Raw genomic sequence first — 114,884 nt, 5'->3', positions numbered from 1 at the left:
GGTAGAGCAGCGCCTTGCGCAATGCCGGGCTGCGTGCCAGTCTGTCGTAGGCCGTCTGGAGCAGAATCGCGGCCAGCTCGTGAAGAAAGCGGGGGATTTTTCGCAGACCGATCAATCGCTCGGGAACAATCTGAATTTCGGCAAACAATCGGTCGCCCAGGTGAGTCCGCATCTACTGCTTCAGGCGAGTATGGCACAGAACGGAAATAAGAAGACGGATCCGCCCGTGACGGCGGCGGGCGTCGAATTCAATGCGCTCGCGCCATTCGGCGGCACGGCGGATCAATGGAAGGGCAATCCGCTTGCGGCCGCAGGGGTATTGTTCGGAACGGCAACCGCATCGGGCACGATGTACAAATACTGGGATATGTACCGGAACGGCTTCGGCGTATGGCTTGAAAAAGACAAGCGCGGCAACATGCGTGCCAATGTGACGAACGGCATGCTTGCCAATATCCGAAAAAAATCCTATGCCGAGTACAATTGGCGGAATCACCCCCGAATTCCGAAATACGTCCTGCCCGGCGCAGCCGTGAAGGACTCGCTCAGCTGGAAGGGCGGCAAGCTTGGTTATGCCGGCATCGCCATGCAAACGGTGGGAAATCTGGTTACGAATATCAATGAAAACAAGAGCGGGGCGAAAATAGCCGGAGACGCCGTTGTCGACGTGGGTGTCGGCGTGGGAACCGTGGTCGCTTCCGCGGCGGCTGGCGCTAAAGCCGGCGCGCTGATCGGGACGGCGGTGGGCGGTCCGATCGGCACCCTGGCGGGTGCGGCCATCGGCTTCGGCGTGTCGGTCGGCGCTTCCTACGTCATGGACGGCATCAAGTTCGCGGATTTTGACGGGGACGGGAAGAAAGATACCGTAACCGAAGGATTGAAAATGGGGGCGGAGAAGATAGGTTCTACGATAGCCGGATGGTTCAAATAAAGGGAGTGTCATAGATGAGCACGAAGATTTCAGAGGAAGAACAGTTTCATTTCCGGTTAATCCCCGCCGAGCAAATTCGGGGCGGCATCGTATGTTTTTTATTCATTATGCTCATCCCCGTGCTGGTCACGCTGGCGGCGCCGATGATGTCGGTATATTTTTATGCGGCTGCGGCAGTGTGGGCGGCCATGCTGCTGTGGGGAATTGGCCTGAGCGTAAATCCGTACCGGTCTGAGGTCGGTTTTGTGCTGTACTTGGGGATTTACGGATTGGCGTTGGCGGTCACTTGCCAGCTGGCTATCTTGAAAATGATGTATGACATGGCCGGTGTCGAATCGATCGGATATGGACTTAGCTCGATCGCGGTGATGCTCCTGCTGCTCGTTGCGTTTTATGTTCTGCATGCAAGAGCGCTGCGGCAAGGGACGTACCAGTCCATGGAACGCAAAGGCGGCATCGGCAAAGCAGGCAAAGCGGCCTTGCTGTTGGCAGGCATCGGTTACACAGGGTATTACGTCGTGGTTGCCGTTACCGGGGACCTTGGCGGATTCGTCATGGGCATGGCGGCTTTTTCCGTCCTGTTGATTCTCGGCCTGTACCTGGCCGTTGTGTTCATCCCTCGATATCGGTTCATCCAGAACAATATGGAAAAGCTGAGGGCTCATTATCCCGTATTGGGATTGCCGAAGGAGCAGCGGAATGCCGCGTTTCTGAACAAAATGAATCAGGGCCGCACGCCGGCGGCACCGCATCGTCAGAGTAAGAAAAGGAGAGGATCGTAATGACGCAACAACAGCAGCTGCTGCCCAACGGATCGATCGTCATTTTGAAGGAAGGCGAGAAAAAGCTGGTGATCTATGGACGCAAGCAAATTTTGGCGCTTGAGCAGCCGCAATTGTTCGACTATCTGGCTTGTCCGTATCCGGAAGGGTATGTCAGCCCGGAGTTTGCTTACGTGTTTAACCATGAGGATATCCAAGAGATTATTTTTACGGGTTACCAGGACGAAGAGGAAGAACAATTTCAGGCCGTACTGGCTGAGACGAAGGCTACTTAGCTTGCCAGGGATTAAGGGAGGAGCGTGAGGCGGATCTATGTCAGGACGTATAGAGGTATCGCCCGAGGAGCTGCGCCGCGCGGCGGCAGACATTCGCAGCGGGAGTGACTACGGCGGGGAATTGGTCGCGAGGCTGTCCCAGGTCATTGAAACGCTGAATGCCGAATGGGAAGGCGTTTCCCAGCAGCGTTTTCGCACAGAGGCCGAGGAGACGAAGGCGCAGCTGATGAATTTCATCCAGATGATGCATTCGATGGAGCAGGAGCTGATGAGCATCGCTGCCCGGTTTGCAGAGGCCGACGGCCAATAAGCGAATGGGTTATAACCCAAGACAACAATCAGCATATACGTATCCCGGCACGGTATACGGCATGGCTGATTGTTTTTATTATGGGGAGGGACGGAGAACTTCGGGGGACGACGTTTTTTTTGTGGAAGTTTGGACATAATATGACAGCATTACATTATCATTTCGGTAAGGAGCCGCATAGGATGAACTGGGTATATTACGGAAAGCTCTATACAACCAAATTTCAGGCTGGGTGCTTCGCTAAACGTCTGGAGCAGGATGGCTGGCTGTTCGGGTATCATGATCCGCGGATGGTAGAGGTTTATCGTTCCAAGAAGGGGCGTTATGGCGTGCGATTCCTGCCTTGAGGAATTCCATTAAAACAGCACTTGACTTGATGCAGGGGAATGGTGTATATTTATTCTTGTCGCTGTTTGATACAGCATTGACGCGGGGTGGAGCAGTTCGGTAGCTCGTCGGGCTCATAACCCGAAGGCCGCAGGTTCAAATCCTGCCCCCGCAACCAATTTTTAAACGATGTATGTATGACGTCCTTATGTTTATGTGTACATGTATGTTCAGGGCCCTTAGCTCAGTTGGTTAGAGCGGTCGGCTCATAACCGACTGGTCGGGGGTTCGAGTCCCTCAGGGCCCACTTTATGAAAACCCTTGCGATGCAAGGGTTTTTTGCTGTTTATAGGACGGTTTAGACCGAACGATATGAGATTTTACGATAAGGTGAGATTGCTGCTGAAGGCATCTAAGCTTATCGGTTTATTTTTAGAAAAATTGCCCATACATAAGATATACGGTAGAAAGGAGTGTATGGGTCTTCATGCTAGAGCACATGATTATTTTACTTCGTAGTATATCAGCATTCGTTATTTTGTTGATTATTACGCGGTTTTTGGGCAAACAAACGTTGTCTAACATGAATTTTCATGAATTTGTTACGGCCGTGATATTAGGTGCAATTGCTGCGAACTTTGCTTTCAATGAAAAAATGGAAGTCATACACCTGCTAATCTCGCTTGCCGTATTTACATTTACATCATATTTTTTATCAAAGATCGTGGTGAAGAATCGTAAATTGCGCATGTGGGCTGAAGGGACGCCGAGCGTAGTTATAGAAGGTGGCAAGATCCTGGAAGAGAATCTAAGGAAAAATAAGTTAACCTTAGATACGATCAATCAAATGTTGCGGCAAAAGGATATATTTGACATCTCGGAAGTGGAGTACGGCGTATTAGAGATCAATGGAAAGATATCTGTAATGAAGAAAAAGGAATACCAGAATGTAACTTTAAAAGATATGAAAAAGGGCTTGAAAGGGAATCAGCAGTTTCCGATTGAGCTTATCATGGATGGACAACTATTAGAAAATAATCTAAAAATCAATGATCTATCCCCAGAGTGGATTAAAGAAAAATTAAAAGTCCGGAACAAAGAAATTGCAGATGTTTTTTATGCAGTGAAAGGAACCGACGGTCAGCTGTACATCGATCTTTATCGGGATAAAATACAGCATCCCGTTGATGTAGAGTAACGACGCATCACATACAGCCGGAATCTATATAATAGGAGAAGCTAAAACCCTTGCGATGCAAGGGTTTTTTGCTGTTTATAGGACGGTTTGGCAGACGCCTGAAGACACTGAAAGTATGGGGAATACCCTTAACATTAGCACAATCTGATCATGATTGCCGAAATGTCCAGACTAAGACCGTCTATGTACATAAACTGTACCATTCCACAAAGCAAGGAGGTTAAATCGGTGAGCTGCGAAAAAGGTGGTTACAACGGATACGGTAATCCAGTAGGAACTGTTCTGGTTTTATTTATTCTCTTGGTTATTATCTTGGGAACGTTTTGGATTTAATGAAGCTCCTTAATGAAGCATTCATTGATTTAATTTAATTCATCAAATTACGATACTGCACCCATGTGGTATCCCCAATTACGATAAACGGGGACGGCAACTTTCCGTCCCCGTTTTTAGCATTTTCATTGTACATAAACTGAACATTAAACAACGACACCGTAGAGATTAGTGTGGTCGTCTTAGGAACTGAAAAAAAATGTGACAAATGCCAACAGGTCATAAACGGTATAAGATTATGGTTCATACGCTGGGTGCTATAAGCCGGAGGATATTTTCATTTGAGAAAATTGAGTGATTTTGACTAATCTATTGTCCATATCCATTAATTCAATGGACTCATATATATGTTAAGGATTTCGTTGATAAAAAGGAGGAAGCACAAATGCACAGAAGCACAGTATCAGGAAAGGCAAAAAATACGGTCAAACAACTGCAAACGCCTAGAAGACATAGCGGAATATGGGCGGGTAGCGTTGCAAAGGCAATGAGAACGGTGATTGCCGCACAGAGATCATTGAGTGCACAAAATCCGGTTGTTATTAGTCAACGAACCAGAAGAATAAGTACGAATCGAAATTGGGTAAATGCACTAGAAATCGAGCGAAATCCGGCGTGGGTGGCGCCGCAAGCCGGTGAATCGTACGTTTGGGGAAGAAATGATCCTAACGGTCCTGCTGCTGTGGTCGCCAGAAGATTTACGATTAGAGACGATATTGAGAGAGCTAGCTTATTCCTGTCCGTGGATAACTTTGCCATCGTTTTAATCAATGGACGGTCGGTCGTTATCGACAACCCGCAGGGCAACGTTTCATTCTTTAACCCGGGAAGAACTTTTAATATCAGACGCTTCCTTCGGAGAGGTACAAACGATATCGTGATCGCCGCTTTTAACTTCCCGTCAAATGCAAACAGAAGCGGAGATAATCCAGCTGGTGTCCTTGCCCGTATCGAGATTGAACTAGAAGATTAGTCCGGTAGTAGCTCAAAGTATCCACCGGCTGAGTAGCGGCCCGTCGAGCGCGGCATTGAGCTGCTTTCGCGATATTAGCATTCCATCATAACGGAAGCGAGGGGAAGTTTTCATTCTTCCCCCGATTCCGGATGTGGTCGTTGCTTTTTTTTGCGTTTACTTAATTGCTTTGCGATGGTGTAGCCGATAAGATATGCAGCAGAAGAGGTGTTTCCGTCGACTGTATATGGAACTAAGGACGCATCGGCAACGATCAAATCTTGAACCCCGTGAACCTTTCCTTTACGGTTAACGACTCCTCCTGCGGATAAAGGAGCCATCCGCAGAAATCCTTGCTGATGGTGATTGTGATCGAAATTTTCCTTAATAAATTCTTCAAGCCTGTCATCGTCATCGATAATATCAAATGTAGGGGATAAGAGACGATATGAAGAATCAATCTGTTCCAACTCTATGGCAATATCTTTGATATACGTTCTATAAATTCTTTTTACCGCCTCCATGTCGTCTGGATTTGAGAGAAATCCCTCATCTGCCAATACGATATTCAGCGGATCTTTGCTTTGTATGCGGATCGTCCCATTGCTCTTGGGTCGCAAGTACAGAATCGCTATGGTCAATTCTCCATCGGATCCAATGCCAACGAGTTGAACAGCCCGCTCATCCGGATCGATGCCAGATGGATCTGGCAAGAAAGCTCCTCCCGTATACAGTGCGTTGGGGTCTAAGGGAGGGAGGGGACGATCTTGTGAATTGGTAGCAAATACTGCGAAATTTAACGTATGGTTTTTTAACCTTTGCCCTACGTTTGGATTGTCGAAGATGACAGGGATTCCAGCCTTTTTCAGCATTTTGGCGGGTCCGATTCCTGACAACATCAACAACTGAGGGCTGTTGATCCCCGCCGAAATAATAACCTTTTTGCGGGAATACGCATAGCAGCACTTGCCATCCTTCAAATATTCAACGCCAATGGCCCGCTTACCGGAGAAAAGAATACGGAGAACCGTTGTTCGAAACTTCACAGTTAGTTTTCTGTTATTCACTCCCCGACCAGTTGCCGTCATAATATCGCGAGACAGGAAGGCTGTGGAGGAGCTCTCCCTACGGCCATCAGGCTGTTGGTATAATTGCCAACGGGTGAACGGTCCCATGGGAGTATTCGGATCATTATAGTCAAGAATGGTCGGATAACCTGTTGCCCGCTCGATCGCAGTTGTCAGCTTGTGAGCCATCGGCGTTGGAGTTTCGGGTGCTTGCCGGATGTTAATTCTTCCTCGATACCCGTGTGCATTGATATCTGTGGTTTCTCCGTTATAATTCTCCAATGATTTGAAACGTCGAATCGCTTTATCAGGTGACCAGAGAGGTCCAAGCAGCCGTTCCCACTTTCGGAGCACGGCGGATGTCGGTCTTACATATTGTTCTCCGTTGATTGAAGAACCGCCTCCCGAGAGTCGACCTGTTGTCCATTCGAATGCGCGTTCATCAAGTTCCTCTTGGGGGATGCCTTCTCCCTGCCAAAAGTAATTCGGAAAGAAACTTTCTTCCAATTCAAGTGCAAAGGCTGAATCCTTAATCGGTTTGTCTTTGTCATGGTTTCCGCCCGATTCTAAAACAAGCACGGAGGTTCGCATGTCGTCAGTAAGTGTCTTCGCAATCACGGCCCCGGCCGGACCTGTGCCTACAACGATGTAATCATAAGTTGATTTTTTCTCCATTAAAGCACTCCTTTTGGAAATGAACTAATTCAGAATATTAATTTGCTCTGACAACTGTGCTTAACTCAGCAATATGATCATGATTCAAGTGAGGCTCAAATCCAGAGGAGCCTAAAAGATCCACCAGAAGACCCGATCAGCGAGATTTGTAATCGGGAACAACTTACGGTACATTTTAATGGAGTCGTTAGGGACATGTACTTCCAAACGCCGAGGCTGGTGGGATGCAGCTCATTTTCGTACATAGGATGGGGGATCAAGGTGTCAGAGTGGGTATTGAATCAGTCCTGGGGATTGCCCGTGTTGCTTGCCTTCTTAGTGATCGTATTCGTATTCGAGTCAAGGAAGGCTTTTAAGGCATATCAGGAAAAAAGACGTTTTGAACTGGGATGGGCCCTATTGTTTGCGCTTGTGGCTTTATTGGCGATTATTGTCCTGGTGGCTTATTAATACATAACAACGAAACCTAAAGACCCTGCCGGAAGTTTCCGGCAGGGTCTTGTTCTGTCATTGTCTAAGACGAGAGAGTATGTTGTTTCAGCGTATGATTACCGCTCATTCGTGACAGCTTCCGTAGCAGCCCAGGCTCTGCCGGCACGCATGGCCAAGAAAAAGCAGAGGATGAGGACGATCGATGCAGAGATGTATGGGAAGTTGATGTCCAAATCAAACAGATAACCTGCGACAAGGGGCCCCGCAATGTTCCCCAGACTGGTATAAGCCGAGTTCAGGCCGGCGACGTAGCCTTGCTGATCCTTTGCCAGCTTGGACATTTGCGTGCCGATGGCAGGACGCAGGATGTCGATCGACAGGAAGACAAGGAACGTCACAAGGAAGATTAGCCAATATTTATGCACAAACAGCGTTAACAGAATGCAGATTCCCGCTGTGAGCAAGCTGAGCGTAATGACTCTTTTCTCGCCGAACCGGTTCAGGATCCAGCCGAATATCGTTGCCTGCACGACAGCGCCCGCAATGGAGCCAAACGTAATGATCATGGCGATATCTTTAGGGGTGAATCCGAATTTATGATCCACGAACAGGCCGAACACCGTTTCATAATTGGCAAGACCGAACGACAGAACAAATACGATGATCAGACTAAGGAAATACGGCTCCCTGAACGAACGGACCAGCTGGACTGCCAGGCTCTCCTGTTTCCGTCCCAGCACGGTAGGTGCTTCTTGCTTGGCGGATGATTCCGGAAGCAGCAGCAGCGTCACCAGAGCGGCAATGCCCCCGGCTACGGCTGCGGCGTAGAAAGGAACACGAATGCCAAACTCGGCAATGAAACCCCCGATGCCGGGTCCGATAATGAAGCCTGTCGTAATCGCTGCATTAATGAATCCCATCCCCCGGGCACGTTCCTCATTGGAAGTGACGTCTGCCGTATAGGCCATGACGGCGGGCATGATGAGGGCGGCGCCGATGCCGCCCAGCATTCTTGCCGCGAACAGCAGCGTCGGCGTGCTGGCCGCTCCGAATAACCATTCCGATATGGCGAATACAATCATGCCGGAGATGATGATTTTTTTGCGGCCCATGGTATCGGACAATCTTCCCGCAAGCGGCGAGAATAGCAGCTGCGTTAATGAAAAGGCGGCAACCAGCATGCCCACGGTGCTTCCGCTGATATGCAGCTCCGTCATATAGGTAGGCATAATGGGGATGACAAGCCCGATGCCGGTGAAAACTAAGAATATATTGAACATGAGGAGCAGAATGGCTCCATTGTTTCGCAATAGTAATGACATGATGATTCCTCCAAAGATAAAAACGATTAATGATGTTGTACGGTTTTCTTTATATACTGAACGTTCGGTTTATAATAGAGCATAAAAAAGAGAACGGGGCGTTTACGATTTCTTTTCGATGCCGTGCAGGAATACTTGAATGGCCGTATGATAAAGGGCAAGCGGATTTTTTACCTTCGTGATGCGGGACATCTGGCTTAAGCCTACGATGAGGCTTTCAAAAATGAGGGAGAGCTGCTCCACGTTATGATTCTCAAACTCCCCTTGATCAATCCCTTGCTGCAGCAACTTCTGATTGAATTCCAGGTGGCTTCGGATAATCCGGACGATTCGCTGCTCTACTTCCTCGGACACGTCTCCATTGTTGTTCATGAATTCGTCCAGAGCTTTGGAGAAGGGGTGGTTCAGATCATCAAACACCAGTTGGTCGGCAATTCCGTACAATTTATCAACGGTTGTGGTGTATTGCTGCTCCTTACTGCTCCATTTCTGTTCCCACTCGAGGTCCCATTCCTCGATCAAATACAGAAACAGCCCTTCCTTGCTTTTAAAGTGATAATAGATATTCCCTTTGCTGCTGCCGGTGGCTTCGACGATTTCCTCGATCGACGTTGATTTGTATCCCTTCTGCATAAATAGCGCCTTGGCGGCTTCGGCAATGCGTCGCTTGGTATCTTCGGTTTGCTGTTGTTTTTTGTTCACGCATGCACCCCCTTATCCCCTAGGCTATCGTCAAAATTGTATATACTGAACGTTCGTTCTGTATCTTAACAAATGGGTTTAAAATATTCAAGAGAAAATTCTATCCGGCGCTCCGGGATCGAAGCCTGTCCTAAAAAAATAACCGTTACCTCCAAAAGGCAGCGGTCATTGTCTTACATGCGAACGGCTTATTAATGGTTGACTTCGATGAACTTGCGTGATTTCTCATGGTAGGACATCAGCTCGGATACGGTAACAAATGAATAACCTCTTTTTTGCAGCTCCGGCAAAATCACCTTGAGGGCTTCAACCGTCTGCGTACTGCTGGGTACAAAATCGTGCATAAGTACGATGTCGCCGTTACGGGCGTTATCCAGAACCTTTCGGACGATGCGGTTGACCCCGGGCTTTCGCCAGTCGAGGGTATCCTGGTGCCATGACCACAATACGGTCAGCATGCCCAAATCCTTGCTCGTACTCACAATGGCTTCATTATAGCTGCCCCCTGGCGGGCGGAACAGTACGGTCTTCATGCCGGTGGCTTGATAGATCGCATCCTGCGTTTGATTCAGTTCACTTGATAACTTCGTGACGTTAATATTGTGAAAGGGCGGATGCGTATAGGAGTGGTTGCCGATTTCATGTCCTTCCTGCAGTTCACGCGCGACGATGTCGGGGTGTTTCTCCACCCGGCTGCCTACAACGAAGAAGGTGGCTTTAGCGTCATACCGCTTTAACAGATCCAGAATTTGAACGGTATTATGCTCGTCCGGGCCGTCGTCAAAAGTGAGGGCGATCACCTTGTTCTGCGTGGGCACTTCCCACACGATCTCGCCGCGCTCCTCATAATAATCTCTGCCTTTGGAGGCGGAAGGCACGTGCTCCGCATGCACATGGCCGGGATAACCAAGAATCAGCGCAAGGGCAAGCAATGAGAAGGCTGAGCATGTTCGTTTTTTCATGTCGATGGGTTTCCTTTTCTTCTGTTGTTCTAGTCTCCGCATGTAAGCACGCGAGCTTCATTTAGGATGCACGGTAACCGAGAAATTATTCTATAGGAAGCTCCAGCGGGGAAAGCAAGCGCGCCGATTGCGAAGGAGGCCCTTGATTTGCTGTCGGTACTTACAAGCAGAGCGATGGCGCTAGTTCATCGAGATGAATGCTTGGCCCGGGGTGATGCGAAAAATTATGAGTTTCATATATTGACATCATATGGTTGTACATGGTATTATCGATTTTGTCGCTAAGACGAAATGTGCACACCTAGATTTCGGGATGATCTCGCAAAATATTGCGAATTCCACGCGTACCTTCGGGCTTTTCAAGTGAACGTGAACGACGCTAGGAACATGCGCGGATACAATATGCCGGGGTGGCGGAATTGGCAGACGCACAGGACTTAAAATCCTGCGGTAGGTGACTACCGTACGGGTTCGACCCCCGTCCTCGGCATTATAACAGCGTCTGGTATGATGCAAAATAAGTCGGCCCCCGTATGGGTGCCGGCTTATTTTTTAAATCGACGCAAATTCATCAGCGGGCGTTGTTCCTGCGGACCGAAGCGGAAGATGCCGCGTCCCGATTAAAGTGATCGCATTTCTTTTTTGATTCCATGCTGACCTGCGTGAGGAGGAGGGAGAGGAGACATGCGGATGTTTAACAATGATTGGGACCTTATCCTGCAGGGAGAAGTGGATAAGCCTTATTTTCAAGCTTTGATGGAACGGGTGGATGAAGAGTACCGGCGCAGTACGGTGTATCCTCCCAAGGAAGATATATTTCGGGCTCTGCAGCAAACATCGTACCAATCGACGAAGGTCGTTATTTTGGGACAAGACCCTTATCACGGTCGCCGGCAGGCGCAGGGACTGAGTTTCTCCGTCTCGCCCGGGGTTGCGATTCCTCCGTCTTTACGCAATATACATAAGGAGCTTTCATCGGATCTGGGGATTTCCGCTCCGAATCATGGGTCCTTGCAATCATGGGCGGACCAGGGAGTTCTGCTGCTCAATGCCGTGCTGACGGTTCGCGAGGGCGAGCCGAACTCGCATAAAGGCATCGGGTGGGAGACCTTCACCGATAAGGTCATCGCGAAACTGAATGAACGTGAAAGGCCCATGGTGTTTATATTATGGGGCAGTTATGCACAGAAAAAAGGTTCCTTCATAGACCGAAGCCGTCACAAGGTGCTTGAGTCCAGTCATCCGAGCCCGTTTGCAGCGCACAAAGGATTCTTCGGCAGCCGTCCATTTTCAGCATCGAATGCTTTTTTAATGCAAGAGGGTATGGATCCGGTGAATTGGGACATCCCGAACACGCCGGACGATGGAGATGAATAATCCGCGAGAGGTGACCTTCATGAAGCATTGGATCGGTCGTCATGTTGTCATTCAGCGTCTAGACGGGGCGAAAAGCACGGTTGAAGGTGTGCTGAAAGGGTGGGATCCCGTTCAGGAGAAAGTGATTCTAGGCCCGGGCGAGCTTATCATTCCGTTTCGAGCCATTCATAGAATTATGCCGAGGAACTCCTACCCGGCCCTGAACTCCATCGGTTATGTCGTGAGTCATACCATTCAATTCGATAATGCCGTTTATTTTGGATCCTGCGTCATGGTATGGAGGGGCAACCAGCTGGTGTCTTCCCAGGCCATCCTGACATCTCACGATGAGGATACCGTCACACTGTCGAATGGCATGATATTGCGTAAGGACGAGCATGATTTCGTGGTTCGATCCCTGCGCGGCAATGCGTGATTCTTTTAAAATAAAGGATGTCCCACCAGCCAGCGCAAAGTTGGCGGGGACATCCTTTTTTGCTGTGAGGCGCCATCATGCGTCCTCTACTTTTTCGGCGAGGAACAGCTCGTAAATTCGCACCGCGATAATTTTGATGATCATGTAGGCCGGAATGGCCAGCAGGATGCCGAGCAGTCCGAAGAAGTCGCCGCCTACAAGAATAAGGACAACCGTAGTCAGCGGGTGAATATCCAGCTGTTTCCCGTAGATAACGGGCGTCAGGATATTATCTTGAATCTGCTGGGCGATGACAATGACCACGACGGACCATATCGCGATGGAGGGCGATTCGATAAATCCGATGATGACGACAGGAACGGTCGCCAGCAGCGCACCGATGTACGGGATGAAATTCAAGAAGAAGGAGATCACCGTCAAGAGCAGGGAATAGGGCAGTCCGATAATCAAAAATCCGATATAGATCATGACGCTAAGTATAAGATTCAGGATCACTTTGCCGATAATAAAATTGCTGAGTGCCGTATCGATCTCGCCCAGCACCTCCTGGCCGTCGCGGCGGTATCGTCTGGGCAGGACGCTGAGCAGTCTTGGCGGGAGCTTGCTGCCTTCCTTCAGCATGTAATACAAAATGATTGGAATCGTAGCGATAATGACAACGACGCCGGATACAACGGAAATCAGGTTATTGATGGAATTGCTGATCCAGGTGATGATCCGGTTCATGTATTCCGTTAGGGAGGTAGACAATTCGGATTCCGTTGGTACATAGCGGGACCAGAATTGATTCTGTTGAAGCTGGTCGATCTGCTCCTCCACGCCCTCAACCAGGAAGGGGGCGTTGCTGATGAAGTTTTCGATCTGTTCACGGAGCGTCGGCCATACGACGATGCCAAAGATCGCGCAGAGACCGGCAAACACGAAATACAGCATCAGGACGCCGATGGATCGTTTGATTTTGCGTCGCTCCAGGTAGTCCACGATCGGCCTAAGCAGATAATAGAAGAAGCCGGCCATGGCTACCGGAACGATCAGCATGTTGAACATGGAGACGATGGGGCGAAACAAAAAGCTGATTTCGGCTCCTAGGTAGATGATTAAGAGCAGTGCGATTATGCCAAAGCATGTCCTGAAATATTTGCTCTGCATCATGGGCAATCCCTCCATAACAACGAATAGGTAAAATACACGGGTACCATGTAACATTTGTATTTAACCAATTTGGAGGGAGTTGAAATCACCAGTTTATGTTATTAGTTTCGTATGGTGACCCTGGTATGGATGGGCACGAGGGAAGCAAGCTCCACCACGTCCTCGTTATACATCCGAATGCAGCCATGGGAAACGGAGCGGCCGATGGATGAAGGGTCATTCGTGCCATGGATGCCGTAGTGGGGTTTGGACAACCCTAACCAGTAAGCCCCGAAAGGACCGCCGGGATTCGGTTGTTTGTTGACGATGGTGTAATTGCCGGGCGGCGATTGCGTAGCCATTTTGCCGATGGCAACCGGGAACGTGCGTACCACGATGTTGCCGTCGAGCAGGTGCAGCTGAAAGTCGGACAAATCGACAATAATGCGGTATTGAGGCATGATCATCCATCTCCTTCAAGATTCATGCTATGAAACAGGGGGGAGATCGGCCCCAAAATGGTCTAAAATAGGCAAATTACACCTTCATAACTTGGTAGAAATTTCATCCGTTGAGGACGGTTGGCCGATGTTATATTTAATATGTTAAGCAGTTACAACGTTTACACCAGGAAGGGGAAGCCGATGTCTCCCGCAAGGCTATATCTAAAATATATTAAAAATAATATGTTTACCAAAATGCTGCTGTTAATCGCCCTGATTGCGGTAGTTACCATCGTCACCTTATCGTTTCTTATGTATTACTTCTTGTTTCAATCGGCCGTCCGCAGCGAGCTGGACATCCAGCGGAGCGCGGTGGAGCGGGTGGAACGACACCTGAATCAAAAATACGAGAATGCCCAGTCCTATGTGAACGACTTATACCGCAACAGTTCTTTGGGCATTGACACCTCCTATTTCCTCATGAACTCGTTCAACGAGTATATGGCCAAGCGAATGAATCGGATCGCGGGCGGGGGGCAGTCCAATTCGGACAGCGTAGTCGCTTATTTCAAGCAGAGGCTTGACGATGATCCGGATATAGAGAACATCATGCTGTACAGCGCGGAGAAGCAGTATGTCTACGTGTACAAGCAGGGCAGCATGACAAGGCTGTATCAGGCGAATGCCACGCATTCCTACATTCCCGACGTGATGGCGCTCGAAAGCCAGAGCGTCACATTGCCGAATCTATGGATACGCAAGCTGGCCGGAGACGTGACATTGCCGTTGTTCTCGATCCGAAGCCCGATTAATGATATGACCACTTACAAAAATCTGGGACAGCTGCTTATTTTGTATCGAACGGAAGCGCTGGATGCCGTGCTGAACAACAGCGACGATTCCCTGAAGGGCTCCGTTCTGGTGTTGTCGGGCGACGGCCGCGTGATGTTTGACTCCTCCGGCAAATATTACGGCGAGAAGTATCCGTATGCCGACCAGCTGCTGAATTCCAAGGAAACCGTGACCCTCGATGAGGAATCCTATATTACAACGGCAGCCCATAATCAGGCAGGCTATACGGTGGTGGGCATCACGCCCAAGCGCGAAATCGCGGAATCGTTCCATGGCTTGCAGAGCACCATTATCATTGCTGCCCTGCTATGCATCGTGATTGCGGTGTCCATCCCTTCCCTGATGATCGTCAATTACTCCAGAAGGACCGATAACATTATTCGTTTTATGCGCAAGGTCGAGAAGGGAGAGTTCGTGGCCCGGATGCAGGATACCAAGGACGATCAGCTGGGGCAAATCGCAGGCAGCTTCAATGAAATGCTGGATGAGCTTTCCCGTTACATCGATAAGGTGTATAAAGCGGAGATTAACCAGAAGAACGCGGAGCTGTCTGCGCTGCAGGCTAGAATCAACCCGCATTTTTTATACAACACGCTCGAAGTGATTCGAATGAGGGCTCTCTCGCAGGGGGCGCAGGACGTCGGCGATATGATCTACAGCTTGTCGATGCTCTTCAAGAATATCGTTCAGCATAAGTCCCACTACACGCTGAAGGATGAGCTGGAGGCGTGCAGGCTTTATCTGGAGCTGTTTCGCATTCGCTATAAGGACAAGTATATTTACAAAATGCACTGCGACGATCAAATCAAGCATGTGCCGATGATCAAAATGTCGCTGCAGCCGCTGATTGAGAATTATATCGTTCACGGCCTTCGCAGCGATCAGGACGATAACTGGCTGACCGTCAACGCGACGCAGGAGGATGACGAGGTCCATATCGAGATCAAGGACAACGGGAAAGGGATCCCGCCGCAGCGGCTCGAGGACATCAAATCCCGGCTGGATGTGGCCGAGTCGAGCGGAGAATCGTTTGGTCTGCGTAGCGTGAATGAGCGATTAAAGCTGACATATGGAAGTTCGTACGGAATGGACATCCAGAGCGAGCCGGGTAACGGAACGACGGTGACAGTGAAATTTCCGGTGACAGAGAGGAAGCTGAATAACGATGTATAAGGTATTTATCGTGGACGATGAGCCGTTCATTATAGAGGGATTGGTTGATGTCGTGGATTGGTCGAAGTATGGCATCGAGGTGGTCGGTCATGCGGAGAACGGCCGTCAGGCACTGGAGAAGATGGCGGTCGTTCCGGTCGACATTCTTATAACGGATATATCGATGCCCGTGATGACGGGGCTTGAACTGATCGAGGGCGCACGCAAATTAAACCGTAATCTGAAGGTGATTATCCTGAGCGGTTTCGACGACTTTGCCTATTTGAAGGAAGGCATGCGGCTCGGGATCGAGAATTATCTGCTCAAGCCGATCAACCTCAAGGAACTGGAAGAAACGATTGCAAGCACAACGGATAAAATGAACAAATCCAGAAGGGAAATGAGACTGGACGAGTATGACATCAATATTTTGCGGAGCAACATCCTGTATCGCTGGATCACCGACCGGATCGAGCCGGAGGAGCTGGAGGAGCGGGCGACCCTTCTGGGGTTGAATCTCAATTTGCCCTATGTTATGGCATCTATCCTGAGAGCGGACTTCACGCCGCTGGAGAACTGCCTGTATCAATTAATGGACCAGGAGCCGGGCGTTCTGTATTTCCGGGACAACGACGGCGATCATGTGGTCATCTTCATGATGAAAGACCCAGATACGGAAAAAGCGAGGGCAATCCGCCTGCTGCAGCAGGTGCGGGAGCAGTGCTATGAAGAAGAGCTGAGCATTTCGCTCGGCAGCGTGGAGAGCCTCGGCGGGAATTACAAGGACAGTTATCTCCATGCCAAGGAAGCCCAGGAATACTATCTGGTTCTGGAGCAGCCCTCCTACGTGGATTATGTTGATGTTCAGGCCAAAAAGGGAGAAGCGGCTGAATCCTATTCGGTACAGTGGCCCGATTATGCCAAAGGCATCGCCGGAAGGGACAAGCAGGTGCTGTTCGATCTGATCGACAGCGATTTTGACCGGCTTCGCCACACCCAGGGAATGAACCCGACGACCTTGAAGAGCATCGCGGTCGAAATGGTCATTCGCCTGAAACTGGAGCTGAACGATATCCAGTATACGGCCGCCCCTGATTTCGTGAAAAACACCATTACCGATATTATGGATTCCGTATCGATCGACGATCTGATCAAAGCGGTGAAGGATGGGGTCGGCGGGCTGGTCGATTCGCTCAACAATGACGTGAAGAGCCCTGTCATCCAGCAGATTCTGAATCATATCCAGCACCATTACAACGAGGATTTGTCGCTGAAGGTGCTGGGAGCTAACTATCATATCCATCCGGTCTATCTGGGTCATCTGTTCCATAAAGAGACGGGAGAAAACTTCACGGAGTACATTAACCGATACCGGATTGAGCGGGCCAAGGAGCTGCTTCGGAACTCTTCGACAAAAGTGCAGGATATCGCAAAAAATGTCGGTTATTGGGAAACCGGTTATTTCTATAAACAGTTCAAAAAATTCGTCGGCGTATCGCCGAGGGATTTTAGAGGAATGCTCTGATTGATAGAATCAGAGTTTTTTTCTTTATTTTCACCATAATACCTTTAATTTTTCGCCTATGTGAAACTGCTTTCATGGGATAACCTTATATGTGTAGAGACACAAGGATTCAAAAGGGAGGATAAACATGAGTAAATCGAAAAAGAAATGGCTCCTGCCGCTAACGCTTTTATTGTCCGCGTCCATGCTGTTGTCTGCATGCGGAGGCAATAAAGAAGAGAGTGCAGGAAACGGCGGGGGAACTGCCGAGAAACCGGTTGAGCTGATCTGGTACACCATCGGAACACCTCAAAAGGATGTTGACAAGGTTGAGGCAGAAATCAATAAATACACTGCTGAGAAGATTGGTGTAACCGTTGACATGAAAATGATCGACTTCGGGGATTACAACCAGAAGATGCAGGTTATGGCAGCTTCCGGCGAACCGATGGATATCCTGTTCACGAGCTCATGGGCGTTCGATTATGTGCAGAACGCACGTAAAGGCGCATTCATGGAATTGGACGAGCTGATCGAAAGCCATGGAAAAGGCATTAAAGAAGCAATCGATCCGGCGTTCCTGGAAGGTTCCAAGGTTGACGGACACAACTATGCGATTCCGGCCAACAAAGAACTTCCTGCTCAAGAAGCATGGCGCTTTAACAAAACATTGCTCGATAAATACAATCTCGATATTTCGAACGTAAAATCGATGGAAAGCTTGGAGCCGCTGCTTAAAACGATCAAGGAAAACGAACCGAACGTCGTTCCTTTGGCCATCAGCAAAGACTTCGGACCATTGCTTCCATTTGACTACATCATCGAAAAAATGCCAATGGCCGTATACCTGGACGACAAGGAAGAACTGAAAGTCGTGAACTTCCTCGAAATGCCGGAAACGATGGACATGCTTAAGTTGATGAACAAGTACTACAAAGCGGGATACATCTCCCCAGAAGCTGCAACAACAACTTCGACGCAAGATCTGATGACATCCGGCAACTGGTTCACGGACCGTGCGGCTACACAGCCATTCGCGGACAACCTGTGGAGCCAAAGCTACGGCTATCCTGTCGTATCTACTCCTGCCGGCGATGCAAACATCTTTAACTGGTCGGTTATGGGTTCGATGCAAGCGATTTCCGCAAACTCGAAATACCCTGAGAAAGCAATGGAGTTCCTGAACCTGCTGAACACCGACGTATATCTTCGTAACTTGGTTGACTCCGGTATCGAAGGCGTGCACTACAAGAAGCTTAGCGAGAACGTAATGGAAAACTTGCCAGAATCGAAAAACTACGACATGCCTACTTTTGCGCTTGGCAATGTCATGCTGACTTACTTGAATCCTGAAGATCCTGAGAACAAATGGGAAGAGTTCAAGAAGTTTAACGAGTCCGGCCAGCCTGCTCCGCTTCTCGGTTTCAACTTCGATCCAACCAAAGTATCCACAGAACTCGCTGCTGTCAACAACGTAAAAGAAGAGTTCTGGGCGCCGCTGATGACAGGTACCGTCAATCCTGAAGAGTTCCTGCCAAAAGCGAATGAAAAGCTGAAAGCTGCTGGTCTGGATAAGATCATCGCTGAAGCACAAAGCCAAATTGATGCTTGGAAAGCAAGCAAGTAATAACAATGCATGAAGCGGCCTGCCTGCCTTAAGGGGCAGCAGATGCCGCTGCAGCATGAACAAGGACGGGGCGGCGGATGTTCACCGCCCTTCTTTTGTTCATTTCATGCACATCACGAGGAGGGGTAAGCGTGAGAGCGATCGGACAGTTTTTCAAAAATATTATGACGAATAAGGCCATGCTGTTCATGGTTTTGCCGGGGACCCTGTGGTTTCTCTTATTCTCATATTTGCCCATGTTCGGGACCATTATTGCATTTAAGGAATACCGCTTTAGCCGAGACGGGTTCTGGGCAAGTATCGTTAATAGTGAATGGGTAGGATTCCAAAACTTTAAATTCCTGTTCAGTACCAACGATGCTTACATCATTACGCGCAACACCGTTCTTTATAATTTCGTGTTCATCATATTAGGTCTCATTCTATCCGTAGCGCTGGCTATCGTATTGTCTGAAATCGTGAACAAGAAATTGGCGAAAGTCTATCAAACCGGCATGTTTCTGCCGTACTTCCTGTCCTGGGTTATCGTAGGTTACTTCGCATTCAGTTTCCTGAGTATGGACAAAGGGATGCTGAATCAGATTCTGGGCTGGTTCGGCATGGAGCCGGTTCAGTGGTATTCCGAAGCCAAGTATTGGCCGATATTCCTGACGTTGATCAGTTTGTGGAAATCCGTAGGTTATAACAGCGTCGTCTACCTGGCGGCGATCATGGGGATCGACAAATCCTTGTACGAGGCGGCGATGATTGACGGAGCGAACAAATGGCAGCAGATTAAAGCCATCACGCTTCCGATGCTGAAACCGCTGATGACCATTTTGACTCTTCTTGCGATCGGTAAAATCTTCTACGCTGACTTTGGTCTCTTCTATCAAGTGCCAAGGGATTCGGGAACCTTGTATTCCGTAACGAACGTCATTGATACCTATGTATATCGCGGTCTGAAAACAACGGGCGAGATCGGCATGAGTACTGCTGCGGGTCTGTACCAGTCGGTTGTCGGATTTATCCTGGTTATGGTATCCAACTATATCGTTCGTAAATACGACAAGGATAACGCATTGTTCTAATCGATCAATCATCAAGAAGGGGGTATGTGATGTGTTCAAATCGAAAAGCAAGATGAAAGATTTCCATCAGCTTTCATCCGGGTGGAATGTCGTATTCAACCTGATTGCCGGTATTTTCTCGTTCCTGTGTGTATTTCCGTTCCTGTTCGTTATGATCATCTCATTTACAGACGAAGGCTCACTGGCCCGTAACGGATACCAAATCTGGCCGGAGAAATGGAGTCTTGAAGCTTACAAGTACGTATTCCAGACAGGCGACACGCTTCTTCGTTCTTACGGCGTAACGATCTTTGTCACGGTCGTAGGTACGCTGCTCAGTCTGTTTATCATTTCGCTTTATGCTTATGCCATCTCCCGCAAAGGGTTCAGATACCGGAACTTCTTCTCGTTCTTCGCATTTTTCACGATGCTGTTCAACGGGGGTCTGGTGCCGACTTATATCGTAGCAACGCAATTGCTGGGCCTGAAAGATTCCATCTGGGCTTTGATTCTGCCTTTGGCGCTCAATGCCTTCTATATCATGATTCTGCGTACGTTCTACAGCACCAGCGTGCCGGACGCCATCATCGAGTCCGGTAAAATCGACGGTGCGAGCGAGTTTAAGATTTTCTACAAGCTGGTATTGCCGCTATCCCTGCCGGGTCTGGCTACCATCGGTTTGTTCAGCACGCTTGGGTATTGGAACGATTGGTTCAACGCATTGCTCTACATTGACGATCCGAACCTGGTTCCGCTGCAATCCATGCTCATGCGGATCGAAACCAGCATGCAGTTCATCCTGCAGAACTCGCAGAACTCATCCCTTAGCATGGCCGCTCTTCAGAGCATGCCGCAGGATACTTCGCGGATGGCGATGGTCGTTCTGGCAACCGGACCGATTATTCTGGCATATCCGTTCTTCCAGCGCTACTTCATTCAAGGTCTGACCATCGGCGCGGTTAAAGAATAAATTCTTCAAGTACCGGAGGGTATAAGATGACTTATAAAGATCCCCGTAAACCCATTGCGGAAAGAGTGGAACATCTGCTTGGCCTGATGAACCTGGAGGAAAAGGTGGGGCAGTTGATCCAGCCGTTCGGCTGGAAGACCTATGAGGTGAATGAAGGTCAGATTACATTAACGGATTCATTTAAAGAGCAAGTTAAAAATGGCGGCGTCGGATCCCTTTACGGGACCCTTCGCGCCGATCCATGGACCGGTGTAACACTTGAGACCGGTCTTTCTCCGCGTGAAGGAGCGGAAGCCGTCAATCACATCCAGCGGTACGCCGTTGAGCAGTCTCGACTTGGCATTCCGATCCTGATCGGGGAAGAATGCTCGCATGGTCACATGGCCATCGGCGGCACGGTCTTTCCGGTGCCGTTGTCCATCGGGAGCACGTGGAACGCGGATTTATACCGCGACATGTGCCGGGCCGTCGCGTTGGAAACACGCAGCCAGGGCGGCGCGGTCACCTATTCGCCGGTGCTCGACGTCGTGCGCGATCCAAGATGGGGACGTACCGAGGAATGCTTCGGTGAAGACCCGTACCTGATCAGCGAATATGCGGTCGCATCGGTGGAAGGCCTTCAGGGCGAGTCCCTGGACAGCCCGAGCAGCGTTGCGGCGACCTTGAAGCATTTCGTTGGCTATGGCAGCTCGGAAGGCGGGAGAAATGCCGGACCCGTGCACATGGGCACGCGTGAGCTGATGGAAGTGGACATGCTGCCGTTCAAGAAGGCCGTGGAAGCGGGAGCGGCCTCCATTATGCCCGCCTATAACGAGATTGACGGCGTGCCATGCACCGTCAATACGGAGCTGCTTGACGGCATTCTCCGCAAGGAGTGGGGTTTTGACGGCATGGTAATCACCGACTGCGGCGCCATCGATATGCTGGCCAGCGGCCATGATACCGCCGAAGACGGAATGGATGCCGCTGTGCAGGCCATCCGCGCCGGCATCGATATGGAGATGTCTGGCGAGATGTTCGGCAAGCATCTTCAGAAGGCTGTCGAGTCGAACAAGCTGGAGGTCTCCGTATTGGACGAGGCCGTACGCCGAGTATTGACGTTAAAATTCAAGCTCGGATTGTTCGAGAATCCTTACGTGGATCCCCAGACAGCCGAGAACGTGATCGGCAGCGAGCAGCATGTCGGACTTGCCAGGCAGCTTGCGGCAGAAGGCATCGTTCTCCTTAAGAACGAAGCAAAGGCTCTGCCGTTATCCAAGGAAGGCGGCGTGATTGCCGTCATTGGACCTAATGCCGATCAGGGATACAATCAGCTTGGAGACTACACCTCTCCTCAGCCGCCGGCAGCCGTGACCACCGTGCTTGGCGGAATCCGCGCGAAACTGGGAGAAGATGCGCAGCGCGTATTGTACGCTCCGGGATGCCGCATTAAGGACGACTCCAGGGAGGGCTTTGAATTCGCATTGACTTGTGCGGAACAGGCCGATACCGTGGTTATGGTGCTTGGCGGTTCCAGCGCCCGCGATTTTGGCGAAGGCACGATTGATTTGCGCACAGGGGCCTCGAAGGTCACGGACGATGCTTTAAGCGACATGGATTGCGGCGAAGGCATTGACCGGATGACGCTGCAGCTATCCGGCGTTCAATTGGAATTGGCGCAGGAGATCCATAAGCTTGGCAAGCGGATGATCGTGGTGTACATCAACGGCCGTCCGATCGCGGAGCCGTGGATCGACGAGCATGCCGATGCGATTCTGGAAGCATGGTATCCTGGACAGGAAGGCGGACATGCGGTAGCGGACATTTTGTTCGGGGACGTGAATCCTTCCGGCAAGCTGACCATGTCGATACCGAAGCATGTCGGGCAGCTGCCGGTTTACTATAACGGCAAGCGGTCACGCGGTAAGCGTTACCTTGAAGAGGATTCCCAGCCGCGTTATCCGTTCGGATACGGGCTTAGCTATACCGAATTCAGTTATTCGGATATTCAAATGACTCCGGAAGTGATCGGAACGGACGGTACGGCGGTTGTTTCCGTGAACGTTACAAATAGCGGTGACTGTGAAGGGTCCGAGGTTGTACAATTATACGTAAGCGATGCCGCCAGCAAATATACGAGACCCGCCCGTGAACTGAAGGGCTTCCAGAAAATTTCCCTGCAGCCCGGAGAGCGGCGCAAGGTGGAATTCACGATCGGTCCGGAACAGCTTCAATATATCGGTCAAGATTACCGGCAGGTGGTTGAACCCGGGCTGTTCCGTGTTATGCTAGGCAGGCATGTGAACGATACGCTTAGTGCAGATCTGACCGTACAGGAGGATTAATCAATGGAACGTATTCGACGCTTTATACGCGAACTGTCGGAGCGGCAGTGGCTCGAATCGACGGAGCTTCGAGATTGGGACATTACCCGGTCCGCTTACATGGTTCCGGGCGTGTACGAAGAGACGGCCCCTTATCCGGAGGGGCAGAACTTCAACAGGTTTCCGAGCACGCAGGGGACAACCTATTTCTTTCGGAGGAATCTTGAGTTACCTCCTCAATGGGCAGATGGAGCGATTGGGCTCGTGTTTCAATCCGGGGGCGAGGGGCTGCTGCGCATTAATGGCGCGTCTTATCAGGGATTGGACCGGAATCATACTTTCGTTACGCTGGATCCGAAGCGGATCGGAATGAACATGGAGTTGGAGATCGAATTGTTCGATCCGATTCCGGAGCCGGTCGACCCGCTGAATCAGCAGGCTGTCATTCAGCCACCGATTACCCGCGTACAAAGTTTGCTTGTCCTCGTAAACGTGCCTGTCCAGAGCCTGATGTACACCGCTACCGTGATCCGGGATTCGCTTATCCTGCTGCCGGATACGGATATGCGGCGCATCCGCATCATGGAGGCGCTGTATCAGGCCATGGATCGCTTCGTAGGCTTGAATGACGCTGCCATTCGGAATGGTGCCGAGGTAACCGCGATTGAGCATGATCTGAAACAGTCGGTCGCAGCCATAGGCGGCCATGCCGAAGGCACCGAGCATATGGTGGGCCAGTCCCATATCGACATCGCCTGGCTGTGGCCCGTTCGGGAAACCGTACGAAAAACAAGCCGCACCTTCTCCACGATGGATGCGCTGATGAACGAATATCCCGAATTCAAGTACGCGCAGAGTCAGCCGCTGCTGTACCAATTCCTGAAGGATCACGATCCCGAGCTGTACGAGAGAGTGAAGGCCAGAATCAAGGAAGGTCGCTGGGAGCTGGTCGGCGGGATGTGGGTCGAACCGGACTTGAACATCCCGAGCGGGGAATCCCTCATGCGTCAAATGCTGTACGGGCAGCGCTTCTATCAAGAAGAGTTCGGCCTGACATCGCAAATCGAATGGCTGCCGGATACGTTCGGATACTGTGCATCCCTGCCTCAAATCTTGAAGCATGGCGGCATTCGTTATTTCATGACAACCAAGCTTGGCTGGAACGATACGAATGTGTTCCCATACGATCTATTCCATTGGGTCGGGATCGATGGAACGCCGATGCTCTCCTATCTGAACCATGGCGTGAACGAGAACACGCTGCCGAAGGACGTTCACGAGCATTGGCAGTCGTACCGTCAAAAGGCCGTTCATCCGGAGCAGATGCTGCTGTATGGACACGGCGACGGCGGCGGAGGCGTAACTCGCGAGATGCTGGAATACATCAACCGGGCCGAGCTGATGGTCGGTCAGCCTGCCAGCAAGTACAGCACGGCTGCCGAGTTTTTTGACGGGATCGACGCAGCTCAGCCGAAGCTGCCGAAATGGCGCGGGGATTTATACCTGGAGCTTCATCGCGGCACCTATACGACGCATGCACGAAACAAGCGCCATAACCGGAAGGCGGAAATCCTGTTCCGCGAGGCGGAGCTATGGAACTCGGTGGCTTTCCCGTCGATGGACAACGAGAAGAAGCAGGGCATCGTCAGCGAGCTGCATGACGGCTGGAAGCTGATTTTGCTGAATCAATTCCACGATATTATTCCGGGTTCTGCGATAACGGAATCTTACGTGACCTCCGAGAAGGAATACGCAAAGGTATTCCAAAAAGGAAATCGTAGCCTGGATCTCGGGCTTCAGGTATTGGCGGACCAGGCCGATACAGAAGGGGAAGGCGTTCCGTATGTTATCTTCAACGGACTTGGATGGAGAAGGGACGCCGTCATCTCGCTAGAAGCAGAGCATGGTCTTACACCGTACGATTCGGATGGCGCGCCGCTGCCATTCGATGCCTTATCCGGAGAGAACGGCGAAACCTCGCAGCGCTTGAACGTTCATGTTCAAGGCATCCCGGCTTTGGGATACACGACCATCTGGATGAAGCCTTCGGCAGGAAACGGAAAGGCAGCGGAGAAGTCTACTACAGTGTTCGCAGATTCTTGGGAAACGGATTTCTATAAGGTCAGCTTTAACGAGCGCGGCGAAATCACGAGCCTGTGGGATAAAGAAGCACATCGGGAAGTAATCAAGCCGGGCGAAGCCGCGAATCGTTTCCACTTCTTCCATGACCGTCCGACGCTGTGGGATGCGTGGGATATCGATACCCGCTACGAGGAGCAACCCGCCGGCGATGCCGAGCTGATCGAGAAGAAGCTGGTGTCTGCGGGCGAAGTCCAGGATGTGCTGCGTTTCCGCTGGCGCATTCATCAGTCGGAGATCACGCAGGATATGATTTTTTATCATCATGACCGACGGATCGACTTCAAGACGTTTGTCAGCTGGAACGAATCGCATAAATTGTTGAAAGTCGGTTTCCCGATCGGCGTCGTTGCCGAGAAGGCCACCTACGAGATTCCGTTCGGAACCATTGAGAGACCGACCCATCGCAATACGAGCTGGGAGCAGGCGCAGTATGAAGTCTGCGGACACCGCTTCGCGGATGTGTCGGAGCATGGATACGGCGTCAGCCTGATCAACGACTGCAAATACGGATATGACGTTCAGGACAGCACGATCCGGCTGTCGCTGCTGCGCGCGCCGAAATGGCCGGATGTCACGGCGGATTTGGGAGAGCATGAGTTCACGTATTCCCTCTATCCGCATAACGGAGACTGGAGAAGCGCCGGAATCGTCCGCAAAGCAGCCGAGCTTAATCATGATCTGCCATGGGTGAGAACAGGTTCGAAGAAGGGTTCGCAGCCTGCCGTGCATTCGTTTATTCCGTTCGAGAGCGATCACGTTATCTTGGATACCGTAAAGCCGGCAGAAGACGGCACGGGGTACGTCCTTCGGATGTATGAGTCCGCGGGCGGCCGGGATGCGGCAACTGTGAGCTGGCCTTATCCTTGCGAAAGGGTCCATCTATCCAACGCCTTGGAAGAAGAACTCGAACAACTGGATATCGCGGAAGGAAGGTTAACCCTTCAATTCCTGCCGTACGAGATCAAAACCATCAAATTGACCACACAACATACTTAGTCAAAGGAGCCAGAACAAATCATGGAACAATTCAGACTCCCCAAAATACCAATGCCGGAGCTAGAGCTGCCGCAATCCATTCAGGCGGTTTTGCAAGAGGCCGAAGAAAAGCTGGCGCACCGTCCCAAGCTGCTTCAGCTGTTCAAGAACACGTTCCCGAACACGCTGGAAACGACCACCAAATTGATGGAGGATGGCACGACGTTTGTGATCACCGGCGATATTCCGGCCATGTGGCTGCGCGATTCGGTAGAGCAAGTGATCCATTACATTCCGTTTGCCAAGAACGATCCGCAGCTTCAGCGGATTTTAAGCGGATTGATCAAACGCCATTTTCAATATATTCATATCGATCCTTATGCCAATGCCTTCAATGAATCGGCCAACGACTGGCACTGGAACACGACCGACGAAACGGACATGTCGCCATGGGTATGGGAGCGCAAATTCGAAATCGATTCGCTGTGCTTCTCCGTTCGCCTGGCCTACCTGTACTGGAAGGAAACCGGCCTGACGGATGTGTTCGACGCCAACTTTAAGTCGGCTATGATCAAAATCATCGAGCTGTTTAAAACCGAACAGCACCATTTCGAGAAATCGCCTTACCGTTTCACTCGGGATAACGGAATTCCAACCGACTCCTTGCGCAACAACGGTCTCGGCATGCCTGTGAATTATACGGGCATGATCTGGTCGGGCTTCCGTTCAAGCGACGATGCCTGTGATTTCCACTACAACATTCCGGGGAACATGTTTGCCGTTGTGGCCCTTCGTCAAATGCAGGAATTCGCGGAATGGGTGTTCCGTGACATGAAACTGCTGGATGAATTGAAACGACTTGAAGCCGACGTGGATCACGGAATTCAGTTGTACGGCATCTATCGTCATCCGGAGTTCGGTCCGATCTACGCCTATGAAACGGACGGTTACGGAAATTACTGCCTGATGGATGATGCGGGCACTCCAGGATTGATGTCCATTCCTTATCTGGGATATTGCTCAGCAGATGATCCTATCTACCAGAACACCAGACGGTTCGCGCTCAGCAAAGAAAATCCTTTCTACTACGAGGGGACCGTTGCCAAAGGCATCGGCAGTCCGCACACGCCGCCGGATTATATCTGGCATATGGCCTTGTCGATGCAGGGGATTACGGCGCAGACGGCAGAAGAGAAGCTGGAGATGATTGCGCTGCTGGAAGCGACCGATGCCGATACCGGCTTCATGCATGAAGGGTTCCATGCCGACGATCCGAAAGTCTTCACCAGATCGTGGTTTGCTTGGTCCAACAGCCTGTTCTCGCAATTGGTGTACCAGGCGATGAAAGCAGGGATTCTATGAGCGGGCGCTTGATTGTATTCTATGATCCGTCCTTTCCGGCAGCAGAAGCTGCCGGTTTGCCGGCTAGCGCCGCGGCTCTGAATGCATTCGATGCGGTGTGCGGCGCCGAGGACCTCGCTGAAGCGCTGGCATCTTCAGGCGGACAAGGTGCAAGCTTTGTCAATTTGCACGCGCCTTATTTTCCGAAATCCGCCTGGAGAGCGATTCTGGACTTTCTGAGAAACGGCGGCGGCTTGGTCAGCGTTGGCGGCGCACCCTTCAAGCGTCCTGTCCGCAAAGAGGACGGCGCTTGGGTGGTGGAGCACGAACAGACGGCGTATCACCAGCAGCTTCATATTCATGAGGTGCTGCCTGTGGACAGCGGGCGTGTCGATCATTTGATTGCAAGCGACGTTATACCGCTGATGGAGGGCAGCCGGGAACGGTTAACCGTCAGCGTTACGTGGAATTTGGTTCCGCATGTCACGAAGAGCAGTGATCTGCCTCATCAAATGGGATCGGCCGGGCCGATGGATACCCGGATTTACCCGCTCCTTAAGGGAAGCACGGCGAACGGGAGAGAGGTCGCCGCTCCGGTTGTTTTATGGGAAAATGTCGGCGGACCTTTCTTGGGCGGACGCTGGCTGTTTGTGAATCAGCCACTCACCGCTTCCTTCTGGGAACAGGATGGAGGAGCAGAGGTGCGCCGCTGGGCGGCATTCTGCGCGAAGGGGATTACCGAGCTGTGGATCAAGCCGAATTATGCGACCTACGAGTCCGGCGAGCGCGCAATTCTGACCCTGCAGGCCCAAAGGCTTGGCCGGAGTCTGCCGATTCATGAGCCGCAGCACTGGAAGTTCCGCATCTCTGTCAAGCACGACGGGGATGAATCTTCCGAATGGAATCATACCGTTACCGTCGACGTGACCGGGCAATTTCATGTACAGCGCATCCCGGTTGCGCTCGATATCAAGCCGGGAGCTTATCGCGTGGTGTGCGAAGCCGAAGGGCCGGACGGAGAAATCCGCAGGCTGAGACAAGGCTTCTGGGGAGCTGATCCGCAGCTGCTGCAAGCAGGCTCGCCCGTAACCTGCAACCGGGATTACTTCATCAAGGACGGCCGTCCGCTGCCGGTTGTCGGCATGACGTACATGACGTCCGATGTCGCGCGTAAATTCCTGTTCCTTCCGAATACGGATGTATGGGATCGCGATATGGCGCAAATGCGGGGTGCCGGCATCAACTGGATCCGCACCGGCATTTGGACCGCTTATCGCAATATTATGCAGGTGGACGGGCATGCATCCGAGGAGGTTATGCGTTCGATTGACGCCTTCCTGTTAACGGCGAAGAAGCATGATCTGCAGGTAACGTTTACCTTCTTCTCCTTCACGCCGGAGACATGGGAAGGCCAGAATCCTTACCTCGATCCGCGAAGCGTGGAAGCGCAGAAGCGTTTCATACGTTCCATCGTGACAAGGCACAAAGACACGAAGAATGTGGACTGGGACCTGATCAACGAGCCTTCCATGTTCGATCCGCCGCAAATTTTCTCGGACGGTCCGCGTTCGGCGAAGGATCCGTTCGAGCGGCAGGCTTATGTCGATTGGCTGAAAAAGCGTCACGGCTCGATTGAGCGTTTACAGGAACGTTGGAACATGACGGCCGATCAGTTGCCGGGTTTTGACTCCGTGGTACCTCCGGAGCCTCAAGCCATAAATTTTGACGTTCAAGACATGCACCAGGGGAAAAAGGGCGGGCAATGGCTCGATTATGTATTGTTCTCCATGGATATGCATAACCGCTGGGCCAAGGAATTATATGAAGATATCAAAGCGGTGTGCCCGGATCATATGGTGACCGTCGGACAAGACGAGGCGCTTGGCGCACAGCGTCCATCCCCGTTCTTTTATGCCGAAGCCGTGGACTATACGACGGTTCACTCCTGGTGGTTCAACGACTATTTGATCTGGGACGGCATCTTTGCCAAAACCCCGGATAAACCGAACCTGATTCAGGAAACGGGCATTATGTACGTGGAAACACCGGACGGCCGGGCGAAGCGGAGCGAAGCCGAGCTTCGGAACCTGCTGGAGCGCAAGTATGCTTACGCTTTCTCTACCGGTGGCGCAGGAGCCATTCATTGGATCTGGAACACGAACTTCTACATGGATAATGCCAATGAATCGCATATCGGAGCTGTCCGCGCCGATGGCACGGAGAAACCGGAAGCGGACGTATCCTATGATTTCGGCGCCTTCATGGAAGGCATCCGGGATTTGTTTGCAGGCCGGAAGCTTGAAGAGACCGCGGTCATCTTCCCTTATTCCAACGATTTCTCCAACCGGAAGCTTGCGTTTGAAGCGACGACGAAGGCGACGCGCGCGCTTGCTTACGAGCTGAACGTGCCGTTCCGTGCCGTTGGGGAGTATGATTTAAGCTCGCTGCGCAGCAATCCGGCAAAATTCATCATTCTGCCGAGCGCCCACAATGTGGATGACCAGGCGTTTGCCGAATTGATAACGATCGTGGAGGAAACGGGAGCCACGCTACTCCTGACCGGTCCGATCGGTCTGGATGCTTACTGGCATCCGGTTGATCGCATGACCGCAGAGCTGGGCGAGCGCAAGCTGGCAAATGTGCGCCGGGAAGAAAGCTTGCGCCTAGGGGATCGTGCATGGCCCGTTTCATATGGGCACCGCAAGATTGCCGAGCTGAGCAAGGAAATTCCGGCAGGCAGCGGGGCTAAACCGGCAGACGCAGCCGGCGACTCGATCGTGGACGTGAAGCTTGGGGCAGGACGTCTGCTCTGGAGCCCGCTTCCGGTAGAACTGAACGACCGGATCGACGCCATTTCGGCTTTGTACCGGCATGCATTGGAGCTTTCCGCAGCCGACACGGGGCTGATCTGGAATCAAGGCGGAGAACATTCGGGCGTATACGGACGCAAAGTAACGTTTGAAGAAGGAGCGCTCTTCGTCTTCGGCTCAGAGCAATCGTGGGATGCGAACGTCGAGGTGAAGGATCCTTCAACCGGCCTTACCTATTCATTCGTGCTCGAGGCGGATCGCTCGGTCTTGTTCGCAGTGGATGCGAGCGGCGACCTGTTATCGGTGTACCGTCCGGATGAAGTCGAAATCACCGTATCGAAAGGCTAACATAAGGGGGACTAAGTAGAGATGGACCAATCCAGAAAGGCACATATCATTTCTCATACTCACTGGGACCGCGAGTGGTATTTGCCGTACGAAAAGCACCATGTGCGGTTAATCGAGCTGATGGACAGCTTGCTTGAGACGATGGAAAAGGACTCGGAATACCGCAGCTTTTTCCTTGATGGCCAGACGATTATTATCGAAGATTATTTACAGGTAAGACCTGAGAAAAAAGAACAGCTGGAGAAGCTGATCACGGACGGCCGCATCATCATCGGTCCTTGGTACATCCTGCAGGATGCTTACCTGACGAGCAGCGAGGCCAACGTGAGAAATATGCAGATCGGGCACCAGGATGCGAAGCGGTACGGCACGGTTGCCAAAATCGGTTATTTCCCGGATACGTTTGGACTTACGGGCCAAATCCCGCAGCTGATGCTCCAGTCCGGCATCGATAACGCCTTCTTCGGGCGGGGCGTGAAGCCGACGGGCTTTAACAATACCGTCTCCGACAGCGGCTATGAATCTTCGTTCTCCGAGCTGATGTGGGAAGGTCCGGACGGCTCCAAGGTGCTGGGCATCCTGTTTGCCAACTGGTACAGCAACGGCAACGAAGTTCCCGTGGATGAAGCCGAGGCGAAGGCGTTCTGGGACCGCAAGCTGGCGGATGCCGAGAAGTACGCTTCCACGCCTGAGCTGCTGTACATGAACGGTTGCGACCATCAGCCGATTCAGACTGATCTTCCGGAAGGCATTCGTACAGCGAAGAAGCTGTATCCGGATACGGAGTTTATCCACTCCAATTTCGACGATTACTTGAAAGCGGTCCGCGAGAAGCTGCCGCAGGATCTTTCCTCCGTCAAAGGAGAGCTCCGCAGCCAGCGCACCGATGGATGGGGAACGCTCGTGAACACCGCTTCGGCGCGCGTATACCTGAAGCAGATGAACCAGCGCGGCCAGACTCTGCTGGAAAAAGTGGCCGAGCCGCTGGCGTCCTACGCCAGCCTGCTTGGCAAGGAGTATCCGCATCATCTGTTCACCTATGCGTGGAAGACGCTGATGCAGAATCATCCGCATGACAGCATCTGCGGCTGCAGCGTGGACGAAGTTCACCGCGAGATGGTCACCCGCTTCGAGAAAAGCGCCCACGTGGCGGAAAATATCGTGGACGACAGCGTGCGCGTCATCGCGGATGCGGTGGACACGACCGGATTCGAGCAATGGGGCACCGACCCGCTGCCGCTGGTCGTATTCAATACGACCGGATGGGAACGCAGCGGTACGGTCAGCATCGAGCTGGACGCGAAACGCCTCTATTTCCGGGAAGGCTATTCGCTTGAGGAAACCAGCCGCCGGATGAAGGAAGTCGACTTGTCCGGCCGCGTGCTGGTTAACGCTGAAGGTCAGGCCGTGCCTTGCACCGTAGAGGACCTCGGACTTCAATTCGGGTACGATCTGCCGGACGACCGTTTCCGCCAGCCTTACATGTGCCGCCGCGTGAGACTGACTTTCGAGGCAAGCGACATTCCTGCCATGGGCTTGACTGCCTATGCTTGGGTGAAGAGCGAAGTGAAGCCTGCCGAGACGGGATCCCTGATCAGCCAGTCGAACGTGTTGGAAAACGACCTGATCAAGGTCGAAATCCAAGCGGACGGTTCCTTCTTCCTGACGGATAAAAAGAACGGACAAGTATACCGCGATCTTGGCGTTTATGAAAATACCGGAGACATCGGTAACGAATATATGTACAAACAGCCGGACGGCGAAGTTCCATTGACAACCAAAGGACTGACCGCCGAAATTACGGTTCTGGAAGACACGCCTTACCGGGCATCCGTTGAAATCGTTCATAACTGGTCCATACCGGCTATGGCGGACAGCAAGCTGGATGAAGAGCAGCATGAGCTTGTGTATTATCCGAACCGCAAAGCGCAAAGATCAAGCGAGGTGGTGCCGATGCGCATCCGTACCGTGGTCAGCTTGAACCGCAGCGGCAAAGGCGTGGAGATCGAAGCCACGTTGGATAATCAGGCGAAGGATCATCGGGTGCGTGCTTTGTTCCCGACCGATTTGGAGGCATCTTCCCATAACGTGGATTCCATGTTCGAAGTGGCGAAACGGGATAATGATCCAGCTGCCGAATGGGAGAACCCGAGCTACACGGCTCATCAACAGGCCTTCGTGGACGTTACGGCGGCTGCGGCAGGACTGACGGTGGCCAACCAGGGCTTAAACGAGTACGAAGTCCTGCGGGACGGTCGGAATACGATTGCCGTTACGCTGCTTCGCTCCGTAGGCGAGCTCGGCGATTGGGGTTACTTCCCGACGCCTGAAGCCCAGTGCATCGGCGTTCATACGGTACGTATGGAGGTCATTCCGCATCAGGGCGACGGCATCGCTTCAGGCGCTTATGCCGAGGCTTACCAGTTCCAGATTCCATGGACGGCTGCCCAGACCGGCGTTCATACCGGGCAGGTGGCTTCCACGTCTGCGCCGCTGGCATGGAGCCGCGAAGAGCTTGCATTCTCTTCCCTGAAAGTGAATCCGAACACAGGGGACTTGATGCTGCGCTGGTTCAATATGGCAGGCACAGATGCTGAGCTTGCGCTGACATCTTCCTTGCCGTCCCAGGGCGTGTATAAGAGCAATATTCTGGAGGAAGAGGGAGCGGTTCAAAGCTTTGACAATCACGGAAGCTTTACGCTGCCGGTGAAACCTTATGAGATCTTGACGCTGGGCGTAAAAGTTTCAGCCGAGTAAGTTTCGATCAAATATACGCCGGGCATGGTAATCCATCCCGGCTAGCAAAAGCCCGATTCCGAAATGACAGGGATCGGGCTTTGCTGTCTTGCAAGGTGATAGGCATCATCTCAAAAACAGAATGGAGGTATGGAGATGAAGATTTATTTTGATAACCTGCCGGAGAAGCTGCTTGAAGGGGTTGGCGAGCTCTCGGACATATTGGATATCCGCATTACGGAGGGAGAGGGCCTAAAGATTCGAGTCATTCAGGCTCCAGGACCGATCCAGGCGTCATTAAAGGATGGGCAGGGGACGATCCGATACCAGGAGAAGATTCATTTTTTTCGTGCCTTAGGGGTGTTTCTGGAGCAGGCGAGGGAGCGTGACCGGTTCGAGCTGACCGAGGAGCCCAGGTTTGACTTCAACGGCACGATGCTTGACGTTTCGCGCAATGGCGTGCTTAAGGTTCAGGTGATCAAGCAGTTTATCCGCTATATGGCTTTGATGGGACTGAACGGGCTGATGATGTATACCGAGGATACGTACGAGATGAAAGAGCAGCCGTATTTCGGTTATATGCGCGGCCGGTACACGGCTTCGGAAATGAAGGAATGCGACGATTACGCGGACCTGTTCGGCATCGAGATGATCCCCTGCATCCAGACTTTGGGGCATCTGCAGCAAGCGCTGAAATGGGGCTATGCCGCGGATTTGAAGGATCATGCGGATATTTTGCTTGCAGGCGAGCCGAAGACGTATGCTTTCATCGAACAGATGATCACCGCCGCATCCGGGATGTTCCGTTCCAAGCGGATTCACATCGGGATGGACGAGGCGTTTCAGGTCGGCCTTGGCAAGTATTTAAAATTGAACGGCGTCCAGGACCGGTTTCAGATTATGAATGACCATGTCAGCCGGGTGCTTGCCATTACCGAGCGTCTCGGACTCCGGCCGATGATCTGGAGCGACATGTATTTTAATTTGCTGGCCAACGATTATCAAGGTTCGCTGTACAATCTGGATGCGGATTTTTCCGACGACAATATGAGCCGCATTCCCCAAGGCGTCCAATTCGTGTATTGGGATTACGGACGTAGGGATGAACAGGGGTATGAGCGGCTGTATGAGAAGCATATGAAGCTGGGCTCCAAGCCGATTTTTGCCGGCGGCATTCATATGTGGAACAGCATCAGCCCGAACAACGGCAAGACCTGGATGACCAGCCATCCTGCCCTGCGCGCCGCCAAAACGAAAGGGATCCGCGAAGTCATCGCCACCGCCTGGGGGGATAACGGAAACGAAACCAATCACCTGGTCATCCTGGCGGGCCTCCAGCTGTTTGCCGAGCATGGGTACGGAGACGATATCAGCGACGAGCTTCTGGCAAGAAGGCTTGCGGCCTGCACGGGCATCGATTTGTTCGGATCGCTGAACGCGCTGAAATATATGGATGAGGTTCCCGGCGTGTCGGAGGGAAATCACTGGATGGCCAATCCCTCGAAGTATTTGTTGTGGCAGGATCCTTTGCTGGGGCTGCTGGATAAGCATGTGGAGGGGAAAGCGGATTCCGTGCTGCCTGGACATTACGCCGAGCTGGAGCAGAGATGGCTGGAATGCAAGGAACAGTACCCGGCACCGTTTAACCGCCTGTTTGATTTTTATGAAAAATTGGCCTCGGTCCTCGTTATCAAGAGCACCCTGGGCGTTACGTTGAAAAGGCTTTACGACACACGAAACAAAGACCGTCTTGCTGAGTTTGCTTCCGCAGCGGATTCCCCGTTAAACGACCTGAAGCGGCGCATCGAGGCATTGCGTTTATCGCACAGGGGACTGTGGATGAGCACGTATAAGCCATTTGGCTGGGAGGTGCTGGATCTCCGCTACGGCGGGCTGCTCGCGCGAATCTCCTCTACGCGGGACCGCCTTGCGGATTATGTGGAAGGCGTAGTCGACGAAATCGAGGAGTTGGAAGCCGACCGGATGCTCTTCGATCAGAATGGTCTAACCGACAGACCGCTGGAGGTTAATGTAACCTATCAGGCGGCCGTGACGGCGGCCTGCTTCATCTAATGAAAAAGCTGCTCTTCCAAGGTCACTGTAGACGCTTGGAGGGCAGCCTTTTTTCTAAGGGGCTTGGGTTATGGCTTCTCCCCTTGTGTTTGTTCTTTCTCGTAGGCAATCAGCGTAATCTCTTTGCCCGTCAGCTCGGCAATTTTGGTTTCGGCGTCTTCAATTGCCTTCAAAGTGCCTTCATTTCCGTTGAGCGCAGCGATTTTGTATTCATTCGAATGGATATCCATGGTGAACTCCCCCCCTTGGCTGGTTAATTCATGTTATATAATGATAAGGTATCCTTTATAATACAGTTACATACCTGGGGGTGGGATTCATGATTCAATTTGAAGGACTGCACCATGTGAGCTTGGCGGTGCGCGACTTGGAGAAGGCGAAGTTTTTTTACTCGGACGTTCTCAAGTTTCGGGAGCTGCCGCGCCCGCCGTTTGATTCGAAAGGGGTATGGTATGCCGTCGGGGACCAGCAGCTCCATCTGTTGGAGCATCCCGTCAGCGATACGCTGCGGGAGCGGGGCATCGATACAACGGACGGACATTTCTCGGTATGGGTGAAGAGCTACCGGGAAACCAAGGAATGGCTGGACCGGATGAACGTCGAGTATGTAGCCAAACCCGACAGCGTTGCAGGCTTCGCCCAGATATTCGTGCTCGATCCGGACCGCAACATTATTGAATTCGGAGCCGAGTACGGCTCGTAAAACGTTAAACCTAAAAAGCCAAACACTTGTGCAGTGTTTGGCTTTTTCATGGTCGCGCCTTATTTTTGGATGAGGACGGGGGTGTTCATTTTTACCTTGTCGTAGAGCCATCGCACGTCCTTGTTGTGCATCCGGATACAACCCGCGGATACGTACTTTCCGATCGAATTCGCGTTGTTGTTGCCGTGGATGGCATAAGCGTAACTGGTTCGGCCGTTCACTTTCACATTAATGCCGAGCCAGCGGTCCCCAAGCGGGTTGCGCGGGTCTCCTCCCTTGATGCCTTCCTTGTAGTACGGTCTGTTCTTCACTTTTTCGTGGATTTTGAACAGTCCTTCCGGCGTATAGGAGGGTTTTTTGCCGGTGGCCACGGGGAATGTTTTTATGACCTTGCCTTTTTCGTAATACGTCAGCTTGTTGGTGGATTTGTCAATGACGATAAACTGTGCGTACTTGGTGTACTTACTGTCCAGCTTCTGTCCTGCTGCCGCACCTTGGGTAACGGAGGGGAGAAAGAATACGAGCAGTAAGGCGAAGACCAATATGCGGCCGATGCCCTTAATGATGTCCGATCACCTCTTTTCGTTCTCCCCCATATATATGCGGGGATTCGCGAATGTTGACGGAAATGTGCAGCTGCCGGAAATAGAACAAGTTGTTTTCAAAGATCAAGCGACAGGGGCATTATGGGACATTCCATCTAAAAAACGATAGTGTCATGGCTGCGCTCAATTTGTGCTTTTATGGGACTTTGCTGTAAGGGGTCAGCGTAAATTACTGGATGGTATTTGAAAACGACATGAGTGTCGTTTATAATATGACATGAAAAACGATACCAGTGTCAGTTTAAGGTCGAAGGTGGGGAGGATTATGTGTCCAAGGGTCAGCGACGAATACAAGCAGCAGAAAAAGCTTGAAATCTTGAGGGCAGCCAGGCGCGTCTTTATTAGGAAGGGTTATACCCGCACCGTGATGCAGGACATCATGGAGGAAGCCGGCATATCCCGCGGCGCCGTGTACGCGTATTTTGGCAATGTGGAGCATGTTTTTTTGGAGGTTCTGCGTTATGACGATCAGGAGGCGCTCCGTTTTTTTGAACCGGATTCGCCACATTCGATATGGAAGCAATTGTTGGACTGGATCAAGAAACAGCAGGAGGACATCTCGCTGATCCATCACTCGCTTGTACTCGCCAGGGCGGAATACTTCCTGTCTTCCTCTTATGATCATGCGAAGCAAGAAGATCCCTATATTACCGAGCGCTATCAGATTACGGTCGAGGCTCTGTGCGGGGTCATCCGGAAGGGGCAGGAGCAGGGGGAGTTTCGGCCGCGTCTGGAACCGGAAGCCATCGCACGGTACATGATCTCGTTTCTCAACGGACTCATGCTGGATACCTTCCAGCTTGGGGCTGGGGTGACTTGCGTGCCGGAGCAGCTGGAGTCTTTCCTCTACTCTCTCGGCGAAATGCTAAATCCGATAACCATAGAATCATGATGACAGAAAGGGGCTTATAGCAATGCTGTTTGATTCCGCTAGATTGTCTTGTCGAAAAATGACCATGGATGACGCGGAGCTGTATCATACCTGGCGCAATGACCTGGACGTGATGCAATCCACCAGTCCCAGCTTGGATACTTACCAAATGGAGGAGACCAAGGACTTCGTTCAGCATGTGATCCTCGGCACTCCGTCCTCGAAGAGCTATCTGATCCAGGCGAAGGAAACAGGCCAACCGATCGGCATCATGTCGTTGGTCGGCATCGATTTCAAGAATCGCAATGCGGAGTGCATCATCGACATCGGCGATAAGAATTATTGGGGCAGGGGATACGGCTCGGAAGCGATGAAGCTGCTGCTGGATTATGCCTTTTTGGAGCTGAATCTGCACCGGGTAAGCCTGCGGGTGTTCTCCTTTAACCATAAAGCGATCAAGCTGTACGAAAAAATCGGCTTCGTCCACGAAGGCAGCTCCAGACAGAGCTTGTACCGGAACGGTGCCTGGCATGACATTGTGCACATGGGGCTTTTGCAGAGCGAGTATACCGCCAACGGTTGATTTTCCCGCGCTTCCATAATAAGGTAGGTATGAGATGACAAAAGAGGGAATGGGAGAATCAATCATGTCCGAAAATGAAGTGTTATCGATTGAAGACCTGCGCATGAAATATGATAACCGTTATGTATTGAACGGGATCGATCTGAAGGTCAACCGCGGCGAAATGATAGGATATATCGGTCCGAACGGGGCGGGAAAGAGCACGACGGTTAAAATTATGCTTGGGCTGGTTGAAGGGTATACGGGAACGGTCCGCATATTCGGCCAGGATATTTCCGACGGGAATATCGATTATAAACGGAGAATCGGGTATGTGCCCGAGGTGGCGGAATTATACGATCAGTTAACGGCTGCGGAATATCTGACTTTTATCGGCGAATTGTACGGACTTACATACGATGCTGCGGATTATAAGGCAAAACATTTGATGGACTGCTTTGACTTGGAAAAGGCTTACCATGCTCGGATCGCCACGTTTTCAAAAGGAATGCGGCAAAAGGTGCTGCTGATCTCGAGTCTCCTGCATGACCCGGATCTCTTGTTCCTTGATGAGCCCTTAAGCGGGCTGGATGCAAACAGCGTGATGGTGGTCAAGGAGGTACTGGCGCAGCTGTCGGCACAGGGCAAGACGATTTTTTATTCCTCGCATATCATGGACGTCGTCGAGAAAATCAGCAGCCGGATCGTTCTGCTCGCAGACAGCCGGGTGGTGGCGGACGGAACGTTTAAAGAGCTGCAGCAGCATTCCCATGAAGGGTCTCTGGAAGAGGTGTTCAATCAGCTGACGGGCTTCAATGACCATGCCAGCATCGCAGAGCGGTTCGTATCGATCGTTCGGGAGGGAAGCTGATATGGCGGGCCCGGAAGTTTCATTTCGAATGCTCAAGCTGCTGGATCGGTTTCAAGGGGTTATCTCGAGACTGGGCGTCGACTATGAAACGCTGCGGCGGATCCTGCATGTCAAGCTGCTGATGGACTCGAGGCGGGCACCCGTCATATTATCTTCAAACAGCCGGAAGGCCGAAGAGCAGGATAAAAACCTGTTTGTCAGTTCCCTCTGGTTGTATGGCTTAATCGGGCTTGTCCTGACGCCGTTTGTGTTCTGGAGCGATCCGGAATATCTGATGCCGATGAGCATCCTGTCCGCCATCCTCATGTTCCTGATCATGACCTCCATGATTTCGGATTTCTCATCCGTGCTTTTGGATGTGCGCGACCGCAGCATTCTGATGACGAAACCGATCGACGGCCGCACGGTCGGCGTGGCCAGATCGATTCATGCCGGTATTTATTTGCTGCTGCTGACCGGAGCGCTATCGGCCGCTTCACTTGCCGTGGGGCTGTTTAAGCATGGCGTGCTGTTTTTCCTGATCTGCATCCTTGAGCTTATTCTCATGAATATGCTCATACTGGTGAGCACCTCCATGATTTATCTGGTGCTGCTGAAATATTGGGACGGAGAGAAACTGAAGGATCTGATCAATTATGTACAGATTGGGCTTTCCGCTACGCTGGCCATCGGCTATCAGTTCGTGATCCGTTCATTTGATTTGATTGATTTCAATTTGGTATTTACGCCGGCCTGGTGGCAGGTCCTGCTTCCGCCCGTATGGTTTGCGGCCCCATTTGAATGGATGTTCGGCGAGGGGAGCGGGTGGCTGATTGTCCTATCCTTACTGGCCGTGTTCGTTCCGGTTCTGCTCATGGTGGCGTACCTTCGTTATATTCCATCCTTCGAGCAGTATCTGGAAAAGCTGGCGCACAGCGAAGCGGGAAAAGGGCGGGAGCGCGGTCGGTTTGACAGGTTTTTGGCCAAAATCGTATGCCGGTCCCGCACGGAACAGGCATGTTTCCGGTTATCTGCCAGCATGTTGAAGAACGAGAGAGAATTCAAGCTGAAGGTGTATCCTACGCTCGGGTTGTCCGTTCTGCTGCCCTACTTGTTCTTTTTCTCCACGATCCGTAATTCCTCCCTGGCGGAAATCGGCAGGGGATCGTCGTACTATGTGCTGCACGTCATGCTTATCATGATTGTAACCGTCGTGATGATGTTGAAATTCTCCGGCAAACCCAAGGCCTTCTGGCTGTTTGGGGCGGCCCCGCTGCCAAGCATGAGTTCCTTATATCAAGGAGCTTTAAAGGCCTTTGCCATAAAAATGTTCCTGCCGTTGTTCACTGTGAATGCGATCGTATTCCTGATCATATTCGGTATTCGGATCCTACCGGACGTTCTCATCATTCTTCTTACCGGCTTGGTGCTGATTCCTGTGTCGGCCAAGGCGATGCTTCGCCATCCGCCGTTCTCCCAAGCGTTTAATATGGCTCAGCAAAAAGACGGCTGGTGGGTGCTGGTGTTCATTATCGTTGTCGGCGGGTTATGCGGCTTGCACTATTTTAGTAGCACGGTTACCTACGGTATATCGGCCTATATCGTCGTGCTGCTGGCTGCCAATAGTTTGGCTTGGACCAGACTGTATAAGTGACTGCTTTACTCATACACAAAAACATTCCGGCTAACAAGGCGCATCCCTTTGAAAGGTTGGGGACGAGAACGGAATAAAAGGGGAGGGGCATCCGGCGGATGCCTCTTCTTGGAATGCAGATTAGTTGATCCCTAACTTAATATCTAATTGTGTAAGGTTTATGTCAGAATAAAATAAATTCTGTCGTTCCTTAATGGTTGAACAGGAACGTAGGTTCGTATATAATAGAGTTATATCTAGTTATCTCCTTTTATAAACTCTACACTTCATAGATCCATGATGGATTCCCCCACATATGTATTTAATTACCTGTTGTTATGCCTACATGGCCTTATATAATCGACTTAGATGATGATGTCAGGATGTTACGCATCGTGCGACACGAGTTTATTCTGGCTTAGTCATGTTCATAAGGTCGTGGATTCTTGATCATTGATGCTCGTTTTTTGTTTTGCGGATTGAACGTTGCAGTGGTTTGCTTCGTCTTGGCGTTATAAGTTCCGGGCCGTTGTGCTTGGTAATTGTATACCAGCCGGAGCTATTGACGCCGTTCGATAGTTATTGCATTTTTCATCAGAGCTTCCAGACATATAAGAAATGGCAGGCGCCATCGGAATTGACCTCAAGAACATGCATCATTCAGGGACGACTCGATAGAATCTGAAGGCTGAAGATATACGTTTCTTAGAGACGTTATAACCATTCAGCTCAGCCAGGATGAATCGGGAAGTGGCGTTGTACACATTAAACCATTTCTTTACGGTGTAGGGAGGAAATCTTTGAATGGAAGCTATTTGGTTTATGGTGTTTTCGACTTTTGAAACACTGGCGATTTATTCACTGATCATGACATTGCTTAGATTTAAAACAACGGAGTACATATGGCAAGCCCTGCTGGTTATGATCCTTGCCAATCTACAGAGTTACATCATGCGGAATGAACTCTCGCTCGATTTTCTTGCCCCGCTTATTACGGTAATGATCTTTGTGTTCTTGTTCTCGGCCATCATTAAAATTCCAGTCATTTGGTCGGCGATTTGCACCATTATAGGCTACATGTTCTATGCGTTGATTCAAACCGCCTATTTGACTACGGTGTTCGGATCGATCAATGCCATTCAGACCGATCCTGCCAAAGGTTACATCCTTCAAGTTCTGTCAGGAGCGACGGGACTGCTGATATCCTGGTTGATGTACAGGTTCGGTATCGGGTTTAAGTACGACCTGGAGAAGCTGCGCATTAAATTTGAACATGTTCTGTTGATCGCTTTAATTATCGTAGTGCTGATATTAATTGCCATTCTGTTTTACCTCAACCGCCTGTGGCTGCATCTTCTCTTCTTTGGAATCACATTTGGAATCTTCTTGTATTATGCCATCAATACAGAGGAGCGGGAGTCTTATGATCATAGAAGGACTGTCAGAGCGGATAGCGGAGAGGATCAAACGTCAGGTTCCTGATCATCCGTCCTCCGTTCCTGTTTTGAAGCACGCGCTCGCCATTCTATTCAACGTGATGTTCATTGTCGTATTCACGCTGCTGATTTCGATCTTCTCGGGTAACGTGAGAGAGGCGGTCATAGCCTTGACGGGCTTCGCAATACTGAGGCAATTCTCGGGAGGGTATCACCTTAAGACGGGGGCCGGCTGTATTGCGTTCACGACAGCACTGTTTACCTTGGTGACTTTCGTTGATATGGGGATTGCAGCTGTGCTCGTTATGAATGCGCTTAGTCTGTTGCTGGTTATGCTGTTTGCTCCCAGCCGAATCGAGAGACAATCCCGGATACCGAGCAAGCATTACTCTAAGCTCCGCTTGATTAGCTGCTTCATCGTGATGTTCAATTTTGTCCTTCAGTCCCCAACATTGGCTGTCATATTTTTAATCCAGGCTATTAGTTTATTACGCTGGAAAGGAGGACAAGCTCATGTTATGGATCCATAAGATTCGTCATCGTTTTTTTTCGTTCATCGCATCTGCACTGACGTTGGTAGCCGTATTTGTCGTTAATACTGCAAGTCCCGTATTTGTGTATAGCGGAGAGACGCCGGAAGAACTTTTGAAATAAATCTTGATCCAATTGATACGGGGACTGGGGTACACCAAATTTGTGGTAAGTTCATGGTTGTTGAATGAGATATGGGTCGTAGTAGCCGGTGCCGGTTGGCGCCGGTTTTTATTATGACTTAGGAAGCTACAGCTGAGTCCTTAACGGTCGGTTCCATCGATGCTCCAATGATTGCGAGTTTGTTAGTAATAGATGCCAAGCCGATTAGGGTAAAATTAACATTGATAAAAGAACGAGTGTTCGCATATAATACAAACAAATGTTCTTATCAGAGGTGAGTGCATCATGTTTGAGAAATACCTGGAGCAAACCGTAGAAATCATATACGAAGACCGTAAGGGCAACATTACCCAGCGCAAAATACAGATACACAGCATTAAGGATCAGCGGATTCGGGCAACGTGCCTGGAGACGGGAAAGCCCCGGGTATTCAATGAAAACAACATCCTGTCCTGGAGGCCCCAGAAAGGAAGAGGTTCGCATGCTTCCTGATCTGGAACGAAAACTGCTCCGAATTTTGATCAACTATCCGGCGCATCGCAGCCGTGTCCCGACCTTACGGTTACTTAAGTACCTAACGGGACGTAAACCGAACGAAATTATGGAGGGCATAGCTTCATTGGAGGAACAAGGCTATATTATGTTTAAGAACAAGCGGGAATTGCAGAGCCTGATTGTGCTGAAAGAAGAGGCACAGCCCGTTCAAAGAGTGGAAAGAGCTGCGGATTACTGGACGACACATTGAGTCGGCAGGAGGTATAGAGATGCCTGTGCTTAGAGATTGCACGAATGAGGGGACACGAGCCGAATTTCATTTTATATCTCGTATCCCTGGAAAGTACGAAGGATGCCAAATCAACTTTAAATTTTATGATTCCAACCGATTCATCTATGATTTGAATTTCGGTTGGACGAATCTAACGATTCGTAATTATATTACAGTAACTACGGAATTTCCGTTGGACACACTGAATGGATTCAAATTAGATGGATTATATATGTCATTCGAAAAACATCTCTATCAATTAAGCTGGAGAAGAAGCCAATCAGAAGGTATTTATGAGTTGGGCTTTTTTGGGTCTGATCAAGACTTCACGCTTACGGCTGATATAGACTCTGTCAGAAAGTTTGGTTCTCAATTTAAGTTGGAATGGGATCAAGCACCGATATTCGATTGATTTTTTTGCGTCTTAGGTAAGGACAAAAGACGGGGACTTGGCCCTCTTTAGTTTCCCCCATCGTCCCCCGAGACTCGCTGAATGGTTTTTTTATGAAATGGGCTGTCCCGCAGCCATTTTCATGGCTTTTGGAACAGCTTCTGTTTTCATTAGTTTTTAGATCCAAAAACCTGCTGCCAAAATGATAACGAGAAGAATGTACAGAACCAAGACAAAAGCAGCACTACGGCCATAGCCATACCCGGCATCAGCGCTCATGGTTATTCCTCCTTTGTTTAGAGTCATATTATTAATATGTGGTCACTTATGTATAAGCTTGGGTGATTAACTAAGTGTTTAACCTAATTTTCAAGCCTATCTCGATTGCTGCTTGGGTGAAGTTTTTAACGTGAGGGAGTTGTTGCAGCCCCTATGTATTTTTGGATGATGTACATATGAAAATGATTAGCAAAGTGGCATTTCTGTGAATATACATGAGAGTGTAGCCCGCCAACTACAACTCAGGTTTCCTTCTTTAAAAAAAAGAAGCTGTCCCGCAGTCATTTTTATGGCTTTTGTGACAGCTTCCTCTTTTTGTACGGTGTCATATGCTCCATTTTCCGTCCCCATTGACGGGAAGGAGAAAAAACTCGGGTAACACACAACCCGTGATATCCATGTGGTCAGCGCCGCATCGGTAAAAAGAACCTCGCTGGCTTAGGCTGGCGTTTTTTTTTGTTAATAAGAATATTGGCCCTAGCATTGCTTGAGTTTTTGAATACTTTGTATCGAGATCGTTGAAAGGAGGAGTCCTCATGGGTGAAGTTGGTTACGAAGGTGGATACGGCGGTAAAAACTCAGTCGGAGCAGTTCTTGTTCTCTTTATCTTGTTGGTCATCATTTTAGGTTCTTTCTGGGTATAATACTCCCCCGGATGACAAAGACCCTACGTGATTTGAACAGTTGTATTTATGTGAGAGGATCCCTACCGGCTTAGGCTATCGGGGGTCCTTTTTCTTTGTCTTCTATCGGTGAAGTAGCCGTTATACTGCAGCACGTCGAAAATGACGAATGTAGACGGCAGAGTTCCGGCTAAAGCTGTAATTTTATCCGTCTTCTTCGCCTGGATTCGTGTCATAACCGCTTTAAAATCCGAGTTGCCAGTCGCGGGATCAACGCACGCGATTTCGCCGTCCAATACGATGTCATGCGGAAATATAGCGTTGGCTATCTCAGGATATTGGCGAGAACAGTCGTTGTTATGGCGCGCGTATGCGAGTCTGAGAATGGAGCGGGCGCTGTAGCAAGTAACATCGGTTCAATAAACATAGAAATACCTCTTAACCTGAATTATAGCGCTTGGCTATGTAATAAAGAGGCGAGAAGGAATGGTAGGATTAATGTCATGTCATCTATTCTATAAATAGCCCGGACAAATGCGACAATTGACAAAGATAAATCCGGAATAAAATATACATAATTATACCATTTAATGGTCCTTAAACACTATATACTCCAATAATATCCAAATGATACAATTGTTATGGGTTATGTAAATTAACTTTTATAAATATTTGGAGGTGTTAGCGTGGTTAGAATGGGGAAAAAATTTGTAATATTCTCTTCTATCATTGCTGCTTTTATGACTGTAGCAGCGCCAGTATCTGCAAGTCCTATCTCACAGACAGAATCTGAGATAACGCCTCAATATTGTAACCCATGTAAAGTAAAAGCGGGTTATATGTATCCAAAAAGTCAGTATAGCAGAGACTATTTCACGCCATTACATTACATTACAGTTGATGGAGTGGAGTACTTTTTTTGGTACATAGATGATGATAAATCTACAGCAACACATTGGTATACTGTTTGGAAAGAAGAATAACGAAAAAACCTTGGGGTTTAAATAACCTCAAGGTTTTTTTGTATACATAATAAGGCTGTGATGTAACGAAATTGCGTAAATGTTTTAACATCACGTTTCGTCTAAGATCGGGGACACTATAAATGACAACGACACGTAAAAAGCTTGAAGGTAACGGTCTTTGGGAATCCAGCCGGATGATGCTTCCTGAACATAAAGAAACTATCATCCGCCGGCAGATGGAAGAGGGAAGGAAGAATAAACCGGTTCTTTTTATCTTTCTTTATATAAAGAAGGCGTTACCTTTGAACAAATTATTATAATAGTAGAAATGAGGTCAAATAAGACCAAAAAGCGGGCTTAAAAGTAGTGTCTAACTGACTCTGTCCCCCAATTCGTCCCCAAAAAGTGAAATTCAGATAGACAACCATTAGAAGAAAAGAAAAAAGCCCTTGCTGCGCAAGGGCTCTTCATGATGATCTGTAGTGGGCTCGAACCACTGACCCCTACCCTGTCAAGATAGTGCTCTCCCAGCTGAGCTAACAGATCATGAAATATTTAAAAAGGTAATTCATATATTACCAGCAGACAAGGCGGCTGTCAATGGTTTTCTCGTTATAAAATACCACGTTCCGGTTCAGACTAAATACAACATGATTTTGCCAATGAAGGAGCGTGAATGGCATGACAGGTGGGAAATCCCATCGTATCAAGCGAGCAGGACTGGTGTTCTCGTTATTGGCGGTATCTATTGCGGGCGGCGGCTGCAGTGTCCCGGAAAGAACATCGGTGCAATTGGAGCCGCTGCATGCCCCTGCAGCGCCCGTGATGCTGGATGTGTACGGGCGCTCTGTTGATCAGGACGTATATTCCAAGCAGGGAAGCGGGGCGCTGGAGCCGGTATCCCCGATGGATGCGGCGGACACGTTAAGGGATCTCCATCCATAAAGAGCTCCAGGAACGGCATTATGCTTAACGCGGGCCAACCATCATGATGATCTCTGATCGAACCGTGAGCAGAACAAACCGCCGGCTGGCAGGCTGGCGGCTTGTTGTAAGACGGCCGATGCTATTCCTCATCCCATTTGCGGGAATAACCTTTTTTGATCGTCCAGAAAGTGGGATAGATGATCAGGGCAGCAATGACCACAGCCCAAAATATCGTGGCTCCCATGCTCATAAAGGCAATGCTCCTTTCGTGAAGACCTTAGCTTCTACTACTATACAGGAAAACGAATATTTTGTATAATATCTCGACCTGCGATATCACGAGGAAATGATTCTACATAAAGAGGTGTTGAAATGGCAGCAGAAATCATCAATGTATCAACGGAAGAGCAGTTGCAGCAGGCGCTGGATATCCGAAAGGATGTGTTTGTCCTAGAACAGAAGGTGCCGATCGATTTGGAGATCGATGATTACGACCGCCTGGAATCGGATGCACACCATGTCTTGATCAAGTCGGAGGGGCAGTACGCCGCAACCGGGCGTATTACCTATTACAATAAGGATTCCGCCAAAATGCAGCGGATCGCGGTGCGGAAGCCGTTCCGTTCCAAAGGGATTGGCCGTGTGCTGATGATGGCGCTGGAAGCGCAGGCTCGCGAACTAAAGCTGCAATATTCCGTGCTCGATGCACAGGTGCAGGCAGAGGCTTTTTACCGCAAGCTCGGGTATGAGACGATTTCGGACGAGCCGTTTGATGATGCAGGCATTCCCCATGTTCGCATGAAAAAGGAATTGTAGGCCTCTAACCAAACCAAATAAGATGCCGGTCATTCCGCATCGTCCCCAAAAAAAGAAAAGACCTCGAGCATCGCCTCGAGGTCTTTTGCGCATGAATTAGAACGTCGGCAAATTGTCCAGGTTGTTGCTTGGATCGCCATCCGCATTGGAACGAAGATGTTCGTCTCCATCACGTCCACGGAATACGTTCAGGTTCTTGATTTCCTTATTCTTGGCCATCTGTTGGGCCGTCTTGTAGTCCACGACGCTGCCGTTATCCAGCTTTAGTTCGATGATGTCGCCATCACCATTTTTACGTACGCCTACTACTTCTTGTTGTTGATCCATATGAATCGCCTCCCGGCCTTATTATTCCCGGGAACCCTCGTAAACTATGCATTGACGCATATTGAACTACAATTCGTATACCCGCTGCTGCTCCACGAATTCCATGTTTCCGGTCTTGCCGATGAAAGCTTCAACCTCATCGCTGTAATGCATCAGATAGGTGCGCTCCTGAATTTCTTGAGGCAGGCTGAGCAGTTCATCGAGTGTCGTGTGCACCTCCCCCGGGCCCTGCAGCTGGCATTCATGCAGAATCACTTCGCAATCCCGTTCATTTACCAATTGCTTCAGCAGGATGGGGTCGAATACCATGTCCGCGCTGTAAAAAATCCGATCGTTCAAATAAAGCGAATAGCTGTCTTTGCCCGGAATATGCTGCGTATGAATCAGCTCCACCGAGATTCCGGATGAAATAGCGGCCTTCACGCCCGGTTTCAAAGGATGCACGTCAAATACATCCTGTAGGGAAGAGATATGTCCCTGCTGGTATAAGCCGCCCTTGAGTGTATGTTCCCATATCGGTTCCACCAGCGCTTCAGCAATATAGAGCGGGAGTTTGCGATTGTATTTCATCTTCATAATAAACGCAAGCTCCTCCAAACCGCCAACATGGTCGGCATGAATATGCGTGATGAGCACGGCGTCCACATCGTTAAACGTCTTGTTCATCTGATGCAGCGCCAACGGAGCGGTGATTCCGCAGTCGATGAGCAGCGTGAAATTTCCGTCATGTATCAGTGCGTTATTGTTATAGTAGTTCTTGGCAAACGCACTGCCGGTGCCAAGCATTTGCAATGTCAGTGTCAATGGATGAAACCTCCTGATGAAATGATGTATAGTCCAAGTATGCTTATGTGTATTTTAACGAATTTCTTATGTATTTACACGGAGTATATGCTCGAAACGGAGCCGTAATGCTGCAAAAATCGTGATAACATCAAGCCTTGAACCACGAGAAAAAAATTTTACCACAAAGTGCAAAATTGTCCGCAACTTGTTTTTTGACATGTAGTATACACATATAACAACAAGAAGAGCCAATGGAGGGAACGTATGAAATGAAGTGGAAAAAAGTGATGGCATGTATGCTAGTGCTCTCTTTAATGGGTGGCAGCACCCTTTTGTTTGCGGATTCCGTCAATGAGCGTGTTCGGGTTTGGCTGAACGGACGCGAATTGAAGGATGGCGGATATTTGATTGATGGCAAAACCTATGTGCCGGTCCGGGAATTTGACGGGGCTGTGGACTGGAATTCGGCGAATGGACAAGTCCAGGTCGTCAAGCCGAATGTGCATATTTTTCTCTTTAAAGGAGATACTGTATTCGGCAACGTAAACAAAGGCAAGCTGAAATTCAATGTATTTAGCCAGGTAGACAGCTTAAACAACAATATTCATGCCGTGAAAGTAGCGATTGAGGATCCTTCGGGCAATATCAAGGACATCCAGTCCCAGGAAGTGAAGGACCGCAAGGATAACTTCTGGTTCCGAACCTATGATTTCACATACGATTTCAAAACGGCCGGAAAATACTCGGTAGGCTTTTATGTAAAAGTCAAATCGGATGACGGTTTTGTGAAAGTTGCGGAGAAAGTGATTACCGCCCTAAATTGATGGGTCCATCGCCGCTTGGCAAAAATTGACCTGAAGAAGCTATCCGTGATACGATACGAAAGTATGATAATTTAACCGAAGTGAGGTTTTTTCAATGAGCGAACACAAACATGAACACGGAGATGCTTGCGGCTGCGGTCACGATCATGACCACGACCACGAGCATGAAGAGTTTGTGCTGACATTGACGGATGAAGAAGGAAAAGAAGTAGAGATGGTTCTCGTGGAGACATTTGATGTCGGCGAGAAGCTTTACGCGCTTTTGCTTGAACGCGAGAATCCGGAAGCGGACGGCGTCATTCTACGTATGGAAGAAGAGAACGAGGAAATGGTTCTTTACAATATTGAGGACGAAGACGAATGGAATGAAGTAGAGGCGGTTTACAACGAACTGGTCGCTGCTGCAAACCAGGAGTAACACTCCCTAACGAAAAACCCGATGCGAACCACTCGCACCGGGTTTTTTGTATTTGCTGCCTTAGAATATAGGATCCGTTTCCACGATGACTTTCACGTTCTGAATGCTGCGGTCCTCAGGACCTTTGACAGGCAGGCCGACCTCGACATGATCGGTAATGTAATCGATGTTTTCCTGGGAAATCACTTCGCCCGGAAGCAAAATCGGAATTCCCGGCGGGTAGACATAGATGAATTCGGCAATAATGCGTCCGGCCGATTCCTTGAACGGCACGACCTCCGTATCCCCATAAAACGCATCGCGGGGAATAAGCGACAGCTGCGGAATTTCCGGCGTTTTCACGACCAGCTCATTAATTTCGTTCACGTGCATGTACTGGTCCGAAAGCTCTCGGAGCGCCGTCAGCAGAATATCGATCGTCTCCCGGTTGTCCCCCGGTGTAATGAGGCACAGAATGTTGTACATATCGCTGAGCTCCACTTCAATATTGTAGTGGTCCCGCAGCCAGTTCTCGGTTTCATATCCCGTAATGCCAAGATGGCGTACATGAACGGTCAACTTGGTCGGATCATAGGAGTACGTTGCTTCTCCGCCCAGTATTTCCTTCCCGAAGCAGTACAGGCCTTCGATTTTGTTGACTTCGTTTCGTGCATATTGCGCCAATTCAATCGTCCTTGCAGCCATTTCCCGTCCATGCAGCGCCAGGCTCCGGCGAGAAGTATCCAGCGATGCCAGCAGGATGTAGGAGGTCGACGTTGTGGTCAGCATACTGATGATGGTCTGCACGCGGTAAGGATTGATGTATCCGTTCTTGGTGTTCACGTTCAGCACGGAGCTTTGGGTCATCGATCCGCCGAGTTTATGAACGCTGGTCGCAGCCATATCGGCACCGGCTTCCATTGCCGACATCGGAAGTTCTTCATGAAAATGGATCAGAACCCCGTGCGCTTCGTCCACAAGCACGGGAACATTGTAACTGTGGGCCAAATCGACGATTTCCTTCAGGTTAGCGCTCACCCCGAAGTACGTCGGATTGATGACCAGTACGGCTTTGACGTCAGGGTGACGCTTTAGCGCTTTCCGTACGGAGCTGATCGTGATCCCGTGATCGATCCCCACATTGGAATCCTGGGCAGGCGATACGAACACAGGCTTGGCACCGGTAAAGATGATGGCGGAAAGCACGGATTTATGAACGTTGCGCGGTACGATGATTTTATCGCCGGGGGAGCATACCGACATGATCATGGTCATGATCGCTCCGCTTGTCCCTTGGACACTGAAGTAAGTGTGGTCGGCACCGAATGCGTCGGCGGCCAGCTTCTGGGCTTCTTCAATGACGCCTGTAGGCTGATGCAAATCATCCAGCGGCGCAATATTGATCAAATCTATAGAAAAGGCGTTATCCCCTATAAATTCCCTGAATTCGGCATCGGTGCCGAGGCCCTTCTTATGTCCCGGAATGTGAAATTGCACGGGGTTTTTGGCCGCATGTTCTTTAAGCGCGGTGAAGAGCGGTGTACGACTGTGGTCCATGGACGTTGTCACAACCTTTCCTTATGTTTATTTTCTTATGATTTGTCGATTTCTGTTTTTATATAAACAAAATTGAGTATAGCAAAATAGGGGGGGAATGCAAGAAGAATGACCGGCTTTTTTTGCACGGACCGACAGCGCTTCATACTTTGGACATATTAAGGGGGAGGGATGCGTTCTTCATCGTTCCTTCATTAAAATATCATCCATAAGATAAACGTCAATCGACGTACTTTCTCAGAAGACAGACCGCTGGTTAAAGAAAGTTTTTCTTGCGATTATAGAATTGTTCAGCTTCGCTGAAAATTTATAAATTCTATAATCTTAAAAAAAGAGCTGCATCCGCAGCCCATTTTCGCAAATATCTCACGCCAGTTTAAAACGCCATTTTATAAAGCGGCAGCAGCGTCTCAAACGTCTCCTGCACTTTTTGCACCAGCTCGTCCCCTTCAAGCTTGACGGCTTCCTCGCGCGGAATGCGCAGTCCGCACATGACCTCGGCTTTTTTCACCTGTTTCAGCTTCTCAATGAGGCGAACGAAATCCTCCTCGCTCATATCCTGGTGAGGGGTGCCTGCCGGATTCATATGATCCATGGACCAATAGAAATGTTTAGGCAGCGCCTTCGCTGTTTTCTTGAGCTTGGCTTCCAGGTTGCCGGCAAATACGGTTTTGTTGGGGCTTTCGTAAATAATCGCGAAGATAACAAACAGATGGGTTCCGAACATACCCACCTCAAAATGAGGCAGCGCTTTGTAGCCCCGTTTGCTGGCAGCCCATGCGACCCAGGTGTCAATCGGGGGATTAACGGTTCGTCTTGCATGCTTGGCCACATGCACAAACATCTCTTCCCCGGCCAGCGCGGACACATAGGGGGCAAGCTCGGCCCCCAGCGTCTCAAGCTTGGGTCTTACCCGTTCAATGAGAACCTCCATACGGGCTTCGAGCCCTGGAACGGAGAATACGTCGAAATCCTGATCTTTAAATCCGGTAACCGTCATGAATGTGATGGCCTCCCTGTTGTTTATGATGAACACTTACTAAACTCCGCTTTTGGATAACCCATTATACCATAAGCCGAGTGGACGTCAGGCATGGCCCAGGAAAGTTTCACCGTATTTTCATGCGGGTTAAAAATAGTCAATAAACCAAGTTACCGTTACATAAGATGGAGTATAAGATATAGATAAGACAACATCAAAAGCAGCCATGGGGGAAATCTTCACCGTCGTTTTTCAGATCGGTAGTAAACCGGAGGAGGGAGTGCCGTGAATAAGAGCGAGGAAGTGGAGTATTGCAACCTGGAGCTCCGGTTTGATCGCCGGCATATCCAGGACCTAATCAAGGAATTGATCCAGGAAGGATATTCGCTTTACTGGAGCGAGAATGAAACGCAGTTTGTCATTTCGATCCGAACCGGACGCAAGCTGGTAAAGCTGCGGTTTCAACGGACAGGAAGCGGTTTTAAGCTGGTAGGCGATTATATGATCCGCGATCCCAAGCTTGCGGAATGGATGGAGAAATTGATCGAGAATACCCGTGGCCACGCTGTCGTCAAACGTTTCAAGGACCGGCAGATATTGATCGAGAATATTCTGTTTGGCGAGGTTATAAGGCTGGTGGAAATATCCGGTTACCGGCAGCGTGTGCTGTTTCAGAAGGGGACGCCGATGACGGAGCAGGAAATGGTGCGGTTGTTCGAATCGGATGAGGGGGAACAGCGGCTCCTTCTGTCCAGGCTGGAAACCGATGATGAGCTTGAGAAGCTCCATGCCGCCCTTCAAGAGGGGAATCAGGACAAAATCGCAGCCTGCAAGCAAAGACTCCGCGAGCTTTCCTTAGAGCTGATGAGGCTGGAGTGGTAATTCACTTCATCGAACGATGCAAGAGTAAAGCACGAACAACACTCCGAAACCGAAGGGGTGTTTTCGCGCGTGTTCTCATTTTGTGACAGGGGTTCACTTGTCAAATGAAAAACGTTAATATAAGATTATTGCAAATCATCTCGTAGGGATGGGTTGTTTAAAAATATATTGGAGCAAAGGATGGAGAACCAGATGTCAAAACAACAAATCGGTGTGATTGGCCTTGCTGTAATGGGAAAAAACCTGGCCCTGAACATCGAAAGCAAAGGCTTCACCGTTTCCGTATATAACCGCTCTCCGCAAAAAACGGAAGATATGCTGAAGGAAACCGAAGGCAAGCAAGTGAAGGGAACGTTCTCGATCGAAGAATTCGTGGATTCCCTTGAAACTCCTCGCAAAATCCTGATCATGGTACAGGCAGGACAAGCTACGGACGCTACGATTGAACAGCTGATTCCTCATTTGGACCAAGGCGATATCATCATCGACGGCGGTAACGCTTATTTCCCTGATACGCAGCGCCGCAGCAAAGAGTTGGCTGAAAAAGGCTTTAACTTTATCGGTGCAGGCGTTTCCGGCGGCGAAGAAGGCGCATTGAAAGGCCCATCGATCATGCCAGGCGGACAGGAAAGTGCCTATAAGCTGGTTGAGCCTATTCTGACAGCCATTTCCGCGAAGGTTAACGAAGAGCCTTGCTGTACATATATCGGACCGGACGGTGCCGGCCATTATGTAAAAATGGTTCACAACGGTATCGAATATGGCGATATGCAGCTCATTTGCGAAGCGTATCAATTGCTGAAAGACGTACTCGGCCTCGATGCGAAGGATCTTCACGGAATCTTCACGGAGTGGAACCAAGGCGAACTCGACAGCTACCTGATCGAGATCACGGCTGACATTTTCTCCAAATACGACGAAGAAACCGGCAAGCCGATGGTTGACGTCATCCTGGATACGGCGGGTCAAAAAGGAACGGGCAAATGGACAAGCCAAAGCTCCCTGGATCTGGGCGTGCCGCTTTCCATGATCACCGAATCCGTATTCTCCCGTTTCCTCTCCGCGATGAAAGAAGAGCGCGTTGCGGCAAGCAAAATCCTGAATGGTCCAAAAACGGCTGCATTTGACGGCGACAAAGCCGAGTTCATCGAAAATGTGCGCAAAGCGCTGTTTGCGAGCAAGATCGTATCCTACGCTCAAGGCTTCGCACAGCTTCGCGTAGCGTCCGATGAATACGGCTGGAACCTGCAATACGGCAATCTCGCTAAAATCTGGCGCGGCGGCTGCATTATCCGTTCCCGCTTCCTGCAGAACATCACCGATGCGTATGAGAACAATCCGGAGCTTAAGAACCTGCTGCTGGATCCGTTCTTTACCGATATAATCGAATCCTATCAAGATGCATGGCGTAAAGTCGTAGCTTCCGCGGTTTCCTTGGGCATTCCGGTGCCTGGATTCTCCAGCGCGCTTGCATACTACGACAGCTACCGTACGGCGAACCTGCCAGCGAACCTGCTGCAGGCTCAGCGCGACTACTTCGGAGCGCACACCTTTAAACGCGTTGACAAAGAAGGAACCTTCCACTACAACTGGATGGAGTAATCCTGCTCTTTTATCGGCAGCGTGAATTCGACTCTTCCCGGATGGACTAATTCTGCTCTCTTGCAGCAGTATGGATATCGTCCTCAGGGATCGAGGGCATCGATTCAAACGTGCGGGCTTTAGTAGGGGAGATAGCCTCCGCCAGCTCGGGAAGCCCGTGCATGGCTTCTAAGAGGCAGGTGCGGATGTCGCCGTTCTTTGTGTGAAAGTGGTTTCCGCTTCCGAGCAAGAGCAGCGCGGCTTCGCAATAACTGTTGAAATTTTGCAGCAACCGTGGCTTTGAAAGATCTTGCAGCGCAGGATCCTTCAGAGCCACTTTTTTTTGGACAAAATGAAGCACCCACATCACGTCCTCGCGGCACAGCGGGTAGGATGGATCGAGCATCCGGCGGATCCGCTTGGCCGAGGAAGAGAGTCCGGTTGGATGAAATGGCACCATGGGTTCATTCCTTTCTTCTAATCTTGCATTCTTGTAACAGTGTATGATGCTTGGGAACAAGATAGACTCCATAAATAGGGGCTTGGCTTGAGGCAATTGGATTACAATTTAGAGAGTCGGGTCCATTGTCGAAAGATTTGGGGCTGTGGTATGATATGAACAACCTTTACAGTGAAGCAGCGAATGGGGTGTGAAATTGGATAAGCTGGGTAGAAACATCATTCTGATCGGGATGATGGGTACGGGCAAGTCAACCGTGGGGCGCCTCGTGGCAGACTCGCTCGGCTACAACTTGATAGATCTGGATGCGGAAATTGAGAGAATGGAAGGCAGAACGATTTCCGAGATGTTTGAAACGGAGGGAGAGCCGTATTTCCGCGAGGCTGAATCCGCTGCATTGCGCAGCGTTTTGCTCCGGGATGGAATCGTCCTGGCATCCGGCGGCGGAGCCGTCCTTCGTTCCGACAATTGCGACGTAATGAAACGCGGGGGCTGGGTCGTTGCCCTCACAGCGGATGCGGCCAGCATCGTGGAACGCGTACGGGGCGATGCCAACCGGCCGCTGCTTGCGGGCGATGTGGAAGAGAGGGTTCGGCGCATCCTCGATGAGCGAAAGGACAAATACCGGTTTGCGGACGTGATGGTGGATACGGTTGGCCGATCCGCGGATGAAGTGGCGGCTGACATTTTAACGCATTACCGCGGCTAAGATGATAAGCGGACCCGGCTTGGCATGGAGATGGATAAGACCTGAGGGTTTAAACAAGGGAGCTTGCGAGCAGGATTCAAGCACAAGCAAAAAAAGGCGGGGATCATGTTCATCCCGCACCTTCTTTACGGCTTGCCTATACTTCATCGTCATGCCACTGCAGCATGCCGCCCTTCATGTTGATCACGTTGTTCAAGCCCTGGTGATTGAGAAATTCGCATACGTGTTGACTGCGTCCGCCGCTCCGGCAGATAAAGACAACCTCTTGGTCGCGCGGAATTTCGTCCAGGCGGTTCGGAATCTCGCCCATCGGGATATGCTTGGCACCGCTGATCATCCCGGCGGCAACCTCTTCATCCTCGCGGACATCAATCATGTACACCTGTTCGCCGTTTTGAAGCCGGCTTCTAAGCTCCGAAGTTTCCATTTGAGGGATCGGTTTCATCATATAGACCTCTTTTCTTAGCATAAATGAGTAAGATCGCAAACGATCTGATTTTCCGGTTCACATGAACTATGATAACCAAGCGGTTCTTTCCCTGTCAATTTATCCTAGGGAGATTGTAATGCTGGTAATCGCAACACTATATACAAGGGAGAGATACATACGATGGATGTTATCGTCAGGCCTACGCCTATATTAAAAGGGGAGATCGGAGCGCTGTCCTCCAAAAACTATACCACCCGTTACCTGCTTGTGGCTGCCCTAGCGGAAGGAACGAGCACGATTTATTATCCTGCCCACAGCGAGGATAGCGACGCGATGAGACGCTGTATCCGGGATCTCGGAGCCGTGATCGAGGAGGACGAGGAAAAAGCCGTGATTACGGGCTTTGGCAAATCGCCGCGGGATGTGAAGGAGCTGAACGTTGGCAACGCCGGTGCCGTCCTGCGCTTCTTGATGGGCGTAACGGCATTGTCTAAAGAGGTTACCTTCGTCAATGCGTACCCGGAATCACTGGGCAAGCGTCCTCATGACGATCTCATTGAGACCCTTGGCCAATTGGGCGTGGAAGTGGAGCATAACGATGGCAGGCTGCCCATCACCATTCGCGGCGGCCAACCGAAGGGCGGCAAGCTCACCGTTTCTGGCGAAGTAAGCTCGCAGTATTTAAGCGCCCTGTTGTTCTTGACTCCATTGCTTGCCGAAGACAGCGAGATCACCGTTACCGGAGATCTGAAATCCAAGGTCGTGATCGGTCAGACCCTGGAAGTGCTGGAGCAGGCCGGCATTACGATTCACGCAGCGGACGACTATACGTTCTTCCGGGTTCCCGGAGGGCAATCCTACGAAGCCAAGACCTATACGGTTCAAGGCGATTATCCGGGGTCTGCTGCCGTGCTGGCGGCTGCCGCGGTTACGCAGTCCGATGTAACGATCCGCAATCTGTCGGAGGACAGCAAGCAGGGCGAGCGCGCCATTATCGACGTTCTTCGAATGATGGAGGTTCCGCTCACGCATGAGAACGGAAATGTCCATGTGCAGGGCAACCGCACCCTGAAGGCGCTCCAATTCGACGGAGACGCGGCGACGGACGCGGTGCTCGCGATGGTGGCGGCAGCCGTGTTTGCCGAAGGAACCTCCCGGTTCTACAACGTGGAGAATCTCCGTTACAAGGAATGCGACCGGATTACGGATTATTTGACCGAACTGCGTAAAGCAGGAGCCAACGTGGAGGAGCGCCAGGCCGAGATTATCGTTCATGGCCGTCCGGACGGCGTCGAAGGCGGGGTTGAGATCAATGCCCATTACGATCACCGGGTGATCATGGCCCTCACGGTGGTCGGGCTGCGCGCAGGACAGCCGATCCGGATCAAGGACGCCCACCATGTAGCCAAGTCGTACCCGCAATATTTTGATCACATGAAGGCGCTTGGCGCCGATGTAGAATGGGTAAAATAGAGGAATAGGACAAGATTCTCATCGATAAGGAACGGAAAGGTGGTCATGAACCATGGCATTTGAAAATCCTACGCGCGAAGAAATCGCGGATATTTTACGAAATGCGGGCAATATCGCTGTCGTTGGCCTGTCCGATCGGCCGGACCGCACATCCCATATGGTTTCTGCCGCGATGCAGCAACGCGGATACCGGATCATCCCGGTAAACCCTGGTGCAACCGAAATCCTCGGCGAGAAAAGTTATCCTTCCCTGAAGGACATTCCCGAGCCGATCCATATCGTCAATGTGTTCCGGCGCAGCGAATACTGCGCCGATGTAGCACGGGAAGCCGCCGAGATCGGTGCGAAGGTGCTCTGGCTGCAGCAGGGAATCATCAGTGAGGAGGCGGCGGCCATCGCCGAAAGCAGCGGCATGATCGCGATTATGGACCGCTGCATCAAGGTCGAGGATTCCATCGCATTGGGCGGCCGTTAAACTTCAAAGCGTATTTCGGAAGAATAGGCAAGTCTTGCGTAGAAAACAGCCGGTGGCAGACTGGACATGGTCCGGTTCTGTCGCCGTTCTGTTTGCAGGGCTTGCTTTTGCTGTGGGCATTTGCCCTTAATTCTTTTTGACAAAAACAGGCGCAGCGCTTACCATCAAGGATAGAAAGGAGGGCTCGCCTTGAATTGGTTGGGATCGTTGCAACAGCTGGGCAGAGCAGTCATGCTCCCTACTATGGCGCTTCCGGCGGCAGCTCTCCTGCTTAGCGTGGGGAGTTTGCCATGGTCGGCTTGGGGCTTCGGAACCTTGGGCGAAATCGCTCAGGCAGCGGGGCACGGGGTGTTTTATTACATGCCGTATTTATTTGCCATTGGCGTCGCATGGGGACTCTCGAATCAGGGAGGTCCCGCCGGACTCGCCGCCCTTGCCGGCATGTTCATCTATGATCAGGTCATATCCCGTCTGGGAGACGGGAGCGTTCAGCCCTCGACCTTGATCGGCATTATATTTGGGGTAATGTCCGGTTACGTGTATAACCGGTTCAAACATATTAAGCTTCCCGAAGCCATACAGTTTTTTGGAGGCTCCAGATTTGTACTGCTGTTCATGGGATTGTTCTCAACGATATTCGCTTGGATCATGCTGGGGACAGCACCCCTTGTGCAGCGCGGGTTAGATGCTTTTTATGATCTGACCGTACATATGGGAGCTTTCGGTTTGTTTCTGTACGGAATTTTGTACCGCGTACTCACGGCCTTCGGTCTGCATCATTTGTTAAACAATGTGTATTGGTTTCAGCTGGGCTCCTACGAGACGGAGGATGGTACCGTCGTGCAGGGGGATCTGCCCCGGTTCTTCGCGGGGGATCCCACGGCCGGCGACTTCATGGCCGGTTTGTTCCCGATCATGATGTTTGCCCTGCCGGCGATCGCGTTTGCCATTATCCAGGAAGCGCGTGAAGATCTGAAGCCGAAAGTGAAAAAGACGTTTATGCGGTCCGCGCTTGTCTGTTTTTTGACCGGGGTTTCGGAGCAGATCGAGTTCGCGTTTTTATTTGCGTCTCCATATCTGTATGTGCTCCACGCCTTGATGGCCGGTTTCGCGATGGTCCTTACCTATGCATTTGACATCCATCACGGTTTTTCGTACTCGGCCGGATTCATCGATTACGTGCTCAACTTCCATTTATCGCAGAACGCCTGGATCATCATACCGATCGGGGCCGTGTACGGCATCGTCTACTATTTTCTGTTCCGCTGGGCGATACGCACCTTCGAAATCCCCACGCCGGGGCGCGAGGAGGGCTCGGCGCTGGAAGGCCGGGCAGGCGATATTCCCTATCAGGCGCCGCTCATTCTGGAGGCGCTTGGAGGCAAAGACAACATCGTTCAGGTGCAGTCCTGCATGACGCGTCTGCGATTGACCGTATACAATGATCGTCAGATTGATTCTGACGCACTGAAATTGCTCGGTTCAGCCGGCATTATCAAGCTGGGCGGAGGGAACGTGCAAGTGGTGTTCGGGACGTATTCCGAGCTCATCCGCGAAGAGATAAACAAGCTGATGCAGCAGGATTTGCCGCGCGTTCTGTTCAGCGCGCCCGTACAGGGACGCATGCTTCCGATTGACGAAGTGCCGGATGATATTTTTGCCGCGAAGCTGGTCGGCAACGGCGTCGCCTTCATACCGGAAAAAGGAGAGCTTGTATCACCGGTATACGGCACGGTCATGCACGTGTATCCGACGATGCATGCCATCGGGATTTCAACGCCGGAAGGGCTTGAGGTATTGATTCATATCGGGATCGACACTTCCCAACTGAAAGGACCGTTTACGGCTGTGGTCAGCGAAGGGGATACCGTTGAACCGGGGCAACTGCTGGTCAAGTTCGATTTGGCGTATTTAAAGACACATGCCGCATCGCTGGCCACGCCAATGGTAATCACCAATCCCGATAAAGTAAGATCCTGGAGCTATGCTCCGTTCAAGACCGTGAAGAGAGGACAGTCATCTGTCATGTCCGTCGTATTAAATGAGAGTAATGCTGGGGGTAGAGAATCATGATACAAGGCATTGGCGCAGCAACAGGCGTAGCTATCGGTAAGGCTTTCGTACTGCCGCATTGGGAGCTGGATCTTCCGGATTCCGAAATGGACGCTGTCGATTTAGCCAAAGAGTTCGAGCGCTTATACGAAGGCATACGAACCTCCAAGAATGAAATTGAATACATCAAGAACGAATTCAAGGAAATGGTGGGGCACGAGGAGTCGCAGATTTTTGATGCGCATCTGGCCATACTGGAGGATCCCGTGTTCATGAACGAAATTCAAGGGATCATCGAGCGCCAGTACAAGGCTGCCGAGGTGGCGGTAAAAGAGGCGATCGATCATTTCGTATCCATGTTCGATCTGCTGGACGACGAGTATATGAAGGAGCGGGCGCTTGATATTAAGGATGTCGGCAATCGGCTGCTGAAGCATCTTCTTGGTGCTCCCGAAGTGAAGCTCCCGGCCGATACGCAGCCTTACATTTTGGTTGCGAAGGAGCTCTCCCCGTCGCAGCTCGTTCACCTGAACCCTTCCCACGTTCTTGGTATCGTGACGATGACCGGCGGCAAGACCTCTCATTCGGCGATCATGGCCCGCGCGCTGGGCATACCGCTCGTTTCGGGGATCGAGAACAAGCTGGATAAACCGATCCAGACCGGACAGCAGTTGGTGGTGGACGGAGATGAGGGGTTGCTCTATTTGGAGCCTGACACGCTCATCGTGGAGCGGTATGAAGGCATCCGGGACCAGCAGCGGAAAAAGAAAGAGCAGCTGCAGCTCCTGGCAGCCGTTGATGCGGTAACCAAGGACGGAACATACTTTAACCTGGCCGCGAACATGAATTCCGTTAAGGAAATGGAGATTGCGCTGAAGAACGGCGCTCAGGGAGTCGGATTGTTCCGAACGGAGTTTTTGTATATGGACCGGCACAACTTCCCGACGGAGGAAGAGCAGTTCGAAGTGTATAAACTGGTTGCGGAGAACGCAGGCCAGGCGTCCGTCGTGATTCGTACGCTGGATATTGGCGGCGATAAGCAGCTGGATTATTTCGCGCTTCCGGAAGAAGAAAACCCCTTCCTCGGGTACCGCGCCATCCGCATCAGCTTGGACCGAACCGAACCGTTCCAGACCCAGCTTACCGCGATTCTGAGAGCCAGCGCATACGGCAACGTCAAAATCATGTATCCGATGATTTCATCGGTAGAAGAAGTCAAGCAGGCCAATGCCGTGCTGCGGCGTGCCATGGCCGATTTGGACCGACGCGGCATCGCCTATGATCCGAACATCAAGGTCGGCATCATGATCGAGGTGCCTGCAGCGGTCACGATCTCGGATTTGCTGGCAGAAGAGGCCGATTTCTTCAGCATCGGGACCAATGACCTGGTTCAGTATGTTCTGGCCGTGGACCGGATGAACGAGCAGATCGCGCATATGTATCATCCGTTTCATCCTGCCATTTTGCGCATGCTCCGGACGACGGTGGAGGCTGCCCATGGGGCAGGGATTCCAGTCAGCGTGTGCGGAGAACTGGCCGGAGACGAAAGAGCGATTCCGCTTTGGCTTGAGCTCGGCGTTAAGGATTTGAGCATGTCTCCGCAATCCCTGCTCCGCGTGAAGCACCGCATCTTGAATACGAATGCGGCAGAAGCGAAAGGAGAAGCGGCGGCTTGCTTCAAGCTGCGTACCAGCTCCGCTGTTGAAGAACGTCTTAGCGCTTTTGCCGAACGGAGCAGTTATCTGAACGGAACCAACGGGACGGACAGCACGGCGTCTTAACCGTTAAGATAGGGATCATCGACTTTTTCCAGGCTTCTTTTTTTAAAGGACAAGCTATATGAGCATAAAAAAACAGCCGCCTATCTCACCAGGGAGCCCTGGTGACAAAGGCGGCTGTTTCTGTGTATATGGGGGCAAGGAGCAATTATTTGCCTTGCTGCGCCAGCGCATCGCAGAAGGCTTTGCCGTATGGCGGAAGATCCGGAGGCCGGCGTGCGGAAATAATATGTCCGTCGGTCACGACCGCCTCATCCTTCCAGATCGCACCGGCGTTTTCCATATCGTCGCGGATTCCCGGCGTGGAAGTAACGGTAACTCCGTTCAGGATTTTGGCGGAGATCAGCACCCATCCTGCATGGCAGATTTGTCCGATCGGCTTCTGGTCCTCGTTCATTTCTTTCACCAGTTGAAGCACTTTATCATATCGGCGCAGCTTGTCCGGCGCCCAGCCGCCCGGTACGAGTATTCCGTCATAATCCTTGCTGTTCAGCTCTTCAAACGAATACTCGGCCTGAGCCGGTACGCCATATTTACCGGTGTAAGTTTTACCCTTTTCCAGCCCGGCGAGATGGACTTCCGCCCCTTCCTCGCGGACCCGGTAAACGGGATACCATAGCTCCAAATCCTCGAATTCTTCATCTACAAGCGCTATAACCTTTTTTCCAGTCAATCGCATAATTGGCCTAGCTCCTTTCTCAAAAATCTTGATAAAACCGTAACGCTGCGCATTCGGTCCTTTAAGACTGTATTCATTGTAACAAATATGGAGAGGAGTTTCATGGAAGCGTCCGAAGAAGGAACATTTGAAAACATTTCTGGTAAATAAAGCATTATCACAAATTTGCAGGATTCTCTGGTATGATAGTCGAATAGAACTAATTCAGGTGACAGATTTGTGACATGGGACTGTTGGTTTTAGATTACGTGATAGGATTTGGGGTGGGCATTTTGTTCAAAACCTGCAACTGCGGACAAAGTATGAAATTGGAATTAAGAAAGCTGATTCATGAAAGAAAAACTCGGATATGTGATGTTCCTGTTTATGCCTGTCAGGCCTGCAAGAAGTATGAGCTTCTGCCTCTTATTAAACCGGATTTGCTTCGCTATCTCGCATCGATTAACAATGAGACCGAGCGAATACGCGTTTCGTTCGCAGATGTCAATGAAGCCGCATATGTTCTTCGTGAAGTGTTCCGTACATACGATGATGATTCGTCGCCAGAATGGCAGGCGTGCTGCATGGAAGTGTTTGACGAGCGCATTAATATGCTGTTGGATCTATTTCGTTATGCCCAGAGCCTGGCCGACGGCGACTGGATGAGACAAATTGAGGGGCGTCTCGAGCAATTAAGCACCATAAAATCTCTTATTCCTGAAAATTCGAGCAATTATGCAAGATAATTTTCAGAAAATTTTCGTGGTTGTTGGATTTTTCACGCACTTTTTGTTAGGATAGAGGATAGGAACTTCAATACAATGAAGGGAATGTATATCCTATGGCGACGTTGACGAAAATGACTACTATAGAAGAGCTGCGCAGCACGCTGGAATCTTCCGATCGGAAGCACTTGCTTTTGTTCAAACATAGTACCAGATGCCCAATCAGTGCCGGAGCCTTCAGGGAAGTGCAAGCTTACCTTGAGGACCAGCCGAACGAGCGGATCGACTATGTGTGGATCGATGTCATTGCGGACCGACCGGTGTCGAGTCAGGCTGCCGAAACTCTGAACATCCAACACGAATCGCCGCAAGTTATACTTGTGAAAGAAGGAGCGCCAGTCTGGCATACATCCCATTCCCATATTACGGCTGAAGCGCTGAAAGCTCAATTGGACGGCATATGATGCCGTGTCGTTGCACAAAGCAGTAATTTGTCGTATCATAAATTCAATTGGTATTGAACGAATGAAAATCTATTGGCAATGGAGAGAAGGAATTTGACGGTAACCATTTACGATGTTGCGCGCGAAGCAGGCGTTTCCATGGCGACGGTATCCCGGGTTGTAAACAATAACCCGAACGTTAAGCCTCAGACCCGGAAAAAAGTATACGAAGCGATTGAACGTTTAGGGTATCGTCCGAATGCGGTAGCCAGAGGCCTGGCCAGCAAGAAGACCACAACCGTCGGCGTTGTGATCCCTGACATTTCAAACTCGATCTTTGCGGAGATTGCCCGTGGTATTGAGGATATTGCTAACATGTATCACTATAATATAATTTTGTGTAATGCCGACAAACGTAAGGAAAAGGAAATCCGCGTAATCAACACCTTGCTTGAGAAGCAAGTGGACGGGCTGTTGTTTATGGGTGGAACGGTGACGGACGAGCATATCCAGGCGTTCCAGACATCGGCTGTGCCGATTGTTCTCTGTGCGACCAGCGATGAGAGAGGTTCTTATCCTTCGGTCGACATCGATCATGAACAGGCTGCGTTTGATGCGGTCAACACGCTGATTCGGCACGGACACCGCGAGATCGCTATGATCAGCGGCACGCTGCAGGATCCGGCAAACGGCTATGCTCGTTTCCAAGGCTACAAAAAAGCGCTGGAAGCAGCAGGCATCGAGTATCAAGAGGATTTGGTGCGGATCGGTAACTATCGTTATGAGTCCGGCGTGGAAGCGATGAAATACTTCCTGGGCCTCAAGAAGAAACCAACCGCTATATTTGCCGCTACCGACGAGATGGCGATTGGCGCGATTCATAGCATTCAGGATGAAGGCTATAAAGTGCCGGATGACTTCTCGATCATCAGCGTAGACAATATCCGGATGGCTTCGATGGTACGTCCACAGCTGACAACGGTGGCCCAACCGATGTATGATCTGGGAGCCGTAGCGATGCGTTTGCTTACCAAGCTGATGAAGAAGGAAAATGTGGAGAATCCTCGCGTGATTCTGCCGCATGAAACGATTCTTCGCCTCTCGGTCAGCCATGTGAACGAATAGGCTGCGTGAAACCAAACGTTTAGATGAACAAGGTGAATTCGAGAAAAGCTCCTGGTTTTAAGGGGCTTTTTTCTGGTGGGATTTTTTTATGCGCTCTTATAATCAGGAGGGATATCGACATGACAACACAGGTGATCGGCCTTATCGGGGCGATGGACGAAGAAGTGGAGCTGCTGCTCGGTCAACTGGAGAATAAAGAAACAACCGTTAGGGCAGGAGTTACGTATGCATCGGGAACGATCCATGGCAAGCAGGTCGTCGTATGCAAGAGCGGGGTGGGCAAGGTCAATGCAGCGGTTACCACGCAGATCTTGATAGACTTCTTCGGCGTTTCCAAAATATTGTTTACCGGCGTAGCGGGCGCGCTGCATCCGGAGCTCAACATTGGCGATATCGTGATCTCCTCCTCATGCATGCAGCATGATATGGACGTGACGCCGTTAGGCTTTGCGCGCGGGGTCATCCCGTATCAGGAACTGTCCGATTTTCCCGCAGACGCCTCTTTGATCCAACTGGCGGAGGAGGCCTGCAAAGAGCAGGCGGTGAATCATTACATCGTAGGGAAGGTCCTGTCCGGGGACCAGTTCATTGCCAGCCGCGATACGGTGCAGACGCTCTACGAGGAATTGAACGGGGCTTGCGCGGAAATGGAAGGCTCTGCCGTTGCCCAGGTATGTTACATGAACGGCGTGCCTTATGTGGTGATCCGATCCATGTCGGATAAAGCCGACGGTTCTGCGCATGTCAACTTCCCCGAGTTTACAGTAAAAGCTTCCAAGCGTTCTCATGAAATCGTGAACTATATGCTGGGCAAACTCTAGCAGCAAATGATAGGAAGCGCTCGTTATGCTTAATCCGGCATGAGCGAAAGATACACAAACTCCCCTGAGCAAAGCCCAGGGGAGTTTGTTTTATTGAGAATCGAATTAATACATAAACCGCTGTCTGAAACGGATCCGGTCGAATTGTTCTTGCGATGAAAGCGGCACATGCCGTCCGATTCTGACCATGAGGCAGTTGGCGGGATGGGAGCAGATTTCCGGATCGTCGGTTGCGTACCATTCCATATCCACGACTTTCATTAAGCGCTCCATCATTTTGCGGTAATCCCACACGTTAAGGCCGCTGCCTTTTAGGTCCCAATGCCAGTAGTATTCGGTTGTAAACACGATGTAGCGCTCCATCTGGCCTTCCTCGAATGCGGTTTTGATCATCCGCTGCCCAAGGCCTAGGGAACGATAGTCTTTCGCAACCTCGATGGCACCAAGCTCGATCAAATCTTCCATATTGCCCTCAGACCAGCGCTCCTGCTCATCCGGGTGATGAAACGTTACGTATCCTACGATCATATCTCGGTCTCTCGTGATGATGATTCTGCCTTCGGGCAGGCCTGCAATTTCCACCAAAGCCTCATGCTGCTCCGCAGGACGACGAAAAGCCTTGAGATCAGGGTGCATGGTCAGTTCGGATAGCTGCTCGGGAGGTACAGGTCCTTCGATGATCAGGCGGCGGTCTTCAGGGAACAAAACATGAGACTGGTATACCTTGCAGTGTTCCATCCGTTACGCTCCTTTCAATTCCATACCCTACTTATAGCAAAAAAATAAAAAAATGAAAAGCAATGACAGGCAAACAAAAGCTATGATATAATCTTTTCGACATAAAACCTTCACAATTGTATCGTACTTAACGATATGTTTCCTTGCGAATTCCAAGGGTTAATGACTCGATGACTGTGACAACGTGATAACCCGCCGCAATGTGTAAAATGTATGTTTCATTCAATCATTTTGTAAGCGCTGTCCACTATGAGGAGACCGATTTGAGAATGAGGAGGATGTTATCATGAATCAAACGCATAGCGAAATATTGCCAAGTGAAGTATCACATTCCAATATGAAGAGTTACGAGCAGGCACGCTCCGAGTTTTCATGGGACGAAATCGAGAGACATTTTACTTGGTATGAGACGGGTAAAGTAAACATGGCGTACGAGGCAATCGACCGTCATGTAGCGGAGGGACGAGGAGACAAGGTAGCACTCTTGTACAGTGACGCCGCCCGCGAGGAGACTCTTACTTTTGCGCAATTGAAAGAGAAATCCGACAAGTTCGGCAATGTGCTGCGCAAATATGGCGTGAACAAAGGCGATCGGGTATTTATCTTTATGCCGCGCGGCCCAGAGCTCTATGCCGGTTTGCTTGGTATTTTGAAGGTTGGTGCCGTGGTAGGCCCATTGTTCGAGGCGTTCATGGAGACGGCGGTAAAGGATCGCTTGGAGGATAGCGGAGCGGTTGCGCTGATTACGACGCCTGCGCTGTTGTCACGGGTGAAACGGGATGAGCTGCCCGAACTGAAGCATATTTTTGTCGTTGGCGAAGTGGAAGAAGAGGATCCGCGTCTAGTAAACTACCACGAGGAAGTTGAAGCCGCATCCAGCGAGCTGGAGATTGAATGGCTCGAGCGGGAAGACGGATTGATCATGCACTATACATCAGGCTCAACCGGGAAACCGAAGGGCGTGTATCACGTGCAGAACGCGATGGTGCAGCATTATTATACAGGCAAGGTTGTTCTGGATTTAAGGGAAGACGATATATATTGGTGTACGGCGGACCCGGGTTGGGTAACCGGTACGTCATACGGTATTTTTGCGCCATGGTTGAACGGCGTGACCAATGTCATTCGCGGAGGCCGCTTTAGCCCGCAGGACTGGTACAGCACATTGGTAAACAACAAAGTAACAGTATGGTACAGCGCTCCGACTGCCTTCCGGATGTTGATGGGGGCAGGTTCCGATCTCATCGACCAATATGATTTAAGCCATGTAAGGCATGTACTGTCCGTTGGCGAGCCGCTCAACCCCGAGGTGGTGCGTTGGGGACACAAGGCTTACAAGCAGCGTATCCACGATACATGGTGGATGACGGAGACCGGAGGACAGCTGATCTGTAACTATCCGGGGATGGCGATCAAGCCGGGATCCATGGGGCGTCCGCTGCCGGGCATTACGGCGGCGATCCTGGACGATCACGGGAAAGAAGTTGCTCCATACACGATGGGGAACCTGGCCATCAAGACACCTTGGCCGTCCATGATGAGAACCATCTGGAATAACGAAGCGAAGTATCAAGAGTATTTCCGTATTCCGGGCTGGTACATTTCCGGGGACTCGGCCTATATGGACGAGGATGGATACTTCTGGTTCCAGGGCAGAATCGACGATGTGATCAATTCGTCCGGGGAGCGAATCGGGCCATTCGAGGTGGAGAGCAAGCTCGTTGAGCATCCGGCCGTAGCCGAAGCCGGCGTTATCGGTAAGCCTGATGTAACACGCGGCGAGATTATTAAGGCCTTTATCTCCCTGCGTGAGGGCTATACGCCTTCTCAGGAGCTCAAGGATGAAATCTATCGTTTCGTGAAGGAAGGTCTTTCCGCCCATGCCGCCCCGCGTGAAATCGAGTTTAAGGATAAACTTCCGAAGACGCGCTCTGGTAAGATCATGCGGCGCGTATTGAAAGCCTGGGAACTGGATCTGCCGACTGGCGATCTATCCACGATCGAAGATTAATAAGCAGATCATAACAGAGCTGGCATGAAGATGGCTAACCGCCATGTTCGTGGCCGGCTCTTTTTTCATTTCAGAGCGTTGTCTCCAGTTAAAAATAAAACCAGCCCATCCACAGAGTAATGTCTGTAGAAGGGCTGGTTTTTACGTAAACGATCTATTTCTTCTCAAAATATACGGCTGGCGAAGCTGCAGATTCACCAATCGGATTGACGGCGGTAATTCTAAAGGTGCCGCCAATCGGGTTGCCCGAGGTATAGTAGAACTCCGTGCTCTTGCTGGAGCCGAGAATCTGGTAGTTCCCGTCACTGTTCGGACTGATATAGATATTGTAGACCATGACCTCTTCTTCCGGAGCGTTTCCGCTCCAAGTGGCCTGGAAACCCTCCGGAGTAGCTGTGAGTGTCGGCTGGCCTGGTGCAGACGGTACGGTCGTCGCGCCTTCATTCCCAAGTCCGGGATCGATACCGGGCTCTTCCTCGGCGATGCCGTCATCAGGCTGATCGATGGTGTCATCCGGGTTCGTTTCGGTGTCGCCCGGTAATGGGAATCCAGATGCTGTGCCGCCCACAATAGCGCTTGGCTCAGACGTCTTGCCGGCTACGTCAACGGCGACGACGTAATAGGTCGTAAATACACCGTCAGCTCCGAGGCCAGAGAAGACTAGGCTCTCGTCGCCAAGAATGACCTGCCCTTGATGTGTGTACGGGCTGCCGTTCACGGACTTAAAGAGCCGGTATCCGACAACATCAGGCGATCCGCTGGCATTAAAGCTGATGGAACCGCTGCCCACCGAATAGTGTACGTTTTTCGGTGGAGTAGGGGCCTTGCCGTCGTCAGTTCTCGGGTCGACCTTGCTTGGCATTCCTTTTTTCGCGTCTTGCGGAAGATAGGATTCCAGCGATTTCTTTTCACCTTTCATAACCTTCAAGGCGTTCTGGAGTTCTACAATCAGCTCGTCAATCGGCTTTTCGCGCTTGATTACGATTTGTTCTCTCAACATATCCAAAGGCGTTGCTTCCTGTGGAATATAATTTACGCCCCGATAGGTAATGTATTTTGCTTTGGCGATGCCGTCATCGCTTTCGGTAGGCACGAACTTCGCGTTGAACAGATCCGTTACGAATTTGTCCGTTAAGGAAGTCGGCAGCTTGCCGCTGTAAGCGGAGACCGTCTTGGACGTTATGCCTTCAGGCTTTTCGAACGTTTTGGTTGGGAACAGCTCCGGCTTAACGTCCGTCGCTTCGTTCATGATTCTGGCCCAGATGGCCTGGGCGTGCTTGCGCTGGTCGCCGACAAGCGTATTTTTTTGCTCCTTGTATCCGACCCATACGCCAAGCGTAACATCGGGCGAGTATCCCATGAACCAAACATCCCCATAGTTCTGGGTGGAGCCGGTTTTACCCACGACGGGAACCTCATTGAATTTCTTGTACGTATCCCGGACCTTGCTGGCGGTTCCGTTCGTAATGACGGTACGCAGCATATCCGTCATGAGATACGCTGTCTGCTCGGAGAATACCTGCTCCGGTTTTACTTCGTGTTTATAAACAATATTGCCTTTGGAGTCCACGATTTTCTCGATCATGAATGCATCCGTGAATTTGCCTTGATTGCCGATGGAACTGTAGGCATTTGTCAGCTCTTCCACGGTCACGCCGTAATGCAGTCCGCCCAGTACGCCGGTTGAAGCAGTATAATCGTCTTCCTCCAAGGTAGTGATGCCCAGCTTCTTGGAAAACTCCCAGGCCTTCTCAATGCCGACCGTGTTGTTAAACAGCTTGAGTGCCACCGTATTGGTCGAATCGTTCAGCGCCTGTCTTGCCGTCATCAATCCTCTGTACCCGGTGTACGAGTTTTTGGGGATATGGAATACTTTGCTGTAGTCCTTTAAGATGATCGGTGAATCGTCCACCACGCTGGCAGGCTGAATCGCCCCCGTATCAAGTGCCGGTAAGTAGGCGGCAATAGGTTTCATGGCAGATCCGGGTTGCCGTTTCATTTGCGTAGCATAATTCATTTGTTCCGTGTTGAAGTCCCTGCCCTCAATCATACCGAGAATGGCGCCTGTTTTGTTGTCGATCATCATCGCGGCGGTTTGCTCCATTCCTTTTTCGGCGCTGTCAGGCAAGTAGTTGCTGTCATCCTCTGCAATGGAACGCATGGTCTTGTAGAGCGTCCGGTCGATGGTGGTGTACACACGGTAACCGCCGGTGCTCAGCTGAGCACGGGAAGCGTCCATCAGATCGGAGTTCGCTTGCGTGCCTTTTGCGTTCTCTTCAGCTTCCTGGCTTAGCTGCATCAGAATGTTCGATGCTTGACGTTCGACTTCCATCATGAGATAAGGATAAGTCACATAGGCTTTCTGCGTGCGAGGAGCCAGCGATTTTTTGATATCGAATGCTTTGGCCTCATCGTATTCGGCTTGCGTTATTTTACCTTCTTCCAGCATGCTTGCCAGCACGCGGTGCTGGCGGTTTATGGCCCGGTTGAACGATTTCTCATCAAATTCTCCTTTGCCGTTGAAGGCCGAGTAGGAGGATGGCAGCTGCGGAAGACCTGCCAAGTATGCAGCTTGGGCCACATTCAGATCATTCAGATTGTTGATGTTGAATATTCCTCTTGCCGCTGCCTTGATCCCGAACAGCTGATATCCGCTCGAGCCGTTGCCGTATGGAACCTTGTTCAAGTAGGCCGTCAAAATCTGGTCTTTACTTAAGAAGCGCTCCATCCGCATGGCCAGCAGCATTTCTTTTACCTTACGGTTATCCGTTTTGTCACGACTTAAAAAAGTAAGCCTGGCCAGCTGCTGCGTCAATGTGCTGCCGCCGGTTTGAACCGGCTCATTCAACACGCGTTCCTTCACGGCGCGAGCGGTACCTTTTATGTCAACACCCTTATGTGTATAAAAACGGTTGTCTTCTATGGATACGACGGCATCTTTAACAAGCTGGGGAATCTCCTTGAACTCCACAGGTCGTCTGTCTTCTTCGGTTCTAAGCTGTCCGATCGGTGAGCCATCCGCGAAGTAGGCAAAGCCCGTTATGGCATTATCGTTCACCGTGTTCTCAATGAGCGCACGCGATCGTACCGGCTCATTCTCGACAATAGAGGTTACATAACCGGCTACGGCTCCTCCGGCGAACAAAACGCCCATCAGACCTACCACAAAGAGCCATCCGATGACGGATCCCAGCACCCGCAGAAAGGACCGTTTTCGCGGTTTTTTCTGTTGTTCAGGCTCTTGTTTTTTCTCCTCAACCATGAATGTATACTCCTCCTTTTAACGCACCTATTATAGCATAAATCGAAGGTTTTGAATCATGTGTACCTATATAGGGTGTCCTTTTTTGAGGAAGAATGACTTTTTTGGGAAGGGTGCAATGCATATGCCGCCAAGTTCATACGGGAAAAAAGCTTTGAAGGCCCCTGGTTTAAGGCGGAGCCTTTTGATTCGAAGAAAAAGCCGCGCTCGACAAAAAAAACCTGAAGGCCGGGGCCTTCAGGTTTTTTGGGTTCCGAATGAATCTTAACGGTTGTAGAATTCGACGATTTGTTTCTCGTCGATGTCTTGGGAAAGCTCGGAACGTTCTGGAAGACGGATGTATTTCCCTTCCATTGCTGCTTCATCAAACTCGAGGTAAGCTGGAAGATGCACGCGGTTAGCCAAAGCTTCCTTGATGGAAGAGAGGCTGCGGCTTCTTTCACGAAGGCCGATTACATCGCCAGTGCTTACAGCGTAAGAAGCGATATCGACTTTCTTGCCGTTCACAGTTACGTGACCGTGAGCTACCAATTGACGAGCGCCCGCACGGGAGTTGCTGAAGCCAAGACGGTAAACCAGGTTGTCCAGACGGCTCTCAAGCAGGAACATGAAGTTCTCACCCGCGATACCTTTCATGCTGGTAGCTTTGTTAAACAGGGTGCGGAATTGCTTCTCGCCCAAGCCGTACATGTGACGCAGCTTTTGCTTTTCTTGAAGCTGCATACCGTAGTTGCTTACTTTTCTCCGTTGGTTAGGACCATGCTGACCTGGAGGGAAAGGGCGTTTTGCCAATTCTTTACCTGTACCGCTCAGGGAGATTCCCAGACGACGGCTTAATTTAAATTTAGGACCGGTGTAACGTGCCATGTTATATAGACTCCTTTTTAATTAAAGTTTCATTAGGGCTCTATTTGCGCCGTATTTGTTTGCTCTATCCGTCATCTTCCGGAAGAGATCTGCCAGGAAAGTTCAGCCGCTGTCCTGTCAGTAACAAATAACGTGAGGGTGACACAACCCGCCCAAATTCATCGAATGCATTGCATTCTTACTCAACAATAAATATTATATGAAGTAATGATATAAAGTCAAGTTCAACCTGCAACTTACTATAACTTGGTTTTTGTCTAATTTTGTCGATAGGACCATGGACCTAAAATTATTGTGAAAAACGCATAAATTCTGATGCAAAAATGGGTAGAAAAGAGTAATATGATATTGGAATAAGTAGTAGCAATTATCTAGTTACATATCGTAGTGTTTTTTGGTGATTATCATTCCCCAACATGTTGAACAGCCGGGTTGCCGCCATGCGGCAGCCGAATGGATCCTTACATTATGAATCGGAACGCCAGTCTTGGATAGGCCTTTTATAATGGTGCAAAGGAGCGCCCAATATGTCAGAAGAACAACGGAAAGTGTATGAAAGCTCTCCCGGTTCTGCGGTCATGTTCAATGATGCCGGGCCAATTCCTGGAAACGAGCCTCGTCTATGGCTTCAGGGCTTGGATATTACACCTCATGATTTCCCTTATATTCAGCCTCTCATATCAGACAGCTATCTGGAGTGGCTAAGAGAAAGCGTTGGCACGCAGGCGATGCGGAAATTCAGCTGGGCCCTTCTTTCTCATGAGGGAGCTTGGCTGACAGGGGCACCCGAACTAACGGAATACGTTCATGCAAGCGAGGATGAGACGCTGGCGCATACGCTCCGAACGAAAGAAGCCGCCCAAGGCATGGGCAAGGGTTCGCTTGAGGGAAGGGTGCTGTGCGCTGTCCCGCTGTTCACGCGCGTCCATGGCGATTTTTTTGCGGTGATGGTCAGCGTTGCCTCGGGGAGGATGGAGCCGGAGCAGTCGCTCATGCTGACGGAAACTTACGCATTGCTGTTCCGTTCCTGCTTCTACCGCCAGATGGAGTACATCTTTGCGGATGACCTGGAGAAGGTCCACCGCCAAGCCGAACGTGAAGTGCAGAGGCGTTCCATCTTGTTTCAGTACGTGAAGCGGATGCATGTGCAGATCAATGTGGACAGCGTGCTGGTGGAGGCTATTGATAGCGTCCTGGCCCTGTATCCCAAGGCGAAAGTCGAATTATTCATGTCACAGGACCATGAAAGCGTTCATCCGCTCGTGCGTCCACTGCTGCTCCATCATTGGCAGGAAGAGGTTTATGTTCGCACCTTTATGGAAGGTTCCCTGACGATTCATGAGCATGAAGAACCCGACACGCTGGTGGAGATCGGGATTCCCATGGGAGGCAAGCAGGGCGTCTATGGGGTGCTTCACGTTGAAGTGGACAAGTCGGAACTGCCCGATATGGATCTGGAGCTGCTGGGGATGATGGCCGATGCCGCAGGCACCGCCTTCGAGAACGCCAAACTGTACGAGCAATCCAACCTGATGATTCATGAGCTCCGCATGATTAATGAGCTGACCCAGCGGCTGAACAAAAGCTTGCATTTGGCGGAGATATTTCAATTCGCCAATCATGAGCTGCTCAAGATCCTTGAGGCGGATTACTGCTGCATTCTGATCCATAATGAGGAGCTTGGCGGTCTAGAGGTGGTATCCTGCAACGCCGAGTGGCTGGCCAAGGAGGTCTTCGAGAAGGACTACGGCCTGGGGGGACTCGTCTATCATTCAAAGGAGCCGCTCATTCTGTCAGACTATCAGGAAGAGCGTCCGGCAGAATCCAGGCTGATGGAGAGCACGCGGTCCAGCTCGATGATTGCTACTCCGCTAATGGTTAACGGCGAGGTGAGGGGCGTCGTCCTGCTCACCCATGCGAAACGGCATTATTTCTCGTACGACAGCTATCGGCTGCTTCAAGCCTTGACAAGCCATATCGGCTTGGCGATCGGGAATGCCTTCCTGCATGCGGAAGTGAGAAGAATGGCTAACCGGGATATGCTGACCGAACTGTACGCCAGACATTATCTGGATGAAATAATCCATGAATGCCAGAACCGTGATTTTTGCGGCTCGCTCATCGTGGTGGACATCGACGAATTCAAGCAGGTCAACGACACGTTCGGACACCAGCGTGGTGACAAGATTCTGAAGCAGGTCAGCAGCATCGTAAAAACAACCATACGTCACAGCGATATTCCGGCACGTTGGGGCGGTGAGGAGCTTGCGGTATATTTGCCGGGACTCGGCATTCAGCAGGCGGTGCAGGTGGCCGAACGGATTCGCTTACGGGTGGCCGAAGAGACCGATCCGCGCGTAACGGTGTCCTGCGGGATTTCAGAGTGGAACTGGACCAATGACAAGATCAGCGTGGAGTCGCTCTTCTATCGGGCGGATATGGCGCTCTACGAAGCCAAGAACGGCGGCCGCAACCGGATCGTCGTGGAGAGGGCCGAAGCCGAGATCGGAATGGATTAGATACCCTGCAGCTAAGAGAGGCTGCAGGTTTTTTTCTGTGATCTGCATAATGTAAGGGGCCGCGGATAGCCTAATAGCAAGATCAACGAGAGGCTGATGATTATGCGAAACAGAAGGTTACGAAGCGTCATCGCATTGATGGTATTCATTTTTGGCCTAACCGGATGCGCCTGGCAGGATCAGCTGACTGCCGAAGAAGCGTTTAACCGTGCTTTGTCGGGGCTGTCCGGCATCGATAATTTCTCTTTTCGAGGAGAAACGGCGATTCGGAGCGGAGAAACAGGACCGTTTGAGGAAAGCCTGGCGTTTGAAGGGAATCTGCGGCATCATTCCGACCTGACCTTATCTTCAAAAGAGAGAAGCACCGTCATAAAGAATGACAAGATGTCTGCCGAGTCGGCATATAAATCGAATGAACTTACCGTGACGCTCAAGCGAAAGGATGGCAAGTGGAGCACGCTCTCGTCGGAGCATGCCGGGGGAATGTGGATGAACCGGTTAAATCCGCTGGAATTGCTGGAGTACATGGGCAAGTCGGAGAAGACCGTAACCCGGGAACTGGGGGCCGCAAGAGGAACCAAGGTGCTGCGTGTCGAGTTGTCGCCCGAGGCGGCTGCCCATATGGTGCAGGAGTCGCTGGATGATCAGATGAAGGCGTTGGCTGAGCGGATTGAACACAAAGACGACCCGTTATACAGCGACGATCCGAAGGTTCGCAAGCGGCTGAAGGAAATCTGGGAAAGGGACTACCATGAAATGAAAAACATGCTGAATGAGGCGGATGCCGTTTCGGTCTGTCATGTAACCATTAACAGAAAAAGCCAGCTGCCTACCAAGATGACCATGGAGCGCAGGTTATCCTTTGTGGACGAACAAGGCAAAACACGTACCGAAACACTGCTGTCGGATGTTACGTTTACCGGTTATTGAGCCATTAAAATTTTTTTCACGATGAGCGCTGACGCGAGGCTGCCCGGCGTGCTACAATAATATAAATTTACCGCTGTTCAATTTATACAATAGGGAACAGTCATCATAAGGAGGATAAGACATATGCGTGATCCCAGAATTCAAAAATTGGCTCAGAATCTCGTGAACTACTCCGTGGATATGCAGCCAGGGGAAAATGTGCTCATCGAAATGATCGGATCCGAGCGCGATCTGCTGAATGCCATTATCGAGGAGGTCTCGAAGGGAGGCGGCCGCCCGTTCGTGCAATTGACGGATCGTACGGTCCAGCGAGCGATGTTGAAGAACGCAAATAAGGAGCAGCTTGAGCTGTGGGCAGAGCTGGATCTTGAACGCATGAAAAAAATGGATTGTTACATCGGCATCCGCGCAGGCGAGAACGTCAACGATATGGCTGACGTGCCCGAAGAGAACATGAAGCTGTACAATGCCCTTTACTCGCATCCCGTACATAGCGAAGAGCGCGTGAAGCGCACCAAATGGGTGGTTCTCCGTTACCCGAACGCCAGCATGGCGCAGCTTGCCAACACCAGCACGGAGGCCTTTGAGGATTTCTACTTCGATGTGTGCAATCTGGATTACTCCAAAATGGACCGCGCCCAGGATCCTTTGGCCGAGCTGATGAGGAATACCGACAAGGTTCGCATCGTGGGACCTGGAACGGACCTCAGCTTCTCGATCAAAAACATCGGCGCGGAAAAGTGCTCCGGCCAGAAGAACATTCCGGATGGCGAGGTGTACACCGCGCCCGTTCGTGACTCGGTTAACGGGACGATCGCTTACAACACACCGACTCTTTACAATGGAGTCACCTTCGAAAATATTAAATTCCGCTTTGAAAACGGGAAAATCGTCGAAGCAACAGGGAGCGACACGAAGCGGCTGAACGAGATCCTGGATTCGGATGAGGGTGCGCGGTACATCGGCGAATTTGCCATCGGCTTCAACCCGTACATTTTGACACCGATGAAGGATATTCTCTTCGATGAGAAAATTGCAGGAAGCCTGCATTTTACGCCAGGCCAAGCATATGATGTAACAGACAACGGCAACCGATCCTCCATTCACTGGGATCTTGTTTTGATCCAGCGTCCGGAATACGGCGGCGGGGAAATCTACTTTGATGATCGTCTAATCCGCAAGGATGGCATATTCGTTATTCCAGAACTGGAAGCATTAAATCCGGAAAATCTTAAATAGATTGGAAAAAATGTTGCATAAGAAAACGGATTCAATGTATCATGAAGGTGCAGTGATGAGCTTTATTCAGATCCTAAAGTTACGGAGGGATTCGTATGTCCAATAACAATCAATCTATCGTAGAAATTTCGCAAACAGCCAGCCAGTTCACATCCTCCATCGTTTTGCAGGCGGAGAACAAGTACATTGATGTTAAGAGCATCCTGGGTCTGTTCACAACGCTTGTCAACAGCCAAAGCTATGAACTGCATGTACATGGTCCTGATGCCGATGAAGCTAAAAAAGCAATGATCGACGTATTCACCAAGCATGGCTTGAACGTATCCGTCGTGGCTGAATAACATTCGCCAAAAACACCCTTTCAATCCATGGAAGGGTGTTTTTTCGTAGAGAAGGGGTCTATTTTGTTCAGGTCCTTGTATTGAGAAACGATTTCGACTAATATTAAAGATAGTAACTGTGCTGTGATTTTTGACATAGGGGGGAAGATCATGACTTCATCTGATTTACAGGAACAGCTGAATCTCAAAGCGATCAGTCTTCTTCATGAAGATGCAGATAAAATCCTAAAGCTTATTGAAGTACAGATGGAGAATCTGGCGACCCGTTATTGCCCTCTCTATGAGGAAGTGCTGGATACCCAAATGTACGGTTTTTCAAAAGAGGTTGATTTCGCGGTGCGGGCCGGGCTTCTTCCGGAAAGTACGGGAAAGCAGCTGATCAGCAAGCTTGAACGCAATCTGGCGGTCCTGTACGAAGCCATGAATCAATCCAAATAGCCTGTACTTGTACAGGCGCATACATAGAGAAACGCATGTCGCGCTCCCGCGACATGCGTTTTTTTCTAGCTTTTCGATTAGATTTGAATCCGTGGCAATCACCGCTTCCAAGGTTTATACGAGGAAGAAGGAGACGCCCAGTATGACGTATACGGCGAGCAGCAGCAGGCCTTCATACCAGTTGGAGGCGCCGTCCTGCGTAATGGACCTGGCTATGAATACGGCGACGCCGATGGCGACCAGCTCCAGCGTGGTGAAGACGAGATCCATCGTATCCCCAAGGAAGAAGCTGATGAACACAAGCACGGGAGCAACGAACAGGGCGATCTGCAGGCTGCTGCCGACGGCAATTTCTACGGCCGCGCCGATTTTGTTCTTCATCGCAAGCATGATGGCAGCACTATGCTCTGCGGCGTTCCCGATAATCGCTACCAGGAAGGCCCCGATGAACAGCTCGCTGAGGCCATATTCGTGACTGATGGGCTCAAGCACCCCGACAAGCCATTCGCTGACAAACGCAACCATCACGGTGGCGATGACAAGGTACAGAATCGAGCGCTTCTTGGACCAAGTGGGACCGTGTTCGTGCGGGAGCGCATCCTGGTCGTGGTCGTCGCTGACATCCGCCAAATAATTTTTATGGGTGATCATCGAGAATCCAAGCCATGCGATGTAGGCCACGATCAGAATTCCCGCCACAATGAGGCTGAGCGTCTTGGTTTCACCCTCCGTAATGGAATGGGTATTCAGAAAGACCGCAGGGATGAACAGGGCGATAATGGCCAGCGTCATCAAGGATCCGTTCAGACCAGCCAGCGTCACATTGTATTTCTGGATTTTAAATTTGAGGCCCCCGGCAAACAGGCTGAGCCCGAGGACGAGCAGCAGGTTGCCGATAATGGAGCCGGTGATGCTGGCTTTCACCATGTCGTACAAACCTTCCTTAATCAGCAGGATGGCGATGATCAGCTCTGCCGCGTTGCCGAAGGTAGCGTTCAGGAATCCCCCGAGCCGTTGGCCGGCGTAATGCGCGACGCTTTCCGTTGCTTTGCCGAGAAAACCGGCGACAAAAATAACCGCGATGGCAGACAGAATGAATTGGAGCGTGAAGTTCCAATTCGCAAAATGTCCCAGCGCACTAAGCAAAAAGGTAAAGATCAGAAGCGCGGGATTGAGCCATTTCTTCATAACCGACACCTACCTTATGGTTTATGTACTGATGAGTACTTGCGAGCGAAAACGACGATTCTCGTATCGCTTTTTACAATATACCCAAATTTTTCGAAAAATTATCGTTCTTTTCAGAAGCGAGCATTTGCTTTTTAGGCCCGTTACCATTTACAATAACGGATAATGAGGTGAAGGAGGAAATGGCATGACGGAACAACTTCAACTGGATAACGGTTTGATTCGAATATCGGATGATGTCGTCTCGAAAATTGCCGGATTGGCTGCCTTGGAAACCCCAGGTATTGCAGCCATGTCCGGTGGATTGTCCGAGGGCTGGGCGAAGCGGCTGAGCGGCAAAAATGTGCAAAAGGGTGTTACGGTAGAAGTAGGGCAGCTGGAGGCAGCGATCGACCTGCGGATTATCGTGCTTTACGAGACGCCTATACATGAAGTGTGCCGCATGCTTCAACAGAATGTCCGCGAAGCTGTCGAGAGCATGACAGGGCTTCGCGTGGTTGAGGTCAACGTGAAGGTCGAAGGTGTAGCTTTCAAAGACGACGAAATCGACGATATTCAGCTTCGAGCCAAATAAGACGAACCTTGGGGGATCAGCCCCCGCTAATAATGAAAAAAATGAACAAAAAAGACTACACGGTTGCCCGGTAGTCTTTTTTAATTACGGATTTAACCTGCTCCTCTTTCATCGGACGGTTGCTGTCCCTGGATATGCTAAGCACGATGCCCATGCTGAGCATCATGACCAGCAGCGAGGAACCGCCGTAACTGATGAACGGGAGGGTAACGCCCGTAATCGGAATGGTATTGGTCACCCCGCCGATGTTGATGAAGGCCTGAATGGCGATAAGTCCCATGATGCCGACGCCGGTCAAGGTTCCGAACGGATCCGAGCAGCGAAGCGACACGATGATCCCCCGCAGGATGAAGTATAAATAGAGCAGCAGGAATATCGCGGTTCCGATAAAACCGAATTCTTCGCCGATGACCGAGAAGATGAAATCGTTGTACGGATTCGGCAGATAATGCAGCTTCTGCACGCTCTCCCCGTAACCCGCTCCGGTAACGCCGCCCTGGCCGATGGCAATCAGCGATTGGACCAGATTGTAGCCCGTGTCCGATTCGTCATGGAACGGGTCCATGAATGCCTCGATTCGTCCCATCTTGTAGTTCTTGGAGGCCTGCTCCTGATCTCCGCCGGAGTTGAAGAGCGATCCGACGCCGAGCGTGAGTACCAGGCCAAGCGCAACAAGCGAGATACAGCCGAGAATATGCTTAAGGCTGGCGCCCCCCGCATAAATCAACAGCCCGCTGGTAGCCACGAGGATGAAGCAGGAGCCCAGGTCGGGTTGAAGCATGATCAGGCCCGCTACGATCCCTACAATAATGAGTACGGGGAAGAAACCGCCCTTCCATTGACGGATTCGTTCCCCTTTTTTGGTGATCAGCGCTGCCAGATAGACGATGGTCGCGATTTTGGCCAGTTCGGTCGGCTGGATGCCGAATTTCCCCAAATTAAACCAGCTTGTGGCGCCGTTGGTTGCGGAACCGATAATCACCACAAGAATCAGCAGCATCAAGGTTAGAAAAAACACCGGTATGAATAGCTTCTTGTATTTCTTATAGTTGATGTTCATGGCCACAAACATGACAAACGTGCCCAGAACCGCAAACGCGGCTTGCCGCTTCGTGAAGTGCAGCGGATCGTTATTGAATTTTTCATTGAAAACGGCCAAGCTGGAGCTGGAACTGAACACCATGATCAGTCCGAATCCCACCAACAGCAAGGTAAGGATCAGCAGTTGGAAATCAGGCGTCCCTCTCTTCGGCTGAGGTTTGGTCGTATTCATCGTGTTCGACCTTACGCTTCCAGAAGAGCTTTGAGCTCTTGAAGCTTCTTGGTGGCCACATTCATGACAGGCTGCGGAGCCATGGATTCATACTCGAGACCGTGCGGGAACGTGGCTTTGCCAAGGTATACCGCTTCGATTTTGAGAATGGTGTCGGGTTTCTCCAGCTTGCCTTCAACAGCGCGGGTGTTAATGCGCAGGAAGTATTCAGCCTGATTTTTTTTATCTTCGATTTTCAAGTCGTATGTAGCGCGGTAGTATTCCCACTGCCAACGAATGAAGCCTACTTTCTCGGCACATTCATCGAGGTAAGCTAAATCGCTGTGCAATCCGTCCAAGCCTGTATTTTCGAAAATCATGTGGTCGTAACCCCCTTAATAGTCCTTGCAAAGTTCTTTAATATGATAGTATGTTTCAAGAACTTGTGCAAGCCTGTACCGCCCGTCACGCTTCAATTGAGACCATTTATCCAGATAAGATTTTGATAACGGCAAGCATTCTTCTTTTCTGTTAAAATAAATGCAAGTGAAAACGCTGTGAAATGTACGCTTTCCATCCTAGTGGTTATATATTCATAGGACTTCAATTCAAGCGAAGGGTGGATACGGCCTATGAACCGTGTCGTTTACCGCACGGAGTATTATGCAGTGGAAGAAAACGGGCAGAAGGAAATCGTCGTGATCGACCGGATTCCGGATTCGGCAGCGGTTGTGGCCGTCCATCAAGGGTGCCTGCTACTGGTATGCCAGCATCGGGAAGCGGTGAATGAGATCACCTGGGAGCTTCCCGGCGGAACGGTGAAGCCCGGCGAGGAACGCGCGCTTGCCGTTAAGCGGGAGCTTGAGGAAGAGGCAGGCGTGCAGTGCAAGGACCTGTCCTACATGGGCAGTGCTTATCCGATGGCTTCTCTGGCCAACCGGAACGTTTATTTTTATTTCACCGACGATTTGAAGGTGTCCGGGAGCCGGGAGTCGAATCAAGAGGAAGACGAAGACGTTAGAGCGGTGTGGGTCCCGCTCAGGGATGTATATCGCAAGATCAAGGAGGGCGGCCGGATGGATGCCATGGTTGGGCACGGACTGCTGCTGAGCAAACTCCACGGCTTTCTTGCGATCGATTGAGCCGCCAATAGCGGGGGAAGGATGATGAACTTGATGAAGGAAGCATTTTGGGATCAATGGTATCCACGGATGGTGGAGTGGCGGCGTCATTTACATATGCACCCGGAGCTTTCGTTCCAGGAGAAGGAAACTTCGGCATTTATAGCAGCCCGGCTGCAGGAGCTCGGTCTTGCGGTCAAGACCGGTGTTGGCGGGCATGGAGTTATAGGGACATTAAAAGGGGATAAACCCGGCAGGACGGTTGTGCTGCGGTCCGACATGGATGCGCTGCCGATCGAGGACGGCAAGAGCTGCGAATACAAATCCAGGGTGCAGGGAGTGATGCACGCTTGCGGGCATGACGGGCATGCCTCCATGCTGCTTGGAGCCGCCGCATATTACAGCACGTTCCCGGAAGAAATTCAGGGGGAGATTCGTTTTATGTTCCAGCCGGCGGAGGAAGTATGCCCCGGCGGCGCGGTGGAGATGATCAAGGACGGGGCGCTCGATGGGGCCGACGTCGTCTACGGTCTGCACCTGTGGACGCCGTTACCTGTAGGCACCGCAGCGAGCGCGCCGGGTCCGCTGATGGCGGCGGCGGATGAGTTTTTCATTGACATTACGGGGCGCGGGGGGCATGGCGGCATGCCGCATGTGACGGCCGATGCCCTGGTTGCGGGGGCTGCGCTTGTCATGCAGCTTCAAACCATCGTAAGCCGCACCGTGGATCCGCTGCAGCCTGCCGTCGTTACGGTAGGGACAATGCAGGCCGGAACGGCGCAAAACGTCATAGCCTCCTCCTGCCGGATCACGGGGACGGTTCGCACGTTTGACGAACCTACCCGGGCGTTGATCCGGGAGCGGATCGAGCATATGACCCGGACGGTTTCCGAAACCTACGGCACAAAGGCGGCGGTTCGATATCTCGTCGGCTACCCACCCGTGGTGAACGATGAAGCGGAAACCGCACGATTTTTCCGTACGGCACCCCGAGTGTTCGATGCGGATCAGGTCACCGTCTCGCCCAAACTGATGCCGGCGGAGGATTTCGCTTATTACTTGAAGGAAATTCCGGGCTGCTTCATTTTCGTTGGAGCCGGCAACCCCGACAAAGGGGCGATTTATCCGCATCATCATCCAATGTTCGACTTTGATGAAGATGCGATGCGCTACGGGGCGAAGCTGCTGGTCGAGATGGTGTCGAGCTATCAGAACGGGGCATAGACTTTCACAAAATCGCAATCTTCGCGCATGAACGCTCGTTATTTGGAAATCCTATTGATCATAGGGGAAGTTCAGATCCAGGACATGGATGTGGACTTCTTTTTTTTAAGATGACCGAATGTCACGAGGAGGAATAAGGGTGCACAACAAGCCTTGCATCGTCCAGCGCGATCGGACCATACTTCTTGAAACCGCCCATGCGGATGCGGAGGCTGCGCGCGAGCAGCTAGCCCAATATGCCGATTTGATCAAAAGTCCCGCGTCTTTTCATACATATCGCTTGACCCCTTTATCTTTATGGAACGCCGCTGCAGGGGGCATGTCGGCTGAAGCCATTTGCTCGAGCCTTCAGTCGTTGTCGCGTTGGGACGTGCCGGCCGCCCTGCTGGAAGAGGTTCGCCAGCTCGTTGGGCGTTATGGGCAGCTGTCGCTGCTCTCGCATCCAACGTTTGAACGTGCATTGCTGTTATCCTGCAATGAGGAAGCCCTGATGCAGGAGCTGACGTCCCATCGCTCCCTGAGGGAAATCGGCGTCCGGTTGATTTCGCCGAAGGAAGCAGAGGTGCCTTCGGACCGCCGCGGCGTGTTAAAGCAGGAGATGACCCGGCTCGGCTATCCTGTGCTGGACCACGCGGGATATATGGACGGGCAATACCTGAACATTCTTTGGCGGGGAGAAAAATCGGGCAGCGAGCGCCTTGAAGATTCGAACGGCGGATCCAACGATCAGCGGTTCGAGCTTCGCGACTATCAACAGAAGGCTGCCGAATCCTTCAGGGATATTGGCGGCGAAGGCGGCAACGGTGTGCTGGTCCTGCCATGCGGGGCCGGGAAAACGGTCATTGGCATCGCCGCCATGCGCGAGCTGCAATGCGAGACGCTGATCCTCACTTCCAATACCACGTCGGTAAGGCAGTGGATCGCCGAGCTGATGCAGAAAACGACGTTGTCCGTGGATGAAATCGGCGAATACTCCGGTCAGCGCAAACAGGTCAGGCCGGTGACGGTCGCTACCTACCACATCTTGACCCACCGGCAGGGCAAGGGGGAGGAGCAGCAGCATATGAAGCTGTTTAATGAACGGCGCTGGGGCTTGATCATTTATGACGAGGTTCATCTTCTTCCCGCACCGGTATTCCGCGCGACGGCCGACATCCAGGCGACCCGCAGGCTTGGCCTGACCGCCACTTTGGTTCGCGAGGATGGAAGGGAGAGCGACGTGTTCTCCCTGATCGGTCCCAAACGATATGAAATGCCGTGGAAAAGGTTGGAGGCGCAAGGGTGGATTGCTTCGGTGACCTGCACGGAGATTAAGGTGCCGCTGCCGGACGAGATCAGAGAAGCCTGCGAGGCGGCCGGCAAAAGGGAGCAATATCGGCTGGCTGCCGAGAATCCCTCCAAACTTGATGTGATTCGGCAGCTCGTGGATGTCCACAAGGATGCGCAGACGCTCATCATTGGACAATACCTTGATCAGCTCCATGCCATTTCCAGGGAGCTGCAGGCCCCGCTCATCACGGGACAAATGACCCAGGATCAGCGCAACGAATGGTATAACGCCTTCAGGGAAGGAAACGTTCGCGTGCTTGTCGTATCGAAAGTGGCAAACTTCGCGGTCGATCTGCCCGATGCTTCCGTAGCGATCGAGGTTTCGGGCAGCTACGGCTCGCGGCAGGAGGAAGCGCAGCGGCTTGGACGTTTGCTGCGGCCGAAGTCAGGGGAGAATCGGGCTTATTTTTATGCATTGGTAACGGAGGACAGCCGGGAGGAGATCTTTGCGATCCGGCGACAGCTGTTTCTGATTGAGCAGGGGTACGAATATCACGCGATACATGCAAAGCAGCCGGCGGCTTTCCTGGATCTGATCGCGATGCGAAATCCCCGTTCCTATCAGCATCCCGACGGGAAGGAGGTCTCGTGGAGATGACGAGGCAGCAGGACATGGCGGACACGATGGGCCTGGAACGGCTTCTTCCGAAGGAGCGATCGGTCCTCCACCATATCTGGCGCCGCTTTGCCGGGCAGGGTTTCGATGACGACAAGCTGCGCTCATTGCGATTTCCCCGCTTGAGCGGCGTGGAGGCGCAGCTTGCCTTCATCTCCTTGAGACAACAAGGATGGGTGCGAGCGGTCAAGAGAGGTTGGGGCGAGAGGCTGTATTTCATTCCTTTTGACAAGCTGCAGATCCTCCAAGAAGGCTGTGGTCCTGTGGAGGCACTTGAAACAGGCTCCATGCCTCCCGCATCCGTGAGGCTTCAGCAGGAGGCAAGAAGCGGCATAGCGATCGATATGTTCAATGTTCTCGTATATATGGCCAAGAACCGCGTATCGTTGACCGCTAAAGGGATTTTGCATAAGAAATGTATTCAGAAACTGGGGGGCGAGATCGCCTTAACGCCATACGATGTCGAAGGGCTCGCCCTTCACTATGATCATGCGGATGCGTACCCTCCACATGTCGCGATGGTGTTGGATCTGTTGTTTATGTTTGAGCTGGTCGTTGCAGAGCAGGGGGAATTGAAGCTGAACCGTACCGCATTGCGGCGTTGGCTCATGCTCTCCCGGGAAGCGATGGACCGGTCCGTCCTTCTTCACATGATGGAACGCTACATTCCGAACTCGGCCGAGTTTCAGCATTGGACTTGGCGGATATGTCACTCGTCGCTGTCCGGCGGGGTGTGGTACCGCGCCTGGCAGATGCCCGCTGCAGTCTCTGAGCCTTTGGAAGGAGGTGCATCCACCGGAAAAGAATTATTGCCGGAGGAAGCCGCTTCATGGCTCCGGTTATTAACCGGCTGCGGTTACACCGATTTGGGCATCGATGACGATGGTCAGTTCCTGTTCCGCTGGCGTGTGGCCCCCTCCTCCTTGCTGGATGGAAGCGAAGGGGCCGATACCGGATCATCGGGTCTGTTCATTCAGCCGGATTTTGACATTTTGATACCGCCCGATGTGCCGAATTCCGTTAAGTTTCAAGCTGCTTGCTGCACGGAGCGGATTTTGGATGATGTGATGACGGTCTATCGCCTGACAAGGGATTCGGTGATGCAGGCGGCAAAAGCCGGAATGGAGCCGGAGGGAATCGCGGCCTTTTTCTCGAAACATGCAGCCGCTGGAATGCCGGAGAACGTGCAAGCTGCTTTATACCAATGGGGCAAGGAGATGGACAGGGCAGGCCTGAACGAGTCGCTGCGCTATGAAGAGGCTCCTCCGGAAGAGGATACGGAACTTGCGGGTACTGATGGAAATGACCGTTACCCTATGCAGTGGGGGACTCGCAGCCGTCCCTCCTGCGGATTGATCCGCCCGGCACGAAGCGAGCTTGCACTTGAACCTGATGACACCCTGCCGGATCCATCGTCGGTCATTCCCGATTTGAACCGGATTCCTGTCATGTGGACACGGGATTGGCGCTCTTACCACGGCTCGACGGCCAAACAAATGATGGAGCAGGCGCTGGAGCTGTCGGCCAAATTGGAGATTGCCGTCGATGGGAGCCGCATGGAATTCATTCCATTTCAAATCCTGCGTCAGCCGTGGAAAATTTCGGGTGCGTTATACGATCCGGATTCGGATAAGACGGGAGCCATCGTGGAGTTAGGCGAAGGGGAATGGAGGGAAATGCGGCTTGTGATTCCGTAAAAGCGTTTGAATTCCCCCTTCTTAAGATACGAGCGTTATGCTATGATGAAAGAGTCCACGATCAACACGCGGGCCAAATTTAATAGAAAAGCGGGATGAGTTCATGAGCGTATCGGAAATAAACACGGTCGATATGGCCGAGGTGCTCACCTATGCCTACGAAATAGGCGACATGATTAATGCTTCCGTCGAAGTGGCGGATTATCTATATTGGAAGCAGGCAGTTGAGAATGACCCCATGATTCAGGCTTTGGTCAGAAAGCTTGAATCGAAGAAGGAGTTGTTCGAAGAGACGCAGCGGTTCGGCCACTTTCACCCGAATTACCATTCGGCCAAGGATGAAGTAGCCGCGGTGGAAGCGGAACTGGAGGCTTTTGAGCCCGTAGCCCGGTTCAAGCAGGCGGAGAAGAATCTGGACGATCTGCTGCATTCCATGTCGGAAAGGATTGCTTTTTCGGTTTCGGAGAGCATCAAGGTTCCCGGCAATGACCCTCTTCCGAAGAAGGGGTGCGGCAGCGGAGGAGCCTGCTCGTGCGGATAACGGGCATACATTAGAGATAGAGACGAAAGTGAGGCGAGGAGCTTAGGATGTTGGCTGAACGGACGGGTTTTATTATATGGGTCAGCGATGTTAAGGCAGCAAGGAATTTGGAGAAATACGGCAGCGTCCATTATATATCGCGCCGCATGCATTACGTTGTCATGTACGTCAACGCTGACCGTGCCGAAGAGACAATGAAGAACATCCGGAGATTGTCCTACGTTCGTAAGATCGAGCGCTCCTACCGGAACGAGATTAAGACAGAGTACAGCAGCAAGGGGCCGGATAAAGCCAAGTTTTACGGTCCCTAGCAGGATGTGCCTACTCGAGAATCTGTGCAAATCGCATATCGCGTATCTTGTAAGAATACGAGAAAAGCGTAAAGCGGCCCCTCTGGGGCCGCTTTTTTTAAAGCCTTGGAAAGTATTAGCCTCGCATGTCGCGCATGAACTTCCAAAGATTATTTCGATTTGCGGCGATAGATTGGCATAAATCGGAAGGCCATTTGATAAAATAGTATAAGTAAGGTACAATTTACATTTTAATGGGACCCATCATTCCATCCGGATTTGCACCTTCCGCACCAGGATGCAATTAGAGCTATTTCTAAATTTTCGGTGATTGTTCACAAGAAGCGAGGTTTCAATCTTGTGAATGACAGTGGAATGATGTAATATGTTGGGTATATATACATAGATACAAAGACCCATTTGGTGGAGAGTGATATTCCATGCGCGACAAAGGGACTGAGCGGTGGAGCACCTATGAGCCGTTTTATATTACGTTAAATGATAAAAAGGTAGCCGATATCGTGATTACCAATCATGCAAAGAGCCGTTATACGGACCGGGTGGAAGGCCATGACACCTCCCACGAGGAAATCGGGACTTGGATGTGGGAGTGCTTGAAGCAGGACCGGATCGTGCCGTATTACCGCAACGAACAGGATGTCTATCTGATCGACGACGACCTGGTGGTTGTGGCGGAGTTCTCGGAGCTGGAGCACGAACGCGATCTGATCGGCAACCCACTGCATCGGATGATCATTGTAACATTTTTGGGGCGTATGTCCGAAACCATTGAGCTTCGGGACCTGAAGTCTTATTACTCATGGCTTCGTCATTCGCGCCGCATGACGCTGATCAAGAACAGCCGCAAGCGTAAATAAAGAAATAAAGTCATGAAATGGCATGCGAGCGTAAGCGCGGATGTCTTTTTTTGTATGCGCTGCCGCGATCCGTTACAATATAAAACAAGAGCGGCAGCGAGAGGGGAACCGAAACGATGAATTTTCACCAGCTACATATCTTTTACACGGTGGCCGAGCGCGGAAGTTTTTCCGCTGCTGCGCAAGCGCTTCATATGAGCCAGCCGGCCGTGACGATGCAGGTGCAGGCGCTGGAGGAGTACTTTGGGACAAAGCTGCTCATCCGTTCCACCAAGCGCATGGAGTTATCCGAGGCCGGGAGGACGCTGCTCCCCTTTGCCCGCAGGAGCCTGGAGCTGTCGCAGGCCACGGACGCGGCCATGGCGGCGTTCTCGAACAAACTTCAGGGAAGGCTGCAGCTCGGGGCAAGCCTGACGATCGGGGAGTATGTGCTGCCGCGATTGCTGGGGCCCTTCGGCCGGGAGTACCCGGACATATCGATAATGCTCAAAGTGATGAACACTACGCAGATTCTCGAGGAAATCGCAAGCCATCAACTGAACTTCGGACTGATCGAGGCTCCGGTGGAACATCCGGACATGGTGCTGGATGCGGTCATGGAGGATGAGCTGAAACTGATCGTTCCTTCCAGCCATCCTTTAGCGCAAAGGGAAGATGCGATATATTTGAAGGATGTGCTGACGTATCCGTTTGTGCTGCGCGAGAAAGGTTCCGGCACCAGGAAGGTCATGGAGGACGTGCTGCTGGAGCGGGGGCACGATCCCGAGAGCATCCAGACGGTGATGGAGCTGGGGAGCACGGGAGCGGTCAAATCGGCGGTAGAGGAAGGACTCGGCATCACGATGCTGTCAACCTCTACGGTTAAGCACGAGACGGCGCTCGGGTTAGTCAAAATGATCGATATCGCGGATGCGTCATTTAAACGGAATTTCTATTCCATTCATTTGCGGTCGGCGCTCTTGCCGATGTCGGCGATGACGTTTTTGGCCTATTTAAGAGAGCGACGGCGTTAATGCAAGCGTACCCGTATATACAACGAAAGGAGATTGAACGCCATGGATAAACTCGCGTCTCGAAAGGGCTGCGATCTTCATTCGCACACCCAGGCTTCGGATGGAATGAATACGCCTTCGGAGAACGTACAGCTTGCCTATGAGCGTGGGCTGGGGGCTTTGGCCATTACGGATCATGATACCGTAGCCGGCATCGAGGAAGCGCTGCAAGCGGGAGAGCGCTTGAACATCATCGTGGTCCCCGGCGTAGAAATCAGCACCATGGCAGGCGGGACGGATATTCACGTCCTGGGCTATTACGTCGATCACCGGGACCCCGTGTTTCTGGAGCGGCTGGCAGCGCTTCGCCGCACGAGGGAGAAGCGCAATGAGAAGATCTTGGCTAAGCTTCGCGAGCTTGGCATCGAGCTTACGATGGAGGAAGTCATTGCGGTATTGGGGCGGCCGCTGGAGCCCGATGAGAGCATCGGACGCCCGCATATTGCGGATGCGCTGGTCCATAAAGGACATGCCCTGGATCTGCGGGATGCCTTCGACCGGTATCTCGCCCAGGGTGCTGCTGCCTATGTACCGCAGCCGCGGATCCATCCCAAGGAAGCCTGCGAATGGATCCGTGAAGCCGGCGGCGTGCCGGTGCTTGCGCACCCCGGGCTCTACGGCGATGATGCGTTGGTCAGAACGGTCATTGAAGAGTCAGGGTTCAAGGGGATCGAAGTCTATCATTCGGACCATGGGGTATCGGAGGAGGAACGTTACTTGGCGATGGCCGAGGAGTACGGCTTCATCGTGACCGCCGGATCGGATTACCATGGACAGAGGCAGGGCCAGGTATTCCATGGGGATATCGGCAGCCGCCAGGTATCCACCCAGGTGCTGGACCGGCTTCAACAGGCGCGGGCAAGAACCTAAGACGGACGGAACGGTAAGAAAAACGGGTACCTCGGATGGTCATTTTGACCTTCCGGGGTACCCGTTTTTTTGGCTGAATGAAGACTATCCGCGTCTTCCGTTCATTTTAATTGCGATTGTTTTTTACCGAATTGGGCATGGCCTTGATCAGCTGCTCGTCCGGCGTCACGAACAGCGTTTTCTGATTGTCGTAGATGACGAAGCCGGGCTTGGCTCCATTCGGCTTGCGGACGTGGCGAATGAGCGTATAGTCGACGGGCACGCTGCTGGATTCTTTGGCCTGACTGTAATAAGCCGCCAGCTGCGCCGCTTCCTGGAGCGTCGCGTCCCCGTACTCGCTGCTGCGGATGACCACATGGGAACCCGGGATATCCTTTGTGTGCAGCCATGTGTCGTTCGAGGAAGCGAGACGGTTGGTCACGTATTCGTTTTGAAGGTTGTTTTTGCCCACATAGAGCTCGACGCCTTCGGATGAAGTATAGACATGCAGCGTCGGCTTGTCGTTTTTCTTCTTTTTCTTCGTTTTGCGGCTGCGGTCTCTTAAATATCCCTGCTGGACCAATTCGTCCCTGATTTCATCGATGTCGTTCAGGGAAGCATGCGACAGCTGCTGCAGAAGATTCTCGATATAGTTGATCTCTTCGCGGGTTTTGATTAACTGTTCGTTGATGACCGCGAGGCTGTTCTTGTACTTGTTGTACTTTTTGAAATATCGCTGGGCATTGTCCGATGGGGTCAGGAGCGGATCCAGCGGTATGGTGACGGCCGCCTGCTCTTCATCGTAGAAGTTGATCAGCTGGACTTCGCGGTCGCCCTTCTGAATCTGATGGAGCGAGGCGAAGAGAAGCTCGCCAAAAATCCGGTACCGATCGGCATCGCCGGCTTCCTCCAAATCTTTGTTCAGATTATCCAGCTTCTTGATGTTTTTGGTCCGTTCATTCTGCAGGAATCGGAGGAGGTCGCTGACCTTCTGTTTAACCGTGTCCCGCTGCGCCTTATCCCCGTAATAATCCTCCATGCATTGGCTGACCGATTCGTAGGTTCTGGTCTCGTCCGCAAGCAATGTCAGCGGTATGACGGAGAACACCGATTTGCCCTTGGGATTGACACCTGTAACAGGCGTATATTGATGGCTGCGGACTTGTCCCATCACCTCATCGAATGCACGCCACAGGCTGCCGCAATCTTTTTCTTTTTCCCCTTCGTTTCCCCCCGGATGGCCTTCTCCTGCACGGTGGGCAATTTCCTGCGCTGCCAGCGGGCTTAGGCCGCTGAATTCGCCGACCAGCCATGAGACCGCCGACTCCTCGTTCACCAGACAGGACTCCCGGAAAGCTTCCTGCCCGGTTTCGAGCGGATTCCGCTTATGCTGCTCCGGCGGATTCGTGTAGGAAAATCCCGGCATGACCACGCGGTAGCTGCTGATGGCGGGCGTCACATGGTTGATGCCGTCCAGTATGGTATCACTCGCGGGATCAAGCAGAATGATGTTGCTGTGTCTGCCCATCAGCTCCACGATGATTTTTTTGGAGGAAACATCCCCGAGCTCGTCGCGCTGGCGAATCGTCATATGGATGATCCGCTCCATGCCCACCTGCTGGATGTCCTCGATGATGCCGCTCTCGCAATGCTTGCGCAGAATCATGCAAAACATCGGCGCTTCGGCCGGATTGAGAAACGTTTCCTGCGTCAGATGCACCCTGGGATACGTGGGGTTTGCGGACAACAGCAGCTTGGCGTTTCCTTGCTGGGTGCGTATATGAAACACGATGTCCCGATCGTTCGGTTGATATATTTTATTGATTCGTGCGCCCCGGCAGGCTTGAAGCTCATGCACGATCGCGCGCGTGACAATGCCGTCTAGTGCCATCCTTCATTCTCCTATCTGTCTGTTACCCTTCCTAATCGTACTTCTCTATGATGCCATATTTCCCTTAAAAACTTAAGGCCCCTTCTGTGATAATTCAGGACCTGTCCGAATACATTTACGTAGAAAGGGTGGAAAAGCTGTCATCCGCCGGAACTTGCAAAACCAACCGGGAGGGAAAGGAAGCATGGAACAAAAGCAATGGCACCAGATGGACACGGATGAATTGCAGCAAGTACTGCAGATGCATCCGGAGCAGGGCCTCACGGAAGAGGAAGCCGGGGAGAGACGAAAAAAAAGTGGCTACAACGAGCTCTCCGAGGGCGTTAAAATTTCTCCATTTGTTCTGTTCTTGAATCAATTTAAGGATTTCATGATGCTGGTGCTTCTTGGGGCCACCCTGGTATCCGGCCTGCTGGGCGAGTATCTGGATGCCGTCACGATCGTGGCCATCATCCTGATCAACGGGATCCTTGGTTTCATCCAGGAATTCAAGGCGGAGCGGTCGCTTCGGGCCTTGAAGCAGCTGTCCGCGCCGACCTCCAAGGTCATCCGGGACGGCAAGGTGGTGCAGCTAACGGCCAGAGAGCTCGTACCTGGCGATGTCATTCTCGTCGAGAGCGGAGACCGTATCCCGGCCGACGTTCGCTGGCTCGAGATCAACAGCTGCAGCGTCGAGGAGTCCGCCTTGACCGGCGAGTCCCTGCCGGTAAATAAGCATGCCGAGCCGATCCACGATGCGGAAGTTCCGCTGGGCGACCGGAAGAACATCGGGTTCATGGGAACGATGGTGGCCCGCGGCACGGGTAAAGGCGTTGTCATCCGGACCGGAATGGATACGGAGATGGGCAAAATCGCCGATTTGATCCAAAACACGGAATCCCAGGAGACGCCGCTGCAGCATCGCCTGGAGCAGTTGGGCAAAATTCTGATCGCCGTGTCGTTGGGGCTGACGGTCTTGGTCGTAGTCGCAGGCATTCTGCATGGACAGCCTGCAGCAGGGATGTTCTTCGCAGGGGTCAGCCTTGCCGTAGCGGCCATTCCCGAAGGGCTGCCGGCCATCGTCACGATTGCGCTATCCCTCGGCGTGCAGCGCATGATCAAGCGCAAAGCGATCGTGCGCAAGCTGCCATCCGTGGAGACGCTGGGCTGCGCATCGGTGATCTGTTCGGATAAAACGGGGACGCTCACGCAGAATAAAATGACCGTGACCCAGGTTTGGCTGGGAGGACGTACGCTGGAAGTGACCGGGCACGGGTATGACCCGACGGGTCAAATCCTCCACAGAGGCAAGCCTGTCGAGCTGAGATCCGATCAGGGGCTTCGCAGACTGCTGCAAATCAGCGGGCTGTGCAACAATGCGGAGATCTATGAGAATGTGCAGGAGGAAGCCCGGAGCAAGCGCAAGGGCAAGGAGGAGCCGGCGGCAGCTGCTTGGGAGTTAAAAGGGGACCCGACAGAAGGAGCGCTGCTGACGCTGTCGTCCAAAATGGGATTGACGAAGGGCAGCCTGAACTCTATCTACCAAAGAGACAAAGAGTTTCCTTTCGATTCGGAGCGGAAGCTGATGTCCGTCATCGTCAGCCATCAGGGCGGACGCTTGCTCTGCACGAAGGGCGCACCGGACGTCCTGCTGGACGCCTGTGCTTATATCATGTGGGACGGGAACGTCGTGCCGCTGACCTCCACGCTCCGTCAGAAGGTGCTGGCCGCCAATGAAGGCATGGCTTCCAACGCGCTGCGCGTGCTTGGTTTGGCTTACCGGGATTTGCGTTCCTATGATAAGCCGGAAACGGAGAAAGAGGCGGAGAGCCAGCTTATCTTTGTGGGGCTGGCCGGAATGATCGATCCGCCGCGCCGTGAAGTGCGCGACGCGATTGCGACGTGCCGCCGCGCCGGAATCAAGACCGTGATGATCACGGGCGACCATCGGACAACGGCGGAAGCGATCGCGGCCCAGCTCGGGATCCTGCCAAGGAACGGTCTGTCGCTATCGGGACAGGAGTTATCCCGAATGGACGACAAGGAGCTGGATGCGAGGGTGGATCAAACCTTCGTTTATGCCCGCGTCTCTCCCGAGCACAAGCTTCGCATCGTGAAATCGCTCCAGCGGAAGGGGCATGTGGTTGCCATGACGGGGGATGGCGTGAACGATGCACCGGCCATCAAAGCCTCGGATATCGGGATTGCCATGGGCATTACCGGCACGGACGTAACGAAGGAAGCGTCGTCGCTGGTGCTCAGTGACGATAATTTCTCCACGATTGTTTCGGCGATTGAGGAGGGGCGGAGCATTTATGAAAATATCCGCAAATTCATCCGCTATTTGCTGGCCTCCAATGTCGGCGAGATTCTGACGATGTTTTTTGCGATGATGATGGGGCTTCCGCTTCCGCTCGTTCCGATCCAGATTCTGTGGGTAAACCTGGTCACCGACGGGCTCCCGGCCATGGCGCTCGGGGTGGACCAGCCGGAGAAGGACCTGATGGAGCACAAGCCGCGGGGGGCAAAGGAAAATATTTTCGCCAGACGCCTAGGCTGGAAAATCATCAGCCGCGGCATCTTGATCGGCTTGTGCACGCTCGGCGCATTTTGGGTCACGCTGCGCATCGCTCCGAATGATCCAGGGCAGCTGGCCAAGGCGCAGTCCGTTGCCTTTGCTACCCTCGTCATGGCCCAGCTGATCCATGTGTTCGACTGCCGCAGCTCGCGCTCGATTTTCCATCGGAACCCGCTTCAGAACAAAGCTTTGGTTCTGGCCGTGCTGTCCTCGGTATTGCTGATGCTCGGCGTCATGTACATCGAGGCGTTCCAGCCGATCTTCAAGACGGTTCCGCTTGGCCTGAAAGAGTGGGCGTTGACACTCGTCGCCGCCGGCATTCCTACCTTCCTGATGGGGGCCGGAAGCGTGTGGGGCGGCAGACGGAACCGCAACCGGAACCGCCGCGGCATGATGACGAAGAGTGCAAATATTTCGGCGTAAAATGAATGGATAGCCCATCACCTCTGCGATATGCTAAGCACGAGCGTAGCAATTGCAGAGGAGATGGGTTTTTATGATGGAATTTACGAAAATGCATGGATTGGGCAACGACTTCGTTGTCGTATACGGCGAACGGGAACTTCCATCCGATGCATCCGAATTGGCCGTGAAGCTGTGCAACCGCTTCTTCGGCATCGGTGCTGACGGACTTGTATATATTTTGCCTTCCGCGAAGGCTGATTTCATGATGCGGATTATGAATTCGGACGGTTCCGAAGCGGAGCAGTGCGGCAACGCCATCCGCTGCGTCGCGAAGTATGTGTACGATCACGGCCATATCGACCGCGAGGAGATTACCATAGAAACCATCGGAGCCGGCGTGCAGCAGGTGCGTCTTACGGTGCAGGACGGTCAAGTAAGCAGCGTAAGGGTCGATATGGGCGAACCGGTCCTGAACGGACTTAGCGTGCCGACCTTGGTCGATCTCAATCCGGTGGTGAATCATCCCGTTGAAGTGGACGGCCGGGAATTCCGATTCACTGCCGTTTCCATGGGCAATCCGCACTGCGTCATTTATGTGGACGATGCGGTGAACTTTGATCTCGGCGTATGGGGGCCTAAGCTTGAGGTGCACCCGCTCTTCCCGAGAAAGATCAACGTGGAGTTTGCAACGGTGAATTCACGCGGTCAAGTGGACATGCGGGTATGGGAGCGCGGCGCGGGACCGACACTGGCCTGCGGCACCGGCGCCTGCGCGACGCTGGTATCCTCCGTGCTGAACGGTGCCACCGACCGCAGCGCGACGATCTCGCTTAAGGGCGGGGATCTGTTCATCGAGTGGGATGAGCTTGACAACCATGTGTACATGACGGGACCGGCCGAGGTTGTATATAAAGGGAAGTTGGCAATTTAGGGCATGCGCTGGCCGCTTCTCTTCCTCCGGCAGTTGAAAAAAACAGTAGGTTCATAAGTTTGTCCTGCAGGGACGGACACGGTAGGGAGGCCTTCGAAAGGCCTCCCTTTTGTCTCTTTATCTTTGCAGAGGTTTTATGATACATTAGTTGAAAATAAACGTCGGGTGGAGGAGAAAACGCGATGAAACCGAATCTTCGGCAGGCATGGGAGAATCAGGTACTGGTCGGTGACGGCGCGATGGGTACTTATTTATATCAAAAAGGATTTCCTGTAGGCATTTCATATGAAGAACTGAATTTAACCTCTCCGGAGGTCATCGGGAACGTTCATCGCCAGTATGTTGAGGCTGGTGCACAGGTCATCGAGACCAACACGTTCTCAGCCAATTATGACAAGCTGTCCAAATACGGCTTGGAGGCGAGGGTAGGAGAGATCAACCGCGCAGGCGTGAGAATTGCGCGTGAAGCCGCCGGCGATCAAGGATATGTGGTGGGAGCGGTCGGCTCCATTCGGGCAGGCAAAAGAAGCAATATTTCCACGAGCGAGCTCAAGCGTTACTTCGAAGAGCAGCTGTCCGTACTCATCTCCGAAGGCGTTGACGGCATCCTGCTCGAGACGTTCTACGACGTGGATGAAATGCAATTGGCTTTGGCGCAGGCACGGATGCTGAGCGACCTGCCGGTGATCTGCCAGTTCGCGGTGGAGGATATTGCCCGCACGCTGGACGGCTTCACGATGCCGGATGCATACCGCATATTGAGCCATGAAGGCGCGGACGTGATCGGGTTTAACTGCCGGACGGGGCCGAACGGCATCATGCGCGCGCTGGAAACCCTGAACGGCATCATGAATCTTCCGGCTTCGGTCTACCCGAATGCGGGAATCGCCGATTATGTGGACGGAGAATACCGGTATGGCGCGAGTCCCGAGTATTTCGGGAAAACGGCCCTGGAGTTTGCGGATCGCGGCGCCCGCATTATCGGCGGCTGCTGCGGGACGACGCCGGAGCATATCGCGGAAATTTCCTCGGCGCTATCCGGCTACGTTCCTTCGCCGCTCCCTGCCGTCGAAGAGGCGGAGATCAACCGGATCGTGATTCACGAAACCGCCCAGGAGCAATTCTACGAGCGCAGCGGGGAGCCGACGATTGTCGATATCGTAAAGGAACGGCATACGGTTATCGTGGAGCTGGACCCTCCGAGGGATTTGGATATCACCAAGTTCATGAAAGGCGCGGAAGCTTTGAAAAAAGCGGGAGCCGATGCGCTGACCCTTGCGGATAACTCGCTGGCCGTAACCCGCATGAGCAACATGGCTCTCGGACATCTGGTACAAGCACGCACGGGACTGCGGCCGCTGATCCACATTGCTTGCCGCGACCGGAACCTGATCGGGACGCAGTCGCACATGATGGGCTTCGACGCGCTCGGCATCGACCATGTGCTTGCGGTGACGGGGGATCCGGCCCGTTTTGGGGATTTGCCGGATTCCAGCTCGGTTTACGACATGACCTCGTTTGAAATCATTCGGATGATCAAGCAGCTGAACGACGGCATTGCTTTCTCCGGAAAGCCGCTGAAGCAAAAAGCCAAATTCGTTGTCGGGGCAGCGTTCAATCCGAATGTAAGGCATCTGGACAAAGCGGTTGCCCGCTTGGAGAAGAAGATTGCTTCGGGCGCCGATTACGTCATGACGCAGCCCGTTTACGATCCCGAGTTAATGGTTAGGCTTCGGGAAGCGACGGCGCATCTGGATATTCCGATCTTCATCGGCATCATGCCGCTGGCAAGCGGGCGCAATGCCGAGTATTTGCACAATGAGGTGCCGGGCATTCAGCTGTCGGACGAAGTCCGCAGCCGCATGGCGGGACTTGAAGGCGAAGCGGGCCGGGCGATGGGCGTCAAGATCGGCAAGGAGCTGCTGGATGTTGCGACAGAGCATTTTAACGGCATCTATTTGATGACGCCGTTTATGTTCTATGAAATGAGCGTACAATTAATGGAGTACGTCTGGGAGAAATCGGGCCGCCGATTGACCCCCTTGTTTCATTAATAATTATCAATTACAATAGTGTAATGGATGTGATTCCGATGTCATTGAGCATGACCGGATATGGGCAATCCGTTGTCGATTTTCAAGGCTACAGTATCTCTTTCGAAGTGAAGTCAGTCAATCACCGGTACTGCGAGATCGTCTTTCGCATGCCCCGTGAATGGGCACTCTTCGAGGATTCGCTTCGACGGGCGGTACAGAGCCGGATCGGACGCGGACGGATTGATGTTTATATTAACAAGGAAAACAACGGCGAGTCTCAGGGTGCCGTGCTGAACCATGCCATGGTTCAAGCGTATTTACAGGCAGCCGAGGATTTGAAGTCATACGGAATCACGGGAGATCTGGCGGTGCGGGATATTTTGACGCTGCCAGATGTTCTTGTTACTCCGAGCGGACTTTCCATGGATGAAGCGCAGCAGGGGTTATGGAATGATGCGCTTCTTCAAGGTCTGGAACAAGCGCTTGAGGGTCTGGTCCAGATGCGCAGCAGGGAAGGCGCTTTTCTCGCGAAGGATATCGGGCAGAGGCTTGACCGCTTGCAGCAGCTGCACCGGGAGATGACCGAGCTTGCTCCGGAGGTTCCGGCCGAATACCGGAAGCGCCTGCGGCAGCGCATTGAATCTCTTGATGACGGATCGCTTGCTGTTGATGAACATATATTCGGAATGGAAGTCGCTCTGTTTGCTGAACGTTCCAATGTGGACGAGGAGTTGATTCGACTTCACAGCCATTTGGAACAATGCAGGGAGCTGCTTCTTCAGAAAAGCCCTGTAGGCCGTAAACTGGATTTTCTGATTCAGGAAATGAACAGAGAAGTCAATACGATTGGATCGAAAGCCAATCATCTGACTCTGGTAAACCGTGTTGTCGAAATGAAAGCGGAACTGGAGAAGATTCGTGAACAAGCCGCCAATGTGGAATAACCGCAGTTTCATCGGCAAGTAAGAGTCAAATGTATAGGGGGAGCAACCGCACTATGGCAATCAAACTTATTAATATTGGCTTCGGAAACATCGTATCGGCCAATCGGATCATCTCAATCGTGAGTCCTGAATCGGCTCCGATCAAGAGGATCATTCAAGAAGCACGGGACCGTCATATGCTGATTGATGCTACATATGGCCGAAGGACGCGGGCTGTTATCATTACCGATAGCGACCACGTGATTTTATCGGCCGTACAGCCGGAAACGGTGGCTCACCGTCTGTCCAGCAAAGATGACGACAACGACGAATAAGATGAGGAGTACTATGTCTAAAGGATTATTGATTGTATTGTCCGGTCCTTCCGGGGTTGGAAAGGGAACCGTCTGTACGGCACTTCGCAGCCGGGTTCCGGAACTGGTGTATTCGGTGTCGGCTACGACGCGTTCGCCGCGGCTCGGCGAGGTAAACGGCGTAAACTATTTTTTCAAAAGCCGGGAACAATTCATGGATATGATTGAGAACGACCAGCTTCTCGAATATGCGGAATACGTCGGGAACTATTATGGAACCCCGCGTGATTTTGTAGAAGAAACATTAGCCACCGGCAAGGATATTATACTGGAGATCGAAGTGCAGGGCGCGCTGAAGGTCAAGGAGAAGTTTCCGGACGGTATCTTTGTGTTTCTGATGCCGCCGTCGTTGGACGAACTGAAAGATCGGATCCAGGGCCGGGGGACTGAGAGCCAGGCCACGATCGACCACCGCATGTCCGTAGCTGTTGACGAAATCAATCTGCTGCAGCATTATGATTATGCCGTAGTGAACGATGAAATCAATCTTGCTTGCGAGAGAATACAATCTATCATTATAGCCGAACATTGTAAGGTGAGAAAGTAAGCTGTTTTTCATAGACGGCGTAAACTTTCAAGTAAATAAAGAAGAGGTGCTTCGACTGTGTTATATCCATCCATTGATGAAATGATGAATAAAGTGGACAGTAAATATTCTCTTGTGGTTGCGGCTTCCCGCCGTGCACGCCAATTGCGTGAAGGAGAAGTCAGCGAGTTGAAACATCCGAAATCCCATAAGTTCGTCGGTGTCGCTCTGGAAGAAATCTATGGCGATTACGTGAAGATCGAGCGTGGAGAGGACTAAGGCTTTTTTTCAACATTCGAATACCATGCGTTAGCGCGCGAAAATGTGACAACCGAAAGGTTGTTATTTTTTTGAGAAGATATGAAAGTACAGCCTTCATACAAATGGAAAGCGGGGGATTGTCATGTTGAACGGAAAAGTCGTCGTACTTGGCGTTACAGGTGGCATTGCCGCGTATAAAGCAGCGACTTTATGCAGCAGGCTTGTCCAGAGGGGAGCGGATGTGCATGTCATCATGACGGAATCCGCCAAGCAGTTCATTCCGGAATTAACGCTGCAGACGCTGACCAAAAACCCGGTTTATAGCGATACTTTTGACGAAAGGGACCCCTCGGTCGTCTCGCATATCCACTTGGCCGACCTGGCCGATCTGGTGCTGATTGCTCCGGCGACGGCCAATATCATCGGCAAGATGGCACATGGCCTGGCGGATGACATGCTGACCACGACGCTGCTTGCGACCACGGCTCCTGTCATGATCTCGCCGGCGATGAACGTGCATATGTACACGCATCCGGCCGTCATGGCCAACATGGAGACGCTGGTTTCCCGCGGGGTGTCCATGATTGAACCCGGAGAGGGACTTCTGGCATGCGGATACGTCGGAAAGGGACGGATGGAGGAGCCCGATACGATCGTGGATGTGGTTGAACGGTTTTTCCAAGGGCGCGCAGCCGAGTCCGCGGCGTCGAATCAGGATGTAGAGAGCGGATCGACAGGCATATTGCACGGCAAAAAAGTGGTTGTCACGGCCGGCGGTACGATCGAGCGCATTGATCCGGTCCGTTATATCACGAATGATTCCTCCGGAAAAATGGGGTTTGCGATTGCTAAAGCCGCCAAGCAGCTGGGAGCGGACGTCCACCTCATTGCGGCTCATACCGATGAAGCCCCGCCAGAGGGGATTCCTGCCGAGAGAGTGGAGTCGGCCCAGGATATGTACGAAGCGGTGCAGCGCGTGTTCGATACGAGCGATATCGTGGTTAAGGCGGCAGCGGTCGCCGATTATCGTCCTGCGGAGGCGGCGACGTCAAAGATCAAGAAGCGCGGGGAAACGATGACGCTGGATCTTGTCAAGACCACGGATATCCTGGAAAGCCTGGGACGCCAAAAGACCTCCCAGTTCTTGATCGGTTTTGCCGCCGAGACGGATACGGTGGAGCAGTTCGCCAGGGAAAAGCTGAAACGCAAAAATTGCGACCTGATCGTTGCCAATGATGTTACGCAGGAAGGCGCCGGCTTTGGCACGGACACGAACAGCGTTCATATATTCGATGCAGAAGGGCTCGTCCTGCAGCTGCCCGTGATGTCCAAGGAGGAAGTGGCCATGAGGCTGTTAACGCTGGCGGCCGAACGGTTGACCGGGAGGTTATCCTGATGGAAATGGCCCGTGTGATTGTGGACGTGCCGTCCAAGGATACGGACCGTCCGTTTGATTATCTGATTCCGGAGGAGCTCCGGCCATGGGTCGAGGTAGGCAGCCGGGTCGGCGTGCCGTTCGGTCACCGTACGCTTCAGGGATTCGTGGTTTCGCTGCATCCCCGGCCCGAGATGGATACGGCCAAAATGAAGCCCATTCAGGAAGTCCTCGATGTGATGCCTCCGCTCTCGCCTGAGCTGATTGAGCTTGGAGAATGGATGAAAGAGCGGTATGCATGCCGTTATATATCCGCTCTTCAATCGATGCTGCCAACGGCGCTGAAGGGAAAAGCCGAGCGGTATATTTCCCTTGGCGAGCCGGATGCGGGCTTGTCGGATGAAAGCGGCGGATTATTCGCGCTCCTCCCGGAAAGCGAATTGGAGCAGGAGATCATCCGGTTTGTCAGTCAGCGAGGCGAGGTGTCGCTCCAGCAGTTAACGCGAGCGTTTCCGGATGCGGCAGCCACCGTAAAAGCGCTGATCGGCCGGGGGCGGTTAAGCGAATTCCAGCAAATCAAGGACAAACTGCAGAAAAAAACGATGAAAGCGGTAGAGCTTGCCGTTTCGAGCGAGGAAGCGCATGTGGCGCTGGCTTCGTTTCCGGCTAAGGCTCAGCGGCAGAAGGAAGTGCTCCAATATATCGTAGAGATGGAGGACTTCCTGCCGATATCGCAGAAGGATCTGCTGCAGACGCTCGGCGTCACCGCAGGCACCGTGAAGGCGCTGGCCGACAAGGGACTGATTACCCTTGAGGATGTCGAAGTGTTCCGCGACCCGTACCGGGGACGGCACTTTACGCCCAGCGCCCCGCTGGCGCTCACGCCGGAGCAGCAGGCGGTGTACCGGAGCATCGTGCGCAAGCTGGATGAACGCAAGCATGGCGCGTTTCTCCTGCACGGGGTAACGGGCAGCGGCAAGACCGAGATCTACCTGCAGACCATTCAGCGCTGCATGGATCAGGAGCGTCAGGCGATTGTCCTGGTGCCCGAAATATCGCTCACACCCCAAATGGTGGAGCGGTTCAAAGCCCGCTTCGGCGACCGCGTGGCCGTCATGCACAGCCGGCTTTCGGATGGTGAGCGCTACGATGAATGGCGCAAAATTAGGGAAGGCCGGGCTTCGGTTGTCGTGGGAGCACGATCGGCGGTGTTTGCGCCGTTTGACCGACTTGGCCTTATTATTATGGATGAAGAGCATGAAAGTTCATATAAGCAGGAAGAAACGCCGAAGTACCATGCCAGGGACGTGGCGATTCACCGTGCCTCGCTGACAGGCGCAGCCGTCATTCTGGGCTCGGCAACGCCTTCGCTTGAAAGCTACCATGCGGCCAGATCGCAGGCTCAGGATGATTTTGCTCCGCATCTGCTGGAGATGCCGAGCCGGGCGCTGGGCAACCAGCTGCCGGCTGTTCAGGTCGTGGATATGCGGGAGGAGCTCCGGGAAGGGAATCGCTCCATGTTCAGCCGCTCCCTGCATGCCGCGATTTCGGCGCGGCTGGAACGCGGAGAACAGACGGTGCTGCTGCTGAATCGGCGGGGGTATTCCACTTTCGTGATGTGCCGGAGCTGCGGATATGTGGCAGGCTGTCCTGAATGCGATATTTCGCTGACCTACCATCAGAAATCGAACAATCTGCGCTGCCATTATTGCGGTTACGCCGCACAGGCGCCGGAGGTTTGCCCGGATTGCGGGAGCGAGCATATACGCTATTTCGGAACGGGCACGCAGCGTGTCGAGGAAGAATTGGCCAAGCTGTTCCCAGGGATTCGCGTCATTCGGATGGACGTGGACACGACGACCGAGAAGGGCTCCCACGAGAAGCTGCTGAAGCAGTTTCGGGATAAAAAGGGCGACGTGCTGCTTGGAACCCAAATGGTCGCCAAAGGCCTGGATTTCCCGGATGTCACCCTGGTCGGCGTCATTACGGCCGATTCGGCGCTGAACCTGCCCGACTTCCGGGCGGCCGAGAAGACGTTTCAGCTGCTGACCCAGGTGGCCGGAAGAGCGGGACGCCATCAGCTGCCGGGTGAAGTGGTCATCCAATCCTACACGCCCGAGCATTATTCGATTATTCATGCAAGCAGCCATGATTATTTATCCTTCGTCAAGGATGAGCTGAAGCACCGCAAAGCGCTCCATTATCCACCGTACTGCAGGCTGATTCTGGTGACGCTGTCGCATGAACAGCTGCCGCTGCTCGTACGACTGGCAGAGAATTTTGCCGCCGCCATCAAAAGCGAATCCGACCGCCGGGGATGGTTCGGAAGCCTGGACCGGTTCGACGCAAGCGCGCTCGATATCCTGGGTCCGGTGGCTTCCCCCATTCCGCGGTTAAAAAATAGATACAGATTTCAATGTATGATAAAATGGCGGGGAACGATGGATGCTGTCTCGCTGGTGCGTTCGGTTGCCGAGAAGCTTCAGGATTCGGCGCGGGACGGCAAGCTCCAAATCAGTATTGACGTTGATCCGCAAATGTTAATGTAATAGCGCATATAATGATGAAAAGCACAAGGATGGTGTCGTAGACATGGCGATTCGTATTATCGTTAAAGAACCGGATGAGGTTCTTCATAAAAAGGCAAAGGAAGTTACTAAAATTACGCCGAACGTTCAAAAGCTCCTGGACGATATGGCCGATACCATGTACGATGCGGAAGGCGTCGGGCTGGCCGCGCCGCAGGTCGGCATACTGAAGCGCCTGATTGTTATCGATGCGGGCGATGAGCACGGCTTGATCAAGATGATCAATCCGGAGATCGTGGAGAGCGAGGGCGAGCAATTCGGGCCGGAAGGCTGCCTGAGTATTCCAGGCTGGAACGGGGATGTTCGACGTGCGGAGAAAGTAACGGTTAAGGGGCTTGACCGCGAAGGCAATGAGCTTGTCATTACGGGTACAGGGCTGCTTGCGCGAGCATTTCAGCATGAAATCGATCATTTGAACGGGGTGCTGTTTACGGAAATCGCCGACCGGGTGTATGAGTACGTTCCGGAACAGCCGAGAAATGAGTTGGAGAACCGATGAATATCGTATTTATGGGCACCCCCGCCTTTGCAGTACCCAGTCTGGAAATGCTGATTGCCGAAGGATACACGATAGCCGCCGTCGTTACGCAGCCGGACCGTCCGCAGGGGCGCAAAAAAGTGCTGACCCCGACGCCGGTCAAGGAAGCCGCCCTTCGTCACGGCATCCCTGTCCTGCAGCCGCAGCGACTGCGGAATCCGGAAGCCGTGGCCGAACTGGCCGAATATAAACCCGATCTGATCGTCACGGCCGCGTACGGCCAAATCCTGCCGAAATCGGTGCTGGATATGCCGGCGCTTGGCTGCCTGAACGTCCACGGCTCGCTGCTCCCCGCTTATCGGGGAGGAGCGCCGATTCAGCGGAGCATCATCAATGGAGAGTCCGTCACGGGCATCACGCTGATGTATATGGCGGAGGGACTCGACACCGGGGACATGATCGCCCGCACCGAGGTCCCTATTGAAGACGATGATACGGCTGGAACCATGTTCGAGAAGCTGAGCCAAGCCGGAGCGGAGCTGCTTCGGCGGGAGCTGCCGCGGCTCGTGAAGGGCAAGGTGGAGGCCGAGCCTCAGGATGATTCGAAGGCAACGTATGCTCCGAATCTGACCCGGGATGACGAGAAGATCGACTGGAGCCGCACTTCCCGCGAAATCTACGATCAGATTCGCGGCCTGGTTCCTTATTCCGGCGGGTTCACGCTGTGGAACGGCGAAGTGTTTAAAGTATGGGCAGCGGCTAAGCCGGACAGCGCCCAGAAGCCATCTGGCGATGCGCAGCCCGGGACCGTGCTTGAGCTGCATGAGAAAGGGATCGTCGTGAAAACAGGCGACGGTACGCTGACGCTGCTTACGGTTCAGCCCAGCGGCAAGAAGGCAATGGATGCGGCGCAATTCGTCCGCGGGACGAGCCTGACGGCCGGGACGGTGCTGTCGTGAGCGGAAACCGCAGCCCGAAAGGACGCCTGGACTCTCCCCGGGAGCTGGCGATGAATGTATTGACTCAGGTTGAGCAGGAGGGGGCGTACAGCAATCTCCTGCTCAACTCCGCTCTGCAGAAGTCCACGCTTGCCAAGAGCGACGCGGGACTAGCCACGGAGCTGATCTACGGCACGATCTCGCGGCTGAACACGCTTGATTATTTTTTGGACAAGTTTGTCAACAAAGGGGTGCGGAAGCTTCAGCCTTGGGTAAGGGCGCTGCTTCGCATCAGCCTTTATCAGATCGTGTACCTGGATCGGATCCCGGACCATGCGGTTGTCAGCGAAGCCGTTAATCTGGCGAAGCGCCGCGGGCATCAAGGGATCTCCGGCATGGTGAACGGGGTGCTTCGGAATATTCTGCGTCAGAAGGAAACCCTGGCCATTCCGGAGGATATGACGGACGCCCAGCGCATTTCCCTTCTGCATTCCCATCCGCAGTGGCTGGTGGAGCGCTGGATTTCCCAGTACGGTACGGAGGCAACAGAGGCGATCTGTGCCGCAAACAATGAACCGCCGGCTGTCAGCGTAAGGGTGAACACCACGATGATCAGCCGCGATGACATGCTGAAATTAATGGGCAGCCATGGCCTGGATGCTTCCCCATCGTCAGTTAGTCCCTACGGGATTGTCGTTAAGGGCGCGGGCAATATGGCCTTGACCGATTGGTATCGTGACGGGATGATCTCGATCCAGGACGAAAGCTCGATGCTCGTGGCCGAGGCCGTTCAGCCTGAGCCGGGCATGCGCATCCTCGATTGCTGCGCGGCCCCGGGCGGAAAGAGCGCCCATATGGGCGAGCTGATGAAGGACGAGGGCAGCATCGTCGCCAACGATATTCATGCCCATAAAGGGAAGCTGATATCGGATCAAGCCAGTCGTTTGGGACTGGACAGCATTTCGATCGTGACGGGGGATGCGCTGGATTTGGCAGACCGCTTCGAGCCTGCGTCTTTCGACCGAATTTTGCTGGATGCTCCCTGCTCCGGCCTTGGCGTGATCCGGCGCAAGCCGGATCTGAAGTGGGGCAAGTCCCAGGAGGACATCCATGAGATTGCGGCGCTGCAGCTCAGGCTGCTGGAGTCGGTCTCGACCTTGCTGCGTCCCGGAGGGATCTTGGTATACAGCACGTGCACGATTGAACCGATGGAGAATGAAGGCGTGGTATCTGCTTTTCTGGAAGGCCATTCCGAATTCGCCATTGCTGAAGACGGCTTTGGAGCCTTAAGCCGGCTGGGCGAGAATTCGCTTGCGCGAGGCGGCGGCATTCAAATCCTGCCCCAGCACTATCACAGCGACGGCTTTTACATTGCCAGACTCGGCAGACGTTCCTCTTAAGGGCGCTTGCCGCCATGACTATAGTCGTATCCCGCCTATGCCGGCGGGTTTTCCTCTTTTACCGTCTCTTTTATTTATGTTAGAATAGGAAGAATGAAAAAAGAGATGCATATGAATGAAATAGGGAGCGTTCGGAAGAATGCTGGCCGGACATCCTTTAAACTAGACAGGTGTGGTGAGAATGAAACCTTTTATATATGATTATTCACTGGAAGAGCTTCAAGCCTGGGCTCAAGAGAACGGGGAGCCCGCGTTTCGGGGAACCCAGATTTATGACTGGCTGTACGTGAAGCGGGTGAACGACTTCGCGGAAATGACGAATCTGTCCAAAGAGCTTCGGGCCAAGCTGGAGCAGGAATTCAGCTTCGTGACCCTGACGGAGATCACCAAGCTGGAATCCAAGGACGGAACGGTCAAGTTTCTGTTCGGCCTTCATGATGACCATGCCATCGAGACCGTCATCATGCGGCATAACTACGGCAACAGCATCTGCGTTACGACGCAGGTCGGCTGCCGTATCGGATGTACCTTCTGCGCATCCACGCTGGGAGGCTTGAAGCGAAACCTGACCTCCGGCGAAATTGTTGCCCAGGTGGTTCAGGCACAGAAGATTCTCGATAAAACGGGAGAACGCGTCAGCAGCATAGTGATCATGGGTTCAGGCGAACCGTTTGAGAACTATGAGGCGACCATGAAATTCCTGCGCACGATGATCCATGAAAAAGGATTGAATATCGGCCAACGCCACATTACCGTATCCACGAGCGGCATTGTGCCTAACATCTATAAATTCACCGAAGAGGATACCCAGATTAATCTGGCCATCTCCATTCATGCGCCGAACGATAAGCTGCGTTCCAAGCTGATGCCCGTGAACCGCCGGTTCCCGTTTGACGACGTGATTGAATCGCTTCGTTATTACCAGGCTAAAACCGGACGCCGCATTACGTTTGAATACGCCTTGATCGGCGGGGTGAACGATCAGGTGGAGCATGCCGAAGAGCTTGCTGACGTCATCAAGGATATGAACTGCTTCGTCAATCTGATTCCGGTTAACCATGTGCCGGAACGGAAATATGTTCGCACATCGCGTAACGATATTTTCAAATTTCAACGTGCGTTAGCAGACAAGGGGGTCAATGTGACCATCCGTCGTGAACAAGGCCATGATATCGCTGCCGCTTGCGGCCAGCTGCGGGCCAAGCATATGGAGTTGAGGTGAGAAGATTTGATCAAGACGGTTCATGTAAGCCATGTGGGACGCGTTCGTCCTGTTAATGAAGATTCGGTATTTGTTAGCACATTGGAGCATGGCTATACCTTGGGTGTGGTTGCCGACGGCATGGGCGGCCACCTTGCGGGCGACACCGCCAGCAGGCTTGCGGTAGATACCGTGGCCGCGGATTTGTCCTCTTTGGAGCAGGACATGTCCATGGACGGCGTTCGGGCTGCGCTTGGCGATGCCATATTGCACGCCAATGCAGTTATCTATCAGGAAGCCTCGGCAGATGAGCGGCTTCACAATATGGGCACGACGATCGTAGCGGTGCTGCTGCGAGGCTCCGAAGGTTATATCGGTCATATCGGGGACAGCCGGGCTTACAAAGTCGTTCCCGGACAAGTCATTCGGCTCACGGATGATCACACATTGGTTAATGAGCTTTTTAAGAGCGGTCAGATTACGGAAGATCAACTGGAAACCCATCCCCGGAAAAACGTATTAAGCCGGGCACTTGGAACGGATGTGGACGTGACGGTTGAGCTTACGCCGGTTACGCTCGGGGAAGGCGAAGTGCTGCTGCTATGCAGTGACGGACTCAGCAACCGGGTCAGCCGCGAGCTGATCGGACAAATTTCCGGTTCACTTGACCTTCCTCTGGAAGAAAGAGCGGATCGCCTGCTTCAACTGGCACTTCTCGCTGGCGGTGAGGACAACATCACAGTCGCAATGTTTGAACATCAAGAAGAGGTTGTCGGGCAACGTATAAAGGGGTGGGATTCATGATCGGACATGAATTGGCTGGTCGTTATAAGATTATTGAACGCATCGGCGGCGGCGGCATGGCGCTGGTCTACAAGGCTCAGGATATTTTGCTGAACCGGAACGTAGCGATCAAAGTGCTGCGCCAGCAGTTTGTGCACGACGAGGAATTTATTCGCCGTTTCCGGCGTGAGGCACAATCGGCGGCTTCATTGTCGCATTCCAACGTGGTCAGCATCTACGATGTGGGCCAAGAGGAAGATGTGCATTACATCGTCATGGAATATATCGAAGGTCAGAATTTGAATGAAATCATTAAAGAACGGGCGCCGCTGCAGGTCGAAGAAGCCGTACGGATTGCGACCCAGATCTGCGATGCATTGGGGCATGCCCATCATAACCAGATTATCCACCGCGATATTAAACCGCATAACATTCTGATTGGCCGTAACGGGAGGGTCAAAGTAACCGACTTTGGCATTGCCAGGGCGGTCACGTCGACAACCATTACGCAGACAGGCTCCGTCGTGGGTTCTGTGCATTATTTCTCGCCGGAGCACGCCAAGGGCGTCGTGACGGGGGAGAAATCGGATTTATATTCACTTGGTATCGTATTATATCAAATGCTCACGGCCCGTCTTCCTTTTCTGGGCGAGAGCCCGATCAGCGTTGCACTGAAGCATCTGCAGGAGGAATTTGACGAGCCTAGGGAAGTGAACCCGCTCATTCCTCAAAGCGTGGAGAACATCATCCTGAAGTCCATGCGCAAAAATCCGGAGGAGCGTTACCAGTCGGCGGAAGAAATGATGGACGACCTCGAGACGTGTTTGATGCCGATGCGCCTCAATGAGCCGAAGATGGAGTTCGAGGACGATGCCGATTCTACCCTGGTCATGCCGGCGCTCAAAACGATGCAGCGCAGCAGCCAGCATCATCATGACCAAGATGACGACTCGGATGACGATGAGTTTGAGGAAAAGCCAACCGGCAAGCCGAAGAAAAAGTGGGTCAAGCCGACCATCATTATCGGCTCTGTACTCTTATTCCTCGGCCTTATGTTAGGCGTCGTCATGTATGTGAACAATATGCTGGAGGTGCCGGAGGTTAAGGTGCCGCCAGTGGTAGGCATGACGGAGGAGGAAGCGATCCGCGAGCTAGAGGCCCAAGGTTTGACGGTGAATGAGGAAGTCATTCGCGAATATAAACCGAATGTGGATGAAGGCGTCGTGTTTGCACAGGACAAGGAACCAGAGACCATGCTGAAGAAGGGCTCACCGGTTCAGTTATCGGTCGGGGATGCGAAGCCGCTCCCGGAAATGCCGGACCTTAATGGGATGACGTTTGATGAGGCAGTTGCTGCATTAAAAGAGATTGGAGTCAAGGAAACCTCCATCAAGCCATCGTCTGAAAAAAATGATGAAGTACCTCAGGGCAAGATCTTTAAACAAAGCCCGGAAGCCAGTACAAAAATCGATCCAGAAACTGAAGTAATCAGCGTAACGGTGAGCGAGGGCAAGAATTTGGTCCCTATGCCGGGCGTGGTTGGCTTAGAGCAGGAGAATGCCGTCAATATTTTGGAGTCAAATGGCTTTAAGATTGCAGCAATCAAAGAGAGATCTAGTTTTGAAGTGAAAAAAGGCATCGTAATAGAGCAATGGCCGCATGAGGCCAATCAACAAGTTGCACCAGGCTCCGATATCACGCTGTTCGTCAGCTCCGGCTATCCTTCGGACGCGCTCGAGTATAATTACAGCGTACCGGTGTCGCCGAGCGCCGAAGGACAAGAAAGCAAAATCCGGGTGGTCTTCAGCGACGCGCTGGGAGACAACCAGGAAGCCGTAAACAAGACCATTACGACTTCCGAAATGGTACCCGTTAAGCTGCTGCTTGCTCCCGACAAACACGCGACGGTCATGATATTCCGTGACGGCCGCCAGGTGGATACGTACAGCGTAAGCTACACCGACGTCAAGAACGGAACCGTGCCGCAGCCGACCTTTGAGCAGCCGCCTGAGCAGCCTGATGTACCGGTGGACTCCAACCCGGATGAGGGAAATGGCGAGGACGGTTCGAATGAGGAAGATGATGCTGCTTATCACTGGGATAACGGCAGCGAAGGAAACGCCAAGGGTAAGGGCAAAGGCAAAGACAACGATTAGAAACAAGTCATGAGAACACTAATTTCAACAAGAAAGGTGAGGCCTATTATATGCTAGAGGGACTGATCGTGAAGGCACTAAGCGGATATTACTATGTCAAACCACTGCAGGATGGCAACATTATATCCGGGGAGGACCCAGCGGTTCAATGCAGAGCCCGCGGCATTTTCAAAAAGAAAGGCATCTCTCCGCTCGTTGGAGATCGCGTGAAGTATTCATTGACTGAGAATGGGGAGGGGACCGTGGATGAAATACTTCCACGGTCTTCCCAATTAATTCGCCCGCCTGTCGCGAACGTCGACTTGGCGGTGCTGTTGTTTTCGGTCAAGGAACCGGACTTGAGCCTGCATCTGCTGGACAAGTTCCTGGTACATATTGAGCATTCGGGCCTTGAGGCGTTGATCTGCCTGACGAAGCAGGACCTTGCAGACGACTCGGACGATGTATTGGAGCAGGTCAAGCGCCAGTACGAAGAAATCGGGTATGAAGTGCTTATAACCAGCTCCTTGCAAGGCATCGGTACCGAAGAGGTGAAGGACCGCCTGGCCGGTCGAATCAGCGTATTCTCCGGTCAATCCGGCGTCGGCAAGTCGTCCCTGCTCAATGCGTTGATGCCGGGCCTCTCGCTGGAGACCAGCGAAATCAGCCTGCGCCTTGGCCGCGGCCGGCATACGACGCGCCACGTGGAGCTGATTGAGCTTGATAACGGAGGTTATGTTGCCGATACGCCCGGCTTTAGCCAGCTGGACTTTCTGGAGCTGGGTGTCGAGGAGCTGTCGACCTGCTTCAAGGAGTTTGCTCCTTATGCGGCTGAATGCAAATTCAGAGGCTGCAGTCACATCCAGGAGCCTGGCTGCCGGGTGATTCAAGCCAAAGAGGATGGAATCATCCTAGCAAGCCGTTATGAGCACTACGTGGAGTTTTATACCGAGATGAAAGACAAGAAGCGGAGGTACTGAATCATGATAAAAATTGCGCCATCCATATTGTCGGCGGACTTTGCAAAGCTGGGGCAGGAAATTAAGGAAGCCGAAGCGAGCGGAGCCGACTGGATTCATGTGGACGTCATGGACGGGCATTTCGTGCCGAATATTACCCTGGGGCCGCCGATCGTCCAAGCGATCAGACCGCATACGGGCCTGATGCTCGACGTGCATCTGATGATCGAACAGCCGGAGTTGTATATTGCCGACTTCGTCAAGGCAGGAGCAGACTTGATCACGGTTCATGCCGAGACCTGCCCGCATCTTCACCGCGTCATCCATCTCATTAAAGAGCATGGCGTGAAGGCTGGCGTCGCGATTAATCCGGCCACGCCGGCCCATGTCCTTCAGGAAGTGCTTCCTGACGTGGATTTGGTGCTGGTGATGACCGTGAATCCCGGCTTCGGCGGACAGGCATTTATCGAGCGGACCGTAAGCAAGATTGCGCAGCTGCGTGAATGGATTTCAAACTCCGACAATCCGAATATCCATATCGAAGTGGATGGCGGCATTACGGCGGAGACGGCGCCGCTCGTGGTGGAAGCGGGAGCGGATGTCCTGGTTGCGGGCAGCGCGGTCTTCGGCAAGCCGGATCGGGCGGCGGCCATTGCCCAAATCCGAGACAGCGTAACATCTTGACCTCAGAACGTGAGCACGGGATGCATAGGGCGGGGGATTCCCGCATAAATATGGTTACATGAGCTGGGTTCTCATGTAGCCTTTTTTGTCTGTGTTCACATCTAAGGGCTTGGTGCATAACATAATCTAGGAAGGCATGAGAATGATTGGGGAGGGTGAGACATGAAATTCTATACGTTCAAGCTGCCGAAGTTTTTGGGAGGTTTTGTGAAGGCCATCTTAAATACGTTTCACAAGAGCTGACAGCTTGTCCCGGCGTAACAAAACCTCCGCCTGGGACCGACGCCGCCAGCCGGTTTACGGGGGATGAGGCAAGAGAAGAGCACTCCGATAGATCGCATGGAGGACATACCGCATTGTATGCGGAGGTTTTTCTTGCGGTATAAGAAAGCCAATGCGCGCATGGCCTCTGCCGCTTTCTTGTATCATAAGAAGAGTGTCTAGCGACGTACTTATCGAAGACAGACCGCGTTCGACCGGAAGTTTTTCTTGCGATATAAGAAAGCGGGAGTTCGGCTCTTTCATTTTTCTTATATCTAAATAAAAAAAGCACCTGTTATCTGCTCAGGGTGCTTTTTGTTTAGGTGAAGAATATGTATCTAAACGCAAGAAAAACTTCCTTGTCCCGGATCGCCCACAAATGGTGCCTGGAGATTTAGAAGTTTTTCTTCATATAACGAGATGATTATACGCGAGTCACTTTACCGGATTTCAAAGCGCGAGTGCTGACGTATACACGTTTTGGCTTGCCATCCACCAAAATGCGAACCTTTTGAACGTTGACACCCCAAGAACGCTTGTTGTGGTTGTTAGCGTGAGAAACATGGTTACCACTGCTTGGTTTCTTGCCTGTTACATAACATTTGCGAGCCATTCATTACACCTCCTTGTTCCTAACCCTGCATGAAACAATACTTAAATATAATATCACAGTAAAAATTGCTCCGTCAACTGTCCTAAAAACATTTATTTCTCTTTCTCATTATAGTACAATGTTGATTAGTCCATAATATTTCCGAAGATCTGTATATTGTGGGCTGGTCGGCATGTTTCGAGGAGGTTTGGAGCTGCCGAATGACGTAGAGGACGAGAGGGCAGCCCATCAAGATGGTATGATCCATTTAATCATGCAAGTCTATTATTTACTGGTTGGGCATTTCGTCAGCTATAAGCTATGAAATAGATATGAAGTTTACGACAAGAAGTGTTATGGGTATCAAGCCAGGAAGGGGAATTCTCATTGAGTAAGCGTTCTTTGAATGGAACAGAATTTACCGCTATGGTCCTTGCCGGAGCGGAGCAGCTGCAGCAGCATGCAGAACACGTCAATTCCCTGAATGTGTTCCCGGTGCCGGACGGCGACACGGGGACCAACATGAATTTGACGATGACGGCAGGCGT

General features: G+C 51.8%; 110 protein-coding genes, 4 tRNA genes and 1 pseudogene (2 of these 115 only partly in view). 89 read left to right on the top strand and 26 right to left on the bottom strand.

What is annotated here, in order from left to right:
- The 10 genes from JNUCC32_RS16120 to JNUCC32_RS16080 all read left to right on the top strand — a co-directional run.
- Nucleotides 1-931, top strand: the 3' portion of a protein-coding gene (locus JNUCC32_RS16120; protein WP_192569202.1) for a WXG100 family type VII secretion target. Its footprint begins 143 nt before the window's first position; only the last 931 of its 1,074 coding nucleotides appear in the window; the start codon falls outside the window, past its left edge; its stop codon occupies nucleotides 929-931.
- A gap of 14 nt (nucleotides 932-945) precedes the next feature.
- Nucleotides 946-1,713: a hypothetical protein gene (locus tag JNUCC32_RS16115; RefSeq protein WP_096773091.1), complete on the top strand. Its 768-nt coding sequence runs from the start codon at nucleotides 946-948 to the stop codon at nucleotides 1,711-1,713.
- Nucleotides 1,713-1,988 (top strand): DUF4176 domain-containing protein, encoded by a 276-nt coding sequence (locus JNUCC32_RS16110; RefSeq protein ID WP_009589601.1) that lies wholly within the window; start codon nucleotides 1,713-1,715, stop codon nucleotides 1,986-1,988. Before JNUCC32_RS16115 ends, JNUCC32_RS16110 begins: the two co-directional genes overlap by 1 nt.
- A 37-nt stretch (nucleotides 1,989-2,025) precedes the next feature.
- A complete protein-coding gene (locus tag JNUCC32_RS16105; protein WP_009589633.1) occupies nucleotides 2,026-2,298 on the top strand; it encodes a WXG100 family type VII secretion target in 273 nt (90 codons plus the stop codon).
- A gap of 182 nt (nucleotides 2,299-2,480) precedes the next feature.
- On the top strand, nucleotides 2,481-2,645 hold the full coding sequence (locus tag JNUCC32_RS16100; protein WP_009589607.1) for a hypothetical protein: 165 nt from the start codon (nucleotides 2,481-2,483) through the stop codon (nucleotides 2,643-2,645).
- A gap of 81 nt (nucleotides 2,646-2,726) precedes the next feature.
- Nucleotides 2,727-2,803, top strand: a tRNA-Met gene (locus tag JNUCC32_RS16095).
- Nucleotides 2,804-2,858: 55 nt separating this feature from the next.
- Nucleotides 2,859-2,932 (top strand) — tRNA-Ile (locus JNUCC32_RS16090).
- Between the two features lie 180 nt (nucleotides 2,933-3,112).
- Nucleotides 3,113-3,823 carry a DUF421 domain-containing protein gene (locus JNUCC32_RS16085; RefSeq protein WP_192569201.1) on the top strand — a complete coding sequence of 237 codons (711 nt, stop codon included), beginning with the start codon at nucleotides 3,113-3,115 and terminating at the stop codon, nucleotides 3,821-3,823.
- Nucleotides 3,824-4,051: 228 nt separating this feature from the next.
- On the top strand, nucleotides 4,052-4,156 hold the full coding sequence (locus JNUCC32_RS31855; RefSeq protein ID WP_374705851.1) for a YjcZ family sporulation protein: 105 nt from the start codon (nucleotides 4,052-4,054) through the stop codon (nucleotides 4,154-4,156).
- Nucleotides 4,157-4,541: 385 nt separating this feature from the next.
- Nucleotides 4,542-5,129 carry a hypothetical protein gene (locus JNUCC32_RS16080; protein WP_192569200.1) on the top strand — a complete coding sequence of 196 codons (588 nt, stop codon included), beginning with the start codon at nucleotides 4,542-4,544 and terminating at the stop codon, nucleotides 5,127-5,129.
- Between the two features lie 110 nt (nucleotides 5,130-5,239).
- On the opposite strand, the gene JNUCC32_RS16075 is transcribed toward JNUCC32_RS16080, so the two are convergent.
- Nucleotides 5,240-6,850: a GMC family oxidoreductase gene (locus tag JNUCC32_RS16075; protein ID WP_192569199.1), complete on the bottom strand. Its 1,611-nt coding sequence runs from the start codon at nucleotides 6,848-6,850 to the stop codon at nucleotides 5,240-5,242.
- Nucleotides 6,851-7,111: 261 nt separating this feature from the next.
- Between JNUCC32_RS16075 and JNUCC32_RS16070 the strand changes: the two genes are divergently transcribed.
- Nucleotides 7,112-7,300: a hypothetical protein gene (locus JNUCC32_RS16070; RefSeq protein ID WP_228468767.1), complete on the top strand. Its 189-nt coding sequence runs from the start codon at nucleotides 7,112-7,114 to the stop codon at nucleotides 7,298-7,300.
- Between the two features lie 98 nt (nucleotides 7,301-7,398).
- Here JNUCC32_RS16070 and JNUCC32_RS16065 read toward each other — a convergent pair whose 3' ends face one another.
- From JNUCC32_RS16065 to JNUCC32_RS16055, 3 genes are all read right to left on the bottom strand, one after another.
- On the bottom strand, nucleotides 7,399-8,604 hold the full coding sequence (locus JNUCC32_RS16065; RefSeq protein WP_192569198.1) for an MFS transporter: 1,206 nt from the start codon (nucleotides 8,602-8,604) through the stop codon (nucleotides 7,399-7,401).
- A gap of 102 nt (nucleotides 8,605-8,706) precedes the next feature.
- On the bottom strand, nucleotides 8,707-9,306 hold the full coding sequence (locus JNUCC32_RS16060) for a TetR/AcrR family transcriptional regulator (protein WP_009589588.1): 600 nt from the start codon (nucleotides 9,304-9,306) through the stop codon (nucleotides 8,707-8,709).
- Between the two features lie 191 nt (nucleotides 9,307-9,497).
- Nucleotides 9,498-10,268: a polysaccharide deacetylase family protein gene (locus JNUCC32_RS16055; RefSeq protein WP_015734267.1), complete on the bottom strand. Its 771-nt coding sequence runs from the start codon at nucleotides 10,266-10,268 to the stop codon at nucleotides 9,498-9,500.
- A 404-nt stretch (nucleotides 10,269-10,672) separates the two neighbouring features.
- On the opposite strand from JNUCC32_RS16055, the gene JNUCC32_RS16050 reads away from it, so the two are divergent.
- The 3 genes from JNUCC32_RS16050 (at nucleotide 10,673) to JNUCC32_RS16040 (ending at nucleotide 12,060) form a co-directional block, all read left to right on the top strand.
- Nucleotides 10,673-10,758 (top strand) — tRNA-Leu (locus JNUCC32_RS16050).
- 200 nt (nucleotides 10,759-10,958) lie between these two features.
- Complete coding sequence (locus tag JNUCC32_RS16045) at nucleotides 10,959-11,645, top strand: uracil-DNA glycosylase (protein WP_041622130.1); 687 nt, start codon at nucleotides 10,959-10,961, stop codon at nucleotides 11,643-11,645.
- Nucleotides 11,646-11,664: 19 nt separating this feature from the next.
- Nucleotides 11,665-12,060, top strand: coding sequence for a hypothetical protein (locus JNUCC32_RS16040; protein WP_096773096.1), 396 nt, complete (start codon nucleotides 11,665-11,667; stop codon nucleotides 12,058-12,060).
- 75 nt (nucleotides 12,061-12,135) lie between these two features.
- Here JNUCC32_RS16040 and JNUCC32_RS16035 read toward each other — a convergent pair whose 3' ends face one another.
- Together JNUCC32_RS16035 and JNUCC32_RS16030 are read right to left on the bottom strand one after the other, a co-directional pair.
- A complete protein-coding gene (locus JNUCC32_RS16035) occupies nucleotides 12,136-13,212 on the bottom strand; it encodes an AI-2E family transporter (RefSeq protein ID WP_096773097.1) in 1,077 nt (358 codons plus the stop codon).
- Nucleotides 13,213-13,313: 101 nt separating this feature from the next.
- Nucleotides 13,314-13,652, bottom strand: a complete 339-nt coding sequence (locus tag JNUCC32_RS16030) for a L,D-transpeptidase (protein ID WP_036671045.1) — start codon at nucleotides 13,650-13,652, stop codon at nucleotides 13,314-13,316.
- 183 nt (nucleotides 13,653-13,835) lie between these two features.
- Here JNUCC32_RS16030 and JNUCC32_RS16025 point away from each other — a divergent pair, with 183 nt between their 5' ends.
- The 11 genes from JNUCC32_RS16025 (at nucleotide 13,836) to JNUCC32_RS15975 (ending at nucleotide 35,516) form a co-directional block, all read left to right on the top strand.
- Nucleotides 13,836-15,659 carry a sensor histidine kinase gene (locus JNUCC32_RS16025; RefSeq protein WP_192569197.1) on the top strand — a complete coding sequence of 608 codons (1,824 nt, stop codon included), beginning with the start codon at nucleotides 13,836-13,838 and terminating at the stop codon, nucleotides 15,657-15,659.
- Nucleotides 15,652-17,163: a response regulator transcription factor gene (locus tag JNUCC32_RS16020; protein WP_192569196.1), complete on the top strand. Its 1,512-nt coding sequence runs from the start codon at nucleotides 15,652-15,654 to the stop codon at nucleotides 17,161-17,163. The genes JNUCC32_RS16025 and JNUCC32_RS16020 overlap by 8 nt, the downstream gene beginning before the upstream one ends.
- A 127-nt stretch (nucleotides 17,164-17,290) precedes the next feature.
- Nucleotides 17,291-18,769 (top strand): ABC transporter substrate-binding protein, encoded by a 1,479-nt coding sequence (locus tag JNUCC32_RS16015; protein WP_015734274.1) that lies wholly within the window; start codon nucleotides 17,291-17,293, stop codon nucleotides 18,767-18,769.
- Between the two features lie 140 nt (nucleotides 18,770-18,909).
- Nucleotides 18,910-19,839: an ABC transporter permease gene (locus JNUCC32_RS16010; protein WP_175320733.1), complete on the top strand. Its 930-nt coding sequence runs from the start codon at nucleotides 18,910-18,912 to the stop codon at nucleotides 19,837-19,839.
- 52 nt (nucleotides 19,840-19,891) lie between these two features.
- Complete coding sequence (locus tag JNUCC32_RS16005; protein WP_036666173.1) at nucleotides 19,892-20,788, top strand: carbohydrate ABC transporter permease; 897 nt, start codon at nucleotides 19,892-19,894, stop codon at nucleotides 20,786-20,788.
- Nucleotides 20,789-20,814: 26 nt separating this feature from the next.
- Nucleotides 20,815-23,112, top strand: coding sequence for a glycoside hydrolase family 3 N-terminal domain-containing protein (locus tag JNUCC32_RS16000; RefSeq protein ID WP_192569195.1), 2,298 nt, complete (start codon nucleotides 20,815-20,817; stop codon nucleotides 23,110-23,112).
- Nucleotides 23,113-23,115: 3 nt separating this feature from the next.
- Nucleotides 23,116-26,229, top strand: coding sequence for an alpha-mannosidase (locus JNUCC32_RS15995; protein WP_192569194.1), 3,114 nt, complete (start codon nucleotides 23,116-23,118; stop codon nucleotides 26,227-26,229).
- Between the two features lie 21 nt (nucleotides 26,230-26,250).
- Nucleotides 26,251-27,570 carry a glycoside hydrolase family 125 protein gene (locus JNUCC32_RS15990; RefSeq protein WP_015734277.1) on the top strand — a complete coding sequence of 440 codons (1,320 nt, stop codon included), beginning with the start codon at nucleotides 26,251-26,253 and terminating at the stop codon, nucleotides 27,568-27,570.
- Nucleotides 27,567-30,707 (top strand): alpha-amylase family protein, encoded by a 3,141-nt coding sequence (locus tag JNUCC32_RS15985; RefSeq protein WP_192569193.1) that lies wholly within the window; start codon nucleotides 27,567-27,569, stop codon nucleotides 30,705-30,707. Before JNUCC32_RS15990 ends, JNUCC32_RS15985 begins: the two co-directional genes overlap by 4 nt.
- A gap of 21 nt (nucleotides 30,708-30,728) precedes the next feature.
- Nucleotides 30,729-33,464, top strand: coding sequence for an alpha-mannosidase (locus tag JNUCC32_RS15980; RefSeq protein WP_192569192.1), 2,736 nt, complete (start codon nucleotides 30,729-30,731; stop codon nucleotides 33,462-33,464).
- Nucleotides 33,465-33,599: 135 nt separating this feature from the next.
- Nucleotides 33,600-35,516, top strand: coding sequence for a beta-N-acetylhexosaminidase (locus JNUCC32_RS15975; protein WP_192569191.1), 1,917 nt, complete (start codon nucleotides 33,600-33,602; stop codon nucleotides 35,514-35,516).
- Between the two features lie 68 nt (nucleotides 35,517-35,584).
- Here JNUCC32_RS15975 and JNUCC32_RS15970 read toward each other — a convergent pair whose 3' ends face one another.
- On the bottom strand, nucleotides 35,585-35,746 hold the full coding sequence (locus tag JNUCC32_RS15970; protein WP_192569190.1) for a hypothetical protein: 162 nt from the start codon (nucleotides 35,744-35,746) through the stop codon (nucleotides 35,585-35,587).
- 89 nt (nucleotides 35,747-35,835) lie between these two features.
- On the opposite strand from JNUCC32_RS15970, the gene JNUCC32_RS15965 reads away from it, so the two are divergent.
- Nucleotides 35,836-36,219: a VOC family protein gene (locus JNUCC32_RS15965; RefSeq protein ID WP_096773105.1), complete on the top strand. Its 384-nt coding sequence runs from the start codon at nucleotides 35,836-35,838 to the stop codon at nucleotides 36,217-36,219.
- A gap of 59 nt (nucleotides 36,220-36,278) precedes the next feature.
- Here the strand turns inward: JNUCC32_RS15965 and JNUCC32_RS15960 are convergent, their stop codons facing one another.
- A complete protein-coding gene (locus JNUCC32_RS15960) occupies nucleotides 36,279-36,761 on the bottom strand; it encodes a L,D-transpeptidase (RefSeq protein ID WP_096773106.1) in 483 nt (160 codons plus the stop codon).
- Nucleotides 36,762-37,089: 328 nt separating this feature from the next.
- Here JNUCC32_RS15960 and JNUCC32_RS15955 point away from each other — a divergent pair, with 328 nt between their 5' ends.
- From JNUCC32_RS15955 to JNUCC32_RS15910, 10 genes are all read left to right on the top strand, one after another.
- On the top strand, nucleotides 37,090-37,716 hold the full coding sequence (locus tag JNUCC32_RS15955; protein WP_192569189.1) for a TetR/AcrR family transcriptional regulator: 627 nt from the start codon (nucleotides 37,090-37,092) through the stop codon (nucleotides 37,714-37,716).
- A gap of 22 nt (nucleotides 37,717-37,738) precedes the next feature.
- Nucleotides 37,739-38,278 (top strand): GNAT family N-acetyltransferase, encoded by a 540-nt coding sequence (locus JNUCC32_RS15950; RefSeq protein WP_192569188.1) that lies wholly within the window; start codon nucleotides 37,739-37,741, stop codon nucleotides 38,276-38,278.
- Nucleotides 38,279-38,342: 64 nt separating this feature from the next.
- A complete protein-coding gene (locus JNUCC32_RS15945) occupies nucleotides 38,343-39,128 on the top strand; it encodes an ABC transporter ATP-binding protein (protein WP_009589665.1) in 786 nt (261 codons plus the stop codon).
- A gap of 1 nt (nucleotide 39,129) precedes the next feature.
- Nucleotides 39,130-40,761, top strand: a complete 1,632-nt coding sequence (locus JNUCC32_RS15940; RefSeq protein ID WP_192569187.1) for a hypothetical protein — start codon at nucleotides 39,130-39,132, stop codon at nucleotides 40,759-40,761.
- A 783-nt stretch (nucleotides 40,762-41,544) separates the two neighbouring features.
- Nucleotides 41,545-42,222, top strand: coding sequence for a hypothetical protein (locus tag JNUCC32_RS15935; protein WP_096773111.1), 678 nt, complete (start codon nucleotides 41,545-41,547; stop codon nucleotides 42,220-42,222).
- A complete protein-coding gene (locus JNUCC32_RS15930) occupies nucleotides 42,164-42,706 on the top strand; it encodes an accessory gene regulator ArgB-like protein (RefSeq protein WP_051425425.1) in 543 nt (180 codons plus the stop codon). Before JNUCC32_RS15935 ends, JNUCC32_RS15930 begins: the two co-directional genes overlap by 59 nt.
- The gene (locus tag JNUCC32_RS15925) at nucleotides 42,690-42,830 is read left to right on the top strand and encodes a cyclic lactone autoinducer peptide (RefSeq protein WP_009589655.1); all 141 of its coding nucleotides are present in this window, start codon (nucleotides 42,690-42,692) and stop codon (nucleotides 42,828-42,830) included. Before JNUCC32_RS15930 ends, JNUCC32_RS15925 begins: the two co-directional genes overlap by 17 nt.
- Nucleotides 42,831-43,115: 285 nt before the next feature.
- Entirely contained in the window at nucleotides 43,116-43,322 is a 207-nt protein-coding gene (locus tag JNUCC32_RS15920) for a hypothetical protein (RefSeq protein ID WP_009589586.1), read from the top strand.
- Nucleotides 43,312-43,575: a helix-turn-helix domain-containing protein gene (locus JNUCC32_RS15915; RefSeq protein WP_015734291.1), complete on the top strand. Its 264-nt coding sequence runs from the start codon at nucleotides 43,312-43,314 to the stop codon at nucleotides 43,573-43,575. Before JNUCC32_RS15920 ends, JNUCC32_RS15915 begins: the two co-directional genes overlap by 11 nt.
- A 19-nt stretch (nucleotides 43,576-43,594) precedes the next feature.
- On the top strand, nucleotides 43,595-44,008 hold the full coding sequence (locus tag JNUCC32_RS15910) for a hypothetical protein (RefSeq protein WP_192569186.1): 414 nt from the start codon (nucleotides 43,595-43,597) through the stop codon (nucleotides 44,006-44,008).
- A 156-nt stretch (nucleotides 44,009-44,164) separates the two neighbouring features.
- On the opposite strand, the gene JNUCC32_RS15905 is transcribed toward JNUCC32_RS15910, so the two are convergent.
- Complete coding sequence (locus JNUCC32_RS15905; RefSeq protein WP_096773114.1) at nucleotides 44,165-44,266, bottom strand: YjcZ family sporulation protein; 102 nt, start codon at nucleotides 44,264-44,266, stop codon at nucleotides 44,165-44,167.
- A 536-nt stretch (nucleotides 44,267-44,802) separates the two neighbouring features.
- On the opposite strand from JNUCC32_RS15905, the gene JNUCC32_RS15900 reads away from it, so the two are divergent.
- Entirely contained in the window at nucleotides 44,803-44,910 is a 108-nt protein-coding gene (locus JNUCC32_RS15900; protein WP_192569185.1) for a sporulation protein YjcZ, read from the top strand.
- 62 nt (nucleotides 44,911-44,972) lie between these two features.
- Here JNUCC32_RS15900 and JNUCC32_RS15895 read toward each other — a convergent pair whose 3' ends face one another.
- Nucleotides 44,973-45,206, bottom strand: coding sequence for an ATP-dependent DNA ligase (locus JNUCC32_RS15895; protein WP_267132984.1), 234 nt, complete (start codon nucleotides 45,204-45,206; stop codon nucleotides 44,973-44,975).
- A 369-nt stretch (nucleotides 45,207-45,575) separates the two neighbouring features.
- On the opposite strand from JNUCC32_RS15895, the gene JNUCC32_RS15890 reads away from it, so the two are divergent.
- Both JNUCC32_RS15890 and JNUCC32_RS15885 read left to right on the top strand, forming a co-directional pair.
- Nucleotides 45,576-45,872: a hypothetical protein gene (locus JNUCC32_RS15890; RefSeq protein ID WP_041621959.1), complete on the top strand. Its 297-nt coding sequence runs from the start codon at nucleotides 45,576-45,578 to the stop codon at nucleotides 45,870-45,872.
- Between the two features lie 122 nt (nucleotides 45,873-45,994).
- Nucleotides 45,995-46,123 (top strand): annotated as a pseudogene (locus JNUCC32_RS15885) (YolD-like family protein); the annotation flags it as partial.
- Nucleotides 46,124-46,327: 204 nt separating this feature from the next.
- Here JNUCC32_RS15885 and JNUCC32_RS15880 read toward each other — a convergent pair.
- Nucleotides 46,328-46,400: transfer RNA gene (locus JNUCC32_RS15880), tRNA-Val, on the bottom strand.
- Between the two features lie 135 nt (nucleotides 46,401-46,535).
- Here JNUCC32_RS15880 and JNUCC32_RS15875 point away from each other — a divergent pair.
- Both JNUCC32_RS15875 and JNUCC32_RS15870 read left to right on the top strand, forming a co-directional pair.
- A complete protein-coding gene (locus JNUCC32_RS15875; RefSeq protein ID WP_192569184.1) occupies nucleotides 46,536-46,799 on the top strand; it encodes a hypothetical protein in 264 nt (87 codons plus the stop codon).
- Nucleotides 46,800-47,153: 354 nt separating this feature from the next.
- On the top strand, nucleotides 47,154-47,597 hold the full coding sequence (locus tag JNUCC32_RS15870; protein ID WP_015734297.1) for a GNAT family N-acetyltransferase: 444 nt from the start codon (nucleotides 47,154-47,156) through the stop codon (nucleotides 47,595-47,597).
- Nucleotides 47,598-47,693: 96 nt separating this feature from the next.
- Here the strand turns inward: JNUCC32_RS15870 and JNUCC32_RS15865 are convergent, their stop codons facing one another.
- Together JNUCC32_RS15865 and JNUCC32_RS15860 are read right to left on the bottom strand one after the other, a co-directional pair.
- The gene (locus JNUCC32_RS15865) at nucleotides 47,694-47,924 is read right to left on the bottom strand and encodes a DUF3892 domain-containing protein (protein ID WP_015734298.1); all 231 of its coding nucleotides are present in this window, start codon (nucleotides 47,922-47,924) and stop codon (nucleotides 47,694-47,696) included.
- A 66-nt stretch (nucleotides 47,925-47,990) separates the two neighbouring features.
- On the bottom strand, nucleotides 47,991-48,728 hold the full coding sequence (locus tag JNUCC32_RS15860) for an MBL fold metallo-hydrolase (RefSeq protein ID WP_192569183.1): 738 nt from the start codon (nucleotides 48,726-48,728) through the stop codon (nucleotides 47,991-47,993).
- Between the two features lie 251 nt (nucleotides 48,729-48,979).
- Here JNUCC32_RS15860 and JNUCC32_RS15855 point away from each other — a divergent pair, with 251 nt between their 5' ends.
- Both JNUCC32_RS15855 and JNUCC32_RS15850 read left to right on the top strand, forming a co-directional pair.
- The gene (locus tag JNUCC32_RS15855) at nucleotides 48,980-49,534 is read left to right on the top strand and encodes a copper amine oxidase (protein ID WP_015734300.1); all 555 of its coding nucleotides are present in this window, start codon (nucleotides 48,980-48,982) and stop codon (nucleotides 49,532-49,534) included.
- 94 nt (nucleotides 49,535-49,628) lie between these two features.
- Nucleotides 49,629-49,952, top strand: a complete 324-nt coding sequence (locus JNUCC32_RS15850; RefSeq protein WP_009589641.1) for a DUF1292 domain-containing protein — start codon at nucleotides 49,629-49,631, stop codon at nucleotides 49,950-49,952.
- 60 nt (nucleotides 49,953-50,012) lie between these two features.
- Here the strand turns inward: JNUCC32_RS15850 and JNUCC32_RS15845 are convergent, their stop codons facing one another.
- A complete protein-coding gene (locus JNUCC32_RS15845) occupies nucleotides 50,013-51,488 on the bottom strand; it encodes an aminotransferase class I/II-fold pyridoxal phosphate-dependent enzyme (protein ID WP_096773119.1) in 1,476 nt (491 codons plus the stop codon).
- A gap of 376 nt (nucleotides 51,489-51,864) precedes the next feature.
- Nucleotides 51,865-52,488 (bottom strand): DUF1054 domain-containing protein, encoded by a 624-nt coding sequence (locus tag JNUCC32_RS15840; protein ID WP_096773120.1) that lies wholly within the window; start codon nucleotides 52,486-52,488, stop codon nucleotides 51,865-51,867.
- A gap of 267 nt (nucleotides 52,489-52,755) precedes the next feature.
- On the opposite strand from JNUCC32_RS15840, the gene JNUCC32_RS15835 reads away from it, so the two are divergent.
- Together JNUCC32_RS15835 and gndA are read left to right on the top strand one after the other, a co-directional pair.
- Complete coding sequence (locus JNUCC32_RS15835) at nucleotides 52,756-53,352, top strand: hypothetical protein (RefSeq protein WP_015734302.1); 597 nt, start codon at nucleotides 52,756-52,758, stop codon at nucleotides 53,350-53,352.
- 192 nt (nucleotides 53,353-53,544) lie between these two features.
- A complete protein-coding gene (gndA, locus tag JNUCC32_RS15830) occupies nucleotides 53,545-54,954 on the top strand; it encodes an NADP-dependent phosphogluconate dehydrogenase (protein ID WP_175320731.1) in 1,410 nt (469 codons plus the stop codon).
- A gap of 46 nt (nucleotides 54,955-55,000) precedes the next feature.
- Here gndA and JNUCC32_RS15825 read toward each other — a convergent pair whose 3' ends face one another.
- Nucleotides 55,001-55,393: a hypothetical protein gene (locus JNUCC32_RS15825; RefSeq protein ID WP_192569182.1), complete on the bottom strand. Its 393-nt coding sequence runs from the start codon at nucleotides 55,391-55,393 to the stop codon at nucleotides 55,001-55,003.
- A 190-nt stretch (nucleotides 55,394-55,583) separates the two neighbouring features.
- On the opposite strand from JNUCC32_RS15825, the gene JNUCC32_RS15820 reads away from it, so the two are divergent.
- Entirely contained in the window at nucleotides 55,584-56,102 is a 519-nt protein-coding gene (locus JNUCC32_RS15820; RefSeq protein ID WP_015734304.1) for a shikimate kinase, read from the top strand.
- Nucleotides 56,103-56,238: 136 nt separating this feature from the next.
- On the opposite strand, the gene JNUCC32_RS15815 is transcribed toward JNUCC32_RS15820, so the two are convergent.
- Nucleotides 56,239-56,547 (bottom strand): rhodanese-like domain-containing protein, encoded by a 309-nt coding sequence (locus JNUCC32_RS15815; RefSeq protein WP_175320732.1) that lies wholly within the window; start codon nucleotides 56,545-56,547, stop codon nucleotides 56,239-56,241.
- A gap of 165 nt (nucleotides 56,548-56,712) precedes the next feature.
- On the opposite strand from JNUCC32_RS15815, the gene aroA reads away from it, so the two are divergent.
- From aroA to ptsP, 4 genes are all read left to right on the top strand, one after another.
- Complete coding sequence (gene aroA, locus JNUCC32_RS15810) at nucleotides 56,713-58,005, top strand: 3-phosphoshikimate 1-carboxyvinyltransferase (protein ID WP_096773122.1); 1,293 nt, start codon at nucleotides 56,713-56,715, stop codon at nucleotides 58,003-58,005.
- A gap of 52 nt (nucleotides 58,006-58,057) precedes the next feature.
- Complete coding sequence (locus JNUCC32_RS15805; RefSeq protein WP_096773123.1) at nucleotides 58,058-58,480, top strand: CoA-binding protein; 423 nt, start codon at nucleotides 58,058-58,060, stop codon at nucleotides 58,478-58,480.
- A 189-nt stretch (nucleotides 58,481-58,669) separates the two neighbouring features.
- A complete protein-coding gene (locus tag JNUCC32_RS15800) occupies nucleotides 58,670-60,553 on the top strand; it encodes a glucose PTS transporter subunit IIA (protein WP_036665939.1) in 1,884 nt (627 codons plus the stop codon).
- Nucleotides 60,550-62,313, top strand: coding sequence for a phosphoenolpyruvate--protein phosphotransferase (gene ptsP, locus JNUCC32_RS15795; protein ID WP_192569181.1), 1,764 nt, complete (start codon nucleotides 60,550-60,552; stop codon nucleotides 62,311-62,313). Before JNUCC32_RS15800 ends, ptsP begins: the two co-directional genes overlap by 4 nt.
- A 145-nt stretch (nucleotides 62,314-62,458) precedes the next feature.
- Here the strand turns inward: ptsP and JNUCC32_RS15790 are convergent, their stop codons facing one another.
- Complete coding sequence (locus JNUCC32_RS15790; RefSeq protein ID WP_192569180.1) at nucleotides 62,459-62,989, bottom strand: type 1 glutamine amidotransferase domain-containing protein; 531 nt, start codon at nucleotides 62,987-62,989, stop codon at nucleotides 62,459-62,461.
- 224 nt (nucleotides 62,990-63,213) lie between these two features.
- Between JNUCC32_RS15790 and JNUCC32_RS15785 the strand changes: the two genes are divergently transcribed.
- The 4 genes from JNUCC32_RS15785 (at nucleotide 63,214) to JNUCC32_RS15770 (ending at nucleotide 66,082) form a co-directional block, all read left to right on the top strand.
- Nucleotides 63,214-63,714: a hypothetical protein gene (locus JNUCC32_RS15785; protein WP_192569179.1), complete on the top strand. Its 501-nt coding sequence runs from the start codon at nucleotides 63,214-63,216 to the stop codon at nucleotides 63,712-63,714.
- A gap of 95 nt (nucleotides 63,715-63,809) precedes the next feature.
- A complete protein-coding gene (gene ytxJ, locus JNUCC32_RS15780) occupies nucleotides 63,810-64,157 on the top strand; it encodes a bacillithiol system redox-active protein YtxJ (RefSeq protein ID WP_192569178.1) in 348 nt (115 codons plus the stop codon).
- A 93-nt stretch (nucleotides 64,158-64,250) separates the two neighbouring features.
- A complete protein-coding gene (ccpA, locus tag JNUCC32_RS15775; protein WP_015734310.1) occupies nucleotides 64,251-65,261 on the top strand; it encodes a catabolite control protein A in 1,011 nt (336 codons plus the stop codon).
- A gap of 119 nt (nucleotides 65,262-65,380) precedes the next feature.
- The gene (locus JNUCC32_RS15770; protein WP_192569177.1) at nucleotides 65,381-66,082 is read left to right on the top strand and encodes a 5'-methylthioadenosine/adenosylhomocysteine nucleosidase; all 702 of its coding nucleotides are present in this window, start codon (nucleotides 65,381-65,383) and stop codon (nucleotides 66,080-66,082) included.
- 105 nt (nucleotides 66,083-66,187) lie between these two features.
- Here the strand turns inward: JNUCC32_RS15770 and JNUCC32_RS15765 are convergent, their stop codons facing one another.
- Nucleotides 66,188-66,820 carry a GNAT family N-acetyltransferase gene (locus JNUCC32_RS15765; RefSeq protein ID WP_009589652.1) on the bottom strand — a complete coding sequence of 211 codons (633 nt, stop codon included), beginning with the start codon at nucleotides 66,818-66,820 and terminating at the stop codon, nucleotides 66,188-66,190.
- A 286-nt stretch (nucleotides 66,821-67,106) separates the two neighbouring features.
- Here JNUCC32_RS15765 and acsA point away from each other — a divergent pair, with 286 nt between their 5' ends.
- Entirely contained in the window at nucleotides 67,107-68,831 is a 1,725-nt protein-coding gene (gene acsA / locus JNUCC32_RS15760) for an acetate--CoA ligase (RefSeq protein WP_192569176.1), read from the top strand.
- Between the two features lie 154 nt (nucleotides 68,832-68,985).
- Here the strand turns inward: acsA and JNUCC32_RS15755 are convergent, their stop codons facing one another.
- Complete coding sequence (locus tag JNUCC32_RS15755; RefSeq protein ID WP_192569175.1) at nucleotides 68,986-72,093, bottom strand: transglycosylase domain-containing protein; 3,108 nt, start codon at nucleotides 72,091-72,093, stop codon at nucleotides 68,986-68,988.
- A 264-nt stretch (nucleotides 72,094-72,357) separates the two neighbouring features.
- Nucleotides 72,358-72,960: a 30S ribosomal protein S4 gene (gene rpsD / locus JNUCC32_RS15750; protein ID WP_009589567.1), complete on the bottom strand. Its 603-nt coding sequence runs from the start codon at nucleotides 72,958-72,960 to the stop codon at nucleotides 72,358-72,360.
- 527 nt (nucleotides 72,961-73,487) lie between these two features.
- Between rpsD and JNUCC32_RS15745 the strand changes: the two genes are divergently transcribed.
- The 5 genes from JNUCC32_RS15745 (at nucleotide 73,488) to JNUCC32_RS15725 (ending at nucleotide 78,427) form a co-directional block, all read left to right on the top strand.
- The gene (locus JNUCC32_RS15745; RefSeq protein WP_192569174.1) at nucleotides 73,488-75,479 is read left to right on the top strand and encodes a sensor domain-containing diguanylate cyclase; all 1,992 of its coding nucleotides are present in this window, start codon (nucleotides 73,488-73,490) and stop codon (nucleotides 75,477-75,479) included.
- Nucleotides 75,480-75,581: 102 nt separating this feature from the next.
- Nucleotides 75,582-76,409 (top strand): hypothetical protein, encoded by an 828-nt coding sequence (locus tag JNUCC32_RS15740; protein ID WP_192569173.1) that lies wholly within the window; start codon nucleotides 75,582-75,584, stop codon nucleotides 76,407-76,409.
- 123 nt (nucleotides 76,410-76,532) lie between these two features.
- Complete coding sequence (locus tag JNUCC32_RS15735; RefSeq protein WP_192569172.1) at nucleotides 76,533-77,648, top strand: aminopeptidase; 1,116 nt, start codon at nucleotides 76,533-76,535, stop codon at nucleotides 77,646-77,648.
- Nucleotides 77,649-77,743: 95 nt separating this feature from the next.
- Nucleotides 77,744-77,989 (top strand): HPr family phosphocarrier protein, encoded by a 246-nt coding sequence (locus JNUCC32_RS15730; protein WP_009589671.1) that lies wholly within the window; start codon nucleotides 77,744-77,746, stop codon nucleotides 77,987-77,989.
- 150 nt (nucleotides 77,990-78,139) lie between these two features.
- Nucleotides 78,140-78,427 (top strand): Fpa/YlaN family protein, encoded by a 288-nt coding sequence (locus tag JNUCC32_RS15725; RefSeq protein WP_009589686.1) that lies wholly within the window; start codon nucleotides 78,140-78,142, stop codon nucleotides 78,425-78,427.
- Between the two features lie 114 nt (nucleotides 78,428-78,541).
- Here the strand turns inward: JNUCC32_RS15725 and cax are convergent, their stop codons facing one another.
- Entirely contained in the window at nucleotides 78,542-79,615 is a 1,074-nt protein-coding gene (gene cax / locus JNUCC32_RS15720; RefSeq protein WP_015734317.1) for a calcium/proton exchanger, read from the bottom strand.
- Nucleotides 79,616-79,802: 187 nt separating this feature from the next.
- Here cax and JNUCC32_RS15715 point away from each other — a divergent pair, with 187 nt between their 5' ends.
- Nucleotides 79,803-80,189, top strand: a complete 387-nt coding sequence (locus JNUCC32_RS15715; protein ID WP_009589611.1) for an Asp23/Gls24 family envelope stress response protein — start codon at nucleotides 79,803-79,805, stop codon at nucleotides 80,187-80,189.
- Nucleotides 80,190-80,244: 55 nt separating this feature from the next.
- On the opposite strand, the gene ftsW is transcribed toward JNUCC32_RS15715, so the two are convergent.
- Both ftsW and JNUCC32_RS15705 read right to left on the bottom strand, forming a co-directional pair.
- A complete protein-coding gene (gene ftsW, locus JNUCC32_RS15710) occupies nucleotides 80,245-81,462 on the bottom strand; it encodes a putative lipid II flippase FtsW (protein WP_009589615.1) in 1,218 nt (405 codons plus the stop codon).
- Nucleotides 81,463-81,473: 11 nt separating this feature from the next.
- Nucleotides 81,474-81,821, bottom strand: coding sequence for a YugN family protein (locus tag JNUCC32_RS15705; RefSeq protein WP_009589628.1), 348 nt, complete (start codon nucleotides 81,819-81,821; stop codon nucleotides 81,474-81,476).
- Nucleotides 81,822-82,073: 252 nt separating this feature from the next.
- On the opposite strand from JNUCC32_RS15705, the gene JNUCC32_RS15700 reads away from it, so the two are divergent.
- From JNUCC32_RS15700 to JNUCC32_RS15660, 9 genes are all read left to right on the top strand, one after another.
- On the top strand, nucleotides 82,074-82,583 hold the full coding sequence (locus JNUCC32_RS15700) for an NUDIX hydrolase (RefSeq protein ID WP_036665923.1): 510 nt from the start codon (nucleotides 82,074-82,076) through the stop codon (nucleotides 82,581-82,583).
- A gap of 24 nt (nucleotides 82,584-82,607) precedes the next feature.
- Complete coding sequence (locus JNUCC32_RS15695) at nucleotides 82,608-83,786, top strand: M20 family metallopeptidase (RefSeq protein ID WP_192572679.1); 1,179 nt, start codon at nucleotides 82,608-82,610, stop codon at nucleotides 83,784-83,786.
- Nucleotides 83,787-83,925: 139 nt separating this feature from the next.
- Nucleotides 83,926-85,713 (top strand): DNA repair helicase XPB, encoded by a 1,788-nt coding sequence (locus JNUCC32_RS15690; RefSeq protein ID WP_192569171.1) that lies wholly within the window; start codon nucleotides 83,926-83,928, stop codon nucleotides 85,711-85,713.
- On the top strand, nucleotides 85,710-87,428 hold the full coding sequence (locus JNUCC32_RS15685) for a helicase-associated domain-containing protein (RefSeq protein WP_192569170.1): 1,719 nt from the start codon (nucleotides 85,710-85,712) through the stop codon (nucleotides 87,426-87,428). Before JNUCC32_RS15690 ends, JNUCC32_RS15685 begins: the two co-directional genes overlap by 4 nt.
- A 103-nt stretch (nucleotides 87,429-87,531) precedes the next feature.
- A complete protein-coding gene (locus tag JNUCC32_RS15680) occupies nucleotides 87,532-87,969 on the top strand; it encodes a YlbF/YmcA family competence regulator (protein WP_009589694.1) in 438 nt (145 codons plus the stop codon).
- Nucleotides 87,970-88,016: 47 nt separating this feature from the next.
- The gene (locus JNUCC32_RS15675) at nucleotides 88,017-88,280 is read left to right on the top strand and encodes a YlbG family protein (protein WP_006209210.1); all 264 of its coding nucleotides are present in this window, start codon (nucleotides 88,017-88,019) and stop codon (nucleotides 88,278-88,280) included.
- Nucleotides 88,281-88,699: 419 nt separating this feature from the next.
- A complete protein-coding gene (locus JNUCC32_RS15670) occupies nucleotides 88,700-89,137 on the top strand; it encodes a hypothetical protein (RefSeq protein ID WP_009589660.1) in 438 nt (145 codons plus the stop codon).
- 116 nt (nucleotides 89,138-89,253) lie between these two features.
- The gene (locus tag JNUCC32_RS15665) at nucleotides 89,254-90,150 is read left to right on the top strand and encodes a selenium metabolism-associated LysR family transcriptional regulator (protein ID WP_015734323.1); all 897 of its coding nucleotides are present in this window, start codon (nucleotides 89,254-89,256) and stop codon (nucleotides 90,148-90,150) included.
- A gap of 42 nt (nucleotides 90,151-90,192) precedes the next feature.
- On the top strand, nucleotides 90,193-91,059 hold the full coding sequence (locus tag JNUCC32_RS15660) for a PHP domain-containing protein (protein WP_192569169.1): 867 nt from the start codon (nucleotides 90,193-90,195) through the stop codon (nucleotides 91,057-91,059).
- A gap of 106 nt (nucleotides 91,060-91,165) precedes the next feature.
- On the opposite strand, the gene JNUCC32_RS15655 is transcribed toward JNUCC32_RS15660, so the two are convergent.
- A complete protein-coding gene (locus JNUCC32_RS15655; protein ID WP_192569168.1) occupies nucleotides 91,166-92,929 on the bottom strand; it encodes an Rqc2 family fibronectin-binding protein in 1,764 nt (587 codons plus the stop codon).
- 184 nt (nucleotides 92,930-93,113) lie between these two features.
- Here JNUCC32_RS15655 and JNUCC32_RS15650 point away from each other — a divergent pair, with 184 nt between their 5' ends.
- The 18 genes from JNUCC32_RS15650 to spoVM all read left to right on the top strand — a co-directional run bounded on the left by JNUCC32_RS15650 (nucleotide 93,114) and on the right by spoVM (nucleotide 113,726).
- Nucleotides 93,114-95,909 carry a calcium-translocating P-type ATPase, SERCA-type gene (locus JNUCC32_RS15650; protein WP_192569167.1) on the top strand — a complete coding sequence of 932 codons (2,796 nt, stop codon included), beginning with the start codon at nucleotides 93,114-93,116 and terminating at the stop codon, nucleotides 95,907-95,909.
- A 76-nt stretch (nucleotides 95,910-95,985) separates the two neighbouring features.
- Nucleotides 95,986-96,822 (top strand): diaminopimelate epimerase, encoded by an 837-nt coding sequence (gene dapF / locus JNUCC32_RS15645; RefSeq protein WP_036666168.1) that lies wholly within the window; start codon nucleotides 95,986-95,988, stop codon nucleotides 96,820-96,822.
- A gap of 182 nt (nucleotides 96,823-97,004) precedes the next feature.
- Nucleotides 97,005-98,876, top strand: a complete 1,872-nt coding sequence (locus JNUCC32_RS15640) for a bifunctional homocysteine S-methyltransferase/methylenetetrahydrofolate reductase (RefSeq protein WP_015734328.1) — start codon at nucleotides 97,005-97,007, stop codon at nucleotides 98,874-98,876.
- Between the two features lie 38 nt (nucleotides 98,877-98,914).
- Complete coding sequence (locus JNUCC32_RS15635; protein ID WP_096773136.1) at nucleotides 98,915-99,802, top strand: YicC/YloC family endoribonuclease; 888 nt, start codon at nucleotides 98,915-98,917, stop codon at nucleotides 99,800-99,802.
- A 53-nt stretch (nucleotides 99,803-99,855) separates the two neighbouring features.
- Complete coding sequence (gene remA / locus JNUCC32_RS15630; protein WP_006209218.1) at nucleotides 99,856-100,116, top strand: extracellular matrix/biofilm regulator RemA; 261 nt, start codon at nucleotides 99,856-99,858, stop codon at nucleotides 100,114-100,116.
- 13 nt (nucleotides 100,117-100,129) lie between these two features.
- Nucleotides 100,130-100,702, top strand: coding sequence for a guanylate kinase (gmk, locus tag JNUCC32_RS15625; protein ID WP_009592584.1), 573 nt, complete (start codon nucleotides 100,130-100,132; stop codon nucleotides 100,700-100,702).
- A 57-nt stretch (nucleotides 100,703-100,759) separates the two neighbouring features.
- Nucleotides 100,760-100,960: a DNA-directed RNA polymerase subunit omega gene (gene rpoZ, locus JNUCC32_RS15620; RefSeq protein WP_009592612.1), complete on the top strand. Its 201-nt coding sequence runs from the start codon at nucleotides 100,760-100,762 to the stop codon at nucleotides 100,958-100,960.
- A 124-nt stretch (nucleotides 100,961-101,084) separates the two neighbouring features.
- Nucleotides 101,085-102,338 (top strand): bifunctional phosphopantothenoylcysteine decarboxylase/phosphopantothenate--cysteine ligase CoaBC, encoded by a 1,254-nt coding sequence (gene coaBC, locus JNUCC32_RS15615; protein WP_192572559.1) that lies wholly within the window; start codon nucleotides 101,085-101,087, stop codon nucleotides 102,336-102,338.
- A complete protein-coding gene (priA, locus tag JNUCC32_RS15610) occupies nucleotides 102,338-104,866 on the top strand; it encodes a primosomal protein N' (protein ID WP_036665915.1) in 2,529 nt (842 codons plus the stop codon). Before coaBC ends, priA begins: the two co-directional genes overlap by 1 nt.
- A 43-nt stretch (nucleotides 104,867-104,909) precedes the next feature.
- The gene (def, locus tag JNUCC32_RS15605; protein WP_015734332.1) at nucleotides 104,910-105,404 is read left to right on the top strand and encodes a peptide deformylase; all 495 of its coding nucleotides are present in this window, start codon (nucleotides 104,910-104,912) and stop codon (nucleotides 105,402-105,404) included.
- Nucleotides 105,401-106,342, top strand: coding sequence for a methionyl-tRNA formyltransferase (fmt, locus tag JNUCC32_RS15600; protein ID WP_096773139.1), 942 nt, complete (start codon nucleotides 105,401-105,403; stop codon nucleotides 106,340-106,342). Before def ends, fmt begins: the two co-directional genes overlap by 4 nt.
- A gap of 50 nt (nucleotides 106,343-106,392) precedes the next feature.
- On the top strand, nucleotides 106,393-107,721 hold the full coding sequence (rsmB, locus tag JNUCC32_RS15595) for a 16S rRNA (cytosine(967)-C(5))-methyltransferase RsmB (RefSeq protein WP_267132983.1): 1,329 nt from the start codon (nucleotides 106,393-106,395) through the stop codon (nucleotides 107,719-107,721).
- Between the two features lie 181 nt (nucleotides 107,722-107,902).
- Nucleotides 107,903-108,943, top strand: coding sequence for a dual-specificity RNA methyltransferase RlmN (rlmN, locus tag JNUCC32_RS15590; RefSeq protein WP_009592630.1), 1,041 nt, complete (start codon nucleotides 107,903-107,905; stop codon nucleotides 108,941-108,943).
- A 6-nt stretch (nucleotides 108,944-108,949) separates the two neighbouring features.
- Complete coding sequence (locus JNUCC32_RS15585; RefSeq protein ID WP_009592617.1) at nucleotides 108,950-109,726, top strand: Stp1/IreP family PP2C-type Ser/Thr phosphatase; 777 nt, start codon at nucleotides 108,950-108,952, stop codon at nucleotides 109,724-109,726.
- On the top strand, nucleotides 109,723-111,861 hold the full coding sequence (gene pknB, locus JNUCC32_RS15580) for a Stk1 family PASTA domain-containing Ser/Thr kinase (RefSeq protein WP_192572557.1): 2,139 nt from the start codon (nucleotides 109,723-109,725) through the stop codon (nucleotides 111,859-111,861). The genes JNUCC32_RS15585 and pknB overlap by 4 nt, the downstream gene beginning before the upstream one ends.
- Nucleotides 111,862-111,911: 50 nt before the next feature.
- Complete coding sequence (rsgA, locus tag JNUCC32_RS15575; protein WP_096773142.1) at nucleotides 111,912-112,820, top strand: ribosome small subunit-dependent GTPase A; 909 nt, start codon at nucleotides 111,912-111,914, stop codon at nucleotides 112,818-112,820.
- A 3-nt stretch (nucleotides 112,821-112,823) separates the two neighbouring features.
- Nucleotides 112,824-113,483 (top strand): ribulose-phosphate 3-epimerase, encoded by a 660-nt coding sequence (rpe, locus tag JNUCC32_RS15570; RefSeq protein WP_192572556.1) that lies wholly within the window; start codon nucleotides 112,824-112,826, stop codon nucleotides 113,481-113,483.
- A gap of 162 nt (nucleotides 113,484-113,645) precedes the next feature.
- A complete protein-coding gene (gene spoVM, locus JNUCC32_RS15565; protein ID WP_034273235.1) occupies nucleotides 113,646-113,726 on the top strand; it encodes a stage V sporulation protein SpoVM in 81 nt (26 codons plus the stop codon).
- 442 nt (nucleotides 113,727-114,168) lie between these two features.
- Here spoVM and rpmB read toward each other — a convergent pair whose 3' ends face one another.
- A complete protein-coding gene (gene rpmB, locus JNUCC32_RS15560) occupies nucleotides 114,169-114,357 on the bottom strand; it encodes a 50S ribosomal protein L28 (RefSeq protein WP_006209230.1) in 189 nt (62 codons plus the stop codon).
- 366 nt (nucleotides 114,358-114,723) lie between these two features.
- On the opposite strand from rpmB, the gene JNUCC32_RS15555 reads away from it, so the two are divergent.
- A protein-coding gene (locus tag JNUCC32_RS15555; protein WP_036672418.1) for a DAK2 domain-containing protein crosses the window boundary here: on the top strand, nucleotides 114,724-114,884 show its start. It continues 1,618 nt past the right edge of the window; only the first 161 of its 1,779 coding nucleotides appear in the window; it begins with the start codon at nucleotides 114,724-114,726; its stop codon lies off the right edge, out of view.

Origin of the sequence: Paenibacillus sp. JNUCC32 (assembly GCF_014863545.1) — a bacterium.
Lineage (GTDB): Bacteria > Bacillota > Bacilli > Paenibacillales > Paenibacillaceae > Paenibacillus_AQ > Paenibacillus_AQ lautus_A.
The sequence above is the reverse complement of the archived record's forward strand: the minus strand, read 5'-3'. Positions and strand labels throughout refer to the sequence as shown.

Bases quoted from the DNA above. Each gene is read 5' to 3' on its own strand.
- JNUCC32_RS16115 (WP_096773091.1), top strand. From the start codon at position 946: ATGAGCACGAAGATTTCAGAGGAAGAACAGTTTCATTTCCGGTTAATC.
- JNUCC32_RS16110 (WP_009589601.1), top strand. From the start codon at position 1,713: ATGACGCAACAACAGCAGCTGCTGCCCAACGGATCGATCGTCATTTTG.
- JNUCC32_RS16105 (WP_009589633.1), top strand. From the start codon at position 2,026: ATGTCAGGACGTATAGAGGTATCGCCCGAGGAGCTGCGCCGCGCGGCG.
- JNUCC32_RS16100 (WP_009589607.1), top strand. From the start codon at position 2,481: ATGAACTGGGTATATTACGGAAAGCTCTATACAACCAAATTTCAGGCT.
- JNUCC32_RS16085 (WP_192569201.1), top strand. From the start codon at position 3,113: ATGCTAGAGCACATGATTATTTTACTTCGTAGTATATCAGCATTCGTT.
- JNUCC32_RS16080 (WP_192569200.1), top strand. From the start codon at position 4,542: ATGCACAGAAGCACAGTATCAGGAAAGGCAAAAAATACGGTCAAACAA.
- JNUCC32_RS16075 (WP_192569199.1), bottom strand. From the start codon at position 6,850: ATGGAGAAAAAATCAACTTATGATTACATCGTTGTAGGCACAGGTCCG.
- JNUCC32_RS16065 (WP_192569198.1), bottom strand. From the start codon at position 8,604: ATGTCATTACTATTGCGAAACAATGGAGCCATTCTGCTCCTCATGTTC.
- JNUCC32_RS16055 (WP_015734267.1), bottom strand. From the start codon at position 10,268: ATGAAAAAACGAACATGCTCAGCCTTCTCATTGCTTGCCCTTGCGCTG.
- JNUCC32_RS16045 (WP_041622130.1), top strand. From the start codon at position 10,959: ATGTTTAACAATGATTGGGACCTTATCCTGCAGGGAGAAGTGGATAAG.
- JNUCC32_RS16040 (WP_096773096.1), top strand. From the start codon at position 11,665: ATGAAGCATTGGATCGGTCGTCATGTTGTCATTCAGCGTCTAGACGGG.
- JNUCC32_RS16035 (WP_096773097.1), bottom strand. From the start codon at position 13,212: ATGATGCAGAGCAAATATTTCAGGACATGCTTTGGCATAATCGCACTG.
- JNUCC32_RS16030 (WP_036671045.1), bottom strand. From the start codon at position 13,652: ATGCCTCAATACCGCATTATTGTCGATTTGTCCGACTTTCAGCTGCAC.
- JNUCC32_RS16025 (WP_192569197.1), top strand. From the start codon at position 13,836: ATGTCTCCCGCAAGGCTATATCTAAAATATATTAAAAATAATATGTTT.
- JNUCC32_RS16020 (WP_192569196.1), top strand. From the start codon at position 15,652: ATGTATAAGGTATTTATCGTGGACGATGAGCCGTTCATTATAGAGGGA.
- JNUCC32_RS16015 (WP_015734274.1), top strand. From the start codon at position 17,291: ATGAGTAAATCGAAAAAGAAATGGCTCCTGCCGCTAACGCTTTTATTG.
- JNUCC32_RS16005 (WP_036666173.1), top strand. From the start codon at position 19,892: ATGAAAGATTTCCATCAGCTTTCATCCGGGTGGAATGTCGTATTCAAC.
- JNUCC32_RS16000 (WP_192569195.1), top strand. From the start codon at position 20,815: ATGACTTATAAAGATCCCCGTAAACCCATTGCGGAAAGAGTGGAACAT.
- JNUCC32_RS15995 (WP_192569194.1), top strand. From the start codon at position 23,116: ATGGAACGTATTCGACGCTTTATACGCGAACTGTCGGAGCGGCAGTGG.
- JNUCC32_RS15990 (WP_015734277.1), top strand. From the start codon at position 26,251: ATGGAACAATTCAGACTCCCCAAAATACCAATGCCGGAGCTAGAGCTG.
- JNUCC32_RS15985 (WP_192569193.1), top strand. From the start codon at position 27,567: ATGAGCGGGCGCTTGATTGTATTCTATGATCCGTCCTTTCCGGCAGCA.
- JNUCC32_RS15980 (WP_192569192.1), top strand. From the start codon at position 30,729: ATGGACCAATCCAGAAAGGCACATATCATTTCTCATACTCACTGGGAC.
- JNUCC32_RS15975 (WP_192569191.1), top strand. From the start codon at position 33,600: ATGAAGATTTATTTTGATAACCTGCCGGAGAAGCTGCTTGAAGGGGTT.
- JNUCC32_RS15970 (WP_192569190.1), bottom strand. From the start codon at position 35,746: ATGGATATCCATTCGAATGAATACAAAATCGCTGCGCTCAACGGAAAT.
- JNUCC32_RS15965 (WP_096773105.1), top strand. From the start codon at position 35,836: ATGATTCAATTTGAAGGACTGCACCATGTGAGCTTGGCGGTGCGCGAC.
- JNUCC32_RS15955 (WP_192569189.1), top strand. From the start codon at position 37,090: ATGTGTCCAAGGGTCAGCGACGAATACAAGCAGCAGAAAAAGCTTGAA.
- JNUCC32_RS15950 (WP_192569188.1), top strand. From the start codon at position 37,739: ATGCTGTTTGATTCCGCTAGATTGTCTTGTCGAAAAATGACCATGGAT.
- JNUCC32_RS15945 (WP_009589665.1), top strand. From the start codon at position 38,343: ATGTCCGAAAATGAAGTGTTATCGATTGAAGACCTGCGCATGAAATAT.
- JNUCC32_RS15940 (WP_192569187.1), top strand. From the start codon at position 39,130: ATGGCGGGCCCGGAAGTTTCATTTCGAATGCTCAAGCTGCTGGATCGG.
- JNUCC32_RS15935 (WP_096773111.1), top strand. From the start codon at position 41,545: ATGGAAGCTATTTGGTTTATGGTGTTTTCGACTTTTGAAACACTGGCG.
- JNUCC32_RS15930 (WP_051425425.1), top strand. From the start codon at position 42,164: ATGATCATAGAAGGACTGTCAGAGCGGATAGCGGAGAGGATCAAACGT.
- JNUCC32_RS15925 (WP_009589655.1), top strand. From the start codon at position 42,690: ATGTTATGGATCCATAAGATTCGTCATCGTTTTTTTTCGTTCATCGCA.
- JNUCC32_RS15920 (WP_009589586.1), top strand. From the start codon at position 43,116: ATGTTTGAGAAATACCTGGAGCAAACCGTAGAAATCATATACGAAGAC.
- JNUCC32_RS15915 (WP_015734291.1), top strand. From the start codon at position 43,312: ATGCTTCCTGATCTGGAACGAAAACTGCTCCGAATTTTGATCAACTAT.
- JNUCC32_RS15910 (WP_192569186.1), top strand. From the start codon at position 43,595: ATGCCTGTGCTTAGAGATTGCACGAATGAGGGGACACGAGCCGAATTT.
- JNUCC32_RS15905 (WP_096773114.1), bottom strand. From the start codon at position 44,266: ATGAGCGCTGATGCCGGGTATGGCTATGGCCGTAGTGCTGCTTTTGTC.
- JNUCC32_RS15900 (WP_192569185.1), top strand. From the start codon at position 44,803: ATGGGTGAAGTTGGTTACGAAGGTGGATACGGCGGTAAAAACTCAGTC.
- JNUCC32_RS15875 (WP_192569184.1), top strand. From the start codon at position 46,536: ATGACAGGTGGGAAATCCCATCGTATCAAGCGAGCAGGACTGGTGTTC.
- JNUCC32_RS15870 (WP_015734297.1), top strand. From the start codon at position 47,154: ATGGCAGCAGAAATCATCAATGTATCAACGGAAGAGCAGTTGCAGCAG.
- JNUCC32_RS15865 (WP_015734298.1), bottom strand. From the start codon at position 47,924: ATGGATCAACAACAAGAAGTAGTAGGCGTACGTAAAAATGGTGATGGC.
- JNUCC32_RS15855 (WP_015734300.1), top strand. From the start codon at position 48,980: ATGAAGTGGAAAAAAGTGATGGCATGTATGCTAGTGCTCTCTTTAATG.
- JNUCC32_RS15850 (WP_009589641.1), top strand. From the start codon at position 49,629: ATGAGCGAACACAAACATGAACACGGAGATGCTTGCGGCTGCGGTCAC.
- JNUCC32_RS15845 (WP_096773119.1), bottom strand. From the start codon at position 51,488: ATGGACCACAGTCGTACACCGCTCTTCACCGCGCTTAAAGAACATGCG.
- JNUCC32_RS15840 (WP_096773120.1), bottom strand. From the start codon at position 52,488: ATGACGGTTACCGGATTTAAAGATCAGGATTTCGACGTATTCTCCGTT.
- gndA (WP_175320731.1), top strand. From the start codon at position 53,545: ATGTCAAAACAACAAATCGGTGTGATTGGCCTTGCTGTAATGGGAAAA.
- JNUCC32_RS15825 (WP_192569182.1), bottom strand. From the start codon at position 55,393: ATGGTGCCATTTCATCCAACCGGACTCTCTTCCTCGGCCAAGCGGATC.
- JNUCC32_RS15815 (WP_175320732.1), bottom strand. From the start codon at position 56,547: ATGAAACCGATCCCTCAAATGGAAACTTCGGAGCTTAGAAGCCGGCTT.
- aroA (WP_096773122.1), top strand. From the start codon at position 56,713: ATGGATGTTATCGTCAGGCCTACGCCTATATTAAAAGGGGAGATCGGA.
- JNUCC32_RS15805 (WP_096773123.1), top strand. From the start codon at position 58,058: ATGGCATTTGAAAATCCTACGCGCGAAGAAATCGCGGATATTTTACGA.
- ptsP (WP_192569181.1), top strand. From the start codon at position 60,550: ATGATACAAGGCATTGGCGCAGCAACAGGCGTAGCTATCGGTAAGGCT.
- JNUCC32_RS15790 (WP_192569180.1), bottom strand. From the start codon at position 62,989: ATGCGATTGACTGGAAAAAAGGTTATAGCGCTTGTAGATGAAGAATTC.
- JNUCC32_RS15785 (WP_192569179.1), top strand. From the start codon at position 63,214: ATGGGACTGTTGGTTTTAGATTACGTGATAGGATTTGGGGTGGGCATT.
- ytxJ (WP_192569178.1), top strand. From the start codon at position 63,810: ATGGCGACGTTGACGAAAATGACTACTATAGAAGAGCTGCGCAGCACG.
- JNUCC32_RS15770 (WP_192569177.1), top strand. From the start codon at position 65,381: ATGACAACACAGGTGATCGGCCTTATCGGGGCGATGGACGAAGAAGTG.
- JNUCC32_RS15765 (WP_009589652.1), bottom strand. From the start codon at position 66,820: ATGGAACACTGCAAGGTATACCAGTCTCATGTTTTGTTCCCTGAAGAC.
- acsA (WP_192569176.1), top strand. From the start codon at position 67,107: ATGAATCAAACGCATAGCGAAATATTGCCAAGTGAAGTATCACATTCC.
- JNUCC32_RS15755 (WP_192569175.1), bottom strand. From the start codon at position 72,093: ATGGTTGAGGAGAAAAAACAAGAGCCTGAACAACAGAAAAAACCGCGA.
- rpsD (WP_009589567.1), bottom strand. From the start codon at position 72,960: ATGGCACGTTACACCGGTCCTAAATTTAAATTAAGCCGTCGTCTGGGA.
- JNUCC32_RS15745 (WP_192569174.1), top strand. From the start codon at position 73,488: ATGTCAGAAGAACAACGGAAAGTGTATGAAAGCTCTCCCGGTTCTGCG.
- JNUCC32_RS15740 (WP_192569173.1), top strand. From the start codon at position 75,582: ATGCGAAACAGAAGGTTACGAAGCGTCATCGCATTGATGGTATTCATT.
- JNUCC32_RS15735 (WP_192569172.1), top strand. From the start codon at position 76,533: ATGCGTGATCCCAGAATTCAAAAATTGGCTCAGAATCTCGTGAACTAC.
- JNUCC32_RS15730 (WP_009589671.1), top strand. From the start codon at position 77,744: ATGTCCAATAACAATCAATCTATCGTAGAAATTTCGCAAACAGCCAGC.
- JNUCC32_RS15725 (WP_009589686.1), top strand. From the start codon at position 78,140: ATGACTTCATCTGATTTACAGGAACAGCTGAATCTCAAAGCGATCAGT.
- cax (WP_015734317.1), bottom strand. From the start codon at position 79,615: ATGAAGAAATGGCTCAATCCCGCGCTTCTGATCTTTACCTTTTTGCTT.
- JNUCC32_RS15715 (WP_009589611.1), top strand. From the start codon at position 79,803: ATGACGGAACAACTTCAACTGGATAACGGTTTGATTCGAATATCGGAT.
- ftsW (WP_009589615.1), bottom strand. From the start codon at position 81,462: ATGAATACGACCAAACCTCAGCCGAAGAGAGGGACGCCTGATTTCCAA.
- JNUCC32_RS15705 (WP_009589628.1), bottom strand. From the start codon at position 81,821: ATGATTTTCGAAAATACAGGCTTGGACGGATTGCACAGCGATTTAGCT.
- JNUCC32_RS15700 (WP_036665923.1), top strand. From the start codon at position 82,074: ATGAACCGTGTCGTTTACCGCACGGAGTATTATGCAGTGGAAGAAAAC.
- JNUCC32_RS15695 (WP_192572679.1), top strand. From the start codon at position 82,608: ATGAACTTGATGAAGGAAGCATTTTGGGATCAATGGTATCCACGGATG.
- JNUCC32_RS15685 (WP_192569170.1), top strand. From the start codon at position 85,710: ATGACGAGGCAGCAGGACATGGCGGACACGATGGGCCTGGAACGGCTT.
- JNUCC32_RS15680 (WP_009589694.1), top strand. From the start codon at position 87,532: ATGAGCGTATCGGAAATAAACACGGTCGATATGGCCGAGGTGCTCACC.
- JNUCC32_RS15675 (WP_006209210.1), top strand. From the start codon at position 88,017: ATGTTGGCTGAACGGACGGGTTTTATTATATGGGTCAGCGATGTTAAG.
- JNUCC32_RS15670 (WP_009589660.1), top strand. From the start codon at position 88,700: ATGCGCGACAAAGGGACTGAGCGGTGGAGCACCTATGAGCCGTTTTAT.
- JNUCC32_RS15665 (WP_015734323.1), top strand. From the start codon at position 89,254: ATGAATTTTCACCAGCTACATATCTTTTACACGGTGGCCGAGCGCGGA.
- JNUCC32_RS15660 (WP_192569169.1), top strand. From the start codon at position 90,193: ATGGATAAACTCGCGTCTCGAAAGGGCTGCGATCTTCATTCGCACACC.
- JNUCC32_RS15655 (WP_192569168.1), bottom strand. From the start codon at position 92,929: ATGGCACTAGACGGCATTGTCACGCGCGCGATCGTGCATGAGCTTCAA.
- JNUCC32_RS15650 (WP_192569167.1), top strand. From the start codon at position 93,114: ATGGAACAAAAGCAATGGCACCAGATGGACACGGATGAATTGCAGCAA.
- dapF (WP_036666168.1), top strand. From the start codon at position 95,986: ATGGAATTTACGAAAATGCATGGATTGGGCAACGACTTCGTTGTCGTA.
- JNUCC32_RS15640 (WP_015734328.1), top strand. From the start codon at position 97,005: ATGAAACCGAATCTTCGGCAGGCATGGGAGAATCAGGTACTGGTCGGT.
- JNUCC32_RS15635 (WP_096773136.1), top strand. From the start codon at position 98,915: ATGTCATTGAGCATGACCGGATATGGGCAATCCGTTGTCGATTTTCAA.
- remA (WP_006209218.1), top strand. From the start codon at position 99,856: ATGGCAATCAAACTTATTAATATTGGCTTCGGAAACATCGTATCGGCC.
- gmk (WP_009592584.1), top strand. From the start codon at position 100,130: ATGTCTAAAGGATTATTGATTGTATTGTCCGGTCCTTCCGGGGTTGGA.
- coaBC (WP_192572559.1), top strand. From the start codon at position 101,085: ATGTTGAACGGAAAAGTCGTCGTACTTGGCGTTACAGGTGGCATTGCC.
- priA (WP_036665915.1), top strand. From the start codon at position 102,338: ATGGAAATGGCCCGTGTGATTGTGGACGTGCCGTCCAAGGATACGGAC.
- def (WP_015734332.1), top strand. From the start codon at position 104,910: ATGGCGATTCGTATTATCGTTAAAGAACCGGATGAGGTTCTTCATAAA.
- fmt (WP_096773139.1), top strand. From the start codon at position 105,401: ATGAATATCGTATTTATGGGCACCCCCGCCTTTGCAGTACCCAGTCTG.
- rsmB (WP_267132983.1), top strand. From the start codon at position 106,393: ATGAATGTATTGACTCAGGTTGAGCAGGAGGGGGCGTACAGCAATCTC.
- rlmN (WP_009592630.1), top strand. From the start codon at position 107,903: ATGAAACCTTTTATATATGATTATTCACTGGAAGAGCTTCAAGCCTGG.
- pknB (WP_192572557.1), top strand. From the start codon at position 109,723: ATGATCGGACATGAATTGGCTGGTCGTTATAAGATTATTGAACGCATC.
- rsgA (WP_096773142.1), top strand. From the start codon at position 111,912: ATGCTAGAGGGACTGATCGTGAAGGCACTAAGCGGATATTACTATGTC.
- rpe (WP_192572556.1), top strand. From the start codon at position 112,824: ATGATAAAAATTGCGCCATCCATATTGTCGGCGGACTTTGCAAAGCTG.
- spoVM (WP_034273235.1), top strand. From the start codon at position 113,646: ATGAAATTCTATACGTTCAAGCTGCCGAAGTTTTTGGGAGGTTTTGTG.
- rpmB (WP_006209230.1), bottom strand. From the start codon at position 114,357: ATGGCTCGCAAATGTTATGTAACAGGCAAGAAACCAAGCAGTGGTAAC.